84 protein-coding genes, 3 tRNA genes and 1 pseudogene are annotated in these 90,827 nt (G+C 63.0%); 45 read left to right on the forward strand and 43 right to left on the reverse strand.

The window, feature by feature from the left end; genetic code table 11:
• Nucleotides 1-342: 342 nt before the first annotated feature.
• The 9 genes from ABIA90_RS19755 to ABIA90_RS19795 all read right to left on the reverse strand — a co-directional run bounded on the left by ABIA90_RS19755 (nucleotide 343) and on the right by ABIA90_RS19795 (nucleotide 14,977).
• Entirely contained in the window at nucleotides 343-2,316 is a 1,974-nt protein-coding gene (locus ABIA90_RS19755) for an ABC transporter ATP-binding protein/permease (protein ID WP_071912762.1), read from the reverse strand.
• The gene (locus ABIA90_RS19760; protein WP_354117698.1) at nucleotides 2,313-3,974 is read right to left on the reverse strand and encodes a peptidoglycan-binding protein; all 1,662 of its coding nucleotides are present in this window, start codon (nucleotides 3,972-3,974) and stop codon (nucleotides 2,313-2,315) included. Before ABIA90_RS19760 ends, ABIA90_RS19755 begins: the two co-directional genes overlap by 4 nt.
• 220 nt (nucleotides 3,975-4,194) lie before the next feature.
• On the reverse strand, nucleotides 4,195-5,073 hold the full coding sequence (locus ABIA90_RS19765; RefSeq protein WP_259257159.1) for a hypothetical protein: 879 nt from the start codon (nucleotides 5,071-5,073) through the stop codon (nucleotides 4,195-4,197).
• Nucleotides 5,074-5,161: 88 nt separating this feature from the next.
• Nucleotides 5,162-6,361, reverse strand: coding sequence for a PepSY domain-containing protein (locus tag ABIA90_RS19770; RefSeq protein ID WP_354117697.1), 1,200 nt, complete (start codon nucleotides 6,359-6,361; stop codon nucleotides 5,162-5,164).
• Nucleotides 6,358-7,065 (reverse strand): hypothetical protein, encoded by a 708-nt coding sequence (locus ABIA90_RS19775; protein ID WP_354117696.1) that lies wholly within the window; start codon nucleotides 7,063-7,065, stop codon nucleotides 6,358-6,360. The genes ABIA90_RS19770 and ABIA90_RS19775 overlap by 4 nt, the downstream gene beginning before the upstream one ends.
• A gap of 85 nt (nucleotides 7,066-7,150) precedes the next feature.
• Nucleotides 7,151-8,014 carry a hypothetical protein gene (locus ABIA90_RS19780; protein ID WP_354117695.1) on the reverse strand — a complete coding sequence of 288 codons (864 nt, stop codon included), beginning with the start codon at nucleotides 8,012-8,014 and terminating at the stop codon, nucleotides 7,151-7,153.
• A 35-nt stretch (nucleotides 8,015-8,049) separates the two neighbouring features.
• Nucleotides 8,050-11,196: an efflux RND transporter permease subunit gene (locus ABIA90_RS19785; protein ID WP_354117694.1), complete on the reverse strand. Its 3,147-nt coding sequence runs from the start codon at nucleotides 11,194-11,196 to the stop codon at nucleotides 8,050-8,052.
• A gap of 47 nt (nucleotides 11,197-11,243) precedes the next feature.
• Nucleotides 11,244-11,726, reverse strand: a complete 483-nt coding sequence (locus tag ABIA90_RS19790; protein WP_354117693.1) for a hypothetical protein — start codon at nucleotides 11,724-11,726, stop codon at nucleotides 11,244-11,246.
• Nucleotides 11,723-14,977: an efflux RND transporter permease subunit gene (locus ABIA90_RS19795; RefSeq protein ID WP_354117692.1), complete on the reverse strand. Its 3,255-nt coding sequence runs from the start codon at nucleotides 14,975-14,977 to the stop codon at nucleotides 11,723-11,725. The genes ABIA90_RS19790 and ABIA90_RS19795 overlap by 4 nt, the downstream gene beginning before the upstream one ends.
• Nucleotides 14,978-15,542: 565 nt before the next feature.
• On the opposite strand from ABIA90_RS19795, the gene ABIA90_RS19800 reads away from it, so the two are divergent.
• The 3 genes from ABIA90_RS19800 (at nucleotide 15,543) to ABIA90_RS19810 (ending at nucleotide 19,386) form a co-directional block, all read left to right on the forward strand.
• Nucleotides 15,543-17,264, forward strand: a complete 1,722-nt coding sequence (locus ABIA90_RS19800) for a hypothetical protein (RefSeq protein WP_354117691.1) — start codon at nucleotides 15,543-15,545, stop codon at nucleotides 17,262-17,264.
• A gap of 877 nt (nucleotides 17,265-18,141) precedes the next feature.
• Nucleotides 18,142-18,480 carry a hypothetical protein gene (locus tag ABIA90_RS19805; RefSeq protein WP_223153991.1) on the forward strand — a complete coding sequence of 113 codons (339 nt, stop codon included), beginning with the start codon at nucleotides 18,142-18,144 and terminating at the stop codon, nucleotides 18,478-18,480.
• A gap of 6 nt (nucleotides 18,481-18,486) precedes the next feature.
• Nucleotides 18,487-19,386, forward strand: a complete 900-nt coding sequence (locus ABIA90_RS19810) for a hypothetical protein (RefSeq protein WP_354117690.1) — start codon at nucleotides 18,487-18,489, stop codon at nucleotides 19,384-19,386.
• Nucleotides 19,387-19,458: 72 nt separating this feature from the next.
• Here the strand turns inward: ABIA90_RS19810 and ABIA90_RS19815 are convergent.
• Both ABIA90_RS19815 and ABIA90_RS19820 read right to left on the reverse strand, forming a co-directional pair.
• Nucleotides 19,459-19,532: transfer RNA gene (locus ABIA90_RS19815), tRNA-Gly, on the reverse strand.
• A 331-nt stretch (nucleotides 19,533-19,863) separates the two neighbouring features.
• Entirely contained in the window at nucleotides 19,864-22,278 is a 2,415-nt protein-coding gene (locus ABIA90_RS19820) for an ATP-binding protein (RefSeq protein WP_354117689.1), read from the reverse strand.
• A gap of 319 nt (nucleotides 22,279-22,597) precedes the next feature.
• Between ABIA90_RS19820 and ABIA90_RS19825 the strand changes: the two genes are divergently transcribed.
• The gene (locus tag ABIA90_RS19825; RefSeq protein WP_063982547.1) at nucleotides 22,598-23,311 is read left to right on the forward strand and encodes a substrate-binding periplasmic protein; all 714 of its coding nucleotides are present in this window, start codon (nucleotides 22,598-22,600) and stop codon (nucleotides 23,309-23,311) included.
• A 10-nt stretch (nucleotides 23,312-23,321) separates the two neighbouring features.
• Here ABIA90_RS19825 and ABIA90_RS19830 read toward each other — a convergent pair whose 3' ends face one another.
• Entirely contained in the window at nucleotides 23,322-23,525 is a 204-nt protein-coding gene (locus ABIA90_RS19830) for a hypothetical protein (RefSeq protein ID WP_354117688.1), read from the reverse strand.
• 26 nt (nucleotides 23,526-23,551) lie between these two features.
• Entirely contained in the window at nucleotides 23,552-23,761 is a 210-nt protein-coding gene (locus tag ABIA90_RS19835) for a hypothetical protein (protein ID WP_014494462.1), read from the reverse strand.
• A 167-nt stretch (nucleotides 23,762-23,928) separates the two neighbouring features.
• Between ABIA90_RS19835 and ABIA90_RS19840 the strand changes: the two genes are divergently transcribed.
• Nucleotides 23,929-24,309 (forward strand): YciI family protein, encoded by a 381-nt coding sequence (locus ABIA90_RS19840; protein WP_247307568.1) that lies wholly within the window; start codon nucleotides 23,929-23,931, stop codon nucleotides 24,307-24,309.
• A 9-nt stretch (nucleotides 24,310-24,318) separates the two neighbouring features.
• Here ABIA90_RS19840 and ABIA90_RS19845 read toward each other — a convergent pair.
• Nucleotides 24,319-24,910 (reverse strand): annotated as a pseudogene (locus ABIA90_RS19845) (TMEM175 family protein).
• Nucleotides 24,911-25,037: 127 nt separating this feature from the next.
• Between ABIA90_RS19845 and ABIA90_RS19850 the strand changes: the two are divergent.
• The 8 genes from ABIA90_RS19850 to ABIA90_RS19885 all read left to right on the forward strand — a co-directional run bounded on the left by ABIA90_RS19850 (nucleotide 25,038) and on the right by ABIA90_RS19885 (nucleotide 34,577).
• Nucleotides 25,038-27,095: an ATP-dependent helicase gene (locus ABIA90_RS19850; protein WP_354117687.1), complete on the forward strand. Its 2,058-nt coding sequence runs from the start codon at nucleotides 25,038-25,040 to the stop codon at nucleotides 27,093-27,095.
• Nucleotides 27,096-27,208: 113 nt separating this feature from the next.
• Nucleotides 27,209-28,132, forward strand: coding sequence for a LysR substrate-binding domain-containing protein (locus ABIA90_RS19855; protein ID WP_354117686.1), 924 nt, complete (start codon nucleotides 27,209-27,211; stop codon nucleotides 28,130-28,132).
• 257 nt (nucleotides 28,133-28,389) lie between these two features.
• Nucleotides 28,390-29,460 (forward strand): ABC transporter ATP-binding protein, encoded by a 1,071-nt coding sequence (locus ABIA90_RS19860; protein ID WP_354122468.1) that lies wholly within the window; start codon nucleotides 28,390-28,392, stop codon nucleotides 29,458-29,460.
• A 45-nt stretch (nucleotides 29,461-29,505) separates the two neighbouring features.
• On the forward strand, nucleotides 29,506-30,570 hold the full coding sequence (locus ABIA90_RS19865) for an ABC transporter substrate-binding protein (protein WP_354117684.1): 1,065 nt from the start codon (nucleotides 29,506-29,508) through the stop codon (nucleotides 30,568-30,570).
• 93 nt (nucleotides 30,571-30,663) lie between these two features.
• Complete coding sequence (locus ABIA90_RS19870; protein ID WP_354117683.1) at nucleotides 30,664-31,542, forward strand: ABC transporter permease; 879 nt, start codon at nucleotides 30,664-30,666, stop codon at nucleotides 31,540-31,542.
• The gene (locus ABIA90_RS19875) at nucleotides 31,539-32,339 is read left to right on the forward strand and encodes an ABC transporter permease (protein ID WP_354117682.1); all 801 of its coding nucleotides are present in this window, start codon (nucleotides 31,539-31,541) and stop codon (nucleotides 32,337-32,339) included. Before ABIA90_RS19870 ends, ABIA90_RS19875 begins: the two co-directional genes overlap by 4 nt.
• 42 nt (nucleotides 32,340-32,381) lie before the next feature.
• Nucleotides 32,382-33,389: a dimethylarginine dimethylaminohydrolase family protein gene (locus ABIA90_RS19880; protein ID WP_354117681.1), complete on the forward strand. Its 1,008-nt coding sequence runs from the start codon at nucleotides 32,382-32,384 to the stop codon at nucleotides 33,387-33,389.
• A 156-nt stretch (nucleotides 33,390-33,545) separates the two neighbouring features.
• Nucleotides 33,546-34,577, forward strand: a complete 1,032-nt coding sequence (locus ABIA90_RS19885) for an LLM class flavin-dependent oxidoreductase (RefSeq protein ID WP_354117680.1) — start codon at nucleotides 33,546-33,548, stop codon at nucleotides 34,575-34,577.
• A gap of 121 nt (nucleotides 34,578-34,698) precedes the next feature.
• Here the strand turns inward: ABIA90_RS19885 and ABIA90_RS19890 are convergent.
• Nucleotides 34,699-34,784: transfer RNA gene (locus tag ABIA90_RS19890), tRNA-Tyr, on the reverse strand.
• Between the two features lie 206 nt (nucleotides 34,785-34,990).
• Here ABIA90_RS19890 and rlmB point away from each other — a divergent pair.
• Nucleotides 34,991-35,821 carry a 23S rRNA (guanosine(2251)-2'-O)-methyltransferase RlmB gene (rlmB, locus tag ABIA90_RS19895; RefSeq protein WP_085405379.1) on the forward strand — a complete coding sequence of 277 codons (831 nt, stop codon included), beginning with the start codon at nucleotides 34,991-34,993 and terminating at the stop codon, nucleotides 35,819-35,821.
• A gap of 124 nt (nucleotides 35,822-35,945) precedes the next feature.
• On the opposite strand, the gene ABIA90_RS19900 is transcribed toward rlmB, so the two are convergent.
• Both ABIA90_RS19900 and ABIA90_RS19905 read right to left on the reverse strand, forming a co-directional pair.
• Complete coding sequence (locus ABIA90_RS19900; protein WP_071912721.1) at nucleotides 35,946-36,482, reverse strand: hypothetical protein; 537 nt, start codon at nucleotides 36,480-36,482, stop codon at nucleotides 35,946-35,948.
• 56 nt (nucleotides 36,483-36,538) lie between these two features.
• Nucleotides 36,539-37,024 carry a hypothetical protein gene (locus tag ABIA90_RS19905; protein WP_354117679.1) on the reverse strand — a complete coding sequence of 162 codons (486 nt, stop codon included), beginning with the start codon at nucleotides 37,022-37,024 and terminating at the stop codon, nucleotides 36,539-36,541.
• 307 nt (nucleotides 37,025-37,331) lie between these two features.
• Between ABIA90_RS19905 and ABIA90_RS19910 the strand changes: the two genes are divergently transcribed.
• Nucleotides 37,332-37,805, forward strand: a complete 474-nt coding sequence (locus ABIA90_RS19910; protein WP_354117678.1) for a hypothetical protein — start codon at nucleotides 37,332-37,334, stop codon at nucleotides 37,803-37,805.
• A 125-nt stretch (nucleotides 37,806-37,930) separates the two neighbouring features.
• Nucleotides 37,931-38,071 carry a hypothetical protein gene (locus tag ABIA90_RS19915; RefSeq protein ID WP_166092466.1) on the forward strand — a complete coding sequence of 47 codons (141 nt, stop codon included), beginning with the start codon at nucleotides 37,931-37,933 and terminating at the stop codon, nucleotides 38,069-38,071.
• Between the two features lie 109 nt (nucleotides 38,072-38,180).
• Here the strand turns inward: ABIA90_RS19915 and ABIA90_RS19920 are convergent, their stop codons facing one another.
• On the reverse strand, nucleotides 38,181-38,582 hold the full coding sequence (locus ABIA90_RS19920; RefSeq protein WP_354117676.1) for a hypothetical protein: 402 nt from the start codon (nucleotides 38,580-38,582) through the stop codon (nucleotides 38,181-38,183).
• Between the two features lie 372 nt (nucleotides 38,583-38,954).
• Between ABIA90_RS19920 and ABIA90_RS19925 the strand changes: the two genes are divergently transcribed.
• A tRNA-Thr gene (locus ABIA90_RS19925) sits at nucleotides 38,955-39,029 on the forward strand.
• 246 nt (nucleotides 39,030-39,275) lie between these two features.
• Here the strand turns inward: ABIA90_RS19925 and ABIA90_RS19930 are convergent.
• The 5 genes from ABIA90_RS19930 to ABIA90_RS19950 form a co-directional block, all read right to left on the reverse strand.
• Nucleotides 39,276-39,905, reverse strand: a complete 630-nt coding sequence (locus tag ABIA90_RS19930; RefSeq protein WP_354117675.1) for a TerC family protein — start codon at nucleotides 39,903-39,905, stop codon at nucleotides 39,276-39,278.
• 110 nt (nucleotides 39,906-40,015) lie between these two features.
• Nucleotides 40,016-40,381, reverse strand: coding sequence for a hypothetical protein (locus tag ABIA90_RS19935; RefSeq protein ID WP_354117674.1), 366 nt, complete (start codon nucleotides 40,379-40,381; stop codon nucleotides 40,016-40,018).
• Nucleotides 40,382-40,904: 523 nt separating this feature from the next.
• Nucleotides 40,905-41,318: a GFA family protein gene (locus ABIA90_RS19940; protein WP_354117673.1), complete on the reverse strand. Its 414-nt coding sequence runs from the start codon at nucleotides 41,316-41,318 to the stop codon at nucleotides 40,905-40,907.
• A gap of 20 nt (nucleotides 41,319-41,338) precedes the next feature.
• Nucleotides 41,339-43,171, reverse strand: a complete 1,833-nt coding sequence (locus ABIA90_RS19945) for an outer membrane protein assembly factor BamB family protein (protein ID WP_354117672.1) — start codon at nucleotides 43,169-43,171, stop codon at nucleotides 41,339-41,341.
• Between the two features lie 104 nt (nucleotides 43,172-43,275).
• On the reverse strand, nucleotides 43,276-43,989 hold the full coding sequence (locus tag ABIA90_RS19950) for a class I SAM-dependent methyltransferase (protein WP_354117671.1): 714 nt from the start codon (nucleotides 43,987-43,989) through the stop codon (nucleotides 43,276-43,278).
• 87 nt (nucleotides 43,990-44,076) lie between these two features.
• Between ABIA90_RS19950 and ABIA90_RS19955 the strand changes: the two genes are divergently transcribed.
• Nucleotides 44,077-44,838: a dienelactone hydrolase family protein gene (locus tag ABIA90_RS19955; protein ID WP_354117670.1), complete on the forward strand. Its 762-nt coding sequence runs from the start codon at nucleotides 44,077-44,079 to the stop codon at nucleotides 44,836-44,838.
• A 226-nt stretch (nucleotides 44,839-45,064) separates the two neighbouring features.
• Here ABIA90_RS19955 and ABIA90_RS19960 read toward each other — a convergent pair whose 3' ends face one another.
• Nucleotides 45,065-46,762: a methyl-accepting chemotaxis protein gene (locus ABIA90_RS19960; protein WP_354117669.1), complete on the reverse strand. Its 1,698-nt coding sequence runs from the start codon at nucleotides 46,760-46,762 to the stop codon at nucleotides 45,065-45,067.
• Nucleotides 46,763-46,980: 218 nt separating this feature from the next.
• On the opposite strand from ABIA90_RS19960, the gene ABIA90_RS19965 reads away from it, so the two are divergent.
• Nucleotides 46,981-47,199, forward strand: a complete 219-nt coding sequence (locus tag ABIA90_RS19965) for a hypothetical protein (protein WP_071912707.1) — start codon at nucleotides 46,981-46,983, stop codon at nucleotides 47,197-47,199.
• 3 nt (nucleotides 47,200-47,202) lie between these two features.
• On the opposite strand, the gene ABIA90_RS19970 is transcribed toward ABIA90_RS19965, so the two are convergent.
• Complete coding sequence (locus ABIA90_RS19970; RefSeq protein ID WP_166092350.1) at nucleotides 47,203-47,367, reverse strand: hypothetical protein; 165 nt, start codon at nucleotides 47,365-47,367, stop codon at nucleotides 47,203-47,205.
• Between the two features lie 102 nt (nucleotides 47,368-47,469).
• Here ABIA90_RS19970 and ABIA90_RS19975 point away from each other — a divergent pair, with 102 nt between their 5' ends.
• Nucleotides 47,470-47,844, forward strand: a complete 375-nt coding sequence (locus ABIA90_RS19975) for a hypothetical protein (protein WP_354117668.1) — start codon at nucleotides 47,470-47,472, stop codon at nucleotides 47,842-47,844.
• Between the two features lie 296 nt (nucleotides 47,845-48,140).
• Nucleotides 48,141-48,395: a hypothetical protein gene (locus tag ABIA90_RS19980; RefSeq protein WP_014494365.1), complete on the forward strand. Its 255-nt coding sequence runs from the start codon at nucleotides 48,141-48,143 to the stop codon at nucleotides 48,393-48,395.
• A gap of 33 nt (nucleotides 48,396-48,428) precedes the next feature.
• Here ABIA90_RS19980 and ABIA90_RS19985 read toward each other — a convergent pair whose 3' ends face one another.
• The 4 genes from ABIA90_RS19985 to ABIA90_RS20000 form a co-directional block, all read right to left on the reverse strand.
• Nucleotides 48,429-48,671 (reverse strand): DUF6719 family protein, encoded by a 243-nt coding sequence (locus ABIA90_RS19985; protein WP_038935984.1) that lies wholly within the window; start codon nucleotides 48,669-48,671, stop codon nucleotides 48,429-48,431.
• Between the two features lie 251 nt (nucleotides 48,672-48,922).
• Nucleotides 48,923-49,630 carry an outer membrane protein gene (locus ABIA90_RS19990; RefSeq protein WP_166092332.1) on the reverse strand — a complete coding sequence of 236 codons (708 nt, stop codon included), beginning with the start codon at nucleotides 49,628-49,630 and terminating at the stop codon, nucleotides 48,923-48,925.
• Between the two features lie 287 nt (nucleotides 49,631-49,917).
• Entirely contained in the window at nucleotides 49,918-50,352 is a 435-nt protein-coding gene (locus ABIA90_RS19995; protein ID WP_187388016.1) for a hypothetical protein, read from the reverse strand.
• A gap of 212 nt (nucleotides 50,353-50,564) precedes the next feature.
• Nucleotides 50,565-50,933 (reverse strand): His-rich protein BRANT, encoded by a 369-nt coding sequence (locus tag ABIA90_RS20000; RefSeq protein ID WP_039147368.1) that lies wholly within the window; start codon nucleotides 50,931-50,933, stop codon nucleotides 50,565-50,567.
• A gap of 251 nt (nucleotides 50,934-51,184) precedes the next feature.
• On the opposite strand from ABIA90_RS20000, the gene ABIA90_RS20005 reads away from it, so the two are divergent.
• Together ABIA90_RS20005 and ABIA90_RS20010 are read left to right on the forward strand one after the other, a co-directional pair.
• Complete coding sequence (locus ABIA90_RS20005; RefSeq protein ID WP_028150223.1) at nucleotides 51,185-51,727, forward strand: tetratricopeptide repeat protein; 543 nt, start codon at nucleotides 51,185-51,187, stop codon at nucleotides 51,725-51,727.
• Between the two features lie 109 nt (nucleotides 51,728-51,836).
• Entirely contained in the window at nucleotides 51,837-53,225 is a 1,389-nt protein-coding gene (locus ABIA90_RS20010; RefSeq protein ID WP_354117667.1) for a serine hydrolase domain-containing protein, read from the forward strand.
• Here the strand turns inward: ABIA90_RS20010 and ABIA90_RS20015 are convergent.
• Entirely contained in the window at nucleotides 53,212-54,783 is a 1,572-nt protein-coding gene (locus ABIA90_RS20015) for a S10 family peptidase (RefSeq protein ID WP_354117666.1), read from the reverse strand. The genes ABIA90_RS20010 and ABIA90_RS20015 overlap by 14 nt on opposite strands.
• Before the next feature lie 250 nt (nucleotides 54,784-55,033).
• On the opposite strand from ABIA90_RS20015, the gene ABIA90_RS20020 reads away from it, so the two are divergent.
• The gene (locus tag ABIA90_RS20020; protein WP_354117665.1) at nucleotides 55,034-55,813 is read left to right on the forward strand and encodes an NAD kinase; all 780 of its coding nucleotides are present in this window, start codon (nucleotides 55,034-55,036) and stop codon (nucleotides 55,811-55,813) included.
• A gap of 13 nt (nucleotides 55,814-55,826) precedes the next feature.
• On the opposite strand, the gene ABIA90_RS20025 is transcribed toward ABIA90_RS20020, so the two are convergent.
• Genes ABIA90_RS20025 through ABIA90_RS20035 form a run of 3 tightly spaced genes read right to left on the reverse strand, consistent with a single transcriptional unit; the run spans nucleotide 55,827 to nucleotide 57,267 of the window.
• Complete coding sequence (locus ABIA90_RS20025) at nucleotides 55,827-56,411, reverse strand: hypothetical protein (protein ID WP_354117664.1); 585 nt, start codon at nucleotides 56,409-56,411, stop codon at nucleotides 55,827-55,829.
• A 35-nt stretch (nucleotides 56,412-56,446) separates the two neighbouring features.
• A complete protein-coding gene (locus ABIA90_RS20030) occupies nucleotides 56,447-56,701 on the reverse strand; it encodes a helix-turn-helix domain-containing protein (RefSeq protein WP_354117663.1) in 255 nt (84 codons plus the stop codon).
• 2 nt (nucleotides 56,702-56,703) lie between these two features.
• A complete protein-coding gene (locus tag ABIA90_RS20035) occupies nucleotides 56,704-57,267 on the reverse strand; it encodes a DUF2975 domain-containing protein (RefSeq protein ID WP_354117662.1) in 564 nt (187 codons plus the stop codon).
• Between the two features lie 172 nt (nucleotides 57,268-57,439).
• On the opposite strand from ABIA90_RS20035, the gene ABIA90_RS20040 reads away from it, so the two are divergent.
• A complete protein-coding gene (locus ABIA90_RS20040; protein WP_008549760.1) occupies nucleotides 57,440-57,985 on the forward strand; it encodes a response regulator in 546 nt (181 codons plus the stop codon).
• 31 nt (nucleotides 57,986-58,016) lie between these two features.
• Nucleotides 58,017-58,595, forward strand: a complete 579-nt coding sequence (locus ABIA90_RS20045) for an Hpt domain-containing protein (protein ID WP_354117661.1) — start codon at nucleotides 58,017-58,019, stop codon at nucleotides 58,593-58,595.
• Nucleotides 58,596-58,770: 175 nt separating this feature from the next.
• On the opposite strand, the gene ABIA90_RS20050 is transcribed toward ABIA90_RS20045, so the two are convergent.
• The 4 genes from ABIA90_RS20050 to folE all read right to left on the reverse strand — a co-directional run bounded on the left by ABIA90_RS20050 (nucleotide 58,771) and on the right by folE (nucleotide 62,448).
• Nucleotides 58,771-59,946 (reverse strand): DUF2336 domain-containing protein, encoded by a 1,176-nt coding sequence (locus ABIA90_RS20050; RefSeq protein WP_354117660.1) that lies wholly within the window; start codon nucleotides 59,944-59,946, stop codon nucleotides 58,771-58,773.
• Nucleotides 59,947-60,126: 180 nt separating this feature from the next.
• A complete protein-coding gene (locus ABIA90_RS20055; RefSeq protein ID WP_354117659.1) occupies nucleotides 60,127-61,146 on the reverse strand; it encodes a lytic transglycosylase domain-containing protein in 1,020 nt (339 codons plus the stop codon).
• A 140-nt stretch (nucleotides 61,147-61,286) separates the two neighbouring features.
• Complete coding sequence (gene hisI / locus ABIA90_RS20060; protein ID WP_354117658.1) at nucleotides 61,287-61,709, reverse strand: phosphoribosyl-AMP cyclohydrolase; 423 nt, start codon at nucleotides 61,707-61,709, stop codon at nucleotides 61,287-61,289.
• A 46-nt stretch (nucleotides 61,710-61,755) separates the two neighbouring features.
• Nucleotides 61,756-62,448: a GTP cyclohydrolase I FolE gene (folE, locus tag ABIA90_RS20065; protein WP_354117657.1), complete on the reverse strand. Its 693-nt coding sequence runs from the start codon at nucleotides 62,446-62,448 to the stop codon at nucleotides 61,756-61,758.
• A 242-nt stretch (nucleotides 62,449-62,690) separates the two neighbouring features.
• Between folE and ABIA90_RS20070 the strand changes: the two genes are divergently transcribed.
• On the forward strand, nucleotides 62,691-63,146 hold the full coding sequence (locus ABIA90_RS20070) for an iron-sulfur cluster assembly scaffold protein (RefSeq protein ID WP_014494348.1): 456 nt from the start codon (nucleotides 62,691-62,693) through the stop codon (nucleotides 63,144-63,146).
• Nucleotides 63,147-63,197: 51 nt separating this feature from the next.
• On the opposite strand, the gene ABIA90_RS20075 is transcribed toward ABIA90_RS20070, so the two are convergent.
• The gene (locus ABIA90_RS20075) at nucleotides 63,198-64,094 is read right to left on the reverse strand and encodes a COG3904 family protein (RefSeq protein WP_063982516.1); all 897 of its coding nucleotides are present in this window, start codon (nucleotides 64,092-64,094) and stop codon (nucleotides 63,198-63,200) included.
• Between the two features lie 248 nt (nucleotides 64,095-64,342).
• Between ABIA90_RS20075 and yidD the strand changes: the two genes are divergently transcribed.
• Together yidD and ABIA90_RS20085 are read left to right on the forward strand one after the other, a co-directional pair.
• Nucleotides 64,343-64,681 carry a membrane protein insertion efficiency factor YidD gene (gene yidD, locus ABIA90_RS20080; RefSeq protein WP_085405345.1) on the forward strand — a complete coding sequence of 113 codons (339 nt, stop codon included), beginning with the start codon at nucleotides 64,343-64,345 and terminating at the stop codon, nucleotides 64,679-64,681.
• Between the two features lie 100 nt (nucleotides 64,682-64,781).
• A complete protein-coding gene (locus tag ABIA90_RS20085; RefSeq protein WP_085405563.1) occupies nucleotides 64,782-64,991 on the forward strand; it encodes a hypothetical protein in 210 nt (69 codons plus the stop codon).
• A 128-nt stretch (nucleotides 64,992-65,119) separates the two neighbouring features.
• Here ABIA90_RS20085 and ABIA90_RS20090 read toward each other — a convergent pair whose 3' ends face one another.
• Nucleotides 65,120-66,322 (reverse strand): hypothetical protein, encoded by a 1,203-nt coding sequence (locus ABIA90_RS20090; protein WP_063982514.1) that lies wholly within the window; start codon nucleotides 66,320-66,322, stop codon nucleotides 65,120-65,122.
• 14 nt (nucleotides 66,323-66,336) lie between these two features.
• The gene (locus ABIA90_RS20095) at nucleotides 66,337-67,704 is read right to left on the reverse strand and encodes an APC family permease (protein ID WP_354117656.1); all 1,368 of its coding nucleotides are present in this window, start codon (nucleotides 67,702-67,704) and stop codon (nucleotides 66,337-66,339) included.
• A 329-nt stretch (nucleotides 67,705-68,033) separates the two neighbouring features.
• Here ABIA90_RS20095 and ABIA90_RS20100 point away from each other — a divergent pair, with 329 nt between their 5' ends.
• On the forward strand, nucleotides 68,034-69,359 hold the full coding sequence (locus ABIA90_RS20100) for an alpha/beta hydrolase (RefSeq protein ID WP_071912671.1): 1,326 nt from the start codon (nucleotides 68,034-68,036) through the stop codon (nucleotides 69,357-69,359).
• Between the two features lie 168 nt (nucleotides 69,360-69,527).
• Nucleotides 69,528-69,854: a GrlR family regulatory protein gene (locus tag ABIA90_RS20105; protein ID WP_354117655.1), complete on the forward strand. Its 327-nt coding sequence runs from the start codon at nucleotides 69,528-69,530 to the stop codon at nucleotides 69,852-69,854.
• 54 nt (nucleotides 69,855-69,908) lie between these two features.
• Here ABIA90_RS20105 and ABIA90_RS20110 read toward each other — a convergent pair whose 3' ends face one another.
• Nucleotides 69,909-70,286 carry a hypothetical protein gene (locus tag ABIA90_RS20110; protein ID WP_028150242.1) on the reverse strand — a complete coding sequence of 126 codons (378 nt, stop codon included), beginning with the start codon at nucleotides 70,284-70,286 and terminating at the stop codon, nucleotides 69,909-69,911.
• A 91-nt stretch (nucleotides 70,287-70,377) separates the two neighbouring features.
• The gene (locus ABIA90_RS20115; RefSeq protein ID WP_354117654.1) at nucleotides 70,378-71,553 is read right to left on the reverse strand and encodes an MFS transporter; all 1,176 of its coding nucleotides are present in this window, start codon (nucleotides 71,551-71,553) and stop codon (nucleotides 70,378-70,380) included.
• A 186-nt stretch (nucleotides 71,554-71,739) separates the two neighbouring features.
• Here ABIA90_RS20115 and thrS point away from each other — a divergent pair, with 186 nt between their 5' ends.
• The 3 genes from thrS (at nucleotide 71,740) to ABIA90_RS20130 (ending at nucleotide 75,765) form a co-directional block, all read left to right on the forward strand.
• The gene (gene thrS, locus ABIA90_RS20120) at nucleotides 71,740-73,782 is read left to right on the forward strand and encodes a threonine--tRNA ligase (protein WP_071912667.1); all 2,043 of its coding nucleotides are present in this window, start codon (nucleotides 71,740-71,742) and stop codon (nucleotides 73,780-73,782) included.
• A gap of 93 nt (nucleotides 73,783-73,875) precedes the next feature.
• Nucleotides 73,876-74,439 carry a nitroreductase family protein gene (locus ABIA90_RS20125; RefSeq protein WP_028154760.1) on the forward strand — a complete coding sequence of 188 codons (564 nt, stop codon included), beginning with the start codon at nucleotides 73,876-73,878 and terminating at the stop codon, nucleotides 74,437-74,439.
• A gap of 63 nt (nucleotides 74,440-74,502) precedes the next feature.
• Nucleotides 74,503-75,765 (forward strand): serine hydrolase domain-containing protein, encoded by a 1,263-nt coding sequence (locus ABIA90_RS20130; RefSeq protein ID WP_354117653.1) that lies wholly within the window; start codon nucleotides 74,503-74,505, stop codon nucleotides 75,763-75,765.
• Here the strand turns inward: ABIA90_RS20130 and ABIA90_RS20135 are convergent.
• Nucleotides 75,751-78,213: a putative bifunctional diguanylate cyclase/phosphodiesterase gene (locus ABIA90_RS20135; RefSeq protein WP_354117652.1), complete on the reverse strand. Its 2,463-nt coding sequence runs from the start codon at nucleotides 78,211-78,213 to the stop codon at nucleotides 75,751-75,753. The two genes, ABIA90_RS20130 and ABIA90_RS20135, sit on opposite strands and share 15 nt — an antisense overlap.
• 807 nt (nucleotides 78,214-79,020) lie before the next feature.
• Here ABIA90_RS20135 and ABIA90_RS20140 point away from each other — a divergent pair.
• The 11 genes from ABIA90_RS20140 (at nucleotide 79,021) to ABIA90_RS20190 (ending at nucleotide 90,256) form a co-directional block, all read left to right on the forward strand.
• Nucleotides 79,021-80,256, forward strand: coding sequence for a tyrosine-type recombinase/integrase (locus ABIA90_RS20140; protein ID WP_354117651.1), 1,236 nt, complete (start codon nucleotides 79,021-79,023; stop codon nucleotides 80,254-80,256).
• 186 nt (nucleotides 80,257-80,442) lie between these two features.
• The gene (locus tag ABIA90_RS20145) at nucleotides 80,443-80,928 is read left to right on the forward strand and encodes a hypothetical protein (protein WP_354117650.1); all 486 of its coding nucleotides are present in this window, start codon (nucleotides 80,443-80,445) and stop codon (nucleotides 80,926-80,928) included.
• 163 nt (nucleotides 80,929-81,091) lie between these two features.
• Nucleotides 81,092-81,370 carry a hypothetical protein gene (locus ABIA90_RS20150; protein ID WP_354117649.1) on the forward strand — a complete coding sequence of 93 codons (279 nt, stop codon included), beginning with the start codon at nucleotides 81,092-81,094 and terminating at the stop codon, nucleotides 81,368-81,370.
• Nucleotides 81,371-81,489: 119 nt separating this feature from the next.
• Nucleotides 81,490-82,872, forward strand: a complete 1,383-nt coding sequence (locus ABIA90_RS20155) for a primase-helicase family protein (RefSeq protein WP_354117648.1) — start codon at nucleotides 81,490-81,492, stop codon at nucleotides 82,870-82,872.
• A 137-nt stretch (nucleotides 82,873-83,009) separates the two neighbouring features.
• Nucleotides 83,010-83,663 (forward strand): hypothetical protein, encoded by a 654-nt coding sequence (locus tag ABIA90_RS20160; RefSeq protein WP_354117647.1) that lies wholly within the window; start codon nucleotides 83,010-83,012, stop codon nucleotides 83,661-83,663.
• Between the two features lie 90 nt (nucleotides 83,664-83,753).
• Entirely contained in the window at nucleotides 83,754-84,143 is a 390-nt protein-coding gene (locus ABIA90_RS20165) for a hypothetical protein (protein ID WP_354117646.1), read from the forward strand.
• 380 nt (nucleotides 84,144-84,523) lie between these two features.
• The gene (locus tag ABIA90_RS20170) at nucleotides 84,524-85,567 is read left to right on the forward strand and encodes a hypothetical protein (protein ID WP_354117645.1); all 1,044 of its coding nucleotides are present in this window, start codon (nucleotides 84,524-84,526) and stop codon (nucleotides 85,565-85,567) included.
• Between the two features lie 241 nt (nucleotides 85,568-85,808).
• Nucleotides 85,809-88,124, forward strand: a complete 2,316-nt coding sequence (locus tag ABIA90_RS20175) for a DGQHR domain-containing protein (RefSeq protein ID WP_354117644.1) — start codon at nucleotides 85,809-85,811, stop codon at nucleotides 88,122-88,124.
• Nucleotides 88,117-88,971, forward strand: coding sequence for a DNA adenine methylase (locus tag ABIA90_RS20180; protein WP_354117643.1), 855 nt, complete (start codon nucleotides 88,117-88,119; stop codon nucleotides 88,969-88,971). Before ABIA90_RS20175 ends, ABIA90_RS20180 begins: the two co-directional genes overlap by 8 nt.
• Nucleotides 88,972-89,402: 431 nt before the next feature.
• Complete coding sequence (locus ABIA90_RS20185; RefSeq protein ID WP_354117642.1) at nucleotides 89,403-89,705, forward strand: hypothetical protein; 303 nt, start codon at nucleotides 89,403-89,405, stop codon at nucleotides 89,703-89,705.
• A gap of 416 nt (nucleotides 89,706-90,121) precedes the next feature.
• Nucleotides 90,122-90,256, forward strand: coding sequence for a hypothetical protein (locus ABIA90_RS20190; RefSeq protein WP_283843029.1), 135 nt, complete (start codon nucleotides 90,122-90,124; stop codon nucleotides 90,254-90,256).
• Nucleotides 90,257-90,827: the final 571 nt, after the last annotated feature.

Below are 90,827 nucleotides of genomic sequence, written 5' to 3' on the forward strand. Positions count from 1 at the left end.
AAACGACCCGCATCACTCCAAAGAGCGACCGCCCACGCTTGCTCACGAACGATTTTTCGCGATCTCCCAGTGCACCCGTCGTGCACACCTAGCCTTCTAACCAATTGAAATACTTGAACTCTCGATCCATCGTTTGGGGCCGTGAAAAACTTCCAGCGCAAGTCTTTCATTTCGCTGATCTATTTTGTCCGAACTCGACCTCTATGTGATTGGACCGATTGATGAATTTGGTTTGATCAAGCTTCCGCAGATTGCCTGTATCAGGATCAAATATGTCGGGAATGGAAGCAAAAATCGGATCGTCAGATTCCCAGCGCACACAGCGTGTACACTGAGGTTTGACTAGGCGCGGAGCGCTTCGGCCGGCTCGAGCGCAGCTGCGCGCGAAGCGGGGTAAACTCCGGACAGGAGGCCTATCACGCCGCCGACAACGGGCGCGAGCAAAGGAGCGAGCGGATCGAGCACCGGTGTCCAGACCTGGTACGCCGAGACGCCGACGACGGTCATAACGCCGATGCTGGCTCCAAGAAGTCCGCCCACAATCCCCATGGACGTGCTCTCAACAAGGAACTGTACCGCGATGTGCCGACGCGTCGCACCAATGGCGCGGCGCAATCCGATCTCCGCCGTTCGCTCCATCACGCCCACCAGTGTAATATTTGCAATCCCGAGCGCGCCGACCACGAGCGACAGGCCGCCCAGCAGCAGGAACATGACATTGAGGTCGGTTTGCACGTCATCGCGCACGCGTCGCGGCTCCTGCGGCAACTGCACCCGAAGCGCGCGTGGGTCATCAGGCCGCAGAGCAGCTCGAGCCTGTAGCGCAATCAGGGAGGCGGCGCCGATCTTCGTCTCCACGACAACGAGGCCGGGCCCGAAGAGGCCAAAGTAGCGTCGCGCCGTTCCCTCGGGAATAACGACCGAGCCAAGCAGTTCTGGCTTTCTCACGACATCGCGGAGGATGCCTATCACGAGGTAGAGTTCATCACCGACATAGATTGCCGGCAGCCGCTCGACCCCACCGATGCCCAGGCGGCGCGCGGCATCGGGGCCGAGGACCGCGACGCGGTCGGCGCGGACAGAATGCCCGTCGTCCAAGAACCGTCCCGAGGCGAGCTCGCCGCGCACGGCGCGGAGCAGATCGGGTGAAGCAGCGCGCACCGCCAGCCTGATTGCGGTCTGATTGACAGGATCAATCACCGGCGAAGCGCTAACGAGCGTGTCATGAACATTCACGTCGCTCAGCAGGCCCGCGGCAACCACCCCGTTCAGCCGGGTGAGCCGCTCCGGCGCGTCCCACGGAATAGCACGCGGATCGATCGTGCCGCTGGCGCCGCCTGGCCGCGCGGATATGAAGAGTTCGGTGGCCGCGAGTTGATCGAACTGGCTGATGATGCGGTTGCCGGCGGTTCGCGTGAGTCCGACGGTAGCGACGAGCGCCGACATGCCGATCACGATGCCAAGCACCGTTAGCGCCATGCGAGCCGGTCGCGCGATCGCCCCAGCGATGGCCTCGGTGATGAGATCGCGTGTGGTGATCGCCGACGCCTCGATGCCCGACTTAGATGGGGGTGAAGTTGCAGGCTCGCCGCCGCCATAGAGCTGACCGTCCTTCATATTAACCCGACGCAAGCCGCGGCGCGCCACATTCTCGTCGTGCGTGACGACGACGATCGTCATCCCCTCCTTGTTCAGCTCGGTGAAGAAGTCGAGGATCGACTCGGTGTTCGTTGAGTCAAGATTGCCGGTCGGCTCGTCACACAGCAAAAGACTCGGCGAGCCCATCAACGCCCGCGCGATCGCCGCCCGCTGACGTTCGCCGCCCGACAGTTTGGACGGGAGGAAATTGGCCCGATGGGCAAGTCCGACGCGGCGAATCTCCACCATCGCCCGCTCGCGCCGTCCCTGCCCGACGCGCCGGCGGTACACTTCCGCCAGCATGACGTTCTCGAGGACGGTACGATACGGCAGCAGATGAAACGACTGAAAGATGAATCCGACGCGTCGGGCGCGCAGCCCGGCCCGCTCATTCTCGCTCAGCTTCGTCGTTTCGATTCCGTCAAGAAGGAACTGGCCACTGGTTGGCCGATCGAGGCAGCCCAGCACGTTCAACAGTGTCGATTTGCCTGAACCGGACGGACCGGTGATGGAGAGCCATTCGCCGCGCTTCACCACGAGGTCGACATCAATCAAGGCATGAACGGCAGGATCCGTCCCGAATTGCTTGCACACCCTGCGCAGGTCGAGCACATGATCGGAATCGGCGGCAACCGCTTCGATCGGCAAGGCTCGCTCTCTGTTTGCGGTGAGCGTCATTTCATCGCCGTCGGCTCCGCCGTCTTATAGCCTACCACCACCATCTGGCCGGGCACGAGCCGCTCATCGGGCGCGTTGACCTCGACATAGCCACCCGTCGAAAGCCCTGGTTTCACGGTCACGTATTCCTGCCGGCCGCCGCGATCGACCAGCACGCGTGATGCACCGTCGGCCGCAAGCGACACCGCGCTGGTCGGCACGGCGATAACCGCGCCCTTCGTGGTCTCGATCGGGATTGACAGACGTACGGAGAACCCCGCCAAAGAGACCGGCGTGCTCTCCACCTTCACCCCGAGATAGAAGTGATAGCCATCGACGCCGCGCGTGCCCGGTGTAGTCGCAACGCTCTCGACGACGCCGTTCGCCTTGATGCCAAGCGCCTGCTCGTCGATCGCGACCTTCATTCCGGGCTTCACCAGCGGCGCGGCTTCAATGGGCAGTTGCGAGTCGATGCTGAGCTCGTTATCCGTCACGCTCATCACCGGCCCGGAAGCATTGCCCGCAACGGACGCAGTCACCTCGTGGACGCGGATCGGCAACGACGGAATGAACACGACCTCGTCCGCCGGCACCTGAACGCCGAGCTTTGCCCTCGCCGCCGCGAGCTCGCGATCCAGACGCTCGTATCGTTCGCTTGCAATCTTGACGTCGAATTCGGCGAGCGTCTGTTGTTCCTGCGCCGCGCGCACGCTGCGCTCGCCTTCCAGGCGCGCCGCGTTCACCGCGCCCTCGGCGGCCTTGATCCGCTGGTCGGTCAGGCTGGCCTCGCGCGACGCATTGTCAATCGCAAGCTCGGCTTCTACTCGTGCCTTGCGTTGCGCGCTTCGCGCCACTCTCAGCTTGGCCTCGGCTGCGGCCTTGGTCATCTCCGTCTGGCGCGGATCGAGGACAACCAAGGCGCGATCGGCCATCTGCGTCTTGATGTCGGCATCGGCGATGGCAGCGGAATGGGTGGCGCGGGCGCGCTCGGTTTGCACCAAAAGGGATTTGCCGGCACGTGCGTCTGCCAGCTGCCGGCCGGTGCCGAAACGCATGGCGCTATCGATAGTGGCCTGGCGAATGTTCTGCTCCGCGACCGCGCGCGCGGCGGCGACCGCTTTGACGGCAGTGTCGCGCGCGGTCTCGGCAGCGAGCCGACTTCTCGCGGCATCCGACCAGTCTCGCTCGAGCGTGGCGACCGCGGCGCGCTGTTCGCGTGTTGGTCCGAACGCATCCCACCCGGCCTTTTGATACATGCGCTCAACCGCAAGAGACGTCTTTTGATCGTAGTTGCCGTCGACTGGTCCCGGATCGAAGCCGAGTCGGGCCAATGCCTCCTCGAGCTGCTGCACGTCGCTCCCGCTCGTTCCCGGCAACATGTCGCGGAAGGCCGGCGCTGCGCCACGCAGGACAAGGACCGGACGGCCGGACGCTGACATGATCACGTCGCCTTCATTAAACGGCGCATTCGGCCGCGGCAGCGATGAGATCAGTCCGGCGCCGCCCTTGACGGTGGAAGGAGCGATCGAAATCGGCTGTGGAAGTCCGAAGCGGACGGTGCCGCGGGTGACGACATCAGAACTCAGTACGCGCGATTCCACGGGCACGAGGATCGGGGATGGCTCCGGCGGTGCGGTGCGCGCCGCCATCTCGGCCGGCGACTGGATCCTGGAACCCATGTACCAGGCACCAAGCGCCATGCCTCCAACAAGACCCAAGATGCCCCAGAGAACATTTACCCGGTTCGCGACCATGCCTAATCCTCGCCGCCGTTGGCATCGCACGAACCATGCCCGCTAGAGCACTGAGTCGTCCCCCGTCGCGATGACCGACCACGACAGAAGATTACCCGCAGCCGCCGCTCCGGGAAAGACCGGCAAATTGACGTAGCTATCAGTCTCATTGCACCTTCCGGGAGAACATCTCTTCCTGGATTCGCTCCTCGACCGGCTTCAACACCTCCTCCGACATCTTGAAGCTTTTCACCGCCACCCCGCGCTCGAAATCCTGCAGTTTTCGCATAGCGGCCTTCTGGTCCGTTGACATCTTGGCAACCAACAGCTTGCCACCCTCGGTCAGCGCGTTGAGCCGGTTCCGCAGGTCGGGTTCGATCTCGTCCGGGTGAGCATACTCGTATCCGGCCTTCTTCATCTCGCGCTGCCAAAACGAAAGCGCCGCCTTCATGCGCGGGTCCTTGTTAATGAGCGCGTCCTGGGGATTGTAGTGGCTGGCCTTCAGTTGGTCGGGTTTGAACACCTCGGAGACGGCCTTTCGCGTGCACCCCCCGGTACGCGACAGATCTTCGTTCTCCAGCGCGACCGCGAAGGTAGACGTCAGGTCTTCCTCACCCAACAGCGCGCGATTGTAGGCGACCTGATCGGCAGGAGAAAGCGTTCGGAAAATCTGGACATTGCGTTCGCCGAGGCCAATACGGGCGGGACTGTAGCCGGTCGATAATTGAGGCGGCAGACCGGTATAAAAGGTCGAGATGCCAAAGCCGTAGCGATTGACGAACTCCTCCTCGCTGAGGCCGGGGAGGATCTTGTCCGCCGACATGCCCGCCCGCACGGTATTGTGGTCGGCCGCGACATACTGGAAGCCCTGCTCGGTCATGCAGCGCGCGATCAGTTGCTCGGTCTTTTCGATAGCCTGAACCAGTTCGCGTTGCGACAAGCCGAATTCCTCGGTGCCAAGGCCCTTCGGCGCCTGCGTCTGGGCAGCTGCCGAAGATACCGCGAGGAGGACGGCGAGCGAGCTGGCGCAAATGATCTCCTTCATGGCGGTCTCCCAATCACAGAAGCTATAGAACTCGAATACCGTTTAGCCGGCCGATTTCTCCTCGCCGCGTTTTCACGGAGTCTCCGTATCAGTCCGTTCCAACGATCTCCCCCGTCTGGGTGTCGACGAAGACATCCACCTCGCGGCTACCCGTCTGGATCTCAACCACGTAGACGTTCTTGCCCTTCTTCCTCTCGATTGTGATGTCGGTGACTTTTCCGGGCACGCGCTGCAGCGCAATCTTCTTGGCGTCTTCGGACGAAATCTTCGCCGCAGCGGCGGACTTCGACTTTGCGGGCTTGCCGCGCGAGGTGCCGATGCTGGATACGTTGGAGGCCGGATTGCCGGAGGGTAGCGCGTTGGAAATGACGAGCTTGCCGTCGGAAGTGTCGCTCACAATGCCAACCTCCGGACACGAGATCTTGTCCTTGATGTCTTTCGGGTCGATCAGGCCCTGCTCGCGAATCCGAACGCAGCCTTTGAACGTTCCCGCGGGAACAGTTATTTGAAGGCCGTCTTCCATATTCTCGGCGCCACCATAAGCCACGCTTCGGCTGCCGGCGTAGATGTAGCGCTCGCCGACCTTGAATGTGCCCGGCATCAACAGGCCCGGCTCGGCGACGCCATCCCCGTCGGGGTCGCCGGCCCGCCACGTGCCGGCGAAACTCGGCTTGCCATCCTCGTTGATCTTCCAGGTGACCTCGCCGAACGAATATACGTTGCTGCTGGCCTTATCGAGGGCGAGCCAGTTGAGCGTGCGCTGGGTCGGGACGCCGTCGAGATACTCCTCCTCCTGCACTACCGACGTCTTGAACCTGCCGATGCCGCGAATGTCGAAATCCTCCGTGGTGTTCAGCACCACAGTCTCCTTGCGATACTTGCCGGGGTGATCGGGCCGTTCCAGCGCGTGTTTGTGGCCCGGCGTAATCGGGTAATAAAGCGGATTGACCCCGCGCGGGACGATCTGCTCGGCTTTCAGGTTCCAGTCATTCAAGGAGGAGAAGTCGCTGCCCTTGGTCCAGCGCGGCGGGTCCTTGATCTCGCCGGCATACGCGCCGCCTAGCACAGATGCGGCCACCGACAGAACGACGGCCGCAGTGAGCGTCGAAGGCGAGCGGACGCATGGGCCAAACCGCCAACCGACTGGCTTCGTCTGTATGTCGATCATCGCGATGCCCTCGGTTTGAGGGCAGCAGGTCCGGCTGCCGCCCGGGATTGTGGAAGCTGGCCTCAAGACATCGCCGGTTGGTCTCGGGCCGATCCGGCGATGACGGTCGAATGTGCTCATCGCTCCCTCGCCGTGGTGAAGTCGGTTTCGATGAAGGAGCGGTTGCCGTCCTTCGCGACCGTACCGATCGCGAGCGTGTAAGCCTGCCCGGCGCGCAGGAACCCCTTGGGCACCGTGAAGGCTTTTGTCGACGCCGGCACCAGCGCCCGGATCTCATAGGGCGAGCCAGGTTGCTCGATCACAATGACGCAGGACTCGATCCCCTTCGGCACGGACCAGCGCAAGGTCAGGTCGCCGGCGGGAACGTCCTTTTGGCCAGACCGTGGATATTCGAACGCGGCCGGCTCCGGAAACGTGTGACTCAGTTGCGCTTCACCGCGCAGGCGTGCGCCCTTGCTCGTGTTCCCCTCGAAACGGTACGCGCCGGCCGGGAAGTCGGCCTTGACGATGCGGTCATCAGCCGGTTCCGGTGACTCGATCGTCAGCTTGCGAATTCCCAGTTTCGAGTCCGGAGTTTTGACGTCGACGACCTTTCGCTCGCCGGGTCCCGAAACGGTCAGCGCCGTGAGCCCATCGCTGGCGCCTGTCACCTCGAACTTGATCTCCGCGTCCTTGTCTTGAATGTTGCGTTCGAGATAGACCGAGAGCTGTTCGAACTTTCCATTCTCGGCCGCGAACGTCACCATCGGGAAGGCGACCGCCGACAGCGCCGCAGCCGCGGCGAACCAGCCGTTGTGGCAGTGCTTGGTGTTCACGTCGCCCATCTCTGATGCACTCCTATGACTTCCGGACCAGTCGGTCGGCGACAGGTCGTGCCGAGACGACACCAGTGGACCGTTGACTCATCGTTCATTCGCCTCCCGTGCTTGTTGCGCCTTGCGTGAGTTCGGCGGGCGGGGTGCGACTATAGAGATAGGCGCGCTTCTCGATGGCGAGCGCCTCGGCGCGTGCCTTCGCCAGTGCATCAGGGGGGAGCTTGACGACCTGGCGGAGTTCCAGGGTTTCCCGCAATTTCTCCTGCTTGCCCTTCCAACCAACGCGGATATAGCCGACACCAGGCGCGTAGTATTTGAGCTGCTGAGCGTTCGGTCCCTCCTTCGTGCTGCTCTCCGCGATCACCAGAACGTCCTTGTAGCAGCCAGCCGGCACGCAGGTTTTCTGGCCCACCTGGTCCACCTTGGCACGATCCGACCAGTTGATCGGGGACGGCGCGTAGCCTTGGGAGTAGCTGGGCGTACCGGGCCGCGGATCCGCCATCATCATGATTCCGGCACTCGCGCCTTCCAGGCCGGCAATCCAGGTGTGCGCGCCGACGAAGTCCCCCTCCTCGTATATTTCGACCAGTTCGCCCAGCTGCCAGACGTTGCCGTCCTTGTCCTGCGCGAAGAAAACGATCTCGGATTCCTGCAGCTCGCCGTCCTTGTAGTCGGCATCCCACACCACGACGGCACGCACGCCGTTCACAACTTTGGTCAGGTCGGTCGCCGTCTGCACCACGCGATGCGGCACGCGCGTATTCTCTTCCCGAGTGAAGCCCTCGTAAGTCCACTGCGTTCCCGGTTGCAGCGGGAACCATTTGTTGTCGATCTTGGTCGAGCCGTCGAAATTGTTGCGATCGAAAGCCTCCAGCTTGACTTCGGCAGCGTCGCTCTTCTGCGCCATGACCCCGCCATGGGACAGCCCGAGACAGGCGACAGCCATCACGACGGCCAAGGCCTCCCGACGCAATCTGGCCCCACACTCGACCATCAGGCCCTCCCCTGAACCGGTTCCGGACCAGTCAGATTGATCGTCGGTCCGACCGTGCCGCGGCCGAAACGGAGATAAAGGGCAGGCAAAATGAACAGATTGAGCAGCGTCGACGTCACAAGGCCGCCCATGATGACCACTGCCATCGGGTACTCGATCTCATGGCCGGGTAAATTGCCGAAAATAATCAGCGGCAGGATCGCAAGTCCGGCGGCCCCTGTTGTCATCAGGATCGGACGCAACCGCTCGTTCGCCCCGCGAAGCACGAGGTCCATGCCGAACGCCGCTCCCTCAAAGCGCTCCAGATGCTGGAAGTGGTTGATCATGATGATCCCGTTGCGTGCGGCAATGCCCAGCACAGTCAGAAAACCAATCAGTGAGCCCAGGGAAACGATTCCACCTGCGAGCCACGCTGCCAGCACACCCCCCACCAGCGCTGACGGGAGAGTGAGGAAACTGAGCGTTGCCAGCCGCCAGCTGCCAAAAGTCTGTTGCAAAAGCACGAATATGACAGCGAGCGCCAGCACGCTAAGCACTTCGAGCCGTGCGCGAGCGGCTCGCAGTTCCTGATATTCGCCCTGCAGCACCGCGTAGTAACCGAGCGGGAATGACAGCTTAGCCAACCGCGCCTGTACGTCCTGGGCGACCGCGGCGAGATCGCGGCCCCGGACATTCGCCTCTACGTCAATCCGGCGGGAGCTCGCCTCTCGCCGGATAACATTTGGCGTGGGCTGAATGTCGACATCGGCTACTTCTGCTAGCCGCACGCGCTGGCCGGTTGGCGTGTCAATCTGCATCTGACGAACAGAGTCAACGCTGCGGCGAAATTCCGGCGGGGTCCATACCTGAACGTCATAGGTGCGCCCCTCGAGGAAGATGTCACCGACCTCCTCACCAGCCATCAGAGTCGCGGAGGCGCGCCGCGCATCACCCGGCTTCAGACCGTAACGCTGTGCCTCGTCCAGCTTCAGTGTCACCTGGATGTGCGGCACCTCGACGATCAGCTCCTTGTGCAGGTTAACGAGGTTGGGAACATCAGCGAGTGCCGCGCGGACCTCTTCCGCCTTGTTCCTGAGAACGTCGAGGTCCGGACCAAAGATGCGAACGACGATCGCCTCGCCGGCGCCGGTCAGAACCTCCCGAATGCGCTCCTTCAGGTAGGTCTGCACATCGCGGTAGAGGCCGGGATAACCCTCCACCATTTCGTCGATCTTGGCATGCGTCTTGTCGTAGTCGGCATCCTTGCTGATGCTGATCCAGTTCTCTCCGAAATTGACGCCGACGACCTCATCGGCAGCGAAGGCCTGACCGATATGGGCGCCGAAATTGCGTACTCCCGGAATGGCGCGCAGCTCCTTGCTCGCCCGGGTCGTAATGCGCAACATCTCGGGCAGCGAGGTGTCGGGCGAGGTAACCCAGTGCATCAGGAAATCGCGCTCCTTGAACGCAGGCAGCAACGAGTGCCCGAGCAACGGCCAGACGACGATCCCCGCGAGAGTTACGACGGCGACGGTGATGAACGCCGGACGCGGCGTTCGGGTGACACGCTCGAGCAAGCGCGGGTAATGGCGCCGCAGCCAGACGACGAGCGGCGATTCACGCCCTTCAAGCCGCGCGTTGTTCAGCAAGATCAGGCAAAGTGCCGGCGTCACCGTCATCGCCACGACAAGCGAAGCCGCGATCGCGAGCACATAGGCCCCTATCAACGGCTTGAAAAACGATCCGGTCAGGCCCTGCATGAACAACACGGGAACGACGGCGGCCACCACGATCAGAGTCGCAGAGACGATCGGCGCGCGCATCTCGAGGGAAGCGTCCAGAACAATGCGCGCGGTGCTTCGTGTATCGGCCGCCTGACGCGCGAGACGCAGGCGTCGCATGATATTCTCGACATCGAGGATCGCGTCGTCGACGACAATTCCCAGCGCGATCACGAAGCCGGCCAACGTCATCGTGTTGACGGTCGCACCCAACATGAACAGGACCAGTGCGGCTGCGAGCAGCGACAGCGGAATGGCGACGACGCAGACGATTGCGGTGCGCCACTCATAAAGGAAGATGACGATAATCCCCGTGACCAGCAGGCAGCTCAGCAGCATTGCCCGTGACAGATTATCGATCGAGTCCTCGACGAATGTTGCGGGCCGGAAGATCGTCGTATCGATTTCAACCCCCGGAAGACCCGGCTTCATTTTCTCGAGCGCTTCCTCCACCCCGCGGGTCACCGCGAGCGTGTTTCCCCAGGGGAACTTCTCGACGATGAGCATCAACCCCGGGCCATCATTGATGACGGCGTCACCGATCATGCCTTGCGGCGCATAGACAAGGTTGGCTACTTCGTTCAGCAACAGCGGTTTGCCGTCCTTTGTCGTCACGGGCACCTTGGAGAGCGTCTCGGGTGTAACGCCGGACGGGGCAAACGTCAGTTGAAAGCGTTGATTGGGCGTTTCGACAAAGCCGCCGGTGCCGATATGCGCGCCGCGGGAATAACGCAGCAGACCGACGTCAAGGGCATCGGAAACCGCCTCCTGCACTTGATCGAGCGTGACGTCCGCCGCCGCCATCCGATTCGGATCGACCATGACCTGGAGCATCTTAAGCTGCTCGCCCCAGATCGCGACGTTCGCAACCCCGGGAACACCGAGCAGCCGTTGTCGAATGGTCCAATAGGCAAGCATCGACAGGTCCATAATGGACTTGTCCTGCGAGGTGATGCCGATCTTCATGATCCGACTCGTCGAGGACAATGGCGGCATCATGAAGGGCGGAGCCGCCCACGTCGGCAGGGTCTTGGACGCAAGCGCCATGCGCTCGCTGACCAGTTGACGCGCCCGGATGCCATCGACGCCGGACTTGAAGATCAGGAGGATCGACGACAATTGCCCCACCGACTTCGAACGCATCACGTCGATGTCCGGAACGCCGTTCAGCGCGTTCTCCAGCGGCACGGTCACCAGTTGTTCAACTTCGGCAGACGAGAGTCCAAGGCAGATGGTTTGGATCTCTACGCGCGGCGGCGCGAATTCCGGAAATACGTCTACTGGCACGTCGCTAAGACGTGCCAGGCCAAACCAGGTCAGCACCGCGCCCAGCGCGAGGACGAGATAACGAAAGCGCAAGCTCGATGCTATGATCAGCTTCATCATCGCAAGACATCCAACTCAGGCCGTAGCCGTTAGGCAGAACAACCAAGCTAATGGCCTACCTTCACCTCAGTCCCGAATACTTGCGGCACACCGGCCGCGAGCACCTTGGTGCCGACCGGCGGCCCGTCGCTCAGGTACACGTTTTCGCCCTTTATGGTGTCGATCTCGATCGGTCCGCGGACGAAGGTCAGCGGCTCGGCGCTGATGTAGATCCACGCTTTTCCCGAGAGATCGTAAAGAACGGATGCATAGGGGACGATGAGCCGCCCCGACGGATCGGCCCGCACCTCGTCGATCAGAATACCGAGCCTTTCCGCCGCCTTCGGCGTGAGCGTAATCTTCTTGATGTTTGCATCAAGTGTAGGATCGACGCGCGCCGGCGTGCTCCTCCCTATTGTTTCCGCAGATAGCACCAAGACACAAACCATTCCGAGGCACACGGCAGACGTCGCGGCCACCAACACATTAAAGCGGGCCATGAGGCGTTCCTTCCTCTTGATCGCAATCGAAGCAAAGCTCGCGGTGCTCACGACCCGGTCTCCATCTCGAGATCGAGGCGGTCGTCGGTCCAGCCGGCGGCAAACCGCACATAGAGCGCCGGAAGCAGCAGCAATGTTCCGAGCGTCGCGGTGATGATGCCGCCCAAAACAACGACCGCAAGCGGGTGGGCGATTTCAAGTCCCGCAACATCGCCCATGACAGCGAACGGAAGCACCAGAGCAAGCGTCGCGATCGACGATGCCATGATGCTGGGGAATTGCTCCCGAACACCGCGGCGCACCAGCGCTTCACCGAACGGCACGTCCTCTTTCAACTGCAGATGCTGAAAATGCGCGACCAGACCGACGCCCTGTCGCACCGTCAAAGCAAGCACCGCCACCAGACCCAACAGCGAGCCGAGTGAGAAGGTACCCTCCTCGGTGATCGGGATCGCCGCCAGGCCGCCCAGCACGGCGATCGGGACGCCGAGCAGCGACAGCGCGGTGAGCTTCCAACTTCGGAGCACCGCCTGCATGAGCAGGAACATCAGGATCGCCGCAGCCACCACGTAGCCGTATATCGACCGCAGGCTGGCACGTTGTTCCTTGTATTCTCCCAACACCTCGGCCCGATGCTCGAACGGGAATGCGACCTGCTTGACCGTCCTCGCAACGTCATCTGCCACATCGCCAAGAGCCCGCTCGTCCACTTTCGCCAGGACGTCGATACGGCGTGACGCCCCCTGGCGGCGGATAATGCTGGTGGCCGGCACGACGCGGACGTCAGCGACCTGAGCGAGGCGAGCCTGAGACCCGTTCTCGCTGGTCATCATCAGATTCCGGATGTCTTCAATGTTGTCGCGCAGCTCAGGGCGTCCCCAGACGACCACGTCGAAAACCTTCTGCTCCTCGAACAGCGCGCCGACGGTGATGCCGCCGACAAGCGCGGACGTTGCCCTGCGGACGTCACCCGGCTTCAAGCCGAAATCAGCCGCGCGATCGACATCCACCTTGACCTCGATCGCTGGCTCCTCGACCTGCAGCTCCACCCGCGCGTTTTCAATGCCCTGGATCTTGGCGATCGCCGCGCGAATCTCCTCAGCCTTGACGCGAATGACATCGAGGCTCTTGCCATATACGCGCACGGTGATGGAATCCGAATCACCAGTGAGCGCCTCACGCAGCCTGGCCGACAGGTATGTTCCGACCTGCCCACGCATTCCGGGATAGGCCGTGGCGACGGCTTCCACGGCATCGAGCGTGGCTTCATATTGCGCCTTGGGATCGATGCTAACCCACACTTGCCCGGTATTCACGTCGGTCGCACGCGCACAGTTGCAGAGCAGCGCGCGTCCAAGATTGGCGTGGGCGCTCTGCACGCCCGGGATCTGCTTGAGGTCTCGAATCAAGCCCTCAGTCGATCGCATCATCGCTTGCAGCGAGGTGCCGGGCGGTCCCTGCCACTCGATGAGAAGATCAGTCTCTTTGAAGCTCGGTACCAAGTTGCGCTCATACGAATTCAGGAGCGCAACGCAAACGATCGCGGCCGCAACACCGACGCCAATGCAGGCGATAGGCCAGCGGGCGACGGGGCCCCCTACCCGACCGAGAATTCCGGCCCATCGATCGATCGGCCCATCGCTGTTCGCATTCGGTGCAACATTGACGAGAAGAAGTGACGCCAGCGCAGGGGTCACGATCAGCGCCACCAGCATCGAGATCGACACCGCGGCGACGTAAGCCCAAGCCATCGGCGTAAAGAATGACGCCGACCGGCTTTGCATGAACAGGACGGGAAGCACCGCCAGCACGACGATCAGCGACGCATAGACCATCGGACGACGCGTTTCCTGCATCGCACGGGCGAGAACGAGGAAACTCGATTGTCCGTCGCGAGGCGCCCGTAGTCGGCGCAGTAGATTGTCTGCGTCGAGAATGCCGTCATGGACCACCACACCCGAAGCCATCAAAAGACCGCCGATGACCGTCATGCTGAGCGAGATGCCGGCGGCTTGCAGCAACAGCACGGCCGAAACGAATGACAACGAGATCGCGACCAGGGCGATAACGGCTCCCCGCCAGCTACCCATCAACAGGCCAAGCGCGACTGCGACCAAAACGACTGATATAATTGCGGCCCTGCTCAGGTTACGTGTCGCTCGTTCGATGAAGCTCGCGGGATGATAGATCGTCGTATTGATCTCGATGCCGGGCAGCCCTGGCTTCAGCTCGTCCAGCGCACGCTCGACTCCGCGCGTGACGTCTGACGTGTTGAAACCGGGAAACTTCTCGACGGCCAGCATCAGGCCCGGTCCTTCGCCGATGATGGCATCACCGATCAGCGCCTGATGCCCCTCGGCGAGAAAGGCGACATCGCCGACGCGCACGGTCGTGCCACTCAATGGCACCTTGGCGAACGTACCTACCGTGGAGATCGGCAGCTGATGACGAATGCTGAGCCGCTGGTTCGGTGTTTCGATGAAGCCGCCGGTACCTGGCGTGGATGAGTTCAGGTAGGTCAGTGGCGACGACCATACCGCTTCACCGGTGGTCTTGATCACCTGCTCCAGCTTGACGCCCTTCTTCAGCAAATTCCGCCCATCGACAAGCACCTGCACCTGCCGCTCACGCTGCCCCCAGATCGAAACGTTCGCGACCCCAGGAACGCCAGCAAGACGCGGCGCAATGTTCCAGCGCGCTTGAACGGACACGTCGATCAGTGAAACTGATTTCGAGCTCAGGCCGATGTTCATGACCCGACTAGTTGAGGACACCGGTTGCAACATGACCGGTGGGCTCGAGACGTTCGGCAACGCATGCGCCTGCGTCAGCCGTTCCTGCACCATTTGGCGCGCCTTCATCAGATCAGTGCCCGGCGCGAAGATCATTTCGATCGTCGAAAGTCCCGCCATCGATTCCGACTGGATGACCTGAAGCCAGGGGACACCGTTGAGCAGGTCCGCTTCCAGCGGCACGGTAATCAGCGATTCAACCTCGGCGCTAGAAAGGCCAAGCGATTCCGTCTTCACCGTGAGCGAAGGCAGCGCGAGCTCGGGGACAACGTCCAGCGGCCTGTCCCTGATGCTGACGGCCCCGAAAACGAACAGGCCCGCAGCGACAGCAACAACGAGGGTGCGTAAGCGAACGCTAGAGGAAATGAGCCAAAACATTCTTGCCCCCTCTTCTAACCTCTGGCTGCAATCAAACTCCGGTTGTAAAACACTCTCGTACTGCTGGACATTTCTGACCGCTTTTTCCCTCGCAAGAAACGCGGGCGTAGTTCTCACGAATTCCGACGCCATAGACGGCCGCAGCTTTTTTAGTGCTGCTCGAAAGGTTCTGACGAACGCTGAAGGCCGCTATACTACCGCTTTTACCCGACTAGACCCGGTGAGACATTTTGACACACTCATCTTTTGGATACCACCGATTAGGTCAGGGATGTCACCCAATTAGGTGACGCACCATTACCCAGTTGCGTGTCGTTCTCGAAACACCGGACGACTTCACGTTGCACGCTTGCCTTGGCGAGACGGGTTTCTCTTGATCCATTCGGTTGCGATCGAGCAACTCGTCACCAGGATGACTGCTGTCCCAGTGCTGTTGAGCGACTTCCGTTAACGACTTCTTCTCTTATCTGCTGTCGACTTGACGAATGAAACGCTTGCTGCGAGAGTTTCGCCATTTGCGAAATCGCTGTAAGGTAGTTAACCATAGCCGTTGAGTGGATTGCAGCCTGGGATAGTAGCGGGGCCGCACATGAACTCAGGTCAGCGAGATGAGTTCGTCGTCGGATCTGGACGGCGACGACGTGTGAGAAAAATCCAAGCGCTAGAATCAACGCTCGGCCGTTGGCGGCCCTACGTCATGTACCGGCTGATTGTTAGCGGTGCGCCAGTATTTTTCAGCCTCGCCCTGTTTGCCCCTTCTTATGCTGCCGCTGCGGAGAACGAGGAGATCGCAGTTCTCCGACGCATGCTTGGGGAATTGAAGGCGGAGAACCGGAAGCTTTCCTCACGTCTTAGTGCACTGGAGGGAGCGACATCAGCACAACGCGCCGCGCCGCATCAGCGCGCGACACCGGTGGCAACCGCGGCGACACCTGCTGCAACTGTGGTGAAACCGGTGCTTCCGGCCGAAGCATCGGCCGGCGCGCTGCCCGCTCCGGATTTGTCCGAAGCCGGACCAAAAAGGCCGCTCGGTGAGCGCGTGACAGATCTCGAGATCGCTTGGGCGGCACAGGAAAACGCAACACGACAGATTATCGGCGACACGCTCAAGAAGACGGGCCCGCAGATCAACAGCTTCCTTTCCCTTAGCGGTGTCGTCGAAGGGATAGCCTCGCGCACCAACGACTTCAACGGCCCCACCAGGGAAAACCTGGCTCTGGGCACGGCCGAACTCGACTTCGATGTCAAGCTGAGCGACTGGCTGACCGGCGCTGTCGTTCTCCATTTCGACAACGGCAGCGGTGCGATATTTCCGACCGGGAACAGCCCCGTTTTCACTGGCGTCCCCGGCACCGGGGTGGATCGCTTCACGCTCGATCGGACTCACATTCTTGTCGGCGATCTCATGCAATTCCCGATCGCGGCCCGCTTCGGGGTAGAGACTTTGCATTTCGGTACATCCACCGGCGTGGCACGCCTGGATACGCTTTCGATCGGCACTCCACTGACGACCGAAGTGTTCGAGAACCGCCAGACCGCAGGAGGATTGGAATTCGCTTGGCCAACCCCGCCGCTGCGGCCGCTGCCGGCGCCTGTCGTTGTGCCCAAGGTTAGTCCACTGGTCGTCGCACCAGCGGTGCAACAAATCGCGCGCTGGCTGGGCTACGTCCCGCCGCCACAGAGGCCGTTCCAGCCGCTGCCAGTACGATTTCCGCTGGAGCCTGCACCGTTCTACGGCTCAGTCGTGGCATACAGGGGCAGCGACAGCATCCTGCCCAACCGTACCAAGATCGACGATTACAACACCAGTGTCGGTTTCCGAACCAACGGTCATTGCGGCCTGCCCTATGAGCAGTTGACGTCGTCGTTCGCCTGTCCGTGGACCGTTGACTTCCACGTGGATTACGACACCTCCGTGTTCGAAAGCAGATTTCTGCATTCTGCCTACCTGCCATTCCTGAGTCAGATTGGACGCGTTCCGGGAGTGGCCGCGAGCGTGAAATCCAGTTTCGGCCCATTCGCCGTGGTGGGCGAAGTCAATGCCGCGTTGAGAAGCGCCACGTTCCTCGATGGGACCGGCATTCCGAAACACATGATACCGATGACTTGGCAGTTCTCGCTTGCGTACCAGTTCGACTGGAATCCCTGGGTCACCGAGATCGGCGCCCAGGGCGATTTCATCTCGATTGGATATTCCGGCAGCAAGGACATGGCGGGCGTGACGCTTTTTCAAGCCGGCGTACCCACTCGGATCGGCTTCGTCCCGCAAAACCGGCTTTTCCTCACCGCAGGCGAATGGGTGATGGACGGGCTGAAAGTCGCCGTCGAATATTCAGCCAACTGGGACTATTCAACGAACGTCGGCGGCACCGGTAAGCTTGCGCATGGTGCCTTCGGACTGCTCCAGCTCAATTTCTGATTTCGACGCCTCAAACGCTTCAAGGACGCGTGTCCCAGAATAGAGGCGCGAACACGCACTTCAGCTTGGATCCGCTGATTTGGAGTCAGCGGGGGGCTCCGTCCAGTTGTTTGCACAAGCCGAGGTCGCGAAGCCCTACTAAAGCATGATCCGGAAAAGCGCGCAGCGGTTCTCCGAAAAGATCATGCTCAAACAACAACCTAAAGCGCGATGACGATTCATCCCAATCTCATCGCGCTTTAGAAAAGAGGCCAATGGCACTTTCGATCAGCTTCCAACACGTTCGATAGTCTGACGCACTGCCTGTTGAGTAGATCCGTCCCACCCAAGAGCCGCCGCTCATGTTGGCGCTCTTGCGATTTTGTTTGACCTCCCGGTGCACACGTCGTTCACACGGGGCCTTCTAATACATTGAAAAAATTATACTCTCGCTCCAATCCATCATGGGGAAGTTTAAGCTAGCTTGAGCCATGCAACAGCGACCAGGTCCAACCTCACTTCACCGCTTTTACTATCTCAACGAAATATGATCGTTAGCCTCTCCTGCGATTGCTCTTGCTTACTTCGAATCTAGAACCCTTCAGGTGCCCCACCATGCACCAAGCTTCTTCTACTTTCAGTGGAGCGATCACTGCGGGTCATGATTGAATGAACTACCAACTGCGCCTTCGCTTCCGCACCCACCGGCTTGGATGTCGAGAGTCCGATTTACTGAAGCAGACATTAAGCGCGCTGTTAGAAGTGTCCTCGACAGTGGTGGCAAAGTCGCGCGCGTCGAGATTGGGCCTGACGGACGCATTTCTGTGTTGATACGGGAAGAAAGATCGATTCCAATAAATCCTGAGGACGATCCGGAGGTGTCCAGGAGTTTGCTGTGATGAGGATGGGACGCTCGGCGCCGCCGCTGCCTCGCTACACGAGGCGCAAACGCCTTCAGAAAGGGAGCCTTGCGTATTTTTTCGACGTGCCAACGTGGGCACGCAAGAAAGGATGTCCAGTCAAGAACGAACCGCTTGGCACCGATTACGAGCTGGCCGTGCAGCGCGCCGAGAAAATCTTGCTGCCTGCGTTCGACAGCTGGCTGACGGGTGGCGATGATACGAATCCCGTGGGCATTGGAGTGGTGATCGGAACGCTGGACTGGATGTTTCACGAGTATCGTCGGACGTGGAAACAGAAGACTGCGAAGCGTTTGCAGCCTTTGAGTCCTGGTTAATGTCGCGTGCATGAAACCGGCATCAAGATGATCTGCGAATATCTGTTGCAGGACGGCAGGCGTCTAGGCACGCGGCGGGTGTCGAGCATCGACACCGCGTTTGCGGACAATCTGTTTGAGAAGCTGCTCTACAAAAACGTCGACGGCGAGCAAATAGAGCGCCGCACTACCGTAAACCACGCCATGAAAACCGCGCGCGGCGCGTGGAACACGATCTCAAGGGCGCACCCTCACATGTTTCCGCCGAGAAACCCGTTCGAGAAGATGGGCCTGCAATCGACATCGCGCGAAACGCCGCATGCGAACTTTGCCGAGCTGGCGGCGTTCCGCGCCACAGCCATCGAGATGGGCTATCCGTCGTTGGCAACCGGAGTTCTGATCGGCTGGGAATGGCTTCAGCGCAAGGCTCACATCTTGATCCGGTTCATGGCCGAACACTACCGTCCGGACAGCCGTCCAAACCACGTCTATGTCATCAACTACAAGACCAGCACGGGCTCATGGGAACCGCTGTTCGATAAGAAGGACAAGCCGCTCTATCCCCTGCTGATGGCTGAGCTGGATGCCATGAAGGCGCTGCGCCCCACGAGCGGTCTCATGCTTCGTCGTGACGGCAGTGGCCTGCCCTGGAGCGGCAAGGGCGAGATGCTGACTGAGGTCGAGCGCATTTCGAAGAAGATCATTCTGGCCGCGGGTTTGCGTCCTGAGCTGACCTTCACGTCGTTTGGCCGGCATGGCGGGACCACCGAGGCGAGCACGTCCGGCCTCACAGAAACGCAGCTGATGAAGAAGGGCCAATGGTCATCGACCAAAGCGATGGCGCACTACCTTCACCATGACGACGAGGCCAAGCAGGACGCACAGATGAAGCGCATCAAGCGGCGCAAGCAGGCGGCCAGAAAGTGAACATTTGTCGGAATGGATTCAGCCGTCTTGTCGGAATGGAAATCAAGAATTCCGATAAGTGATTGAAAAGACTGGAGCGGGTGAAGGGAATCGAACCCTCGTATTCAGCTTGGAAGGCTGCTGCTCTACCATTGAGCTACACCCGCATCACTGGCTCCCTAACACGACCGGGCGGCAGTCTCAACTGCTCCGAACCGGTCTTTCCCGTCTTGCGGACAGGCCAGTTCCCGCCCCCGGGGCGCCCCTTAACGGCGGCGGGATTTCGTCTTATATTCAGAGTCCCGAAACCAACGAAAGGAGGTGATCCAGTGTCTTATCTCAAGCGCTGTCACCTCGCTGGGATCGCCCGCTAGGCCTTGACGAAAGGCCTGGCATCGGGGCGCTCTCAGCCCTGGACCAGCGAGCAAGAAATCGGGCGCGACGGGGGCTCCCCGCCGCGCCTTTTTCGTGGGTGGCGTCTGCATGGATGAGCTCCGCTCAGGCCGGCGGCTCACCTGCAAGCACCTCGCGGATCTTCTGCGAAAGCTCCGATTTCCGGTACGGCTTCCTGAGCAGCGCCAGGCCGGGATCGAGATGTCCTTCGTGGACGATGGTGTCGTCGGTGTAGCCGGAGGTGTAGAGCACGCTCGCCCCCGGCCGGCGAAGCCGGACGGCTTCGGCCAATTCCCGTCCGTTCATGCCGCCGGGCATGATGATGTCCGTGAACAGGAGATCGAATTTGACGCCCTGGTCGACCAGCGCAAGCGCGGCTGCGCCGTCGCTCGCGGCGAGCGTGCGATAGCCGAGGGTGCCGAGCTGGGCGATGACATAGCCCTGCACCAGCGGATCGTCCTCGACCACGAGGATCGTCTCGTGCCCGCGTGCCGACGCGGGCGGTTGAACCGGCACCGTCCTGGCCGGCGCCTCGCCCTTCGACCGCGGCAGGAACAGCCGCATCACCGTGCCGCGCCCCTCCTCGCTCTCGATGACGACGGTGCCGCCGGTCTGGCGGGCAAAGCCGTAGACCATACTCAACCCAAGCCCGGTGCCACGGCCGACGCCCTTGGTGGTGAAGAACGGCTCGAACACGCGCTCGCGGATGTCAACCGGGATACCGTGACCGGTGTCGGCCACCGCGATCATCACGAAGGCGCCGCGCATGACATCGCCGTCGCCGGCACCGCTGGTGCCGTCGAGCTCGCGGTTCGCGGTCTCCAGCGTGAGCCGGCCGCCGCCCGGCATCGCGTCACGCGCATTGACGGCGAGATTAACGATCGCGGACGAGAGCTGCGACGGATCTGCCATGGCGGACCAGGCGTCGTCCGCGAGCCGGGTCACGATCTCGATATGCTCGCCGAGGATCGGCTTGAGCAGCTTCGCCGTTTCGACCACGAGTGCGTTGACGTCGATGTCGCGGGGCTCGAGCGGCTGGCGGCGCGCGAAGGTCAGGAGCTGCGAGGTGATCTCGGCGCCGCGCGCCGCCGCATCGTCGATCAGTTGTGCGATCGCGGCGAACTCGGGCTTGTCCGCAAGCCCCTCCTGGATGATCTCGATGGTGCCGGTGATGACCGTGAGCACGTTGTTGAAATCGTGAGCGACGCCGCCGGTGAGCTGACCGATCGCGTCCATCTTCTGGGATTGGCGCAGCCGCTCCTCGGCCTCGTGCTGCGCCGTGAGGTCGGTGGCCGACCCGCGATAACCCATGAAGCGTCCGTCCGCGGCGAAGATCGGCTGGCCGTTGACGTTGAAATGATGCATGCGGCCGGCAACGTCGCGCCCGCGATATTCGAACTTCCGGAACGGCTCGTGGCGGTCCAGCGTCGCCACATGCGCGCGCCATTTCTCAGGCTCGGCGTCGCGGTCGGAGGCGGCATCGACGCGGTGCTTGCCGACCAGCGCCTTGTTGTCCATGCCGAAGGCGCCGGCCCGGTCGGATACGTAAGTGAACCGATGATCCGGTCCGGTCTCCCAGAACCAGTCGGACGCGGTCTCGGCATAGTCGCGGAAACGCTCTTCACTGGCACGCGCGTCCTCTTCGGCGCGCCGGCGGATATTCAGGTCGCGCTCGAGATTTGCGTTAGCCTCGCGCAGCTCGCCATAGGCGCGCCCAAGGTTCGCGCACATCGCGTTGAAGGCGTCGATAACCTTGTCCAGCTCGTCGGGATCGCGGGGCGGCCGGCGCTCGAGGTGCAAAGGCGGCGGCGGCCGCGACAGGCTGTATTGGCCGACAAACTCGGCGATGGCGACCAGATGCCGTGTCACCAGCAGATGGAACATGTAGATGATGAACAGCGAGACGACAAAGGTCTTCGCGGCCTGGCTTGCCAGGATGACTAGGGCGCGGTTCAGCAATTGCTGATAGACCTCGGCCAGCGTCGCCTCGACATGGAGCACGCCGATCGGGCGTGCCGTCCCCTGGACGCTGTAGTTCAGCGGATAGTCGCGTGTCACGGCTGAGCGGATGCTCGGCTCACCGACCGCAACACGGATCGGATTGGGACGATCGGCGATCTCGCGCACCTCGGCGGCACGGATGTCGGGCAGCCGCAGGATGCCGTCGAGCTGGAGCTTGAGCTGGTTCTGGTCGAGATTCCACAGGCTCTCGCCGAGGCTGCCGGTCGTGCTGCGGCCGATCTCGTCGAGCCGCGTCTCGATGACGCCGACCTCGCGGTCGTAGTCGAGATAGAGTTGAAGGGCGGTCAGCATCAGCGTGACGATCGAGGAGAACAGCAGCACGGCGGCCAGCAGGCGCGGCCCGACGCCGCTGCGCGACCAGTTGAAGATCCGCGACAGCAGCGCTCCGATCATCCCTGGCGCAAATGCAGCGCCGATCCCGTTCAAATCCTGCTTCGCGGCCGCCGGGGGACCGGCGCGACTGCTGCGCTTGGAGTCCTCGTCGCCTGCGTTGCCCATGCACCACGTCCCCGGAATGGCGGCACCCTGCTCCGCACGGCGGGTCGCAGCCGCGAGCAATTCGACAGTTGAAATTCTCTCATCACGCGACCTGCGTGGCGATCCTGCCGGCCCATGGGCGGCTTGGCGGGGTCTCATCTTGCGCCCAGCAGCAGGATTCTCGCGCAAACTATCACTTCGCGTACTGGAATGACATTGGTTAAAGTCCGCAGTCGCCTGCAAGACGGGCGAGCGGTGCGGCCGCCACGCGGGCGCCACCCCCGGTGGATCGCGGCCATCCGAATCCAATGGTAGTCATGCAGGGCAAAGGAGACGCGTCATGTGGCGGATCATCGTCGCCTGCCTGTCATTGCTCGCCGCCGGTCCGTCGCACGCGCAGGAGCTGATCCGGCTGGCGCGGATCGCCGACATCCCCGATCAATATGTCGGCGGCGAGATGCTGCGGGCTGTCTACGCCAAGCTGAATATCAAGCTGGAGTTCGAGGACGTCCCCGGCAAGCGCGCGCTGGCGCTGTCGAGCGCCGGCGAGGTCGATGGCGAAATCCAGCGGATCGGAACGCTCTCCAGCGACTACCCGACGCTGATTCAGGTCACGCCGGCGATCAACTACATCGAGCCGGCGGTCTTCACGACGAAACTCCGTTTCGACGTTGCCGGCTGGAATTCGATCAGGGAGTACAGCATCGGAATCGTCCGCGGCGTCGGCTCCTCAGAGGCCGGGACGCGCGGTATGGCCCGCGTCACCGCGACCACCAGCCTCGAGAACATGATCAGGATGCTCGACGCCGACCGTTTCGAGGTGATGGTCACCGATCTCTTCAGCGGGCTCGTCGCGGTGAGGAAACTCAATCTGCAGACCAGGATTGTCCCGCTCTCGCCACCACTGGAGCGCATCCACATCTACCACTATTTGCACGAACGCCATCGCGATCTGGTGCCGAAGGTCGGCAAGGTGATCGCACAGATGGAAGCGAGCGGCGAGCTGGCAACGCTGCGGGAGGCGTTGGTCAAACAGGTCCTGAGCGCGCCGTGACGGCGCCGGGTCAGCTCGCGCGAAGCCGCTCATGCAGGGCAACGGCGGCAATCAGCACGCCGACGCACCAGGCCATGACCGCCCGATGAGGCTCGTCGCCGAGCAGCACGGTGACGATGCTCGTCAGCAGGCACGGCGCGATTGCCTTCCGCGTCCGGCTCATCAGCGCAAGCAGGAACGGCATCGTCGCGATCGATATTTGCAGGACGTCCATGTTGAAAGACGGTATCGCCGAAGGCGTCAGAAGCCACACACATTGAGCGCGCGGGGGCGTTTTCCGCGGCGGCTTTCGACGATCCGCTCGCCGCCGTTCTCGGCCGAGCTGCCGTAATAGCGGTGGTGGCCGGACTGGTCGTGCAGATCCGCGGCTTCCGATTTTCCCGCCCGACGCGCGTCGCAGATGATCTTGATGGTCGACATGGCCGCCTCCGAAGTGTTCTTGGTGGCCATCAGTCGCCTCGGCTTTGGGCAGCGTTCACCTCCGAGGGCGGCAATCGGGTTTCAGGACGGTTTCGTCGCAACTTCCGCGACGCAATATGTTAGTCTCCGGGATTGTCGGTATCGGCGGCGCTCATACATCCTTCCGACTGCGAGCTTGAAAAACAAACGAGGTGACGATGCTTTACGCCATCCTGGCCTACCACGTGGAAGACGAGATTTTGTCCTGGACGGCAGAGCAGGACGCCGCGGTCGTGGCCAAAGTGATCGAGGTTCAGGCGCCCTTGAGGGCAAGCGGACACCTTGGGCCGGCCGCCCGTCTGGATGAGACCCGAAAGGCGCACACCCTGCGCGGCCCCGGCGCGGGCATGGTGCTGGACGGCCCGTTTGCCGAGACCAAGGAGCAGCTTCTCGGCTTCCACCTCGTCGACTACGATACCGATGAGGAAGCGATCGCGGCGGCGCGGAAGCTGCGCGAGATCAACCCGTCGGCGGTCTACGAAATCCGTCCGGTCAAGCTTTACGTGCCGGCCGACGGGTTCGGCGCGACAAAGGGATGAGCCGCCGCCTCACGCCTCTGGTTCGGCCCGCCTGACGTAGAAGCGCTGGATCAGCAGCCCGCCAAAGGCGATGAACCACACGTAGGGCGCGACGTGCGGCGCGAAGGCTGCAACGATCGTGCCCGGAATGAACACCAGCAGCGGAAACATCGAGGCCATGATCTCGTGGCGCCAGCCGCCCAAAATCGTCCACCACAGCCAGGCATTGAGGCCGGCGATGGCGGTCAGATGCAGGCCGTAGAGCACGGCCACCGCGCTGCTCATGCTGTAATTGGTGTAGAGGCCGTTGGTCACCGGCAGCAGCACGATCGACAGCAGGAAGAACAGGTTGAGGATCACCATGCCGCGGCTGCCCACGGGGCTGGCGCGCGAGCCGGCGGTGGTGGCTGATCCAGAACACGCCGGCGATGATGAAGCTGAGCGCGAGACCGGCGAGCTTGCCGGAATAGACCCGAGCAAGATCGTCCCAGCCCGGCGCGCTGGTGAACACCGCCGCCTTGGGCAGGTCGTAGGCGAGTAGCGTCATGGCGACACCAAAGATGGTGTTGCTGAGCGACTCCAGCCGCCGCATCTCGAACTGCTCGGACTTGGGCTCGGTCATGCCGGGTGCGCGCTTCTCGGGCTGGAACTTCGGGCTTCTTTTCCCTAGGTCTTAACAATGGTTCCGTCCAGCTGCATTGCGATTCGCGCCGGGATCGCCGACTCTCACCCTTTCACCGGGGCGATTCGTGGCGACATATCTGGACACGCTCAATGCGGAGCAGCGCCGCGCTGTGGAGCATGGCGTCGCTGACGGCGCGACCGTGGGCGCCCCCCTGCTCGTCATCGCCGGCGCAGGCTCCGGCAAGACCAATACGCTCGCCCATCGCGTCGCGCACCTGATCGTCGCAGGCGCCGATCCACGCCGCATCCTCCTGATGACGTTCTCCCGCCGCGCCGCGGCCGAGATGGCCGGCCGGGTCGAGCGCATCGCCCGAAAGGTGCTGGGCGAGAACAATGCCGCGATCATGCGCGACGCCCTCACCTGGGCCGGCACGTTCCATGGCATCGGCGCGCGGCTCCTGCGCGAATATGCCGAGCGGATCGGCGTCGATCCAGCCTTCACCATCCACGACCGCGAGGATTCCGCCGACCTGATGAATCTGGTCCGGCACGAGCGCGGCCTGTCGAAGACCGAGAGCCGCTTTCCGGCCAAGGGCACGTGCCTGTCGATCTACTCGCGCTGCGTCAATGCCGAGATGGAAATCGAAAAAGTGCTCGGCCAGCACTATCCCTGGTGCGCCGGCTGGGCCGCCGAACTGAAGGGCCTGTTCGCGGCCTATGTCGAGGCCAAACAGGCCCAGCACGTGCTGGATTACGACGACCTGCTGCTCTACTGGTCGCAGATGATGAGCGATGCGCTGATCGCCGAAGAGATCGGCGGCCGCTTCGATCACGTGCTGGTCGACGAATATCAGGACACCAACCGCCTGCAATCCTCGATCCTGCTGGCGCTGAAGCCGGATGGACGCGGGCTAACCGTGGTCGGCGACGACGCGCAGTCAATCTATTCGTTCCGCGCCGCCACTGTTCGCAACATCCTGGATTTTCCGCAAAGCTTCTCCCCCCGCGCCGAGATGATCACGCTCGACCGCAACTATCGCTCGACCCAACCCGTGCTGGCGGCGGCCAACGGCGTCATCGGGCTTGCGCGCGAACGCTTCACCAAGAACCTGTGGACCGACCGCACCTCGTCGCAGAAGCCGCAGCTCGTCACCGTCCACGACGAGGCCGACCAGGCCCGCTACATCGTCGAAGAGGTGCTGGCCAACCGCGAGCAAGGCGCGCTGCTCAAGCACCAGGCGGTGCTGTTCCGCACGTCCTCGCATTCCGGTCCGCTGGAGATCGAGCTGACCCGCCGCAACATCCCCTTCGTCAAGTTCGGCGGACTGAAATTTCTCGATGCCGCGCATGTCAAGGACGTGCTGGCGCTGCTGCGCTTTGCCGAAAATCCGCGCGATCGCGTCGCCGGTTTCCGCATCCTGCACCTGTTGCCGGGCATCGGCCCCGCGACCGCGCAGCGCGTGCTCGACCAGATGGCGGAGAGCACCGACCCGCTTGCCGCGCTCGGCCAGCTTGCGGTGCCGCCGCGCACCGGCGCCGACTGGACCGACTTCGTCCGCACGGTCGGAAATCTGCGTTACTCGGAATGGCCCGCCGATCTCGAGCGCGTGCGGCTCTGGTATGAGCCGCATCTCGATCGCATCCACGAGGATTCCGAGACGCGTCGCGCCGATCTCATGCAGCTCGAGCAGATCGCGAGCGGCTATGGCTCGCGCGAAAAATTCCTGACCGAGCTCACGCTCGACCCGCCGGATGCGACCAGCGACAAATCAGGTCCTCCGCTCCGCGACGAGGACTATCTGATCCTCTCCACCATCCACTCCGCCAAGGGGCAGGAGTGGAAATCGGTGTTCGTGCTCAACGTCGTCGACGGCTGCATGCCGTCGGATCTCGGCGCCGGCACCTCGGCCGAGCTCGAGGAGGAGCGCCGCCTGCTCTATGTCGCGATGACGCGCGCCAAGGACGATCTGCACCTCGTCGTGCCGCAGCGCTTCTTCACCCACGGCCAGCAAGCCAAGGGCGACCGCCACGTCTACGCCTCGCGCACCCGCTTCATCCCGGAATCCCTCGTCTATCTGTTCGAGCGCACCGCCTGGCCGAAGGCCGCCGCCGGCGCGGCCCGCACCGCGGCGCAAGGGCCGAAGATCGACATCGGCGCGCGGATGCGGGGGATGTGGCGATAGGTGGATCCGAATCCCGGTACATCGATCCCTCGGATTGGCGCGGATCCTGCTTTCGCTGACTGGTTTGGTGAGCTAGATCATCTGGAAAGAGGTGGCTTTTGCCAGAGGATCGCTTGTCACTGCGGCTTCCGTCGCTCAATGCCCTGAGAGCCTTCGAGGCTGTCGGCCGCACCGGCAGCATCAAGGCGGCAAGCGATGAATTGTCGGTGAGTCCGACCGTCGTCTCCCGACACATCCGCAAGCTCCAGCTCGACCTCAATGTCGCGCTGGTTGCGGCGCACGGACGCGGCCTGCTGCTGACGGCCGCTGGCGAAGCATTCCACGCCCGGGTCACCCGCGCCTTCGACATCCTGCGCCAGGCCAACGAAGATGTTCGTCCGGCCAGCCGCCGAACCCTGACGATCTGGTGCATTCCCGGCATCATCAATCAGCGCCTGCTCGCCCGTTTGCCCGCGCTCATGGCCAGCCTGCCGAACTACGACATCGCCCTGTATCCAACGCTGTCGCGTGCGGACTTCACGCGCGGCGAGGCTGATGCCGAGATCGTTCACATGAACATGATGATCAGCCGCCCGAAGGTCAGGACCGAGCTGATCGCGGCGCCGAAGATTCATGCCGTCGCAAGCCCCGCGTTCAGGGCGCGCCATCCCGTCGTCACTCAGGCTTCCGATTTCCTGAACCTGCCGCTGATCCACGAAGCCTCGACGCTCTATTGGGAGCAATGGTTCGAAAATGCGGGGGTCACCGACCTGCCGATGTTGCGAGGACCGCACCTCTGGCATGCCCATCTGACGATCGAAGCCGCAAAACAGGGACAAGGCGTCGCACTCGCAAACACGCTGCTCGTCGAGGAGGACCTCGCCGCAGGCAGACTGGTCGATCTTAGCCCTCACCCCGTCAGTCTCGGCGGTTACTACTTCGTCGCTGTTGCCAGACGTTGGGGCGACCCCGAACTGGTGGTGCTGCGCCGCTGGTTGAAGGAAGCATTCCAGGGGGGCATCGCCAGGACAATCGATGCGGCGGCTCGTTCTGAATAGGCCGCCTGTTCAGCGACAACGCCGACGCTCATCGTCGGCACACCGAACGCACTGATTGCAACCGTCGGCCGCCGGCGGGGCAATCGTTCAAAAAACACACCATACAGATGCAAATTAGATGATTGTTGCGATTTTGGCTCTCGGCCAATCTGCAGGGATACGCGGATCTCCGCATGTTCTGCCGCCGTAGCCAGAAGACGAGAATGACCACCAACAATTTCATAAGTGTGTCAGCTTCCGCAGGAGTTGATCACGATTTGAAGATCGAGAGGCTCGTCAAGTTCTACGGAGACTTCGCGGCGCTGAACGATGTGTCCCTCACGGTCAAGCGCGGAGAATTTCTGACGCTGCTGGGGCCCTCGGGCTCAGGCAAGACCACGCTGCTGATGTCCATCGCCGGCTTCGTCCAGCCCGATCGCGGCGACATCCTGCTGGGCGGACAGAGCATCCTGCGACTCCCTCCCGAGCAGCGGAATTTCGGTATGGTGTTCCAGGGCTACGCCCTGTTTCCGCACATGACCGTGTACGACAACGTCGCGTTCCCGCTGAAGGTGCGCAAACGGCCTGCCGCCGAGATCAAGAGCAAGGTCGATGCCGCCATCGATCTGGTGCAGCTGAGCTCGCAAGCCGGCCGCTATCCGCGCCAGCTCTCCGGCGGCCAGCAGCAACGCGTCGCGCTTGCCCGCGCGATGGTCTTCACGCCTCACCTGCTTCTGCTGGACGAGCCGCTGAGCGCGCTCGACAAGAAGCTGCGCGCAGAGCTGCAGGACGAGCTGAAGCGATTGCACAAGCGGATCGGCCTGACCTTCATCTACGTCACCCATGACCAGGACGAAGCCCTGTCGATGTCAGACCGGATCGTGGTGATGCGAGACGGCAAGATGGTCCAGCAGGGATCGCCGACCGAGCTGTACGAGCGGCCCGCGACAAGCTTCGTCGCCAACTTTCTCGGCAAGAGCAATTTCCTCAAGGGCAGCGTGGACAATCACGTGGCCGGCGGCTTCATGCTGACCCATCAGGGCGTGCGGATCATCCAGGCGAGCGACGACTGCAATCGCCCGGCGATCGGCCAGCCCGTCGTGATCGCCCTGAGGCCGGAGAAGATCACGCTCGCCGGCAAAACCGGTCAACCCGACAATACGCTCAAAGGCGTCGTCTCCGAGTGGAGCTATCTGGGCTCACAATTCCGGCTCGTGGTCGCCACGCCGGAATTCGGCGACGTCGTCGTGATGATGCCGACCTGGCGACATGGCGAGCCGCCCGTCGCCGGCGACGCCGTAACGATCGGTTGGGACCACAGCGCCGGGACGCTGGTCACCGATGCCTGAACTGCAGTGCCGCAACAGTCGAAACAAACGAATGGGGCTTCCGTCATGAACGAACGCAATTCAATTTTCACCCCGACCCGGCGCGCCCTCCTGAAGGGAGGCGCCAGCCTTCTCGCCGCTCCCGCAGTGCTCGCCGCCGGCGCTGCCCGCGCAGAGGCGCGCAAGGAGGTCGTCGTGGTCAATTACGGCGGCGCCGCCATGAAGGCTTTCGACGAAGCCTATGTGCAGCCGTTCGCCGCGCAGGGCGGCCGCATGGTGCTGGACGGCAGCGGCCCCCTCAACGGCAAGATCCTGACAATGGTCCAGTCGCGCAACGTCACCTGGGACATCTGCGATTGCGGCGTCACGACGCTGGCCGAGCTCGGGCCGCGCAACGCCCTGGAGAAGATCGACTACAGCATCGTCGACAAGAGCAAGGTCGCCACGGAATTCGCCTACGAGAATGGCGTCGTGAACTACATGTTCTCCTCCGTGCTCGCCTGGGACACGGCCAAGGTCAAGGAGACGCCGACCCTCGCAGACTTCTTCGACCTGAAGAAATATCCCGGCCGCCGCATGGTCCGCAAGGATTCCCAGGCCATGCTCGAGCTGTGCCTGATCGCCGACGGTGTCCCGCTCGACCAGCTCTATCCGCTCGACGTCAAGCGCGCCTTCGCCAAGCTCGGCACCATCAAGAAGGATGTGCTCTACTGGAACAGCGGCGCCGAAAGCCAGAGCCTGATGCGGGACGGCGAATGCGTCATGGGCCTGTTGTGGCACACCCGCGCCAACGTCCTCAAGGCCGAGACCAATAACCGCATCGCCTACACCTTCAAGGACGGTCTTCTGCAGCCCGGCTTGTGGGTCGTGCCGAAGAACAATCCGGCCGGCGCCGAGGCCTTCCGCGCCATCGCCTCCATGCAGCAGCCGGAGGGGCAGGTGAAACTTCTGACCGCGATGGGCAACGGTCCCTCCAACCCGGCGGCCCAGTCCATGGTGCCGGAAGCGCTGCGCGCGACCAATCCGGCCGATCCTGCAAACGCAGCGGTTCAGGCCAGGATCAACGCGGCTTGGTACATCGAAAACCATTCCAAGACCTTCCAGGCCTATCTGGATTTCATCTCCTCCTGACGTCCGTTACCGGCGGCGTGGCGCTCCTCGGCGCCGCGCTGCCAAAACCTCGCCAACACCGCGCAAAGCCCCGAGCGCCCGGGTCCGATATCGATGAGCTCTCCTGCAGATCAGCTGACGCCCTCGCCGTCCCGTCCGGGCTTCGGCGTAACCGCGCGCTACTGGCTGCTGATCCTGCCGGCCCTGGCGCTGATGATCGTTTGTTATATCTACCCGATCTCGAAGGTGCTCTGGTTGAGCGTCACCGAGCCGCAGCCGGGCCTCGACAACTACGCCATGCTTGCGACCAGCGCGTCGATCCAGCGCATGCTGGCGACGACGGCGCGCATCAGCGTCATCAGCACGCTGATCACGCTCGTGCTCGCCTACATCGTATCCTACGCGCTGGTCCATACGAGCGAGCGGGTCCGCCGCTGGATGTTCCTCGGCGTTCTCGTGCCGCTGTGGATCTCTGTCCTGGTGCGCGCCTTCGCCTGGTTTGTGCTGCTGCGGCGCGAGGGTCTCATCAACAACATCCTGATCTCAAGTGGACTGGTCGACGCTCCGCTCAGCCTGATCTGGAACGAGACCGGTGTGCTGATCGGCATGGTCCACTACATGCTGCCGTTCGGAATCCTGCCCATCTACGCCAACATGCGCGACATCGATCAGCGATGCGTTGCCGCAGCCCGGGGCCTCGGCGCCAGCCGCGCTGTCGCGTTCCGCCAGGTGTTCCTGCCATTGTCGATGCCCGGAGTCGTCGGCGCCAGTATCCTCGTGTTCATCTTTTCCCTCGGCTTCTTCGTGACCCCGGCCATTCTCGGCGGCGGCAAGACTCTGATGATCGCCGAATATATCAAGGTCCAGATTCTCGAGATCGTCCGCTGGGGCGTCGGCAGCATGCTGGCCGGCACCCTGCTCATCATCATCGGCGGGCTGCTTGTCGCGCTCGCCCGCGTCGTCGATCTGCGCAAGCTGTTCGGGTCCATATGAGCACCAGCAGCACCGCATTCGAAGGCTCCTCGCCCATGACGCGCTCGATCGCATGGGCGATTATCTGCTTTCTCGTCCTGCCCATCACGATCGTCTTCGCGGTGTCGCTGACCGATCGCCCCTATCTGTCGCTGCCTCGCGACGGCGTCTCGCTGCAATATTATCGCAACCTGCTGACCAGCCAGGCCTGGCTGACGAGCATCCTGCACAGCCTCGTCATCGCGATCTGCTCGACGATCATCGCGACGGTCGCCGGAACGCTCTGCGCTATCGGATGCTGGCGTCTCGGCAACCGTGCCAGCAATATCGTCCGCCTCGTCATGCTGATGCCGATCATGGTGCCGACCATCGTCTACGCGCTCGGCATCTATCAGGTCTGGGTGGACCTCAGGCTGATCGATACCTACACCGGCGTGATCATCGCCCATGCGGTGACCGGCATGCCCTATGTGATCATCACCGTCTCGACGGCACTCGCCGGCTTCGACCCCAGGCTCGAACAGGCGGCCCTCAACCTCGGCGCCAGCATTGGCCAGACGCTGCGCATGGTCATCATCCCGAACATTCTGCCGGGCATCATCTCCGGCGTGATCTTCGCCTTCATCCACAGTTGGGATGAGCTGGTGATCGTGCTGTTCATTGCCGGCCGCGGGGTTTTCACGCTTCCGCGGCGGATGTGGGACGGCATCAACGAACAACTCGATCCCACCATGGCCGCAGTCGCCGCCGTGCTCATCCTGATCACGGTCAGTCTTCTCTTCATCGATATCGCCGTCCGGGCGTACCGCTCGCGTTGAGCCCGCATGCGCCACCCCAACCACTTCCCGCAGGAGACCCTCATGTCGATCATTTCCGAGCCAGAATTTCGCTACAATATGCTTATCAAAGCGTTTCCGTCGCGCGCCGAACCGGCCTTCGAGACGGAATCGGAGCAGGTCGGCGTTTGGGGGCGCCGCTGGGGCTGCAACAACGACGTCGGCCAGATCCGGATGGTGCTCATGCATCGCCCCGGCGCCGAGTTGAATATCGTTGACGCGAACAAGCGCCTGCCCGAGATCGGCGCCTTCGGCGACCCCGAGCAAGGCTGGTACTGGCGCGGTGACGTGATCCCGGATCTGGCCGCACAGCAGAGCCAGCATGACGCGCTCGCTCAGGCGTTACGCGAGGAAGGTGCGCAGGTCGTCTATGTCGATCAATGCGCGCCGGGCAAGATGAAGACCGTCTACACGCGCGACAGCGTGATTGCCGTCGACGGCGGCGCCATCGTCACCCGCCTCGGCCCCCCGATCAGACGCGGGGAAGAGCTGCCGGTCAGCCGTACCCTGGCCAAGCTCGGGATGCCGATCCTCAGGACGATCTCCGGCACGGGACTCATGGAGGGTGGCAGCTTCGCCTTCATCACGCCCAAGGTCGCGGTCGTGGGGCTGTCGAGCCGCGTCGACGAGGAGGGCGCGCGCCAGCTCGAGGAAGTGTTGCGCACGCAGGGCGTGGAGCTGCTGCGCGTCCAGCTGACCGGCTATCGGCTGCACATCGACGGCATCTTCGTGATGATCGACCGCGATACCGCCTTCGTGAACCCGACGTTGCTGCCGTTCTGGTTCCTTGAAAAATTGAAGGAACTCGGGATTCGCCAGATCGAGGTCTGTCCCGATGACCAGAACTGGGTGATCAATTGTCTCGCCGTACGCCCGGGCCATGTCATCGTGCCCGAAGGCATTTCGCCGCGGACCATGGAGAAATTCGCCAAGGCCGGCATCACCACGCGCGTTGTGGCTTACGACAAGGTCGCGCTCGGCGGCGGCGGCATCCACTGCTCGACCTCGCCGCTGATCCGCGATCCGCTCTGACTGTCATGAGCGCGAGGCGGCAACGACATCTGCCGCCTCGTGACCGCGCAGAGAGCAAGGGTCTACCAAACGGAAACCGAGCATTTCCGAAACCCGCCTTGTGACCCGGCGGCCATCCACTAGATGTCGTCGATCCTCCCCACAGAGACCTGATCGATGACCGCACCGCTCGAATTCGGACTGGATACCTTTGGCGACGTCACCAGGGACGGCACAGGCAAGACGCTCGCGCATGCGCAGGTGATCCGCAACGTCGTCGACGAGGCGGTGCTGGCCGACGAGCTCGGCATCGACTTCATCGGCCTCGGCGAGCATCACCGATCTGATTTTGCGATCTCCTCGCCCGAGACCGTGCTGGCCGCGATCGCGTCGCGCACCAAGCGCATCCATCTCGGCTCGGCCGTGACGGTGCTGAGCTCGGACGATCCGATTCGCGTGTTCCAGCGCTTTGCCACGCTCGATGCGCTCTCCAACGGCCGCGCCGAGGTCATCCTCGGCCGCGGCTCCTTCACCGAGTCCTTTCCGCTGTTCGGCTTCGACCTGCGCGCTTACGAGGCGCTGTTCGAGGAGAAGCTCGACCTGTTCACGGCACTCTTGTCGCAGCAGCCGGTGACCTGGGAAGGCAAGCTGCGTCCGCCGCTGAAAGATCAACTGGTCTATCCGCCGGTCGAGAACGGCCGGCTCAAGACCTGGATCGGCGTCGGCGGCAGCCCGCAATCGGTGGTGCGCGCCGCGCATTACGACCTGCCCCTGATGCTCGCGATCATCGGCGGCGATCCCGCGCGCTTTGCGCCCTACGTCGATCTCTATCATCGCGCCTTCAAGGAGTTCGGCCGCCCGGCGCAGCCGATCGGCGTCCACTCGCCTGGCTACGTCGCCGAGACGGATGAGCAGGCGCGCGAAGAGCTGTGGCCCGACTACAAGGCGATGCGCGACCGGATCGGCAAGGAGCGCGGCTGGCCGCCGATGGGCCGCGACGAGTTCGTCAATGAGGCCGAGCACGGCTCGCTCTATGTCGGCTCGCCGGAAACCGTCGCGCGCAAGATCGCCAAGACCGCAAAGGCGCTTCGTATCTCGCGCTTCCAGCTGAAATACTCGGCGGGGCCTTTGCCGCACGAGAAGCTGATGAAGAGCATCGAGCTTTACGGGCGGAAAGTGGTGCCGCTGGTCAGGGAGATGATGGGGTGACTTACGCTCTGGACCAGTCCGCCTGCGCCCTCCGGGCTACGGCGTGACAGCCTTCGCTAGCTTCGCGTGACGGTGATTTGGTCAGGCTTGCCCAGCCGTAGCTCGCGAAGCGAGCGAAGGCTGGTGGGGGAGGCAGGACTCGAACCTGCGAAGCCATGAGGCGGCTGATTTACAGTCAGCTCCCTTTGCCACTCGGGACACTCCCCCGCTCGACGGCAGCACAATCGGGCCGGACCTTGCCGGCGACCGAATACGGCCATGGAACGTGAAGGCCGCGACAGCCCGGATGGGGGCGCGACCGGGCGCGTTTATGGGCGATGCGGTGGGGCAAAGTCAACCGAGGCGAACAGCTAAAATCGCCCCCGAAGCCACCCAAATTGCCATATTCCGGGACCCGTGACACAAGCGAGCCCATGAAGGATCGAAAATTCACCCCAAGGGGCCCCCGCGGCGGGGCTAAGCCCTTCAACAGGCCCGGAAAATCAGCCGGCCGGCCGGCTTGGCGCGACCGCGATTCGCAGTCCGACGGACCGGTCATCCTCTATGGCTGGCACACCGTGACCATGGCGCTGGCCAACCCTCAGCGGCAGATCCGCAAGCTGACGCTGACCGAGAACGCCGCAAAGCGGCTTGCGGACGAGAACATCGCGACCCGCGTCGCGCCCGAGATCGTCCGGCCCCAGGAGATCGACCGCCTGCTGTCGCCCGACGCCGTGCACCAGGGCCTGCTGGCCGAGGCCGACGCCCTGCCCTCGCCCGACATCGAGACCCTGGACCAGGAAGGCATGGTGCTGGTGCTCGACCAGATCACCGATCCGCACAATGTCGGCGCCATCCTGCGCTCCGCAGCGGCGTTCGCGGTGAAGGCGATCGTCACCACGGCGCGCCACAGCCCCGAGGCAACCGGCGTGCTGGCCAAGGCCGCCTCCGGTGCTCTCGAGCTCGTGCCAATGGTGACCGTGCAGAACCTCGCCCGCGCACTCACCGCGCTGAACGAGCGCGGCTTCCAGACCGTTGGGCTGGACAGCGAAGGCAGCGAGGACCTCTCGAACGTCACGCTGCGCGAGCCGCTCGCGCTGGTGCTTGGTGCCGAAGGCAAGGGCCTGCGGCAATTGACCCGCGAGACATGCAGCGTCGTGGCGCGGCTCGACATGCCCGGCGAGATCAAGAGCCTCAACGTCTCCAACGCCGCCGTGCTCTCGCTCTATGTCGGCGCGAGCCGTCTCGGGCTGATGAAGCGGTAGGGCGTTTTCGAGCGAATTGGATACCGGTTCGCGTCAAGAAAACGCGTCAAACTAAGAATCCAAAAAACAAAACGCCCGTCCGCATCGCGCGGGCGGGCGTTTCTCAATTCAACCGATCAAACGATCAGTAATAGCGGCGCAGCACGCGGTGGCCGCCGTAATAGTACGGCGCGGCGCGACGGGCGTAGCCGTAGCGGGGACCGTAGCCGTAATGCACGCGCGGCAGATAGCCGTAGCGCGGGCCATAGCCGTAGCGATACGGACGGTAGTACGGGCGCTGATAGGGATAGGCGGCCGGGGCTTCGACCGCGGCGGCACGATAGCCATAGCCGTTGCCGTAGCCATAACCACGGCCGTAGCCGTAGTTGGCGGGCGCGACGACTGCGTCCTCACGATAGGTCGGGTACGGCGCGAATGCGCCCGGTCCGGTGTAGGTCGGGCCCTGGTTGACGTAGTAATACTGCGTGGCTGGCTCGGCGAGGTGCTCAAAGCCCCATCCGCCATAACCCGGGCCATAGCCCCAGCTACCGCAACCCGTGTTGCAGCCGCTATAGACCGGCGCAACCGGTGCGCACGTGCTGAAGCCGCAAGCCGCGGCGGGCGCGGTGGCGACGAACATCACGGCAGCCGCCGCAACCAGTCCCGAAATCATCTGACGCATTACTCTCTCCTGTTGATTTTCGTATCTTGGATTTTTTCTTGAATTTTTGACGTTTCTTAAGTTGGCGGCCTTCCGGGCGCCTGTGCATGCGGCCGCGGCCGAGGACGCCGCGGACGGTCGTTGATCTCAGGCGCAAAGATCACCGGCGGCGGATTGACGGGCACGTCCATCTGCGGCGGCAGCGGCGCCGATTGCACACCCCAGCTCTGGTAATAGCTCTCGGCGGGCCTGGGCAATTTGCGGTTGGCGGGCGGCTCGACCTCGAGCCGGCCGTAGCCGGGCCGCAAGCCCATGGTCGGATAATAATGGCCGACGTCCTCGGGCTGCCGCTCCGCGATGTAGCGCCCGCCATAGATGGTCGGCTGCACCTGGACGTTCTTGCCGAGACCCCAGACACCCTCGACCACGCTGTAGGACGCGTCGATGTTGTCGATGATGATGGGCACGCCCGGGCGGCCAGGAACGACGATATCGAAGCCGCCGCCGGCAAACGCCGTCGCGGGCAATCCGATCAGAAAGGCGGCGAGCGCGAGAGCGCGCATGGAAGGATCCCGGTTTATCCGACGCTCAACCTATCCGATCGCCACGCGGAGAGGGTTAAGGCCCGCTCACCAATTTCCGGTAAGCCTAACGTGCAAGGGTCGATAGCGGCTCAAATGCCGCAAGCTGCGCTAGCGAAGCGTTAACGGGACACAAACCCGCCGCACATGCTGGATCGCACGAGGTTGCGTGACACAAACCGCACATCCTCCGCGGGCTCACGTCGATGTGACCCCACATGCGAGAATCCGCGGAACGACTGCCGAATGGCGCGCTTAGCACAGGTCTCAACAACATGGAGCAAATGCCATGACGAGCCTGAAGCGTCTTGGCTTGGCCGCGATCGTCGCGTCCACGCTGGCAACACCGGCCTTCGCGCAAACCACAGTCGACAATTCGGGCCGCTGCACGGGGCTCTTCCAGGATCCCAATTGCCAGAATCTCACCCCCGGCAATCCCACCACCGATCGCGCCTCTCGGCGCCGGCACATGGCCCGCGGCCAAGTGAATCCGGATGACGGAACTCGATCGGGCTTTTGGCCGGTCGACACCGCGGGCGCCGTTACTGGCGCCGCCGTCGGCACCGCGGCAGCCGTTGCATCCGCGCCGTTCCGCGGCTGGGACAATTCCTACGCCTATGACACTTCCGGTGGGTATGCCGGCGGCCGCAGCGAAATGGGCTGGTACGGCAATTGGGATACCTATGCGGCCCGCAACGGCATCGTTTGCCGGCCCGGGACCTGGTACAAGGGAGCGGACGGCCTCCAGCACATCTGCCAGTAAGGCCCTCTTCCATCGGGTTGAATGGTTTCAGGCGGCCCTACGGGCCGCCTGTTTCATGTCGGCGAAACCCACCCCTGGAAGCATGGAATGCCGAAAAAGTTCACTTCGCGGATATGAGGTGACACATGAAACGACTACCCGGCACCGCCGCCATCGGCAGCGCCGCTATCATCGGGTCGTGGAACGGCGACAAGGCTGCGATGGCCAAGTGGTGCGCTGGCGCTCCCAAGACGCTGCGCATGATCGAAGAGGGTATGAAGCCATGAAGTTTGCCCTCACCTCCGTCACCATTCTCGCTTTGCCCTGCAATACGCAGGCGCAGACGATGGAGGAAAACGGTCGCTAATGCTTTCGCGGGGCGCGTTCGCTATCATCTTAGCGACCCTTTCCCTTCATGATCTCGTCTATCATCATGAGCGTATCTTTATACGCTTGATCCATCACCGGGCGGCAAGTGCCCTCGAATTGATCACGCAACACTTTGATGTTGTCGCACTTGCGCGACATCTCGTTTGTCATCTTGTCGTTGGCGACCGTAGCCAAGGCTCCAACCGCATCTTTGGAAACGCCCGCCTGCGCACCTATGCGAATGCTGCGACCGTGCAACACGCCTGCTGCAGTCTTGAGTTTGCCGAGCAAAGGGTCGCTTGGGTCTTTTTGCTCACGACAGACGGCATCAATAGTCGCGTAATTGGCGCAGTTGATTGCATCGTCTAGAGGCGCCGCGTGAGCGTCGGCGGCTGCGAGCGCAGCGGCGATGGCGAGAAAGCGTTTCATGTCTCGTCCTCACTCCAAAGGAACGTATTTGGTTCCGAGACCGCGCAAGGCTTTGACAGCTTTGGAGCACCATTCGTTTTGTCAGCTTTAGTCTTCCAGGAATCGGTTGACGGTTGCGTCGACGATCATCCGCTCTTTTGGTCTGACATCCTTCGCCCGTACGTCCTTGAAACGGGGCGTCTGGCTTCACAAAGCGATTTCCGGCTCTACACATTTTCTGCCAGGCGGCGGTGCGGACAAGAGCGCAAGCCAGTCAGACTAGACCTACACCCCGACTGCGGCTATATCGACGCAAACGCTGCCCGACCGTGCACCCCAGCGTGCCGACCGGACAAGTTTCTTCTCGTTAACTGCTTATAATTGTTTGGTTTTGCCGGCTTAGCTCAGCGGTAGAGCAGCGGTTTTGTAAACCGAAGGTCGGGGGTTCAATCCCCTCAGCCGGCACCAGCGCTTAGCTTGTTTTATTTCGATGTCCCTCAACCGGGCGCGGCGTTTGTATCCTTAGTTGTTTTCATTCCCGGGGCTGGCTTTGCTCTAACCTAATTTTTTTTGACCGGCGTCGATAGACTTTGGACAGGGCCGCCCCACAAAGGCGGCCCTTTCCTCTGCGGGCTTCACGCCCCATCTGCGGCCTATGCGTACCGCGTTCGAATTCTGCCTGACGACTTAGGATACCTCGGGTGAAACAGCATCTCATATCGACGCAACGTTGATGACATCCAACGTCCCGCGAAAGACCATGTCACCCGCCACATAAAGGATGACGGCTAGACCGACGTAAGCAATCCATCGATGAGTTTGCAGAAGGCGTGCAATGAAAGAAGCGGCCACGCCCATCATCGCGATGGAAAGCCCCAGGCCGAAAATCAAGATCATCGGATGCTCGCGTGCTGCCCCTGCCACGGCCAGAACGTTGTCGAGAGACATGGAAACGTCGGCCACGACAATCTGCCAACTCGCTTGAGCAAGTGTTTTGCGAGCTTTGCTGCCTGCAATTGCTCCAGCGGTGTCCATCGCACCTGTTGGCTCTGTGGAGGATGTGCGCAACTCTCGCCACATTTTCCAGCATACCCACAACAACAGGATCCCGCCGGCGAGCAAGAGGCCGACGATCTGGAGGATTTGCGTCGCCAACCCGGCGAGTAAGACGCGCAGTATCGTCGCGGCAACAATACCGATCAAAATCGCCTTGCCTCGTTGCGCCTCAGGAAGTCCGGCTGAAGCAAGACCGATGACGATGGCGTTATCGCCAGCGAGCACCAGGTCGATCAGAACGATCTGCAAGAATACGCTAAGGACATCTGTATCGAAATGATCAGGCACGGGTCATGTCCCCGCCGCAGGGGAATGGGCAGCTGCAAGCGAGATCGCATACGTCTATCGGATCGGTTATACCTGCCGCCAAGAAACGGGGGTCCTAACGCCGCCGATTATCAGGGGCTATCGCCTAGAGCCGCGTCCGAATGTAGTCTGACCGGTTGCTCGAAAAGAAGTGCCACTTGATCTGGTTCGCCAAGAATCGCTGCGGCACAACCCAACATGGTCAATGCCCCGGCAACATCCCATAGCGTTACATTTTCTAATGTCGCATTTCCCGACTTTGCCCAAGCCAAGACCGCAGTGATCATCGCGTCTGAGAAAAATAGAATACTGAGCGCTGGTAAGACGAGCTGGGAATCCAGCAGGAGTATCATCAAGAATGCAGGAGCTGCGACCAGTATGCTCAACACCGCGCATGTGCAAAATGCTTGCCGCCAAGAAGCATTCCTGTTTGTCCAACTTGCACGAGAAAGGATCATTTGATCCTCCTGCGTAGCAGCACTTTTTTAGCGCCACTCACCTGCTGAACTACTCTGGTCTAGCTGATCGTTTTCCGACGTCTCCCCATCAATGTTTTGTCCTATGACGCTGACTCTCAATTAGCGTAAGAATGCCAGCGGTCACCACGGCAATAACGACGACGGCTGCCAGCGCCTCGACAGAGGCCAAGGTCCCGTACCACTTGTTCCAAAGCTCAATCATGTGCTGGCCTCTCGCGAGAGCGCACCCACGATCGACAAGATTTGCTCTCCAAGAAGAACGAACCGGGCGATCAAAAAAGCAATGCTACTCATCGTCGCGCGGTTTTTCACCGCGCGGCAAGGTGACTTATGTGGCAATCTAAGCTGAGCTTCATTGCGGAACCGGAACTAAGAACCTAGCGTTCCCGCAGCGAACGGGAACGCGCACCACCTGCCCAGCGCTGTGGTCAAGCTTCGTAGATCGCCTCGAAGGTCGGGGGTTCAATCCCCTCAGCCGGCACCAGCGCTTGAGGCGGAAACCTCAGCTTGCATTCTTCGTCGCACTGCTTTGCTGGAAGTGCTCTGCACCGTTGATTTCGACCCAGCCATGTTTCGACTGCTCGAAAACCGATCTTGGCGGAGCCGGGAAATTCGGGTCCGCCATCGCGCCGACGGCGACGCCGATCATCCCTGGCAGGTTGTCCGCCTTCCAGTAGACCGTCGAACCGCAATGGGTGCAAAAATAGCTGCGGACGTTACCGCCGCTCGCGGCCTTGCGAACGTATTCGCTTGAGGTCCCCGAGATCGTGACGGCCTCAGCCGCGTAGAAGGCACCGACGCCGAAGGGCGCACCGGTTCGGCGCTGGCAGTCCATGCAGTGACAAGCAACGACCGCGCGGGATGGCCCCGCGAGCGACAATGCAACGGCGCCACAACTGCATCGGGCATCGATCATCGCGCCTCCCTGCCTCGCGCTCACTCCGTGCCTACCTCGAACGCCAGCAGCACGTTGCCGGCGACGCCGCTCCATTGGCCGTAGCCGGAATTGGTGTAGAGCATGCCGCCGGCGATGACCGGTCCGGGACCGTCGATCGCGCCGCCATGGGCCGGGACCCCGTTGACGGCCTTGTAATCCTGCGCGGTGTCGAACTCCCAGAGCAGCTTGCCGTCGCTGGCATAGGCCCGCAGGAAGCCGCTGACGCCGCCGGAGAACACGACGCCGGGGATCAGGCTCACCGCCGCCGAAAGCGCGGGGCTGCATTGGAGTCGATCGCCACAGGCGACCGGAGGCACCTCCATCACGACTGTCCCGCTGGCGAGGTCGAGCCCGAACAGGCCGCCGCCTTGCGTGGAGTCGAGACGCCTGGTGCCGTCACGCAGGAAACGCACGTCGGAGTTCGCGACATAGATGCGATCCTGATCGGCCGCCGAGCCCCATTCGCTGCCGCCGAGCGCACCGCCCTTCCCGATCCGCGTCTGCCACAGGATCTTGCCGCCGTCGTCGGGATCGAGCGCGTGCACGACGCCGGATTTCTGTGCAATGGCAAGAACGCGCCTGCCGTCGCGCAGGGTCACCAGGATCGGCGACTGGCCGAAATCGTGGTCGGGTCCGTGATCCTCGGGACAATTGGTCTTGTCCACGCCGTAGCATGCCACGACATAAGCGTCCTTCGGCGTGGCCTGCCGGCTCCAGAGCAGCTTTCCTGTCGCAAGGTCGAAGGCGAGAATCGCGTCACTCGTCGCGGACGGCGGATTCGAATAGGAATTGCTGGTCGCGACATAGATCGCGCCGCGCTTCACATCGATCGTCGGCGCCGACCAGATCGCGGCACCGGACGGGCCGAACAGCTGCACGCCCTTCGCGTTCTTGTCGGTCGGATGCGGCACTTCCGGGATCGTATAGGCTTGCCAGACCGGCTTGCCGGTCGCGGCCTCCAGCGCCACCACGCTGCCGCGGAAGGTGCAGCATTCGTAAGAGGGTTGCGAGCCGGCGGCTTCCTCGAGCGAGGACACCGGCACGTAGAGCACGCCGGAATGCAGCACCGGCGCGCCGGTGATGCGCGCGGCCGGATGCTCCTCGACCTTCGTCTTCCAGATCAGCGCCCCCGTCAGCGCGTTCACAGCATAGGCGTTGGCACGCAAATCGCCGAAGAAGATCGCGAACTGATCGGAGCCGGGAAGCGGCGCGACCGTGATCGCGGCGCGCACCGCCGCATCGATCGCGAACGTCCACAGCGTGCAGCCGGTTCGCGCGTCGAGCGCGTGCACCTTGCGGTCAGTGCCGCCGATGAACAGCAGGCCGCCCATGATCGTCGGCGGCGCAAAGGATACCGAGGCGCCGGGAAACGCGTAGGCCCATTTCAGCCGCAGGCGCGGCACCTGCGCCGCGGTCAGCCCCGCCATGTCGGCCGGCTGGAAGCGGCTGTTGTTAAGATCGACGCCCCACCCGTTCCAGCGTGGACCGTCGAGCGGTTGCGGAAAGCCGCTGAGCTGCTGCGTGCAGCGGCCCTGCCCGTCGGACGCGCTGTTGATCGCGGCCTTGCCGGTGACGAAAGCGGCAATCGCGCGACGCTCGTCGTCGCTGCGCTCCTTCGCCATCGCGGCCATGCTGCCGGAGGTCAGCGTCCCCAGCACGTGATCGAACGACATCGCCTGCATGGCGCCGCGCGCGGGCGCGCGGCTCTGGGCATCGCCGGCATCGTGACATTGCGCGCAATGCGCTGTGTAGAGCGCGGCGCCGTCCTGCTGCGCCAGTGCCGGCGTGGAGCACCAGATCAACAGAGCCGCTACGGCAAAACTCGGCCTCATGGCGTTCTCCGGCATCGTCGACACGCGACCCAAAGATCGCGTCACACAACCTGAAGTGTATCGCCATTGCGATCGCGGACGCAATGGAGTTCCGCCTGCGTCCGTCACGTCGCCGTGGCCATGCGGATACGATCGGGCAGTTCATCCAGACGCCATAGGGCAAGGCTCTTGTCGCGCCAGCCGCCGCTGCCCTCCTCGCAACGCTCGTTGATCAGCGCGCGCGGCGACGGCCAGTAGAATGGTGCCTTCTCCATGTTCAGCGCGCGCCAATCGCCATCCGCGCAATCGCGATTTGCATCCCATTCTGGAAATGTCGTGACCAGCAGGAAGCCCGCGCCGCTTTCGGCAAAGCGGGCCACGGCGCGGGCGATGTTGTCGAAGCTCAAATGAACCAGGCAGTCCCGGCACAGGATGACATCCGCGCGCGGCAGCGCATCGCGCGTGATGTCGGCAACGAGAAACCGGCCGGACAACTCGCCGCCGGCCACGCGCCGGCGATTGGTCTCGATCAGCGACGGCACGATGTCGATGCCGGTGTAGTCGAGGTCGAGCTTGATGCGGCCGATCCAGCCGGCATCGCCGCAGGGAGCATCGAGCAGCGAGCGCGCGCCGAGCCGTTGCAGCAGGGGAGGAAGCTCCTCCCGGATCGCGGCGGTCGCCGGGTCCTCCGAGCCGAGGCCCGAGACGGATGTGGCCGCGCCCCACAGGTTGATCCGCTCGATCCGCTCGAACCGCGCGGCGAGATCGAGGCCGTCAAAGTTATCGCGGTCCGCAACGAAGCGCTCATGGGCGAGCACGGGTGGACGATTGGTGATCATCGGGCGGGACTCGCGTCAAGATTCCGTCGCAAGCACACTATACAGCCGACGCGTCGCCTCCGAAATCTCCCTGGCGCGAGTTCGCTGATGATTACCCGACGAACGGCCATGACCGGCATCGCCGCGCTGCTGACGTCTATCCCTGCACACGGTGCACCAGGCGAACAGTTCAGCGTCACCTCCGGCAATGACAGCCTGCCCGTATCACGTTACGCGGCGACGGTGGCCGGGAAGCGCCCTGCCGTGATCATGCTGCACGGGTCCCGCGGCATCGAGCTTAGGCTCCGCGCCTACGAACGATATGCCGATGCGCTGTCCGCCAAGGGCATCGACGTCTATTTTCTCCGCTATATGACACCGGCCGATACGGCCGCGCTGACGCCGAAGTCCAGCACGCATGAGAGCCGCGATGCCTATGACACGACGCGGTTCGACGATTGGGCCAACACGGTCTCCGCCACCGTGACGGCCATCCTGGGCCGGTCCGACAGTTCCGGGCGCATCGGCCTGCTCGGCTTCTCGCTGGGCGGCTACGTCGCCGCCGACACCGCCGCGCGGGACACGCGTATCGCCGCGCTCGCGGTGCTCTATGGCGGCATGCCCGACGCTATGGCCGCCAAGGTCAAGCACCTGCCGCCCCTGATCGCATTGCATGGCGAGGCGGACAGGAACGTGCCGGTCGCGAAGGGACGGCAACTGGTCGAGCTCGGCAAGTCGGTCGGCGCCGAGGCCGAATTCGTGCCCTATCCAGGCAAAGCCCACGGCTTTGATTTCTCCGACACCGACCCGATGACATCCGATGCGATCGATCGCGTCACACGGTTCTTCCAGCGAAGACTCGCCGCCTGACCGAGGCGGGTCACGAAGATGGCTCCTGACCGCAGATTGGACCGAAGTTCAACATGAGGTAGCATGCAGCCCGCATGCGCTCGACCACCAGCAAAGAGAAGGCCAAAATCGTTGCCGGCGCCGTGACGGCCGTCGTCATGACGGCCATGCTGTTGGTGTTCGCGCTCGGCCTCTTGCTTCCGCATTAGGCGCGGTGAGCGCGGCGGACGAGTGCCGCCGCACACACTTACGCCGCGCGCACGGTCCGCAAGAATTTTCCGACTTCGTCCTTCAGCCGGTTGCTGTCGGTCGCCAGCATCTTGGCGGTCGAAAGCACCTGCGAGGACGCCGAGCCGGTCTCGGCGGCGCCGCGCTGCACGTCGGTGATGTTGGTGGAGACCTGCTGGGTGCCGTGAGCGGCCTGCTGCACGTTGCGCGAGATCTCCTGGGTCGCGGCGCCCTGCTCCTCGACGGCCGCGGCAATGGTGGACGACACCTCCGATAGCCGCTCGATCGTCGCGGAGATGTCGCGGATCGCGTTGACGGATTCCTGGGTCGCGGTCTGGATGCCGGAAATCTGCTGGCTGATCTCGCCGGTCGCCTTCGCGGTCTGCTCGGCCAGCGTCTTCACCTCGGAGGCGACGACCGCGAAGCCGCGGCCGGCCTCGCCGGCGCGTGCCGCCTCGATCGTGGCGTTCAGCGCCAGCAGGTTGGTCTGGCCGGCAATGGTGTTGATCAGCTCGACGACATCGCCGATCCGCGTGGCCGCGATCGAGAGCTCGCTGACCCGCTCGGTCGTGGTGCGCGCCTGGGTGACGGCCTCGCCCGCCATCCGCGCGGATTCCTGCACCTGCCGGCTGATCTCGTTGACCGAGGACGACAGCTCCTCCGTGGCGGTCGCAACCGACTGCACGTTGCCCGTGGCTTCACCCGAAGCGACCGCGACCACCGAGGTCAGCTCCTGCGCGCGGTGCGCGGTGGTGGCCAGCGTCGAGGACGACGCTTCGAGCTCGGTGGACGCCGAGCCCACCGTCTCGATGATCTCGCCGACCGCGCGTTCGAAGCCGTCGGCCAGGTTGACCATGTCACGGCGGCGCTGCTCGGCAGCCTGCTTCTCGATCTCGAGCTGCGCAGCCTTGAGACGTTCGACCTCGAGCGCGTTGGTCTTGAAGACTTCGACGGTCCTGGCCATGTCGCCGATCTCGTCGCTCCGGTCCTTCTCGGGCACCTCGGTCTTGAGATCGTTGCGGGCGAGACCCTCCATGGCGAGCTTGAGCCGGGCGATCGGCCGGGACATCGCATTGAGGCCGATGAACAGCGCGATCGCGATGCCGACGATCAGGCCGCCGGCGCTGACTCCGATCACGGTCCAGGTCGCGGATCTGGCGTCGCGGTTGATGGCTTCCTTGCGGGTGCTGACCGCCTGTGCGGACTCGGTCACGAACTGGACGATGCGTGCGAGGGCCGCGTCCAGCACCGGATCGCACTCCTTGTGCGCACGTTCGGCGGCCTTGGCATTCTCCTCCACGCTGCTTGCCTGCGCACCGGCCTGAAGTACCGGATCGCAGCTGGCGAACGCGGCCTTCAGCTGGTCCCCGATGCTCTTGACCTGGCTGGCGCGCGACGGGTCGTCCTGCACGGCCGCATCGAGGTACTGACTGATTTCGGTGCGGTTCTGGTTCGCGATCTTGAGACGGCCAGCGTTGCCCGCCTCCGTCGCCTCGGTGAAGACCGCATAGAGCGCGGCATGATAGGTCTCGGCGCGGCGCTGGGCCCGCGTCAGGTTGAGCGCCGAGGATTGCGCGGCGGAGAGTTCGGCAAATCCGTCGACGGTCGCCGAAAGTTCACGCGCGGCGAAGCCGGCAACGGCAAGCATCGCGCATCCCATCACCGCCACGATCAGTGCGACCTTCCACACGATTTTCAGATTGTTCAAAAAGCTCATAACAGCCGCCCCAATGCTTCTGCCGACGCATAATCCCAGCAACGGGCATTGGAACCGGCGGACGTTAAGATTTGATGCCAAATCCCCCGAGTAGTCTTACGGAAAAATAACTATTCGGGGGGTCGGCGTAAGCCTCGTGTAAGCTTCTGCCTGTTTTGGGGGCGTGATCCGGACATGACCGGCCGGAACCGGTCGCTGACGTCAGTCGTTGTCGGCCCATGCGGATCAAGGAAGAAAACCGAAACATGTTTCTGCTGGCGACGGTGACGCTGTGCTGTGTCGCGGTGGCCGGCACCGTTGCGCTGTTCGAGCTGGCACCAGCGCCGGCTCCGGCAACGCAGGTCGCCGAACGCGCGGCGATCGACGTTACGGCTCCGACACCAGTCCGGGTGGTGGGGGCGCCGTTCGAGCCCAACATTAACCCGCGCGAGCGATAGCGCTCACGTCGGCGATGCCTCTGTGCCTGCCTCGGGCCGGCCTTGGGCCCGCGCCAATTCCTCCACGAACGCGATCACCTCCGCCCGCTTGTCGGGCGGCAGCGACAAGAACGCACGGACGAGCCTCAGGCCCTGCGCTTCGTCCGACTCGTCTAAATTGACGTCCATTCCCCACTGTCGGGCGAGCGGGAAAAATATGCAATCCCCAGCCGGACACCTCCTTGATTCGGCCGGCCAGCTTTGCTGGAATAGCTCCAACAGAGGTGGACCATGAAGTGGATCAGCGAGCGCGACGCACTGATCGCGCAAACAATGGCCTTCGTCCAATCGGTAACCGGCAAGAAGGGTGACTTCCATCCGCCGGAGAGACCGACGGCTGCACCGGACGTGCCGGTGGGGACCGTCACCGTCGAGACCGTGGCGGTCGAGATCAAGCCGCCGCCAGTCCCGCTCGCCCCGCCCGTCATGATCCCGCCAGCACGGACAAGCGGCGATTTCCGCTCCGAGATGCAGGCCCGCATCGCCAATTTCCGCAAGCATCAGGAGCGATTCGAGCGCGAGCGGGAGGAGTATTGCGCGGCGACCCTGACCAGGCTCCGCGCGGCCATTCGCGACCCCTCCCTCCGTCCGCCAGCCGAAAACTAAGGCCGACGGTCGATCAGACACCTACAGCCAGGACCAAACCAACCAGAGATTGGCCGCACAGGCGCTGAGCAATCCCAGCGTCAGTGGCAGCAGCATGTGCCCGCAGCAGGTCTTGAGGTCGGTCGTCATGGCCGAAAACATCCGCTGATTCCGGCAAATGAGTCCCAGGGATTCTTTTTTTTGGGATTCAGGACTCGTTAAAGACTCAGGGTCCGCGGCTCCGATCACGCCCCCGTGATCGCCCCGGAACCCCTTGCCCGGTGAAGCCGTTAACGCGCTTTCCGGGAGCGGGAAGAATGCCCTACGCCCTGTTCTGCAACGACGCCCAAATCAGTAAGGCCTATCCCAGCGAGGCCGACGTGTGGCAGCTCGCGCAGCAAAGCGGCCTCGTCGTGGATGTCAGCACCGACGACCAGCGCCACGGGCCGCGTCGGGTCCTGGACAATGATTACGAGATCAAGCCCTGCCGGGCCGCCCAAGGCGAGGACCCCGCCAGGAACAAGGCCGAGGCCGAACAGCAGTCGAGGATGGAGCTTGCGCTGAATTCCTGAGGTTCGACCCAGGGCATCTCAGGAAGAGATCTCTCAGGGGGTCGCGGTCGCCAGCGAGGCCTGCTCGCCCGCCAGCACCACGCAGGCCTTGCGGCGGTGCAGCCCGCGGATCGCCCCTGTTACCTTCAGCACCTTGCCGGATGGGCAGGAAGCGTCCTTGACGAAGGCCACCTCATAGGGCGCCAGCATCAGAGGCTCTGATTTGAGGATTGTCTGTGCAGCGCACGGCAGGGAGATGAAGCACGAGAGCACTACTGCCGACACAAAGATACGCATGTCCGTCGTCCCACCAGCCCGGTAATTCTCATATAACGCCTTCCGGAGCGCGAGTTCCGTAGGCGGCAAAAATTATTTTTGCTTTACGCCAGTCCCATGACGCGCGTGAGAACGCGCGCGCCAGACCGTTTGCTTGCAAATGACGCGCCAGATGGTTCACGCAAAGCAAACAACAGGCAGGCAAACAAGGGCCTGGCAAACGAAAGGCCGGCGTGAGCCGGCCCTTGTCAGGTCGTGGTCGCTGTTGAGCGTCAGTAGCGCGAGGCTGCCGGCCCGCCCCAGCCGAAGCGGTAGTTCACACCGACCTTGACGGTATGCTCGTCCTCCCGGCCCCGGACGCCGACGACGTCGGCCGGACCGGAGGTGAAGGTCGTGCTGCCAAAGTTGTAGTACTGGTACTCGGCCTTGGCCGACCAACTCGGTGCGAACATGTATTCGAGGCCGGCACCGACAGTATAGCCGTCCTTGTTGTTGCCAGTGGCGGTGAAGGGCTGCGCCACGCCGGCGACATTGACGCCGAGGCCGCCATTACGCCAGGCGTAACCGCCCTTGGCATAGACCAGCGCCGGTCCCCAGGTGTAGCCGATGCGGCCGGTCACCGACCCGAGCTGGTCGGTGTTGGACGTCACCTGCGTCCCCAGCGGGAACGTGACACCGTTGTTGTTGGTCGGCAGCCAGGAATATTGGGCTTCGATACCCACCACCCAATTGGGCGCGAACTGGTAGTCGAAGCCGCCCTGCACGCCGCCCAGGAAACGGGCGTCGCTCGACTGGAAGCTGCTGTCACCGGCGAACGCGCCGCCGACATGGCCGCCGATGTAGAAACCGGTCCAGTTGTAGATCACCTGCGGCGGCGTATAGGCGGGCGCCTTGGTATAGGTGCGCGGCTGCATGTCGGCCGCGGCGGCCGGTGCAACCAGCGCCAGCAGAGCAACGGCGCCCAGCAAAATCGTCTTCATGATCATCCCCGTTCTTTCAAATTCGACACTCAGGAAACAACGTGGCGTGAATTAGGTTGCTTCGCGGCGATGCCGGAACGTTGATCGTCAGTAACTGTGACGGGGTGGCAACAACGCGATTTTGTTCCGTCACACCTGCTTGCACCGACTGTTTTCGTCGTCTGCGCAAGGCGGGCTGTAACGATCTGTCGCAAGACAAACCAGCCCCGTTCAAAGCTCGCCAAATTGTGATCCAGCGGCTCCGGCGGCCCCTGTCCTAGCACCTGCCGATGAAGGCCGGCTTTGCGCTACCGCGCCATCTTTTCCAGTTCCGGAAAGGGTGCGTAAACCGCACCGGCGCAGAGCTCGCCGGCGCGATCGACGATGCGGTCGCCGCGCCCGTTGACGAAGACGGCGGCCCGTTCGCGCATGCCCTTGTAGCTGCCGTCGGTCTCGCGTGGCGTGAAGTGCAGGCAGGCGACGTAGAACTGCCGTCCGCCGATCTCGCGGAGCACCGGATCGGCCATGGTGGCCTCGCGCACGCCGACGGGATTGTTGAGGTAAGCGCGCATCAAGGCCAGCGTGTCACTGCGAAAATTGTCGGGAAACGGCTGCGGCCCTCCCGCCTGGGTCCCCTCCATCAGGGATGGACGATCACCGTCGCTGCCGAAACATGCCGCGAGCGCCAGCGGCAAGACCAGAACCAACGCCAAGATCACCGCACGCTTCGCCAACCGCCCCACAGGCCACGCTCTCCGCTCGATCAGACTCGGAGGATGTTCTAGCCCCAAGGTTGCACGAAGGGAATTCGCTCCTGCTCGTAGGCTGCGCAAATAACGCACCGCCCCGCCGCCGGCGCCTGCGCTTTCGCGCTGACGCCGAGACGACGGGCCGGGCCTGAATTCCGCACGCGGCGGCGGGCAATGCCAGGGATGCCGCCGCGCCGGATCAGTCGTTAGCTGCGCTTGTCGATGGCCGCCGGCTTGGTCACGTCAGGCTGCGCCTTCAGCGACTTCTTGGCCGACAGATGCTTGTTGTGGTGGCGATGCGTGCGCACGGCCTTGTGCTCGTCGGGCGTGACCGCGGCATTGGCGTTCATCGCCTTCGACTTGGTATCCACCTTGGCGTCCGCCTTGACGTCGGCGGCCTTCGTGTCGGCCTTGACGCCGGCCTCGGGTTTCGCGGCGGTGGTCGACACCTTGGTCTGGCTCTGGTCCGCCTTGATCACCGGCGCAGTCGTGGTGGTCTTGCCGGCTTCAGCGGCGAAGGCCGGGGCTGCGATTACGGAAGCGGCGAGCAAGGCTGCGGAAATGGTCTTCAACATGGTCGGTCTCCTCTTGGAAGGATCTTGAGGCGGCGCCCTCTCGCCTACTCTTCGATCGTGGGTGGGAGCCTAGGCGGCGTGCACTGAACCCAATCTGAAGCCCGTCGCAGGCTTCTGTTCATCTCGATGACAAGTTTGTCATCTGCGGAGGGGCGAATAGATCGTGCGAAGCGGGAATGTTTTTGCCCTCTGGGTGTTCCGGTCTTTGGGCAATCGTGTAGGATCGCCACGTTCCATACGGGAGAAGATAGATGCGCAAACTTTCCATGCTTCTGGTACCGGGGCTTGTCTCGATGGCGTTGGCCGCCGGACCGATGCTGACCAGCGCCTACGCCGCGGGCAGCGACGAGCCCTCGCCGCCGCCGAAGTCGGACAGCTCGGCCAAGAAGGGGAAGAAGAAGAGCTCCTCCATCAGCGATCCCAAATTCCTCGCGGCCTATCGCACCGCCTACACCACGATCTACGACGGTCACGACTACACGAGCGCGATCGGCCAGCTGAAGTCGCTCGAGCGCGACGACGTCGCCGACGTCGCCAATTTGATCGGCTACTCCTATCGCAAGCTCGGCGACTACCAGTCGTCCAAGGTCTATTACGAGATCGCGCTGAAGGACGATCCGAACCACGTCCGCACCTGGCAGTATTACGGCCTCTGGCAGCTCGAGCAGGGCAACCGCGAACAGGCGCAGTACCACCTGAACAAGATCGCCTCGCTCGCCGGCACCGACAGCTCCGAGTATCGCTCGCTCGCCGCGGCGCTCGACAAGCCGACCGGCGCGACGCTCGTCTACTGAGACATCGCATCCTCGAACGAAACGAACGGGCACAACCTCGGGGTTGTGCCCGTTCCGCTTTCTCGGTTAGCCTCTCGCATCAAGTGCTCCCCTCGCAAATTGGTGCGCAATGGATACGTGGCTGCGATCCGCGATCGACTACATCGGCTCCTGGATCGAATTCCAACAGACGACATTCCAGCAGCCGGGCGTCATCGTCGCATTTGCCCATCGCGGCGAAATCGTCGCCGAGCACGCCTTTGGTCTTGCCAATCTCGACACTGGCGAGAAGCTCACCCCGCGCCACCGCTGCCGTATCGCCTCGCATTCGAAGAGCTTTACCTCCGCCGGCATCATGAAGCTGCGCGACCAGCGCAAGCTGCGGCTCGACGACACAGTCGGCCAACATGTCGGCGGCCTGCATCCGCGCGTCGCCGAGACGACGATTGCGCAGGTGCTCTCGCACAGCGCGGGGCTGACGCGCGATGGCGCCGATTCCGGGCAGTTCATCGACAACCGTCCCTATCTCAACGCCAGGGAGTTGCTTGCGGAATTGAAGCTGCCGACCGCGATCGAGCCGGGGACGCGCTTCAAATACTCCAACCACGGCTTTGGCCTGCTCGGCCTCGTCATCGAAGCCGTGTCGAAGGAGCCCTACTCCGCCTGGATCAAGCGCGAGATCATCGAGCCCGCAGGCCTGCGCGAGACTGAGCCGGATGCGCCGCTTCCCAAGGGCGCATCGTTCGCGCGCGGCCACACGCGAAAAGTGCCCTTGGGCGAGCGTTGCGTGATCCCCGGCGACAATCCGACGCACGCGATGGCGTCCGCTACGGGCTTCGCCGCCACCGCCGGCGATACGGCCCGCTTCTTCGCGCAGCTTGCGCCCAACGCCAGGAAGAGCGTGCTCTCAGTCGCAAGCCGCCGCGAAATGACCCGGCATCACTGGCGCATCCCGCAGAGTTTCGAGGCCTATTACGGCCTTGGCATCAACGCCGGCAAAACCGACGGCTGGGACTGGTTCGGCCATGGCGGCCATTTTCAGGGTTACATCTCCCGGACCTGCTCCATCCCCGCTTGCGAGCTCGCGATCAGCATCCTCAGCAACTCGATCGACGGCGCGGCGCCGTTCTGGATGGACGGCGCGATGCAGATCCTGCGCGTGTTCAGGACTCGCGGCGCACCCGACCGCCGCGTGCGCGACTGGAACGGCCGCTGGTGGACGATCTGGGGCGCAACCGATCTCGTCCCCGCGGGCAACCGCGTGCTGGTCGCCAATCCGCAGTTCATCAATCCGTTCATGGATGCCGCCGAGATCGAGGTCACCGGCCGCGACACCGGCAAGCTCGCCTGGGCTGCCGGGTATTCCAGCCACGGCGAGCCGGTGCGCCGCGTCCGTGACGCGCGCGGCAAGGTCAGCGACATCTGGATCGCCGGCGCCAATATCAAGCCGGAGCGTGTCGTGGCGCGCGAGATCGCGCGGAGATATCCGCCGCGCAAGCGGCGGCCTACTCTCGGATAAGAGCCTCGACCTCGCTCCGAAACGCCTGCCGCGAGCCGTCGCGCGAATAGAACATGTGGCCGCCGGGATAGACGACGAACTTGACCCGCTGCGTGGCGAACGCCGGAAGCTGGTCGAGCACCCGCTTCGATCCGAAATAGGGCGTGGCGAGATCGAACAGGCCGTGCGCGACCAGCACGTTCAGCTTTCCGTCGGTGGCGAGGATCTGGCGCAGCTCCGACACCGACTGGGGCGGGTTGATGCCGCGGCCGAAATCCCAATTGCCCTCGACGGCGCCGTTGAGGACTTCATAGGAGCCATCCGGCCGCCAGTTGAGCTTGCGCGTGAGAACATCGACCGCCGCACTCGTCAGCGGCGCCTGGAGCGCATCGCCCGAGGGATCGCCGAACCGGGAGCTGCTCGAATCCGGATAGGGATCATAGCCTCGCACCGAGGCGTCGTAGCGCCCCGTGACCTTGCCGTTCTTGCGGTCGAACTCGCGGCGGAATTCACCGACGTCGAAACGGCCGGCGAGCCGGCGGCTCACGGCCTGATCGATCCCGGTGAGCTCGGCGACCTTGTCGGCAAGGCGATTGGTGGCCTCCTTGTCCGCCTCGCCCTTGACGAGGTCGGCCAGGAACTCGCCCCGCGCGTAAGCCTCGACGTCGGCGAGATCGGCGCGCTTGACCGCTCCCTTGGCTTCGCGCGCCACCGCGGCATAGCTCGGCAGCGTCGCGACATATTGCAGGAGGCTGGTGCCGGTGAACTCGCGGAAGTCCAGGAGCGGCGACACCAGGATCAATCCCCTGACGCCGACGCCGTGCTGGAGCTGCAACTGGCGCACGACCTTCGGCCCGCGAATGCCGCCATAGCTTTCGCCGCCGACATATTTCGGCGAGGTCAGCCGGTCGTGCTTCTCCAGCCAGCGGCGGATCACGAGCGCGATCGAATTGGCGTCGCCGTCGACGGAGTAGAAGGACTTGCGCGCGTCCTCGCCGCTGGCAACGAAACGGCTGTAGCCAGTGCTGACGGGATCGATGAAGACGAGATCGGTGAAGTCGAGCCACGTCTCCGCGTTCGGCTTCACATCGGGTGAGGCGGACGGCGACAGGGCTTCGCCATCGAGCGGCAGCCGCCACGGACCCGCAGCGCCGAACTGGAGCCATGCCGAGGACGCGCCGGGACCGCCGTTGAACAGGAACGTCACGGGGCGCGTCGCGCGGTCGGCACCATCGAGCTCATAGGACGTATAGGCGATGTCGGCGAGCGGCTCACCCTTGCCGTCGAACACGCGGATCGAGCCGGCCGTCGCGGTGAAGTCGAGTGCACGGCCCGGCAGATCGAGCGTCTGCTTCGTGGTCGAATCCGACGGAAGGCGATGCGGCTCGGCGGCGGACGATGAACCCTGTGAGGCGCCTGGCGTGTTGCCGCCGCGCCCACCACCCTTCTGTCCCGCTGGGGCGGCCGTCTCGGCGCGCGGCTGCGGCGGATCGTCCGCGCGGGCAAATCCCGCGAGCGCGAAAGTCGACACCGCCAGTACCAGGGTCGCGCGGCGGAGCGCCGGCAAACGCATGACCATGATCGTTCTCCTTGTCCGGCTGCGAGAGCCGGCGAGCATCGCAAGGCTAGCCAGAAATTGCGACGGTTTGGGGGATAGTCGGCCCGGCGGCGCCTGAAGAAGCCGGGCGAGCACAAATCGACCCGGATTTGCCCTGAATCGGGATGGACGCTGTTTGCCTTGAACAGCGGTCCTTCTCGACAATGCAGGCCCAGGTCGTATAGACGAGCCCGGCGGAACTTTCTCCAGCCAGCGGCCCTGCCCGGAAGCCATGACCAAGCCAGCGCGATACAACCGGATCGCCTTTGTCGCGAGCCCAAGCAGCGAGGCGCAAACCGCCTTCGGCCAGCTCACTCGGGACTATGGCAATTGCGACCCGAAAGACGCCGATGTCGTGGTCGCGCTCGGCGGCGACGGACTGATGCTCCAGACGCTGCACCAGAACATGCACTCGGGAAAGCCGATCTATGGCATGCACCGTGGCACCGTTGGCTTCCTGATGAACGAGTACTCGACGGTCGACCTTCGCGACCGTCTCGAGGCGGCGCAGGAATCCGAGATCAACCCGCTCCTGATGCGCGCGACCGACGTCAACGACCGCGTCCATCTGCATCACGCCATCAACGAGGTCGCCCTGTTCCGGCAGACCTACCAGGCCGCGCGCCTGCGGATCCTGATCGACGAGCGCGAGCGCATGGCTGAGCTGATCGCCGACGGCATCATGGTGGCGACGCCCGCCGGCTCCACCGCCTACAATCTGTCCGCGCAGGGACCGATCCTGCCGATCAACGCCGCGCTGCTGGCGCTGACGCCGATCAGCGCCTTCCGCCCGCGCCGCTGGCGCGGCGCGCTCCTGCCCAATACGGCTTACGTCGTGATCGAGGTGCTGGAGGGCGACAAGCGGCCGGTGGCGGCGGTGGCCGACCATGACGAGGTGCGCGACGTCCGCCGCGTCGAGGTGCTGTCCGACAAGACCATCTCGATGCGCATGCTGTTCGACCCCGGCCACAGCCTGGAAGAGCGCATCCTGCGCGAGCAGTTCGGTTACTGAGCGCCGGCGCGGATCACTGGCCGCAAGGCTGAATCGGTTCCAGGCCGCCCGCCATGGTGGGATCACCGAGCAGATCGAAATCCCTGACGACGGGAACGAAGCTCTTCGTCTCCGACGTCATCAGATAGATCGTGACAGGCAGCGATCCCTGCGGCGCCGCGTTCGCACGACAGAATTCCCTGGCTGCCACGCCGAGCCCCATCGACCCGCGTTTGCCTTGCTTCCCCTGCTCGACCATCGACGCACGCAGCGCTTCGAAGCGTGCAGCATCGCCCGGCGACAAGCGATAGGCGTAGGTCGAGGAGCCCAGCGGCGGCGCAGGCAGGCCGGCGCGATCTCGCGCGTCGCTCATCTCCATCATGGCGAAGCTCGTCCTGGTCTCGGCCTCGCCGGCCACTTTGGTGACGACGTCGAGCTTGACGCTGCCCGAACGTGGCCGCAGCGCGTCAGGCAATTGCACGGCGACGCGCAGCATCGACAGATCCGTCGTCCTGGCATCGATGCGGGCAAGCGGCGGAATCGATGTCAGCGGCACCGAGCTGCAGCCGGCAAGCATGAGCGCAGCCGCGCTCGCAAGAACACGCGCCAGGCGGTTCATCGCAGGCATCTCCAGTCTGGGCTTGAAGGATTGGGCTAGGCCGATTTCCGGCCGGCCCCGCGCCGCTCCAGCGCGTCGTCCGCGGCGTCGGGGACATATTCCAGGATATCGCCGGGCTGGCAGTCGAGCACGGCACAGATCCGCTCGAGCGTGTCGAAGCGGATGCCGCGCACCTTGCCCGACTTCAGCAGGGAGACGTTCGCCTCCGTGAGCTCGATGCGCGCGGCAAGCTCACGCGACCTGATCTTGCGCCTGGCGAGCATGACGTCGAGGTTGACGATGATCGGCATGGTCAGATGATCTCGCTGTTCTCGTGCCACATGCGAACGGCATCGGCCATCACGGTTGCGAAGGCGACGAGCGCGAGGCCACTCAGCACCGACAGCACATGCGACTGCTCGATCCCGAACATGACCACGAGCTGGCCCGGCTGGTTGGCCCGCGTCAGGTTGAGCGTGGTGAGCATCTGCACCAGCGGCGACATCAGCGCGTTGACGATCAGCGCGAGGCCCATCCGGCGGATGCGCCAGGCGTTCTCGGTCACGAAGACCTCGCCGCGCGCGAAACGGGAGAACAGCATCGAGAGCTGCAACAAGGCGTAGAGAACAGGCGCAAGTCCGATCAGGCTGATCAGGGCACCGGCGAGGCGCGTACTGAGGTTGAGCGTGAAGGGCCGCGCCCCCAGCGGGGACTGGGTCGCGATCCAGTGCCGGAGCATCTCGTCGCTCGACCAGAGCAGCGGCACCGCAAGCACAGCGCCGGCGACGCACAGGAGCGCGCCGACGGCCACGATCCGCCCGATGCGCCGCAACCGCGGCTCGACCGGCGCAGGAAAAGGAAACGCGATCACGCTCATCGGACTAGCTCCCATTCAATCGTATATTTTTATCGTTATACAATAAAAAATGGCAGAATTACGATATTAATCCCTTCTCTCGTCACGTACTCCGCGAAATGCCGGCAGCAACCCTTCCTTAACCCCCGCCGCGATATGGTTAACGAAAGTTGACCGCTCCGGCCCAGGCGTCATGTTCCGCATCGATTTCAACAAGCTGCGCTTCCTCGTCTGCGACGACAATCCGCACATGCGCCGCATCCTGCGGACGCTGCTGCACTCCTTCGGCGCGCGCGAGGTTTACGAGGCCGAGGACGGCGCCACCGCGCTGGAAATGTACAGCCATTACGTGCCCGACATCGTCATCACCGACTGGGCGATGCCGATCTTCGACGGGCTCGAGCTCGCGCAGATGATCCGGCAGCCGGAATCCAAGGGCAATCCCTACGCGCCGATCATCATGCTGACCGGTCATTCCGAGAAACGCCGCGTCACGGTCGCGCGCGATGCCGGCGTCACCGAATTCCTGGCCAAGCCGATCTCCGCCAAGGGCCTTTACCAGCGCATCCTCAACGTCGTCGCCAATCCCCGGCCCTTCATCAAGACCAAGACCTATTTCGGTCCGGACCGGCGCCGCAACACCAACTCCGCCTATATGGGCCCCGAGCGCCGCGTCGGCGAAAAGCACGAGGTGCTCCAGCAACCCTCGCTGCTCGACAAGGCTCGTTCCTCCATCTAGCGCAACGTCTCACACGATCGGGGCAGACATCATGGCGAAGAACGGCGCAAAGGATATCGAGGTCACGGCCTTCGCCACGCACCAGGTGATCACGCAGCCCAATCCGCTGCGCAAGGTTCTGCGCCGTGTCGAGGAAAAGGACCTGGACGATCCAGTCGCCCGCGCCGAGCAGGCGTTGGCAGGCCTGTCCAGCGAGTTCAAGGACTGGATGACGACCGAGGTCAATCGTCTGTCCGCCGCTTACGTCGCTGTTCGCCATGAGGGCTTCACCAAGGAGCGGCGTGACGAGCTGTTCCGCGCCGCGCACGATATCAAGGGCGACGCCGCGACGTTCGGCTATCCGGCGGCGGCGGGAGTTGCGGAGAGCCTGTGCCGCGTCATCGAGCACGCGCCCGATCTCGACAAGGTGCCGGCCGAGCTGTTCACGCACCACATCAACGCCATCCTCGCCATCCTGCATGAAAACACCAAGCTCGACAGCATCAGCGTCTCGGCCGAGCTCAGCCGCCGCCTGCGCAAGGTCGCCGACGACTATCTCGCCCACGCCAACCGCGACCGCCCCGAGCATCTCGAGGTGATTTTGGCACCGAGCATCGTGCCGGCGGAGTAGCGCCCCAGCGCTCCCCTCGCGTCATTACGAGCGCAAGTGTCGCAGGGTGGGCAAAGCGACTCGTCCGCCGTAGCTCGAAGAGCGAAGGCGGAAGCGTGCCCACCAAGAAATATAAGCTGTGCGGATAAATGGTGGGCACGGCGCTACGCGCCTTTGCCCACCCTACGGCGTCTCGCTACGCCGCGATCAGATCGTCATACACGGGATCGAACGCGTCATCCGCGACGAGCTCGTCGCAGAACAGCCTTGCCTCTTCGCGCGCGGATTCCGTGGCGAAGCGGCGGAGCAGGACCATCAGCGGTTCGGTGGCGCCGCGGTCGGTCTCGCAATGGGTGAGCACGCGCTCGACCATGCGCCGGCGCAGTCGCGCCGCGCCGTCGTCGGTATCGACAAAACCTTGCTCGTGGCGGGCATCGAGCGCGACCTGGAACGCCGCGAAGGTCGCCTCGGGAAGTCCGGCGCGGCGAAGCAGCGCGTGCAGGCTATTGCCGCCACGGTCGTGCAGCAGCGCACAGACGCGTGCCAGCGGCAGGTCGGCGAGTTCGGCGAGTGCCGCGTCGAACAGATCGAGATTGCTCGACAGCAGCGCGCGCAGGATGAGACCGGCGGTGAGCTGGCCCGTGACGCGCAGATGATGCACCAGGCCCTGCATGTCCTCGCCGCGCGAGCGCGCCGCGATGTTCATGGTCGAGCGGTCGCGCGCCTCGGTCGCGATGCGCTCGGCACGATCGGCGCTCAGCCAGTTCCGCGCCACGACGAATTGCGCAAGGGTCTCGGAAAGTTTTGCCACCAGAGCGGCGCGCGTCGCGGCCGGCAAATCCTCAAGCACCAGCATCGCCTCGCGGATCGCGGCGAGATGGCCGTGGCGCTCGACGATGCGATTCCAGGAGAACGGCGCGAGCTCGGCGTGGGGATTTTCGATCAGCTCGAGCGCGGCCGCCGCGCAGCCGACTTCGGCGATGGCGGCGCAGACCGACACCGGCAACGCGATGCGGCGGGCGACCGCGCATTGCACCTCGTCATTGCCGGTTGCGACGATGTCGACGAGATCGGCGTCGATCAGGAGCGGAGAATGTTCGAGCACCGGCAGCGCGACGGTCGGCTGGTCCGCCGACAGCGCCCGCACGATCGACGCCGGCGCATCGGTGCTGCGCGCAAAAGCCTCGGCCATCGCCTGCCGCACCAGCGGCGAGGGATCGTCGAGCAGCATCAGGAGCGCGCCTTCGGCCGCGATACGGTCGTCATGGGAAAGGTCTGAGATCAGCCAGGCCCGGGCCAATGCCCGCGTCGCCTCGGCCCGCTCGCCGGCGGGCGCCGTCCTGATCCAATTGATGAACTGCCGAACAATCATGCTGCTTCCGGCTTACACAACAAACGAAAACGGTGACGGCTTGTCACCTGCAACACAAAATAAACCACGACGCTTAACAAAGCGTTCACCATAACTGGCTGGTTTTATTGACGTTTTGTTAAGGGAACAAAGCCGCCTGCCACGCGTCCGGGACACGAGAGCGGGTTATTCGCGCGACGATCAGCTCGAGAACGTACCGCTGCGATCGCTGAATAGATCGAGCGGTTGCGGCGGGCGCACGTCAGGCGTCGCCGATGCGATCGAAGCAAGCGAGGCGTTGTTGCCCCACAATTTCTGCACCGTGGTCGAAACCGGCTGCGTGGTATCGCCGGGCTGATAGATCGAGCGGAACGCGGGTGTGATCGGCGTGTTGTCTGCAACCGTTGACGACGACGTCGCACTCACCGGCGTCACGCCGCGCGCCTCCGGAAAGGTTTGCAGATAGGCGGCGTTGTCGATGACAGGCACGGTGGGCTGCACGCCGTTGGCACTTGCGACCTGCGTCGTGGATGGCGTATCGCCATACATCGCCATTGCGCTGCGGGTCGTTTTCGAATTCGCCGCGCTGGCGTAGCGCGCGTCGAGCACCGAATAGACCTCGGAGACGCTGCGCGCGCGGCCGTCCCTGGCGTAGAAGATCGATCGGTTGGCGGAGGCCGCGTTGGGAAACAGCCGCGCGCCGACCGCTTGCGGATTGTCCTCGGCATTGGCAATCAGCTTTGCGGCGCCGCCGACACCCATGAAATGCGCCATGTAGAGTTCGCTGTCAGACGGCCTGCGGCCGAGCAGTCCGGTGAGCTTGAAACTGTTCGACTGCGTCAGCGCTGCGGCCATGGTGGAGGCGGCTTCCGGATCGTCGCGCAGCTTCATGATCGACCGCTTCATGGCGGGATCATCGACAGCGTAGCTGCCCGACGACGTCCTTGTGATGGCGTCGGAATAATTGCCATAGCCGAGCTGGGTGCCCGCCTCCTTCACCGTACCCAGCCAGGTCTGGTCGATGAACTGGTAGAGCCCGTGCGCGGACGACGTGGTGGCTTCCGCCGTCGGATCGAAATCCGATTCCATCTTGGCGGTGGTCAGCATGTACTGGAAGCTGACGCCCGTCCGGTTGGAGACCTGCTTGATCGCGCCGGCGACGCGTGCCCGCGACGGATCGAGACCCGTCGTCTGAGAGGCACTGGAATTGTCGACCGACATGATGGAGTGCCCGCCCCGTGCGGCGTTGAGCGACGCCGGCAATTCGGCGCCTGTCGTCTCACCGTGGGACAGGTATGGTTAATGCGGGGTTAATCTGGCCGCTCGCCGTCATTGCGGCCCGAACTCGGGGTGACGGCCGGCTATTTCTTGTAGACGGCGTCCGGATCGAACAACCTGTCCGCATCGATGAAGACCAGCTTGGCGCCGCCGCCCTCGGCGTCGACCTTGCGGTAAAAGCAGGACCGGCGGCCGGTGTGGCAGGCCGCGCCGATCTGCTCGACACGGATCCAGACCGCATCCTGGTCGCAATCGGTGCGGATCTCGACCACGCGCTGGGTCTGACCCGACGTCTCACCTTTTCGCCACAAGGCATTGCGCGATCGGCTGAAGTACCAGGCCTCGCCGGTCGCAATCGTCTTGCGCAGCGCCTCGTCGTTCATGTGCGCGACCATGAGCACATCACCGGTGGCAACGTCGGTCGCCACGCAGGTCACGAGGCCGGCGGCGTCGAACCTGGGCAGGAAGGCGAGGCCTTCCTCGATCTCATGGGAGTGAGCGGACACGGGCGTCCTCGCTTGGAGCACGACGCGGACATAGACCTTCGCGAGGTCAGCGCGTCGCGCCTCGCACCAGGGACAGGAAACGGGCTTGCTCCGCCGGATTGTCGCGGAACATGCCAGTGAAGCGGCTGGTGAAGGTCGAGGCACCATGCTTGGCAACGCCGCGCACCGACATGCAGGTATGCTCGGCCTCGATCAGCACGGCAACGCCGCGGGGCTTGAGGATCTCGTCGATGGCCGCCGCGATCTGCGCCGTCATGTGCTCCTGGGTCTGGAGCCTGCGGGCGAAGATGTCGGTCAGGCGCGCAAGCTTCGACAGGCCGACGACGCGTTCCACCGGCGTATAGGCGATGTGCGCCTTGCCGTAGAACGGCATCATGTGATGCTCGCACTGCGAGGTGAACTCGATGTCGCGCACCAGCACGAAGTCGTCATAGCCGGCCGTCTCGCCGAAGGTGCGGTCGAGCACCTCGGCCGGGCACTGGTGGTAGCCCTGATAGAGCTCGTCGAAGGCCTCGACCACACGGCGCGGCGTGTCGAGCAAGCCTTCGCGCGCGGTGTTCTCGCCGATATAGGCGAGCAGCGTCTTCACCGCCGCTTCCGCCTCTGCGCGCGCGGGGCGCGGCTGGTCGGCGCGGACGGCGGCCGCGAGGAATTCGGCAGGGTCGAGCTCAGCCGGGCGGCTCTCGGGCTGGCGGTCGGAGGGCTTGCCCGGGCGGATGGATTTGATCGTAGCGTCCATGTCTACTCCGTTCGACGGCCTCGCGGCCGGAGTGTCACCGGCAGACGGGGCGGCAAGCCGCCGGACGCCTGAAGAGAACAGTTTTGACGAAAAAGGCCCTTTGGGTCATCACGCTGGCAGCGCAGATCTGGACCGCTGCCGCCGCACCGCTGGACTGTTTTTCCGCCAGTTCCGCCCCTATATAGGACCGTAGGCGGCGCCCGCCAAGGCCGATCCGGTGCGGAAGTGTTGGACTCCATCACATGCTGAACGACATCTATAACAAGCGGATCATCGAACTGGCCGGGAATATTCCACGCCTCGGACGGCTGCCGGACCCCGACGCCACCGCCACCGCCCACTCCAAATTGTGCGGCTCGACCGTGAAGATCGACCTCAAGATGGAGGGCGACAAGGTCACCGACTTCGCCCATGACGTGAAGGCCTGTGCCCTCGGACAAGCCTCTTCATCCATCATGGCAAGTCGCGTCGTCGGCTCGACTGCGAGCGAACTCCGCGAGTTACGTGAAACCGTTCGCAAGATGCTCAAGGAGAACGGCGCGCCTCCTGAAGGCAAATGGGAAGAGATCAAGTTCCTCGAGCCGGTCCGCGACTACAAGGCGCGACACGCCTCGACCCTCCTGACCTTCGATGCCGTGGTCGATGCCATCGGCCAGATCGAGGCGAAAGCCAAGCAGCCGGCCGCGGCGCAGGGCTGATTTGGTCGAGGTCATTCCGGCGCGCGCCCCGGCATGACGATTAGGGAAATCCTACTTCTGCGAGCCTGCGCTTTGCGCAGCACCGGTCGGCACCACGGCTTCCGCCGTCTTGGTCGACTTGACGGGCTGCGGCTCCGCTTCCGCGCCGAACCTCGCCTGGGTCTTCGGTGCAAGTTCCGCCACCGCGGGCGCCGCGACGTCCACATGCGGCAGCACGTCGGCCACCAGATTGGTGGTGACGAGATTGGTGAGCTTCAGCTCGCCAGCATCCAGTTCGTGCAGATCTTCCCACGGCGGCACGCTGAGCGCGAGCGAGAGCAGGTCGCCGGCGCCGCCCATATCGAAGGTGTATTTGGCGAGCCGGCCGATGTCGCGCTCCACGATCATCAGGTCCTGCGCGCTGTAGCTCGCCGCCTTGGCATCGTCGGCACGATCGCCCATCCAGATCTGGTGGACCCGGACATGAGCGGCTTCCGGCACGTAGCGCTTCTTGCCGGCCAGCAGCAGGAACACGCACATGGATTCGCAATAGGCTTCGGGCGCAACCGCCGGACGGGCCGACTGCCCGCTGCGGTTCTGAACGCTGATGCCGACGGTGGTCGAAAGTCCAAGATTGCGGAAGCGCCGGCCGAGCGTGATCGCGTCGTTGACGGAACCGCCGCTGGAGTCGAGCACCACGGTCGCGCCGCCAAGCTGGCGTCCGCGCGAAAACTCCTCGAAATCCCTCGGCGTATCAGCGGTGATGATGCCGACCGCGCTGACCCAGCCGCGGCAGTTCGGGTCGCAGGCGACCCAGTTGAACTTCATCGGCAGCTTGCGCTCTTCGAGGGCGGCACCGGCATGAGCCGTTGTGCCGGTCGTGGCGACAGCTCCGAAGAGCGCGGCGCCAAGCGCGGCTGCCCCAAGCAACAACCAGCCGCGACGGTCGAGGGAGTTCAGAAGTCTCAATCTGGTTCCTTCCCCAAGCCCCAAAGGTTCCCCAACAGTCCTCGGTAGCGCCCTCTGAGTCCATCATACGGGCGTATGTTTCTACACACGGTCGTCATAAAAATGGTATCCGGGGGAATACAGATCGTCCACAGGTACTTGCTGCACTGCTCCCAAAAAGCACGGGAAATATGGCGCAGAAACAACAACTTGCGGTTCCCTGCGCCGGAACCGCGCAATACCTCGCTCACGATCGCAGCACAGCGCCCATGAAGCATTCAACCTGCGAGCACTGTTCCACTCCCATCGAGGGCGCGCTCCGGCTCCCGCGTCGATTCGGCCGCGCACTGATCTGGCTCTACCGCCACACGCTCTCGCCGCTGGTCGGCTACAATTGCCGGCACCTGCCGACCTGCTCGGTCTATGGCGACGAGGCGATCGAACGGTTCGGGCTATGGGCCGGCGGCTGGATGACGCTCGCGCGACTGCTTCGCTGCAATCCTTTCGGCACATCGGGAATCGACAACGTGCCCCTCACCGCACCGCAAGGCGCGCACTGGTATCTACCCTGGCGCTACGGCCGCTGGCGCGGCGTCAACGCGTCCTGATATCACCAGGAACGCCGCGGCGCTTCGCGCATCGCTGCCTTGAATGGAACCGGAACTTCCCCCTCGCGTTGTTGTGATGCTCCTACGGGAGGAAACAAGAATGCGCTGGAAAATCAGCCCTCATTTTCACTTCAGGCTTGGTCCACATCCTGGTTCCAGAGGGCATCACGACCCCAGAACCCTCGACATGATTGCCATCATTGCGCTGCTGGCGCTCGTGGTCGGCTCCGGCTGGTATCTGGCAACGAGCCTTGCCACGGCGCCGAGCACCACGGCCTTCATCGTGCCGAGCCAGAGCGTGCACTGGTAGGCTGGACGTTAGAGATCGAGCACCAACCGATCTGCACCGGGTTTGGCGACATATCATCAGATGGCGTTCGCGTTCGTACGGCTGGTTGTCATCGCCCGGAGCGCGTGACACCCGCCTCAACAGGCAACCTAACGAAACCAGAAAAAGCGCCCGGGCGGTGGCGGGATCGACTCGGGCGGACGCAGCCGCTTCGGACGCGGCGGCTTTGGCGACGGCTCGGCGGACGAGGTGGTCTCCGCAGCCGGCGCCGTCTCGCTTCCCGGCACCCTCACCGACAGCAGCAAGTTCGATTCATGCGTCCGCCAGCGATAGCCGACGCCGAAATCGATCGGCTGGGCGCGCGTGAACAGTTCGGCGTAGCGCTCCTGGTAGCGGCCGGGGAATTCGTCGATCGGTCCGAGATAGCGGCCGAACGGGAAGAACCGCCACTGTTGCGCATTGTAGTTCGCAAGCGGAATGCCGGAATCGTCCTGGATGATGGTCGCGCTGTTGGCCAGCAGCCAGTTGCGAGCGACGGAGAAGTCGCCCTTGTGCAGGAGATAGGACGCGCTCTTGAGCAGGCTGTTGCCGGGCCCGAGCGTCTCGCAGAATTTCAGAAATCCCGTGTTGCGCGCGCTGGCATTGGAGAGATCGGTCGAGAAATAGTACAGCGTGCGCGCCTCGCCGTCGCTTCCGGCAAAGGTGATGCGGACACCGCGCGTCGCGTTCCGTCCCGGATTGTCGCCTCCCGTATGCACCCCGCCCTTGTCGTCGAGCGCGATCATCTCGACATTGCGGATGGTCTTGCCGGAGCGCGCGAGGAAGACATAGAGGATCGGCAACGTGCCGTTGACCTGGTTGGCGTGCAGGTCGACCTTCATGTGCTTGGTGATGAAGAAGGAGAAGCTCAGGATCGAGCCGAGCGAACGCTCGACATTGTAGAGCGCGGCACCGACCGAGCCGCGCGGCAGCCGCGTCAGGTCAGGCACCGCGCCGACCGGCTCCAGCGCGCCGAGCACGTAGGTGCTGGCCTTGGAGTAGAACGCATCGGCGTAGAGGAAGTCGGGGCCGCTGAACAAGTAGAACATGGTCGGCCGGGGCGCGGCCAGATTGACGTCGGCCCAATTGCGGATCTTCGAGAGCTGCCGCTGCTCGAGCTGGGCGAAGGCGCCGTCGAAGAATTTTGCGTGGCGCTGCCAGCCCGGGTCTTTGGTGAGCGGCACCAGCGGCGAGTCCGGCGAAGGCTGCATGCCCGCGAGAAAGCGCGCGGTATCATCGAAGGTGACGTCGGCGGCACGTGCAGACGAGACGGCCGCGGCCAGCAGGGCAAGAGCGACGGCCGCAATTCTCATGGGTCGAAACATGTCTATTCGCGGTGTGATGACGTACCAGCGGCGACCGGCCGCCTGCGGAAAACAGCATAGATCAACAGGCCCGAGAGCATGAGCAGCATCCCCGCCAGCGACTGCACCGGCCGCTCGGTCAACAGGTAGTACATCATGAACGCGGTCACGAGCAGGAAAACGAGCGGCGTGAACGGGTATCCCCAGGCGCGATAGGGCCGCGGCAGGTCGGGATCGGTGATGCGCAGCTTGACGACGCCGGCGACCGTGAAGAACGAACAGAACAACAGCGCGAACTGGATGAAGTCGAGCACCGCCTCGAAGCTGCGCGTGAACAACAGCAGATTGGCGACGGCAAGCTGAAACAGGATGGCATAGGCCGGCGCGCCGCTCACCGATCGCTTCGAGAACACGCGCAGGGCCGGAATGTCCTCGCCCATCGTCATCATCACGCGCGGGCCGATCCACATCATCGCGCTGATCGAGGAGATCAGGCCGACGCAGATCATCGCACCGACGATCCGGCCGCCGAGGCTGCCGAAGATCGCGCTGCCCGCGACGCTGGCAACGTCGAGCTGGCCGGCCAGCGCACTGACCGGCGTCGAGTAGAGAAACACCGCATTCAGCGCGACGTACAGGACGAGCACGATCAGCGTGCCCGCGAGCAGCGCGCGCGGCAGATCGCGTTGCGGCATGTTCATCTCGCCGATGATGTAGGTCGCGGCATTCCAGCCCGAGAACGAGTACATCACGAAGACGAGGCCGATCGCGAAGGGCGCGCTGACGATATGCGCGAGATCACCCGGCTGTGGCGTGAAGACAATCGGCTGCGGCGTGCCGATGACGAAGCCGGCGAGCAGGAAGGCGACGATCAGCACGACCTTGAGGATGGTCGAGATCAGCTGGAAGGTCGATGAGTGCCTGACGCCGGTCAATTGCACGATCGAGACCAGCCACACCACGCCGATGGCAAGCGGGATCGGCGGCAGATCGGGGACGACCGATTTCGCGTATTCGCCGAACGCCATCGCCGCGAGCGCGACGGGCGCTGCGAAGCCAACCGTCGCCGAGACCCAGCCGGCGAGAAAGCCGAAGGCGGGATGATAGGCGCGGCCGAGGAAATTGTACTCACCGCTCGAGCGCGGAAACATGGCGCCGAGCTCGCTGTAGGAGAACACCCCGCACAGCGCGACGATGCCGCCGATGGTCCATAGCAACAGGATCGAGAAGCCGGACGGGATGTCCTTGACCTGGAAGCCGAGGCTGGTGAAGACGCCGACCCCGATCATGTCGGCAACGACGATGGCGGTTGCGACCAGAACGGAGACCCCCGGCCCGCTCCCCGTCAGCCGGCCAGTCCAGGGCGCGGGTCCCGCATCTGATGCCGTCATCGGGGTCCTCAACCTCAGGCGTCACGTGTCGTGGAGAGCATCGTGCAGTCTGGTCCAGTCAATTCAAGCAGGGTTAACAAGGGTTAAATGAGGCGCATGAAATCGGTATTGCGGCACCTTTTGTGCACGATCCTGGGCAACAAAGCCCCGTAAACACCTGAGAATCCCGTTTCGCACCCCCACAATCAGGACACGATTGCATGGTCCCCTTGAGCATTCCGGATTTGGGGAAGTTTCTCCGGACACTTAACGTCGCCTAAACGCCAGTCGGCTCAATTAGCTTGAATATTGCCGCTGGGCTTGTGGACATGACTTGGGGTCATGGGTGGATGGTCGGGGCCGCTCCGAAATTGAGAGCTGACATTCGTGCTGATCGGACGCTGTCCGGCGCGCGCAGTGGTGCGCGCCGGATCGCGCTGGTCTCAGCCTTGGTGCCGCTGTCGCTCACGCTGGTTCAATGCGGCAGGGCCCCCAACCCGGCGGCGCTCGCGGCGAACTCGCAGGCCAACGTCCAAATCGTCGCGAAGACCAATCCTCAGGTCGCAAGCAGCGACACGTTCGAGGATCGCTTCCCCGCCCCGCAATTCAAGGAGCGCTTCCCGTCGGCGAGCGAGAGTCTTCTGCAACGGCAGATGTCGGACTTCTCGCCCAAACGCGCCGTCCAGCAGCAGCCTCAGCCGGAGCAGGCGCCGTACAAGGTCGCCTCACTCGCACCGCAAATCCCCTACCAGCGTCCGGCACGTGAAGACCTGACGACACTCGTCAGCATGAAATCGTCGGCCTTCCCCTATTTTGGCAACAACCCCGCCTCCGACGCGCCATTCCTCAACATCTCCAAGGGCGATCGCCGCGGCCACCGCAGCTATTCCGGGCGCGTCTACTGGCAGGACGAGACTTACAGCGACAGCCGCGTGCTGATGCACGTGCCCGAGCATTTCGACGTGCGCAAGCCGGGCGTGATCGTGGTGTTCTTCCACGGCAACGGCGCAACGCTGGAGCGCGACGTGCGCGACCGCCAACTCGTACCGCAGCAGGTCACCGATTCCGGCGCCAACGCCATCCTGCTGGCGCCGCAGATGGCGGTCGATGCCGCCGATTCCAGCGCCGGCAAGTTCTGGCAGGCGGGCGGCCTCAAGCGCTTCATGGAAGAGTCGGCGGCCCATCTGGCCCGGCTCACCGGCGATCCCAACAACGCCCGCGCCTTCGCCAACATGCCGATCGTGATCGTCGGCTATAGCGGCGGCTTCCTGCCGACGGCCTGGAGCCTCGAGGTCGGCGGCATCAGCGACCGCGTCCGCGGCGTCGTCCTGCTTGATGCCGTCTACGGCGAAATGGACAAGTTCGCCTCCTGGATCGAGAGCCACCGCTCCGGCTTCTTCGTCAGCTCCTACACCCGCTACACCGCGCGGCGCGACCGCGAGCTGATGAGCATGTTGCGGCAAAAGGGCATCAGCGTCTCCGAGGACATGGACGGGCCACTCCGTCCCGGCAGCGTGGTGTTCGTCGAAACCGGCGACGGGATCACGCATCGTGATTATGTGACGCGCGCCTGGACCCGGGACCCGCTCAAGGACGTGCTGGTGAAGATGTCGGCGACGCCATCGTTGGCGCTGACGCGCGTTGCGTCCACCAATCCAGCCGCATCGAGCCGCTAGCCGATATTGCGCGCGCCGGCATTTGGCCGCGCTGCCCGCAATTGCCGCAGGCTTTGATCAAAATGTGATGTTGATGGCCGACATCCCCGGGAGCCACCGGATTGCTTCCGCTGGCAACGATCATAATTTGCCGGCCAAGTTTTAGCTTGAATTCTGCGGGGACAGACGGTGCGTCAGGGACTGTATAAGGTCGACTTCCACACGGTTCATGGAACCGGCTGCGGCGTCGTCTATGTGACGGATGGCAAGATGCGCGGCGGCAATTCCGCGTTCGCTTTCATCGGGACCTACATCGGCGAAGGCGACAGCATCAAGGTCAAGATTTCGACCCAGCGCTACAACGACGATCCATCTTTCAAGCCGCTGTTCGGGCACGACAGGATCACGCTGACGCTGGCCGGCCGTGAGGACGGGGACACGGCGGAATTCGAAGGCACCGCGCTGCAAGTGCCGGGCGTTGCCTTCAGGGCCGTGCTGAGCCGGATCAGCGACTAGCCGTCCGGCTTCCAGGCTCTCGATCTTCAGGTCTTGATGTTCAGGTCTTGATCTTCAGGTCTTGGGCAGCTTCGGAATGCTCTCGGCAAAGCCGTTGAAGCAGGCCAGTCGCTCGTCCTCTTCCTTGAAGAAGCGGCAATCGGCGTAACCCTTGGCCTTCGCCGGTTTCGGCTTCGGCTGCGGCGCGATCACGGCGTCGTAGCAGTTGAGGCGGTCCTTGGTGCCGTCATCGAGGTCGAGGCAGGCCTGGAGCCGTGCCGCGATCGACTGCGGTTTGCCCTTCGGCGCCGCGGCCGGCTTGGCCGCGGCCTCTTTGGTCCCCTTGGGCGTGACCTGCACCAGCGGCTTGTCCCCCACCATGGGTGGCTTGTCGGTTTGTGCAAACGCAGAGGCTGAATAGAGCACCGCGGCAACCGCCAGAATCATCCTCATGTCAGTCAACTCTCTTTGGTCCCCATGCCTCGCCTTCTAGCGCTCCCGCGCGTGGTTTGCCAAGCACCTTGCGCATAGGAAAACGCACCCTTCAGGCCGTGGTGGCAGCAGCCGGCCGGGGTCGGGTCAGAACCACGAGGATCAGCGCCAGGACGACGAAGCCGACCGCGACGAAACCAAGCGGATGCAGCAGTTCGCGGGCGAACAGCAGCCCGCCGATGGCGGAGCCGACAGCCTGGCCGACGTAGAGGACGGAGGTGTTGAGCGCGACGGTCGCCGATGCGAGCGGCGGCGCAGCCGCGACCAGCCGCACTTGCTGCATCGAATTGGTTGAGGCAAAGCCGAGGCCCCAGATCGCGACCGCGAACGCCATGAACACCAGGCTCCCCGCACCGAGCGCCCAGCCGGTGATGCCCGCAAACAGCAGGCAGGTGAACAGCAGCGACGTCCGATAAGGCCCCCAGGTGTCGACGATGCGGGTCGCGATGACGACGCCGAGGAAACCGCAAACGCCGTAGATGCCGAACACCATGCCGATTGCATCCGGGCTCGCCTCGGTCAGCTTCTTGAGCAGCGGACCCATGAAGGTGAACACCACAAACTGACCGGACATTTGCAGCATCGTGATCGCAAGCAGCAGCAGGATCGTCCTGCTGCGGCCGACCGCGCTCCAGGTCTTCAGGTCAACAGGCGCGCCCTTCAGGCCCGCCGGCAGGCGCAGCAGCAACAACAGGAAGGTGATGCAACCGAGCGCGCCGATCCCGCCATAGGCCGCGCGCCAGCCATAGCGGCTGGCGATGAAAGTGATCAGCGGAAGACCGACGGCCGCAGCTAACGACCAGCCGAGAAAGATGTAGGCGATGGTGCTGCCCCGCCGCTTCACCGGCACGATCAGCGCCGCCGTGCCAGCAGCCTGCGGCGTGTAGAGCGCGCCGACCGCCAGCATCAGCAGGCGAATGATGAGGAGACTTGTATAGTCAGGGGCAAATGCCGAGCCGAGATTGCCGAGGGCCAGCACCGCAAGCGTGGTCGCAAGCAGCGTCCGGCGCTCGATGCGGCTCGTGAGCCAGGCCGTCAGCGGCGAGCCGATGCACAGCGTGATCGCGCCGAAGGTAATCAGGAGCCCGGCCGCATGGATGCTGACGTCGAGCCCTGTTGCCAATTCCGGCAGCATGCCCGCCGGCGCCAGCACCGAGCAGCCGGTGACGAGATTGCCGAGCATCAGGGCGGTTGGTGTGAAACGGCCGGCGGCGGGCGGATTTTCCATGCAGATGCATGTAGAGCAGGCCTGCGACCAGTTAAAGGGCGCGTTGCGAAATAGTTGGAGCATCGCCCAAGCTTTTGCGCGCGACTTTCTTGGAAATGCCGGATTGCACAGGCCGAATCGCCTGATATATCGCTCGTTCCCGCTTACCTGCGCTCGTTCGCAGGAGTGAGCCTCAGGAGAAAAGCAATGACCGACCAGCCCAAATCCGAATCCGGCTTTCAATACAGCCTCAGCAATCTGAGACCCGTGACCCCGCCCGAAAAGATCACCCTCACCTTCCCCGACGGCGCCCGGCGCGAATACGCCAAGAGCATCACCGGCCTCGAGATCGCCAAGGGCATTTCGCCGTCGCTGGCCAAGCGCACGGTTGCGATGGCGCTCGACGGCGTGGTCGCCGACCTCGACGACCCCATCGAAGCCGATGCCAAGATCGAGCTGATCAACCGCGACGATCCGCGCGCGCTCGAGCTGATCCGCCACGACTGCGCCCACGTGCTCGCCGAAGCCGTGCAGACGCTGTGGCCCGGCACGCAGGTCACCATCGGTCCCGTGATCGAGAACGGCTTCTACTACGACTTCTTCCGCAACGAGCCGTTCACGCCGGAAGACTTTGCCGCGATCGAGAAGAAGATGCGCGAGATCATCGCGCGCGACAAACCCTTCACCAAGGAAGTCTGGGACCGCGAGAAGACCAAGCAGGTGTTCCGCGACAAGGGCGAGGCCTTCAAGGTCGAGCTGGTCGACGCCATTCCCGGCAACGAGCCGATCAAGATCTATTACCAGGGCGACTGGTTCGATCTCTGCCGCGGCCCGCACATGACCTCGACCGGCAAGGTCGGCAACGCCTTCAAGCTGATGAAGGTGGCCGGCGCCTATTGGCGCGGCGACAGCAACAACCCGATGCTGACCCGCATCTACGGCACGGCGTTCGCGAAGCAGGAGGACCTCGACGCTTATCTGAAGCAGATCGAGGAAGCCGAAAAGCGCGACCATCGCAAGCTCGGGCGCGAGCTCGACCTCTTCCACTTCCAGGAAGAAGGTCCTGGCGTCGTGTTCTGGCACGCCAAGGGCTGGACCATCTTCCAGCAGCTGATCGCCTATATGCGCCGGCGCCTCGCCGGCGACTACAGCGAGGTCAATGCGCCGCAGATCCTCGACAAGTCCTTGTGGGAGACCTCGGGCCATTGGGGCTGGTATCGCGAGAACATGTTCGCGGCGCAGTCCGCCGGCGACGAGGCCGAGGACAAGCGCTGGTTTGCGCTGAAGCCGATGAACTGCCCCGGCCACGTGCAGATCTTCAAGCACGGCCTGAAGAGCTATCGCGACCTGCCGCTCCGTCTCGCCGAGTTCGGCGTGGTGCATCGCTATGAGCCGTCCGGCGCCATGCATGGCCTGATGCGCGTGCGCGGCTTCACCCAGGACGACGCGCACGTCTTCTGCATGGAAGACCAGCTCGCCGACGAGTGCCTCAAGATCAACGATCTCATTCTATCGACCTATGCCGATTTCGGTTTCACCGGCGATCTCACGGTGAAGCTCTCGACCCGGCCCGAGAAGCGCGTCGGCACCGATGCGATGTGGGATCACGCCGAGCGCGTGATGGCGACGGTGCTGCGCGAGATCCAGTCGCAGAACAATCACATCAAGACCGAGATCAATCCGGGCGAAGGCGCCTTCTACGGGCCGAAGTTCGAATATGTGCTGCGCGACGCCATCGGCCGCGACTGGCAGTGCGGCACCACGCAGGTCGACTTCAACCTGCCGGAGCGGTTCGGTGCGTTCTACATCGACCATGACAGCGGCAAGAAGGCGCCGGTGATGGTGCACCGCGCGATCTGCGGCTCGATGGAGCGCTTCATCGGCATCCTGATCGAGCACTATGCCGGCAACTTCCCGCTCTGGCTGTCCCCGGTGCAGGTGGTGGTCACCACCATCACCTCGGAGGCCGACGAGTATGCCAAGCAGGTGCTGGAACAGGTCCGGCGCGCGGGGCTCCGGGCCGAGATCGACCTGCGCAACGAGAAGATCAACTACAAGGTCCGCGAGCACTCGCTGGCCAAGATTCCGGCGCTGCTCGTGTGCGGCAAGAAGGAGGCCGAGACGCAGTCGGTCTCCGTCCGCCGGCTCGGCAGCGACGGCCAGAAGGTGATGACGACGGTGGAGGCGCTCGCCGCGCTCGTCGACGAGGCCACCCCACCGGACGTCCGGCGGGCGCGCGACGCGGCCTGAGTCCTGAAATCGATCTAAACTCGCTTCCGGTTGCGGGCGTGCATGCTTATCTCGGCATGGCACGCCCGACGACCAGCCGAAGAGGACATCGCAGTGCCCGACGCCATCGAACTCCTGAAGACCCGTCGCTCGGTCAAGCCGCGCGAGATGACCGGGCCCGGCCCCTCCCCCGCCGAGCTCGAAACCATCCTCACCATCGGTGCGCGCGTGCCCGACCACGGCAAGCTCGCGCCCTGGCGCTTCATCATTTTCGAGGGTGACGCCCGCGAGCGGGCCGGCGAGGTCATCGCGACGGTCTTTGCCCGCAAGAATCCGGACGCACCGGCGGCGAACATCGAGACCGAGCGCAAACGCCTCACCGACGCGCCGCTGGTGATCGGTATCGTCAGCTTCACCAAGCCGCATCCGAAGGTGCCGGCGTTCGAGCAGGAATTGTCGGCCGGCGCCAGCGTCATGAACATTGTCACGGCCGCGACCGCGCTCGGCTACGGCGCCTGCTGGCTGACCGGCTGGTTCGCCTTCGATCGCGACGTGCTGGACGGCCTCGGCCTCAAGCCGGACGAAAAGCTCGCCGGCCTCGTCCATATCGGCACGCCGACCAAGCCCAGCGAAGACCGTCCGCGGCCGTTCCTTTCGGAAATCGTGACGCGTTTTTAATCGATGTCTTGTTGACGCCTCCGACGTCTTGCGGCTTTGATCCCGGCGAGGGAGGAAGCCCGGATGAAGCGTCGTGAATTTCTGGTCGGGGCCGCGCTGCTGGCCGGCACGATGGGGCGCAGCCGCGCCGCCACCAACATCCCTACTCCGTCGGCTGACGGGCTCGACCGCATCACCGCCTATTTTGACAACGAGGTGACGCTTGGCCGCCTGCCGGGCGCGGTGGTCCTGGTGCAGCAGCACGGCAAGCCGGTCTACCTCAAGAACTTCGGCGTGCGCGACACCAGGACCGGCCTCGCCATGACGCCGGACACGATCTTCGCCATCCACTCGATGACCAAGCCGATCACGTGTCTCGGCGCGATGATGCTGATCGACGAGGGCAGGCTCGCGCTCACCGACCCCGTGTCGAAATACGTCCCGCTCTTCGCCGACACCAAGGTGGGCGTGGAGCCGGAGGGCACCTCGAAGGTCGAACTCGAGCCGTCGATCCGTCCTGTCAACATCGAGGATCTGCTGCGGCAGACCTCGGGCATCAGCTACGACTATATCGGCGCTCCATGGGTGATGCAGGTTTACCAGGCCGCCAATATTTTCGAGGGGCCCTTCAACAACAGGCAATTCGCCGACCGCATCGCCAAGCTGCCGCTCACGCGCCAGCCCGGGACGCTGTGGCGCTACGGCCATTCCACCGACGTGCTCGGCGCCGTCATCGAGATCATCTCGGGCCAGACGCTGTATGAATTCCTCAAGCAGCGCATTCTCGATCCGCTCGGAATGAACAGCACCAAATTCGTGCTGAAAGCGCCGGAGGAGCGCGCCCGGATGGCGCGGCCGCTGCCGAGCGATCCGGTCCTGCTCGCCGGCGAGCGCGACCGCCTCGCCCATCCCGAATGGGAATCCGGCGGCGGCGGGCTGCTGTCGACCATCACCGACTATCAACGCTTCTCGCAGATGCTGCTCAATGGCGGCGAGTTCGAGGGCAAGCGTTACCTCAGCCCCGCCGTGTTCAAGGCCATGACGACCGATCACGTCGGGCCCGGCTCCGGCGTGGGGCGCGACTATTTCTATTTCCCGGGCGACGGTTTTGGCTATGGCTACGGCATCGGTGTGCGCACCGATCCCGGCAATGCGAAGCCGCCGCCGGCCGGATCGATCGGCGAATTGAAATGGGACTCAGGGAGCGGCACCTATTTCGGCGTCGATCCCAAGCTCGACATGGTCTACCTCTTGATGCAGCAGACCCAGAACGAGCGCAGCCGCATCACGCCCGCCTTCAAGGAACTGGTCTATGGCTGCTATCCCGAAGGGCTACGCCGCCCGTGAGGCGCGCTGGCCGAAATCGGCCAGCAGCTTTGCGATCTCGGCGGCGGGCCGCGCCGCGCTGAACAGAAACCCTTGCACCTCGTTGCAGCCTTCGGCGCGCAGCCAGTCGAGCTGATCCTCGGTCTCGACGCCTTCAGCCGTCGTGGTGATGTTGAGGCTGCGGCCGAGGCCGGAGATCGCGCGCACGATTGCGACGCAATCGGGCCGCTGCGCCAGATCCTTCACAAACGAACGGTCGATCTTGATCTTGTCGAACGGGAAGCTACGGAGATAGCTGAGGCTGGAATAGCCGGTGCCGAAATCATCCATGGAGATGCTGACGCCGAGCTCCCGCAATTGATGCAGGATCGCAAGATTGGCATCGGTCTCCGCCAGGAAGATCGACTCGGTGATCTCAAGCTCGAGCCGCTTCGGCGACAGGCCGGATTGCGCAAGCGCGGAAATCACGACCTGGACCAGGTTGCGGCTGCGGAATTGCGCCGGCGACAGATTGACCGCGACCTTGACGTCGACAGGCCATTTCACCGCCTCCGCGCAGGCTTCGCGCAGCACCCACTCGCCGAGCTGGGTGATGAGGCCGATGTCCTCGGCGACCGGAATGAATTCCGCCGGCGAGATCATGCCCTTGTCGGGATGACGCCAGCGCAACAGCGATTCAAAGCCGGAGATGCGGTCGGACGCGATCGACACCAGCGGCTGGTAATGCAGCTCGAACTCGCCATTGGCGAAGGCGCGACGCAGATCGAGCTCCATGTCGCGGCGCTTCTGCGCCTGGAGGTCCATCTCGCGCTCGAAGAAATGGTGCACGCCGCCGCCGTCGGACTTCGCCCGGTACAGCGCCATGTCGGCATTGCGCATCAACTCCTCCGACGTCGTGCCGTCGCCGGGCGACAGCGCGATGCCGATGCTGGCGCCGATCACCATCTCCTGGCCGTCGAGGTCGTAGGGCGCCTTCAGCATGTCGATCAGCAAGGTCGCGCAGGCGCTGGCTTCGTTCGGCGAGACGTCGGCTGCCAGGATCACGGCGAACTCGTCGCCGCCAAGCCGGGCCGCGAGATTGCCGCCGCGGACCGCGGTGGTGAGGCGTTCGGCAACTTGCTTCAGCAGGCGATCCCCCACCGGATGCCCGAAGGAATCATTGATGTTCTTGAACAGGTCGAGATCGATATAGAGCACGCCGACCCGTTTTCCGCCGGCCTGATCGAGCGCCTGCTTCAAGCACTGCTGGAAATGTTCGCGGTTCGGTAGATCGGTGAGCCCGTCATGGTGCGCCATGTGGGCGATCCGCGCCTCGGCCTTGCGCCGCTCCGTGATGTCGACCACCGCGACCAGATAGCCGTCGCGATCGTCGAAGGCGACGCGGCGACCGAAAGTGAGCACCTCGATCTCGCTGCCGTCGGCGCACAAATGGCGCCAGTTGCGCGAGGAATGATAGGTGTCGCCGATGCGTTCGAGCGCCTCGGCGTGGCTGTCCCACTCGTCCTCGGGCCAGATCTCGTGCAGCTTCATGCGCAGGAAGGTGGCGCGGCTGTAGCCGTAGTGCTGGACCGCGGCATCGTTGACGCTGAGGAATTCCTTGGTCTGTGCCTCGAACACCCACATCGGCATCGGGTTGTTGTCGAACAGCAGGCGAAACGAGGCGTCGCGCCGCTTCAACGCGGTGACGTCGGAGATCGTCAGCGAGACCAGATCGGCGAAGGCGGTGGCACTGAGCCGAAGGTAACGTCCGTCGTCCTCGATCTCGAGCTGCTCGCCGCGGCCGCCGGAGACGACCTTGAGCAGGAAGTCCATGATTTCGGGCGAGGCCAATAGCGTATTCCCCTCGCCGATCCGCCGCCACAACAGGCCCGCGCTCGCGACCTTCAGCAGCGCACCGGCGCCCTTGTTGTGATGCACGATCTGGAGATCGAACGGCTTGCCTGCGGCATCGCGCAGCGTCGCCAGCGAAACCACGGCGTCATCGGTCGACGAGAAGATCGCGTCCAAGAGATTGTATTGCGCGCCGCGCTCGTTGATGTAGGCGCCAACCAGCGTGGCGCCCCAGCGCGAGGCGGTCGGCAGCGCCAGCACATCGTAGGTCCGGACCATGCCGTCGCGCACGCAATGCGCGCTGGCATGGTGCGGCCGTCCGTTCTCGAGCGCGCTCGCCACAGCTTCCGACAGCGCCGTGGCGCAATCGGGCGAGAGCTCGGCGACCGGGATATCCCAGCGCTCCTCGCCGAGCCATTTCTGCACGTAACGCCCGCTGCGCGACAATTCGAGCGCGCCATCGTTCTTCAGCAGCGCGATGTGGTCGGCGAGCCGTCCGAGGCTCCCAAGCATCACGTCCTCATAGCGCGGCAGCCGTTCGCCCGGCTTCAACGCGGCACGCCATTTGCGTTGAAGCACCGGGATGTCGTCAAACATTTCGGCGGCCGGTTTTCCCGGCATCTTCTTCGCGGCAGTCATTGCAGTCCCCAACGCACTTTCCCCGCGCATCCAATGCAGCCGCGCTTAATGCCGTGTAAAAAGGACGCAGCCGCGGGTTCCATTCGGCGATTATGACAGTTTTAAGTCAGGTGTTGGTTAGTGCGCGTTAGAGACTATGACGGTTGCCTAAAATGCGATGCGTGCGCGTTAGAGTGAAGTTATGGCGCACAGCTGCTTCATCCTCGTCATTGCGAGCGCAGCGAAGCAATCCAGACTGCCGCCGCGGAAAGATTCTGGATTGCTTCGCTGCGCTCGCAATGACGGAGTGTGCAGGAGCCGCGCCCGCCTCTCTCGTGTCCCGGACGCGACGCAGCGCGTAGCGGTGCGGCGCAGAGCCGGGACCCAGCAGATGACACAACACGCTGACGCATGGGCCCCCGGCTCTGCAGCGCATCACTTCGTGCTGCGCAGCGTCCGGGGCACGAGAGCGTCGTTGAGTGAATGACATGGGCTCGCATCCTCGCGGCGCATTTCGCCCGAGCTTTGCCTGATCGCCTCACCCTCAAATGAAAGAGGGCGCAGGGAAGACCGGGAGCCCGCTGGCACCCGAGGTCCACTGTGCGGAGTTGTGGTGAGAAGTCTGCACAGCGGCATACAGGTGTAGCCAAGACATCCCGGCCTTCCCTGCGCAGAGGAATTTTTTATCTGATACCGCTTCTTACCGCTTGCTACGGCTTGCGTTAACCCTTTGATATCTTGTGAATAATCCGTCCCGGCTGTATGTCACTGTGACAGCACTTTACAGACACCTTCGCGACACTTCGCGAGACAACGGGGACACGGTCAATGGCACGCAAAGTCAGTTTCAGCGCTCTGGAGAGCCGCAGCGCAAGGCTGCGATTGAAAATCCGTCGCGCGCCCTATCCGGGGCCGACGCTCGCGCGCGGCATCTCGCTGATGTACCGCCGCAACAAGACCAACGGCACGTGGGTGCTGAAGGCCAGCGACGGGCACGGCGCATATTGGACCAAGGGCTTCGCTCTGGCCGACGACTTCGAGGATGCCGACACCAAGAATGTGCTGACGTTCTATCAGGCGCAGGATCAGGCGAAGAAGCTGGCGCGCGGTGAGGACGGCAGCACCGACGCCGCACCGATCACGCTGGATGGCGCGCTGACCGCTTACAAGACCGATCTGGAAGCGCGCAGCGCCAACCCGTACAACGCCGAGCATCCGCGCCTGCACCTCACGCCCGTGCTCCTGTCGAAGCCGGTGGCATTGCTGGCGGCCACCGAGTTGAAGAAATGGCGCGACGGGCTGCTGGGCACGATGGCACCGGCAACGATCAATCGGCTTTGCCGCTGTGTGTGCGCCGCGCTGACGCTGGCGGCGCAGCATGATAAGCGCATCAAGAACGGTGCCGAATGGGAAATCGGTCTCGCCGGTCTTCCAGATGCGCAGGAGGCGCGCAACGTGATCATCTCCGACGACAAGGTGCGCGAGTTTGTCGCCACCGCCTATGGGCTCGATGACAAGTTCGGTTTGCTCACCGAAACGCTGGCAGTGACCGGCGCGCGACCGAGCCAAGCCGTGCGGCTGCGCGTTGAGAATTTGCACGATCATCCGTCGCAGCCGAAGTTGATGATGCCGAAGAGCGCCAAGGGCGGCGGCAGAAACCGCAGCCAGAAAAAGATCGAGCGCTATTCGGTGCCGATCACCGTCCAGTTGGCGGGCAAGCTGAAAGAGGCGGCGAAAGGCCGTGCCGACGATGCGCCGTTGCTGCTGCAAGGCGACGGCAGCCCTTGGGATAAAAATCCGGGTCAGAATTATCATCGCCAAGTGGACAAGGTCGTGACGGCCATCGGGCTCGACCCTGCCGATGTGACGATGTACGCGCTGAGGCACAGCAGCATCGTGCGCCAGCTAAAGCTCAACGTGCCGATCAGGCTTGTGGCGAGCCTGCACAACACCAGCGTCGCGATGATCGAAAAGCACTATTCGAAATTCATCACCGAACACTCTGACGACATCTCGCGCGCGGCGCTGTTGCAGCATGAGCCGCCGCTGCGGCTGGTCGCCTGACCTACAGGCGTCAAGTCAAAGCATAAATGGGCCGCCCTCAATCGGGCGGCTTTTTTATTCGCACATCGCCCGATTGCGACATCGGACGTGGGTGGCATCGTCCGCTCGATGGTGCGATAGTTCCGACCGGGCCGGGGCGTTCGAGCGCCACCGGCCCGTCTGACCAACACCCAATGGATAGCAGCCATGGGCAAAGGCTACGTCGATCTTACACCAGAACAGCGCGCCGCCGCAGGGGAACGCGCGCGGTCGCTCAAGTCGCCACACCGGCAGACCGACGAGGAGCGCGAGCGGCTGCGGCTGATGAGTGAACGCCTTGGCATTACCCCGCAGCGGGTGCGGGAGATCGGCGAACGCCTTGGACTTCGAAAGGTGGTGACGGAACCGCCAGCGCCAGAGCCGCAAGCGCCGATGCCCCGGAAGACGCGCAAGCCGGGCGGTGGCAACAAGCCAAAGCTGACCGAGGAGGTCGAGCGTGGGAAACAGACCTACCGTCGCATGCTCGATGAGAACCCGAAGAAATGGCGCAACCAAGAGGCAGCGGCGAACGAGTTGATCAAGAAGCTGAAACTCGGCGACCGCGTTAGCTGGCAAACGGTCAAGCGCGTGATCGTTGCTCCGGTCCTGAAAGAGCGGGCCGCGCAGAACAAACAGTCGCCGCGCGCAGAATGACCAGCGCGCTTTATTCTGCGCGCGCAAAATAAGCGTGCCCTGCTTATTCTGCGCGACGTTATTTGATTTTGAGCGGAGTTTTCCTTCCCACGGCGCGCTGATCGCTCCACGGTCGCATCATCTTTGATGAAGCATCGTCAACTCGCGACAGTGGGAGAACAACATGGCTCGCGGAGAAGTCACCGGCAGCAAACCCGCAGCAAGCGCTGAACCCATCAAAACTCAGCCGAAGCCTGCTGCACCGCCGCTGCCGCGCATGGCGCTCAACATCCCCGAATTCTGCGAAGCGTTCCGCATCAGCGAGGACTTTTACTTCAAACTGAAGCGCCAGGGCGAAGGCCCGCGCGAGATGAAGGTCGGCAAGCGCACGTTGATCAGCGTGGAAGCCGCCAACGAGTGGCGCATCGAGCGCGAGCGGGCAACCGCAGCCGAGGTCGCATAGAAAAGCCGGGCGCTGAGGCACAGCGCACCGGCCATATGTGAGGCACTCGAACCGCCTTCATATGCGCCACCGCGCGACTTGCCGCAAGCTCCGGCTTCCCGATCCGAGGGAGGCCACACATGAAGAACCACACGCTGACCGGGGACCAGATCGCACACGCGCGGGCCGTTGGCATCACCGACGTTGCCATGCACGGCGCGTTGAAGATCGCGCCAGAAGGCGTCACGCTCTCCGACTTCTACGCCTATATGCCGATGCACGGCTACATCTACACGCCAACGCGGGAGATGTGGCCCGGCGCCAGCATCAACGCCCGTATTCCGCCGATCGAAGTCGGCCGCGACGAAAACGGCGAGCCCGTCAAAGTCAATGCCTCGCTGTGGCTCGATCAAAACCAGCCGGTTGAGCAGATGACGTGGGCGCCCGGCGAGCCGATGTTGATCGCGGATCGGCTGGTCTCACAGGGGGGGTGGATCAAGCGCAAAGGGGTGCGCTGCTTCAACCTGTACAAGCCGCCCGAACTCCAGCTTGGTGATCCCGGTAAGGCTGGTCGCTGGACCGATCACGTTCACAGCATTTACGGCGGGCAGGCTTGGCACATGATCCGGTGGCTGGCACACCGGGTGCAGCGGCCACAGGAGAAGATCAACCACGCGCTGGTGCTCGGCGGCATGCAGGGCATCGGCAAGGACAGCCTGCTGGAGCCGGTCAAGTATGCGGTTGGTCCATGGAATTTCAGCGAAGTCACGCCGCAGCATCTGCTCGGACGGTTCAACGGCTTCGTCAAATCGGTGATCCTGCGCGTCAGCGAAGCGCGTGATCTGGGCGAGGTGACTCGTTTCAGCTTCTACGACCGCATGAAGACTTATACGGCGGCCCCGCCGGACGTGCTTCGCGTCGATGAGAAGAACCTGCGCGAGCACAGCGTCTTCAACTGCTGCGGCGTCATCATCACCACCAACCACAAGGCGGACGGCATCTACCTGCCCGCCGACGACCGCCGCCATTTTGTCGGCTGGTCCGACGCGGTGAAGGAAGACTTCACGACGGACTACTGGAACGGACTGTGGGGCTGGTACGAGAACGGCGGCTTCGGCCATGTGGCGGCTTACCTTGCTGGTCTCGACCTTTCGGGCTTCGACGCCAAGGCCCCGCCGCCCAAGACCGCCGCCTTCTGGGACATCGTTGACGCCAATCGGTCGCCCGAGGACGCCGAGCTGGCCGACGTGCTCGACCTCATTGGCAACCCCGACGCGGTAACGCTCGTCCGCGTCCAGACTGCCGCGACCGGGGACTTTATAGCGTGGATACGGGACCGCAGGAACCGCCGACAAATCCCCTATCGGTTCGAGCAGTGCGGCTACGTGCCCGTCAGAAACCCCACCGCCAAGGATGGCCTCTGGGTGATCAACGGGGCTCGGCAAGCCGTCTACGCCAAGGCCTTGTTATCGCTTCGGGATCAGCTTGCGGAGGCGGAGAAGCTGGTCAACTCCAATCGGTGAAATCGGTGAAGTCAGTGATCTTCCAACTCTATTAAACAGACGACCTCCTCCGCACACCATTTGATGGAGATGCAAGATCACTGACTTCACCGATTTCACCCACTGCCAGGCACAGCGAGATGAGGGAGGGCTTGTCGATGGGCAAGAGGTCCAACTTTGAGCGTCGCGAGGCCGACTTCTATCCGACGCCACGGGCAGCGGTGTTGCCACTGGTCCAGCATTTGCGCGGCACCCGCACCTTCGCCGAGCCCTGCGCTGGCGATGGCGATCTGGTCCGGCATCTGGAATCGTTCGGCCTGCGCTGCGTCTATGCCGGTGACATCCGCAGCGGCCAGGACGCGCTTGCGGTCAATTCCTATGGGGCGGCCGACGCCATCATCACCAACCCGCCCTACACCCGCGTGGTGATGCATGCGCTGATCGCGCACTTCGAGCGCATCGCGCCAACGTGGCTGTTGCTGGAACACGACTGGGCGCAGACCATGCAGGCCGCGCCCTTCATGCGCGCGTGCTCGCACATCGTGGCGGTCGGCCGCCTGAAATGGATTCCTGGCTCGAAGTTTACCGGGAAAGACAACTACGCATGGTTCAGGTTCGATCCCCGACACACGAGCCGCCCTGTCTTCCACGGTCGCGACCAGGGCGAGATTCTTCCGGCACGGTGCAGGACGTGCGAGCAGTGCGGCAAGGCTTACACGCCGCAGCGCTCCAGCTCACGGTTCTGTTCGGGGGCGTGCAGAACGCGCGCATGCCGCCAGCGTCTTGGCGTTACATTTAACGTTACAGCATGATGCTCCGCCACACGCCACGCCCGCCACGCTAGCCGCCACCAGATGACGGCTTGCAACGCAACGATTCCGGGGAGACGACGAGGTATCACCATGAGCAACCGCCACCAGCGCCGGGCCGATCTGGCTCACTTCAAGCGCGAGGCACCAGCGCTGCTGACCTATCTGGTCGAACCCGACGATGCCGGGCTCGACGCAGCGCCACTATTGCAGGCGGCCGCCGCCAACTGGCTCGACAATCTCTCGCGACGGGCGCGCACCTGCATCGTTTGCTCCGAGTGGCTGCCGAACCGACAGCAAGTCGGCGCGCTGCTGCTGGCCGTACCGGCGACACTCAGGCCGACATCGGCCAGTGTGTGCCCGATTTGCCGGGCGTGCTGGGAGGCCGATCTGCCTGTCGAGGCGCTGGAGCGCGCCGCCGGGGCCGTGCTGCGGAAGGTCATCCCGCGCGGCGAGTTCGAGCCATTGGAGCCGCGCCGATGAAGCCGCTCCGGCATCCGCCGCCTGCCGGTCCCGGCCACCGCCTTCCGATGACACTGCTGCATTTGCGCGTGCGCGATCTATTCCTGCGGGCGGCTGCAGAAATCCACTGCGCTGGAATTTCAAATCATGCAGCGGCGGAATGGCTGCACAAGCGGCTCGCAAGATACCGGGAATGCGGATGGCAGCGGGATCGCATCGCGGAGACGGTGCCGCCAAGGCTCGCCGGGCGCGTTGAGGGACTGCTGTTTTGCGTTCTCAAATGCTCCGACAGATTGGTGAGCTCGCGGTTGGTGCGCGCGGTGCTGGCGCGGGACTAAGGCCGACTATTCGTTGCCAACGCGATGTGATCCGCTTCGATCATCGAGTTGATGGAGGCGCACATGACACTCGAACCCGGACCGGCAAACCCACAACCGTTTTCCGCTGGCATCCACACCCAGCCACCGTTCGACGCGATCGAGCTGCTGCCGCCCGCTGCCGCCGACAAGCTGCGGCTGCTGCGTCAGCGCAGCAACGATCGCCACGCGCTCATTCCGCCGTTCAGTGATGTTCAAGAGGCGAGCGCGGTGCGGGTCGCGGCTCAGCATGAGCTGAAGCGGCTCACCGCTCACCCATCCGAAAACGGCTACAACTTGCCGCCCGATAATCGCAGCGTTATCGCCGCGACCAAGGCTCTCGAAAAAGCGACCGCCGATTTCGAACGGCTGAAACAATTGCAGGAGGTGCGGTCGGCGGCGTGGCAACCCGCATCCGCCGCGCTTGCGAACGTCGAGGACTACCTGCGCCACAATGTGCCCGCCAATTGCCGTATCGAAGAGATCGGGACCGAGCCGCCGAAGCTCGCGAAGACCGAGCACAGTTTGCTCGATGCCATCGAGCGGCTGCGCAGGCGTGCTCGCGAGCTGAAGGCCGACCTGCACCGCATTCGGTCCGCACCGTTCCCATCGAGCTACGCCAGACAGCGGATGCGCGAGCAGATCGAGGCACTGGCGATGCAGGGTGCGCCATCGGCGTCATCGCTGATCGAACTTGACGGCGGAAAGATCGAATTCCAGGCGCGGCGCCTGACATCGGAGGTTCACGCGGCGGAGCGTGCTCTTGCTTTCGCCGAAGTGCCTGACGCGGTCGCATTGATCGCATGGCTGCACAAAGACGCACTGATCGCCGCGTTGGACCGCGAGATTGCCGCCGAAGCCGACGACAAGGCGGCGTTGGACCAGGAGCAGCGCGAGCAGATGGAGGCGACGATCATAGCCGATGCGCTGGCTATCGAGCGCAGTGAGGTCGCCCTGATCTGGCACGCCGAAGCGCAGGGCGAGGTCATAGACTTCCGGTCTGACACATCGGCACTAGCGCTGCTCGGCCTCAAGCTCGTGACGGCCCCGCCGTCAACCTCGCCGGTCCGGTTCGCGGGGGCGCGATGATGAACACCAGATGCGCGGTCACTTCGGGTTCGGTGACAGCTCGTTCAATTCTGCTGCGACCTCCATGTTTTCAGTGACTTAGATGGGAATCTAAGCCTTGGGAGGGGCGCGTCAGTGATTCGCCGTCTCCGGCATCCACTAATTGCGCCCCCGACGCGATCTTTTCAGTTGTAGGACACCCCGGTGCTGCTACTTATTCGTGCAATCAAAACGAAGCGATTCGGGGGCGTATCGCACAGCTATGACAGAAGGAACTACCAAGTCCGAGCTGTTGGGGGTTCGGGCGACGACGAAGGCAGAGCGAATCGCTGAGTTTAAGAAGCGGAAGCAACGCTTCGCCCAACGCAGAATCCACCCTGCGGATCGTGAGAAGTTTATTGCCGAAGGATGGGCCGCGACCGGTCGGCAATACAAAGACGGCCAGATCCAAGTCGAGAAGTCCAAACCGCACGACGAGGTTTTGGAGAACCGCGTCTGGTCGGTGTTGTATCACTTCGGCTATGACGAGCTAAACACCGGCCGCAAGTTTAAGATTCAAATTACGGATGCCAACAAAGGCGAGGAGGTATCTAAGCAAGTAGACGTCTTTGCAAAAGACGAAGACACGGTGGTGATTGCCGAATGCAAGTCCTCGGCAACCAAATCGTCGGGCAGTTTCCAAAAAGACATCATGGAATTCGCGGCTCTCAAAAAGTCGTACGTAAAAAGTGTGACTGCGGTATATGGCAAGGAATCTCGGCTGAAATTTATTTGGCTGATGATCACGCGCAATATCATCCTGAGCGCCAATGACCTGAAGCGGGCGGAGCACGAGAACATTCAGATCGTGGGAGACCGGGATCTACGATATTTCGAAGAGATTGCTCGAAACATCGGCAAAGCGGCGAAGTATCAGTTCCTAGCCGAGTTCTTAGAAGGCGCGAAAGTAAAGAACCTCGAAGATCATCAGGTGCCCGCGATTCGAGCAAAGATCGGTGGCCATCAGGCTTACTATTTTTTGGTGCCGCCCGAGCGACTTCTGCCAATAGCATTCGTCAATCACCGTAGTCTCCGTGACCCGTCCGGCAATCCTGCCTACCAGCGGCTGGTCAAGCGAGCGCGCCTCAACCAAATTGGACAATTTCTGGATGGCGGCGGCTTCTTCCCCAATTCAATCTTGGTGAATTTCAAGAAGCGGCCTCGCTTTGACATTAGGCAGAGCTACGAAGATCGCCAGATTGCGTTCGGCGATCTTCTTCTGCCCGACGCCTACAAAACGGCGTGGATTATTGATGGTCAGCACCGACTATATGGTTTTGCGGAAACCGGCAAAAAACGTCGATCAAACATCATTGCGGTGATCGCGTTCGAGAATATCTCGCGGGAAATAGAAGCGGACCTCTTTGCGACGATCAACGGCAAACAGGCGAAGGTCTCAAAAAACATCCTGGATGAGCTCGAGGGTGATCTAAAATTTGATTCCGAGGATTTCAAGTCGCGTATCGGCGCAATTGCTTCGCGATCATTGGCGTTGTTGGACGCCGAAAACGGCGGCCCGTTCAACGATAGGTTCAAGACCCCGGAGACCGAGGAAAGCGACGCGGTGTGTTTGACGATTTCCGAGCTGAAGAAGGCCGTTGTGCAATCGGGCCTCGTCGGAAAACCGGGAGCCACCAAGGATCGTTTGCCTCAACCTGGCTTTGCCACGCGGACAACGAGCGAAGAAACACTGCAGGCCCTTTCGGATTTGCTCTCAGCATACTTCGAGAAAATTCGTCACGCGAATCTGGAGCGCTGGGAGCTGGGACGGGCCGCTCACCTGTGCATCAACATCGGAATCGCTGGTCACATCAGGTTGCTTGCGGCCCTATGTGACCACCTCGCCGACGAAACGAAGCAAGATCCCGCGCAATTTGATCCTGGAGAACTGGTCGAGCAGCTGGGACCGTATTTAGAGCCAGTTTTGAAATTCATTGCGGAGGCGAGCGACTCTGATTTTGAGGCTCACTTTAAACCCGTGTTCGGCTCTGGCGGTCCGCCACGATACTTCTATGAGTTGGCTAGGCTAGTCAATCAAAGTTTTCCCAAGTTTGCGCCGACCGGCTTCGACGAGTATGTGAACACGAAATCGTCCGAGGAATCGCGCAAGGCCGATGAACAGGTCCGACGAATAATCGACAGGACCCACGTACATGTCATCGACGTCCTAAAGAAAACGTACGGCGACCGCTACTACACAGCCGGAATACCTCAAAAAGAAATTCGGATGAAAGGACTTGATCGGCAGCAAGACGCCGAGGTGGATGAGCAACTCGATCCGATTACATATCTAGATGTTGTCGATCTAAAGAAGATCATCGAACACAAGAACAATTGGCCCCAATTCGAGCCCACGATGAACATCAAGATGCCAGACGATCGCAAGGGGAACGCAAAGAACATATCATGGTTTGATACGCTAAATGACATACGAAAGATAATGGCGCATCCAGCGAACCGCGCCTACAAGGCGTCACACTATGAATTCTTGAATACCTTGGAGATCGAACTCGAGAAAAGGCTCAACGCTGGTGGTTGAGCTTGTTCCGTTTCTTAAGTGGGCCGGAGGAAAGCGGTGGATGACCGCTCGCCACAGCTGGCTGTTACCCGCTCGCTTTAACAACTACGTTGAGCCGTTCTTGGGCGGCGGTTCTGTGCTGTTTCATCTGAAGCCAAAAAGGGGCCTCATCTCGGATCTCAACGCGGATCTAATCTCAACCTACAAGGCGGTACGGGATGATTGGACGAGCATCGAACGTCTTCTTACAAAGTATCAGCGCCTCCACTCTTTCGATTACTACTATAAGATCCGCGACGCGCGGTTTGCAGATCAGATTGAGGAGGCAGCTCGGTTCATCTATTTGAACCGGACATGCTTCAACGGAATTTATCGCGTCAACCTTAAAGGTGTGTTCAATGTACCCAAAGGCAGTAAGGACGCGATCATTTTAGATGACGATGATTTTGAGGGGATCGCACAGTCTCTGAAGAAATGCCGCATCGTCGCGCAAGATTTTGAGAAAACGATTGCGGCTGCGAGCAGGGGCGACTTTGTATTCGTTGACCCTCCGTATACTGTCAAACACAACAACAATGGCTTCATCAAATACAATCAAAACCTATTTGCCTGGAGCGATCAGGTACGACTCCGAGATTGCGTCAAAGCCGCTGCGTCGAGAGGCGCGCTGGTTCTGGTGACGAACGCTAATCATTCGAGCGTTCGTGACCTATATAAGGGTATGGGGGTCGTTCATCAGCTCAACAGGGCGAGTATCATTTCAGCGTCAAGCGAGCACAGAAGAAAAAGCTCCGAATTGGCTATTACGATTGGGTATCATGCAGCTGAAAGTCGGCATATGACCCCGACCTCTGAGCTACGAATCTAAGCGAGGGAATCGTGTGGGACTCGGAGTGCTCACCTGTGATCATCGGACACGTGCTCTACTTGCTGGTCGCTACCATCAGCTATGGGCACTTCGACCAAATCCGCTGCGTGGCGTCGCTTGCCTCAGCCTGCCAGGACATCAAACAAGGTAGGTTCGATAAATTCCAGTAGATCACTAAGTATCTGAGCGGCGAAGGCTTAGTCTCCAGGCCGTGGCCGAGTGCCCGAGAAGGGTCAAAAGGCGGAATACCGGAGTCGCCTGCGCAAGTCCGCGTCACCCCTAAGAGCGGACTGGCCGCAGCCATTGGATTTAGGGTCCCCCCAACCAGGGGTATGCCTGGGGGAACCGCGCCACCGCACCACTTCGGTATATTTGCAGTTTCCGTTTTTCGGGTTTCGTATGCTGAATTTCGCTTTGGAGGTTCACGCGAGATGCGGCGCACTGATCTGAGCGAGGCGGTGATGCAAGCCTGGTCGCGGCTCGACGCCGCACAGCGCCTCCGGTTCTTCGAAGCGTTCGTTGCGGCGGCGGTGCGGCTCGACAAGCTGGAGCTGCGCGCTTGGCTCCGGCGTCGGCTCCGAGAGCCGCCGCTGGTCGCGATTGATCCGGCCCGCTTCACGATTTCGGATGCCGACATTGCGCTCATCCTGGGGACCGCGCGCGAAGCTGCCGCCGGGCCGGACGGGGCCGATGGCGGCTCGGACAACCGCCATAGCTTAGCCCCAGGGCAGTGAACTCACTCCCGCTTTCGAGGCATAGCGGACGATACCCGGATTTGCCGCTGGCTCAACCGGTCGCGAATGAGACCCAAAGCTGACCGGCGCGGCGTTCACAATGTGTGCTGGTATCACGGTTTGTTCTTATGTAACGGTTGGTACTGTCCGTATTTAACCCCAAGTGTCCTAAGCTGAATTCGGGAGTGTCCTAATTTGTTCGCGGTCTGCCACAACCTGTTCATGCACGTTTAGGATTAACCCGTTTTGGGTGTAGCAAATAAAGGTCGGGGTGTTCCACCAGATGAACACTCATTCTCGGGAACGGGTCGGCCAGGTGGTCGGTTATGATTGCATCACCGGCCGTGGCTCTGTCCGTAGGCGTCGGTGACTGAGAGACCGATAGCGCTCCCGCCAGCATAGCGTGGGAGCGTGTCTTGACCGAACAGCCCCATCTCGATATCGAGCAGCCGCATATCAATCCGTATTCAGTCCAAGCGCGTATTTGCCTTGGCATTGCAGCCTTCGGCGCCGCACTGTTTGTTGCAGCGCTCTTCATGGGTATGCGGTAAGGCCGCCTCAGTTGGCGGGCTCGTTCATTTTGAAAGCGCCGACTTCCGCTTATGGCCCTTCGCTTCATTTGGCTGCGATGCGGAATTTGATCGCTATGGAGGTATAGCGGACATTGAGAACGCCAGCGTCAGAGGCCGCAGGAAGGCCGTACAGCCCGCCGGGGGAGCGCAGGACTACAGGACACCGGGCAGGCCGCGCCAGCGCACAGGCGGCGACGGCGCATTGCCCCCCAATTTTGTACCGATCCGCAACGCAATCTGGAAAACCGCCGACCCAAATATCTTGAATGTGCGCCGTTGCGCGGTCCCCCCATCCGCCTATGCCCTTCAAAGGACCCCAGCCCCAGAAATCTCAGGAGATGCCTCTGGCGGCGAGCGGCGGCGGGCATCACGTCATCACCGCGATGCACTGCGATGCGATGTCAGCTTTTGAGGCAGAAGCAGACACGCGCTGATCAACCCGGCGTTTCGCCTTTTGACCCTCAACGGACATTCAGGCGGCATCGGACGACCTCAACGCTGGTTCAGGATTTTTGGGTCGCAAATCCCGGTGGCTCTCCGCGCGCGAACG

The sequence above is a fragment of the Bradyrhizobium sp. LA6.8 genome, assembly GCF_040547935.1.
Lineage (GTDB): Bacteria > Pseudomonadota > Alphaproteobacteria > Rhizobiales > Xanthobacteraceae > Bradyrhizobium > Bradyrhizobium barranii.

What these genes read in the sequence shown, in the direction of transcription:
- ABIA90_RS19755 (WP_071912762.1), bottom strand. Translation starts at nt 2,316, where the DNA reads ATGACGCTCACCGCAAACAGAGAGCGAGCCTTGCCGATCGAAGCGGTT.
- ABIA90_RS19760 (WP_354117698.1), bottom strand. Translation starts at nt 3,974, where the DNA reads ATGGGTTCCAGGATCCAGTCGCCGGCCGAGATGGCGGCGCGCACCGCA.
- ABIA90_RS19765 (WP_259257159.1), bottom strand. Translation starts at nt 5,073, where the DNA reads ATGAAGGAGATCATTTGCGCCAGCTCGCTCGCCGTCCTCCTCGCGGTA.
- ABIA90_RS19770 (WP_354117697.1), bottom strand. Translation starts at nt 6,361, where the DNA reads ATGAGCACATTCGACCGTCATCGCCGGATCGGCCCGAGACCAACCGGC.
- ABIA90_RS19775 (WP_354117696.1), bottom strand. Translation starts at nt 7,065, where the DNA reads ATGGGCGACGTGAACACCAAGCACTGCCACAACGGCTGGTTCGCCGCG.
- ABIA90_RS19785 (WP_354117694.1), bottom strand. Translation starts at nt 11,196, where the DNA reads ATGATGAAGCTGATCATAGCATCGAGCTTGCGCTTTCGTTATCTCGTC.
- ABIA90_RS19795 (WP_354117692.1), bottom strand. Translation starts at nt 14,977, where the DNA reads ATGGCGTCGGAATTCGTGAGAACTACGCCCGCGTTTCTTGCGAGGGAA.
- ABIA90_RS19800 (WP_354117691.1), top strand. Translation starts at nt 15,543, where the DNA reads ATGTACCGGCTGATTGTTAGCGGTGCGCCAGTATTTTTCAGCCTCGCC.
- ABIA90_RS19805 (WP_223153991.1), top strand. Translation starts at nt 18,142, where the DNA reads ATGAGGATGGGACGCTCGGCGCCGCCGCTGCCTCGCTACACGAGGCGC.
- ABIA90_RS19820 (WP_354117689.1), bottom strand. Translation starts at nt 22,278, where the DNA reads ATGGGCAACGCAGGCGACGAGGACTCCAAGCGCAGCAGTCGCGCCGGT.
- ABIA90_RS19825 (WP_063982547.1), top strand. Translation starts at nt 22,598, where the DNA reads ATGTGGCGGATCATCGTCGCCTGCCTGTCATTGCTCGCCGCCGGTCCG.
- ABIA90_RS19830 (WP_354117688.1), bottom strand. Translation starts at nt 23,525, where the DNA reads ATGGACGTCCTGCAAATATCGATCGCGACGATGCCGTTCCTGCTTGCG.
- ABIA90_RS19835 (WP_014494462.1), bottom strand. Translation starts at nt 23,761, where the DNA reads ATGGCCACCAAGAACACTTCGGAGGCGGCCATGTCGACCATCAAGATC.
- ABIA90_RS19840 (WP_247307568.1), top strand. Translation starts at nt 23,929, where the DNA reads ATGCTTTACGCCATCCTGGCCTACCACGTGGAAGACGAGATTTTGTCC.
- ABIA90_RS19865 (WP_354117684.1), top strand. Translation starts at nt 29,506, where the DNA reads ATGAACGAACGCAATTCAATTTTCACCCCGACCCGGCGCGCCCTCCTG.
- ABIA90_RS19870 (WP_354117683.1), top strand. Translation starts at nt 30,664, where the DNA reads ATGAGCTCTCCTGCAGATCAGCTGACGCCCTCGCCGTCCCGTCCGGGC.
- ABIA90_RS19875 (WP_354117682.1), top strand. Translation starts at nt 31,539, where the DNA reads ATGAGCACCAGCAGCACCGCATTCGAAGGCTCCTCGCCCATGACGCGC.
- ABIA90_RS19880 (WP_354117681.1), top strand. Translation starts at nt 32,382, where the DNA reads ATGTCGATCATTTCCGAGCCAGAATTTCGCTACAATATGCTTATCAAA.
- ABIA90_RS19885 (WP_354117680.1), top strand. Translation starts at nt 33,546, where the DNA reads ATGACCGCACCGCTCGAATTCGGACTGGATACCTTTGGCGACGTCACC.
- rlmB (WP_085405379.1), top strand. Translation starts at nt 34,991, where the DNA reads ATGAAGGATCGAAAATTCACCCCAAGGGGCCCCCGCGGCGGGGCTAAG.
- ABIA90_RS19900 (WP_071912721.1), bottom strand. Translation starts at nt 36,482, where the DNA reads ATGCGTCAGATGATTTCGGGACTGGTTGCGGCGGCTGCCGTGATGTTC.
- ABIA90_RS19905 (WP_354117679.1), bottom strand. Translation starts at nt 37,024, where the DNA reads ATGCGCGCTCTCGCGCTCGCCGCCTTTCTGATCGGATTGCCCGCGACG.
- ABIA90_RS19910 (WP_354117678.1), top strand. Translation starts at nt 37,332, where the DNA reads ATGACGAGCCTGAAGCGTCTTGGCTTGGCCGCGATCGTCGCGTCCACG.
- ABIA90_RS19915 (WP_166092466.1), top strand. Translation starts at nt 37,931, where the DNA reads ATGAAACGACTACCCGGCACCGCCGCCATCGGCAGCGCCGCTATCATC.
- ABIA90_RS19920 (WP_354117676.1), bottom strand. Translation starts at nt 38,582, where the DNA reads ATGAAACGCTTTCTCGCCATCGCCGCTGCGCTCGCAGCCGCCGACGCT.
- ABIA90_RS19935 (WP_354117674.1), bottom strand. Translation starts at nt 40,381, where the DNA reads ATGATCCTTTCTCGTGCAAGTTGGACAAACAGGAATGCTTCTTGGCGG.
- ABIA90_RS19940 (WP_354117673.1), bottom strand. Translation starts at nt 41,318, where the DNA reads ATGATCGATGCCCGATGCAGTTGTGGCGCCGTTGCATTGTCGCTCGCG.
- ABIA90_RS19945 (WP_354117672.1), bottom strand. Translation starts at nt 43,171, where the DNA reads ATGAGGCCGAGTTTTGCCGTAGCGGCTCTGTTGATCTGGTGCTCCACG.
- ABIA90_RS19950 (WP_354117671.1), bottom strand. Translation starts at nt 43,989, where the DNA reads ATGATCACCAATCGTCCACCCGTGCTCGCCCATGAGCGCTTCGTTGCG.
- ABIA90_RS19955 (WP_354117670.1), top strand. Translation starts at nt 44,077, where the DNA reads ATGATTACCCGACGAACGGCCATGACCGGCATCGCCGCGCTGCTGACG.
- ABIA90_RS19960 (WP_354117669.1), bottom strand. Translation starts at nt 46,762, where the DNA reads ATGAGCTTTTTGAACAATCTGAAAATCGTGTGGAAGGTCGCACTGATC.
- ABIA90_RS19965 (WP_071912707.1), top strand. Translation starts at nt 46,981, where the DNA reads ATGCGGATCAAGGAAGAAAACCGAAACATGTTTCTGCTGGCGACGGTG.
- ABIA90_RS19970 (WP_166092350.1), bottom strand. Translation starts at nt 47,367, where the DNA reads ATGGACGTCAATTTAGACGAGTCGGACGAAGCGCAGGGCCTGAGGCTC.
- ABIA90_RS19975 (WP_354117668.1), top strand. Translation starts at nt 47,470, where the DNA reads ATGAAGTGGATCAGCGAGCGCGACGCACTGATCGCGCAAACAATGGCC.
- ABIA90_RS19980 (WP_014494365.1), top strand. Translation starts at nt 48,141, where the DNA reads ATGCCCTACGCCCTGTTCTGCAACGACGCCCAAATCAGTAAGGCCTAT.
- ABIA90_RS19985 (WP_038935984.1), bottom strand. Translation starts at nt 48,671, where the DNA reads ATGCGTATCTTTGTGTCGGCAGTAGTGCTCTCGTGCTTCATCTCCCTG.
- ABIA90_RS19990 (WP_166092332.1), bottom strand. Translation starts at nt 49,630, where the DNA reads ATGAAGACGATTTTGCTGGGCGCCGTTGCTCTGCTGGCGCTGGTTGCA.
- ABIA90_RS20000 (WP_039147368.1), bottom strand. Translation starts at nt 50,933, where the DNA reads ATGTTGAAGACCATTTCCGCAGCCTTGCTCGCCGCTTCCGTAATCGCA.
- ABIA90_RS20005 (WP_028150223.1), top strand. Translation starts at nt 51,185, where the DNA reads ATGCGCAAACTTTCCATGCTTCTGGTACCGGGGCTTGTCTCGATGGCG.
- ABIA90_RS20010 (WP_354117667.1), top strand. Translation starts at nt 51,837, where the DNA reads ATGGATACGTGGCTGCGATCCGCGATCGACTACATCGGCTCCTGGATC.
- ABIA90_RS20015 (WP_354117666.1), bottom strand. Translation starts at nt 54,783, where the DNA reads ATGGTCATGCGTTTGCCGGCGCTCCGCCGCGCGACCCTGGTACTGGCG.
- ABIA90_RS20020 (WP_354117665.1), top strand. Translation starts at nt 55,034, where the DNA reads ATGACCAAGCCAGCGCGATACAACCGGATCGCCTTTGTCGCGAGCCCA.
- ABIA90_RS20025 (WP_354117664.1), bottom strand. Translation starts at nt 56,411, where the DNA reads ATGAACCGCCTGGCGCGTGTTCTTGCGAGCGCGGCTGCGCTCATGCTT.
- ABIA90_RS20030 (WP_354117663.1), bottom strand. Translation starts at nt 56,701, where the DNA reads ATGCCGATCATCGTCAACCTCGACGTCATGCTCGCCAGGCGCAAGATC.
- ABIA90_RS20035 (WP_354117662.1), bottom strand. Translation starts at nt 57,267, where the DNA reads ATGAGCGTGATCGCGTTTCCTTTTCCTGCGCCGGTCGAGCCGCGGTTG.
- ABIA90_RS20040 (WP_008549760.1), top strand. Translation starts at nt 57,440, where the DNA reads ATGTTCCGCATCGATTTCAACAAGCTGCGCTTCCTCGTCTGCGACGAC.
- ABIA90_RS20045 (WP_354117661.1), top strand. Translation starts at nt 58,017, where the DNA reads ATGGCGAAGAACGGCGCAAAGGATATCGAGGTCACGGCCTTCGCCACG.
- ABIA90_RS20050 (WP_354117660.1), bottom strand. Translation starts at nt 59,946, where the DNA reads ATGATTGTTCGGCAGTTCATCAATTGGATCAGGACGGCGCCCGCCGGC.
- ABIA90_RS20055 (WP_354117659.1), bottom strand. Translation starts at nt 61,146, where the DNA reads ATGTCGGTCGACAATTCCAGTGCCTCTCAGACGACGGGTCTCGATCCG.
- folE (WP_354117657.1), bottom strand. Translation starts at nt 62,448, where the DNA reads ATGGACGCTACGATCAAATCCATCCGCCCGGGCAAGCCCTCCGACCGC.
- ABIA90_RS20070 (WP_014494348.1), top strand. Translation starts at nt 62,691, where the DNA reads ATGCTGAACGACATCTATAACAAGCGGATCATCGAACTGGCCGGGAAT.
- yidD (WP_085405345.1), top strand. Translation starts at nt 64,343, where the DNA reads ATGAAGCATTCAACCTGCGAGCACTGTTCCACTCCCATCGAGGGCGCG.
- ABIA90_RS20085 (WP_085405563.1), top strand. Translation starts at nt 64,782, where the DNA reads ATGCGCTGGAAAATCAGCCCTCATTTTCACTTCAGGCTTGGTCCACAT.
- ABIA90_RS20090 (WP_063982514.1), bottom strand. Translation starts at nt 66,322, where the DNA reads ATGAGAATTGCGGCCGTCGCTCTTGCCCTGCTGGCCGCGGCCGTCTCG.
- ABIA90_RS20095 (WP_354117656.1), bottom strand. Translation starts at nt 67,704, where the DNA reads ATGACGGCATCAGATGCGGGACCCGCGCCCTGGACTGGCCGGCTGACG.
- ABIA90_RS20100 (WP_071912671.1), top strand. Translation starts at nt 68,034, where the DNA reads ATGGTCGGGGCCGCTCCGAAATTGAGAGCTGACATTCGTGCTGATCGG.
- ABIA90_RS20110 (WP_028150242.1), bottom strand. Translation starts at nt 70,286, where the DNA reads ATGAGGATGATTCTGGCGGTTGCCGCGGTGCTCTATTCAGCCTCTGCG.
- ABIA90_RS20115 (WP_354117654.1), bottom strand. Translation starts at nt 71,553, where the DNA reads ATGGAAAATCCGCCCGCCGCCGGCCGTTTCACACCAACCGCCCTGATG.
- thrS (WP_071912667.1), top strand. Translation starts at nt 71,740, where the DNA reads ATGACCGACCAGCCCAAATCCGAATCCGGCTTTCAATACAGCCTCAGC.
- ABIA90_RS20130 (WP_354117653.1), top strand. Translation starts at nt 74,503, where the DNA reads ATGAAGCGTCGTGAATTTCTGGTCGGGGCCGCGCTGCTGGCCGGCACG.
- ABIA90_RS20135 (WP_354117652.1), bottom strand. Translation starts at nt 78,213, where the DNA reads ATGACTGCCGCGAAGAAGATGCCGGGAAAACCGGCCGCCGAAATGTTT.
- ABIA90_RS20140 (WP_354117651.1), top strand. Translation starts at nt 79,021, where the DNA reads ATGGCACGCAAAGTCAGTTTCAGCGCTCTGGAGAGCCGCAGCGCAAGG.
- ABIA90_RS20145 (WP_354117650.1), top strand. Translation starts at nt 80,443, where the DNA reads ATGGGCAAAGGCTACGTCGATCTTACACCAGAACAGCGCGCCGCCGCA.
- ABIA90_RS20150 (WP_354117649.1), top strand. Translation starts at nt 81,092, where the DNA reads ATGGCTCGCGGAGAAGTCACCGGCAGCAAACCCGCAGCAAGCGCTGAA.
- ABIA90_RS20155 (WP_354117648.1), top strand. Translation starts at nt 81,490, where the DNA reads ATGAAGAACCACACGCTGACCGGGGACCAGATCGCACACGCGCGGGCC.
- ABIA90_RS20160 (WP_354117647.1), top strand. Translation starts at nt 83,010, where the DNA reads ATGGGCAAGAGGTCCAACTTTGAGCGTCGCGAGGCCGACTTCTATCCG.
- ABIA90_RS20165 (WP_354117646.1), top strand. Translation starts at nt 83,754, where the DNA reads ATGAGCAACCGCCACCAGCGCCGGGCCGATCTGGCTCACTTCAAGCGC.
- ABIA90_RS20170 (WP_354117645.1), top strand. Translation starts at nt 84,524, where the DNA reads ATGACACTCGAACCCGGACCGGCAAACCCACAACCGTTTTCCGCTGGC.
- ABIA90_RS20175 (WP_354117644.1), top strand. Translation starts at nt 85,809, where the DNA reads ATGACAGAAGGAACTACCAAGTCCGAGCTGTTGGGGGTTCGGGCGACG.
- ABIA90_RS20185 (WP_354117642.1), top strand. Translation starts at nt 89,403, where the DNA reads ATGCGGCGCACTGATCTGAGCGAGGCGGTGATGCAAGCCTGGTCGCGG.